Annotated in this window: 80 protein-coding genes (1 of these 80 running past the window's edge); 53 read left to right on the top strand and 27 right to left on the bottom strand. The window is 70.5% G+C overall.

Translation table 11 applies throughout. From position 1 onward, the window contains the following. Nucleotides 1–142 precede the first annotated feature (142 nt). The 4 genes from ACH4TV_RS01285 to ACH4TV_RS01270 all read right to left on the bottom strand — a co-directional run bounded on the left by ACH4TV_RS01285 (nucleotide 143) and on the right by ACH4TV_RS01270 (nucleotide 5,733). Entirely contained in the window at nucleotides 143–2,536 is a 2,394-nt protein-coding gene (locus ACH4TV_RS01285) for a DUF3488 and DUF4129 domain-containing transglutaminase family protein (protein ID WP_398392989.1), read from the bottom strand. Further along, nucleotides 2,536–3,897: a DUF58 domain-containing protein gene (locus tag ACH4TV_RS01280; RefSeq protein WP_398392987.1), complete on the bottom strand. Its 1,362-nt coding sequence runs from the start codon at nucleotides 3,895–3,897 to the stop codon at nucleotides 2,536–2,538. The genes ACH4TV_RS01285 and ACH4TV_RS01280 overlap by 1 nt, the downstream gene beginning before the upstream one ends. Continuing rightward, entirely contained in the window at nucleotides 3,894–4,934 is a 1,041-nt protein-coding gene (locus tag ACH4TV_RS01275; RefSeq protein WP_398392985.1) for an AAA family ATPase, read from the bottom strand. Before ACH4TV_RS01275 ends, ACH4TV_RS01280 begins: the two co-directional genes overlap by 4 nt. A gap of 250 nt (nucleotides 4,935–5,184) precedes the next feature. Next, nucleotides 5,185–5,733: a beta-class carbonic anhydrase gene (locus ACH4TV_RS01270; protein ID WP_398392983.1), complete on the bottom strand. Its 549-nt coding sequence runs from the start codon at nucleotides 5,731–5,733 to the stop codon at nucleotides 5,185–5,187. Nucleotides 5,734–6,125: 392 nt separating this feature from the next. Between ACH4TV_RS01270 and rsmH the strand changes: the two genes are divergently transcribed. The 16 genes from rsmH (at nucleotide 6,126) to ACH4TV_RS01190 (ending at nucleotide 24,461) form a co-directional block, all read left to right on the top strand. After that, nucleotides 6,126–7,082: a 16S rRNA (cytosine(1402)-N(4))-methyltransferase RsmH gene (gene rsmH / locus ACH4TV_RS01265; RefSeq protein ID WP_398392981.1), complete on the top strand. Its 957-nt coding sequence runs from the start codon at nucleotides 6,126–6,128 to the stop codon at nucleotides 7,080–7,082. A gap of 97 nt (nucleotides 7,083–7,179) precedes the next feature. Further along, nucleotides 7,180–7,752, top strand: coding sequence for a hypothetical protein (locus ACH4TV_RS01260; RefSeq protein WP_398392980.1), 573 nt, complete (start codon nucleotides 7,180–7,182; stop codon nucleotides 7,750–7,752). Nucleotides 7,753–7,757: 5 nt separating this feature from the next. Then, nucleotides 7,758–9,710, top strand: a complete 1,953-nt coding sequence (locus ACH4TV_RS01255; RefSeq protein WP_398392978.1) for a peptidoglycan D,D-transpeptidase FtsI family protein — start codon at nucleotides 7,758–7,760, stop codon at nucleotides 9,708–9,710. Nucleotides 9,711–9,740: 30 nt separating this feature from the next. Continuing rightward, the gene (locus ACH4TV_RS01250) at nucleotides 9,741–11,417 is read left to right on the top strand and encodes a UDP-N-acetylmuramoyl-L-alanyl-D-glutamate--2,6-diaminopimelate ligase (protein ID WP_398392976.1); all 1,677 of its coding nucleotides are present in this window, start codon (nucleotides 9,741–9,743) and stop codon (nucleotides 11,415–11,417) included. Between the two features lie 4 nt (nucleotides 11,418–11,421). Further along, on the top strand, nucleotides 11,422–12,852 hold the full coding sequence (murF, locus tag ACH4TV_RS01245) for a UDP-N-acetylmuramoyl-tripeptide--D-alanyl-D-alanine ligase (RefSeq protein ID WP_398392974.1): 1,431 nt from the start codon (nucleotides 11,422–11,424) through the stop codon (nucleotides 12,850–12,852). Continuing rightward, a complete protein-coding gene (gene mraY / locus ACH4TV_RS01240) occupies nucleotides 12,849–13,922 on the top strand; it encodes a phospho-N-acetylmuramoyl-pentapeptide-transferase (protein ID WP_398392972.1) in 1,074 nt (357 codons plus the stop codon). The genes murF and mraY overlap by 4 nt, the downstream gene beginning before the upstream one ends. After that, nucleotides 13,904–15,349, top strand: a complete 1,446-nt coding sequence (gene murD, locus ACH4TV_RS01235; RefSeq protein ID WP_398392970.1) for a UDP-N-acetylmuramoyl-L-alanine--D-glutamate ligase — start codon at nucleotides 13,904–13,906, stop codon at nucleotides 15,347–15,349. Before mraY ends, murD begins: the two co-directional genes overlap by 19 nt. A 208-nt stretch (nucleotides 15,350–15,557) precedes the next feature. Next, nucleotides 15,558–16,940, top strand: coding sequence for a putative lipid II flippase FtsW (ftsW, locus tag ACH4TV_RS01230; protein ID WP_398392968.1), 1,383 nt, complete (start codon nucleotides 15,558–15,560; stop codon nucleotides 16,938–16,940). Nucleotides 16,941–16,946: 6 nt separating this feature from the next. Next, on the top strand, nucleotides 16,947–18,038 hold the full coding sequence (murG, locus tag ACH4TV_RS01225) for an undecaprenyldiphospho-muramoylpentapeptide beta-N-acetylglucosaminyltransferase (RefSeq protein WP_398392966.1): 1,092 nt from the start codon (nucleotides 16,947–16,949) through the stop codon (nucleotides 18,036–18,038). Between the two features lie 201 nt (nucleotides 18,039–18,239). After that, nucleotides 18,240–19,055, top strand: coding sequence for a cell division protein FtsQ/DivIB (locus ACH4TV_RS01220; RefSeq protein ID WP_398392964.1), 816 nt, complete (start codon nucleotides 18,240–18,242; stop codon nucleotides 19,053–19,055). A gap of 275 nt (nucleotides 19,056–19,330) precedes the next feature. Beyond that, entirely contained in the window at nucleotides 19,331–20,518 is a 1,188-nt protein-coding gene (gene ftsZ / locus ACH4TV_RS01215) for a cell division protein FtsZ (protein ID WP_398392962.1), read from the top strand. Continuing rightward, nucleotides 20,515–21,249, top strand: a complete 735-nt coding sequence (pgeF, locus tag ACH4TV_RS01210; RefSeq protein ID WP_398392960.1) for a peptidoglycan editing factor PgeF — start codon at nucleotides 20,515–20,517, stop codon at nucleotides 21,247–21,249. Before ftsZ ends, pgeF begins: the two co-directional genes overlap by 4 nt. 6 nt (nucleotides 21,250–21,255) lie before the next feature. Continuing rightward, the gene (locus ACH4TV_RS01205; RefSeq protein WP_398392958.1) at nucleotides 21,256–21,975 is read left to right on the top strand and encodes a YggS family pyridoxal phosphate-dependent enzyme; all 720 of its coding nucleotides are present in this window, start codon (nucleotides 21,256–21,258) and stop codon (nucleotides 21,973–21,975) included. Nucleotides 21,976–22,104: 129 nt separating this feature from the next. Beyond that, complete coding sequence (locus ACH4TV_RS01200) at nucleotides 22,105–22,764, top strand: cell division protein SepF (RefSeq protein ID WP_398392956.1); 660 nt, start codon at nucleotides 22,105–22,107, stop codon at nucleotides 22,762–22,764. An 85-nt stretch (nucleotides 22,765–22,849) separates the two neighbouring features. Further along, a complete protein-coding gene (locus ACH4TV_RS01195; protein ID WP_330291705.1) occupies nucleotides 22,850–23,140 on the top strand; it encodes a YggT family protein in 291 nt (96 codons plus the stop codon). A 46-nt stretch (nucleotides 23,141–23,186) separates the two neighbouring features. Further along, nucleotides 23,187–24,461: a DivIVA domain-containing protein gene (locus ACH4TV_RS01190; RefSeq protein ID WP_398392954.1), complete on the top strand. Its 1,275-nt coding sequence runs from the start codon at nucleotides 23,187–23,189 to the stop codon at nucleotides 24,459–24,461. Between the two features lie 172 nt (nucleotides 24,462–24,633). On the opposite strand, the gene ileS is transcribed toward ACH4TV_RS01190, so the two are convergent. Continuing rightward, on the bottom strand, nucleotides 24,634–27,783 hold the full coding sequence (gene ileS / locus ACH4TV_RS01185; RefSeq protein WP_398392952.1) for an isoleucine--tRNA ligase: 3,150 nt from the start codon (nucleotides 27,781–27,783) through the stop codon (nucleotides 24,634–24,636). A gap of 634 nt (nucleotides 27,784–28,417) precedes the next feature. On the opposite strand from ileS, the gene ACH4TV_RS01180 reads away from it, so the two are divergent. The 4 genes from ACH4TV_RS01180 to ACH4TV_RS01165 all read left to right on the top strand — a co-directional run bounded on the left by ACH4TV_RS01180 (nucleotide 28,418) and on the right by ACH4TV_RS01165 (nucleotide 31,740). Further along, nucleotides 28,418–29,512, top strand: a complete 1,095-nt coding sequence (locus ACH4TV_RS01180) for a TraR/DksA family transcriptional regulator (RefSeq protein ID WP_398392950.1) — start codon at nucleotides 28,418–28,420, stop codon at nucleotides 29,510–29,512. Nucleotides 29,513–29,670: 158 nt separating this feature from the next. After that, entirely contained in the window at nucleotides 29,671–30,243 is a 573-nt protein-coding gene (gene lspA, locus ACH4TV_RS01175; protein ID WP_398392948.1) for a signal peptidase II, read from the top strand. Between the two features lie 85 nt (nucleotides 30,244–30,328). After that, nucleotides 30,329–31,273: an RluA family pseudouridine synthase gene (locus ACH4TV_RS01170; protein ID WP_398392946.1), complete on the top strand. Its 945-nt coding sequence runs from the start codon at nucleotides 30,329–30,331 to the stop codon at nucleotides 31,271–31,273. Beyond that, nucleotides 31,270–31,740, top strand: a complete 471-nt coding sequence (locus ACH4TV_RS01165; protein ID WP_398392944.1) for a GNAT family N-acetyltransferase — start codon at nucleotides 31,270–31,272, stop codon at nucleotides 31,738–31,740. The genes ACH4TV_RS01170 and ACH4TV_RS01165 overlap by 4 nt, the downstream gene beginning before the upstream one ends. A 125-nt stretch (nucleotides 31,741–31,865) precedes the next feature. Here ACH4TV_RS01165 and ACH4TV_RS01160 read toward each other — a convergent pair whose 3' ends face one another. After that, nucleotides 31,866–32,981: a mechanosensitive ion channel family protein gene (locus ACH4TV_RS01160; protein WP_398392942.1), complete on the bottom strand. Its 1,116-nt coding sequence runs from the start codon at nucleotides 32,979–32,981 to the stop codon at nucleotides 31,866–31,868. 80 nt (nucleotides 32,982–33,061) lie between these two features. Here ACH4TV_RS01160 and ACH4TV_RS01155 point away from each other — a divergent pair, with 80 nt between their 5' ends. Then, a complete protein-coding gene (locus ACH4TV_RS01155) occupies nucleotides 33,062–33,631 on the top strand; it encodes a dienelactone hydrolase family protein (RefSeq protein ID WP_398392940.1) in 570 nt (189 codons plus the stop codon). A gap of 27 nt (nucleotides 33,632–33,658) precedes the next feature. Here the strand turns inward: ACH4TV_RS01155 and ACH4TV_RS01150 are convergent, their stop codons facing one another. From ACH4TV_RS01150 to ACH4TV_RS01135, 4 genes are all read right to left on the bottom strand, one after another. Continuing rightward, nucleotides 33,659–35,332: an alkaline phosphatase D family protein gene (locus ACH4TV_RS01150; RefSeq protein WP_398392938.1), complete on the bottom strand. Its 1,674-nt coding sequence runs from the start codon at nucleotides 35,330–35,332 to the stop codon at nucleotides 33,659–33,661. A 139-nt stretch (nucleotides 35,333–35,471) separates the two neighbouring features. Further along, nucleotides 35,472–36,320, bottom strand: coding sequence for a thioredoxin domain-containing protein (locus tag ACH4TV_RS01145; protein ID WP_398392936.1), 849 nt, complete (start codon nucleotides 36,318–36,320; stop codon nucleotides 35,472–35,474). 109 nt (nucleotides 36,321–36,429) lie between these two features. Further along, complete coding sequence (locus tag ACH4TV_RS01140; protein WP_398392934.1) at nucleotides 36,430–37,119, bottom strand: hypothetical protein; 690 nt, start codon at nucleotides 37,117–37,119, stop codon at nucleotides 36,430–36,432. Nucleotides 37,120–37,205: 86 nt separating this feature from the next. Continuing rightward, on the bottom strand, nucleotides 37,206–38,531 hold the full coding sequence (locus ACH4TV_RS01135; RefSeq protein ID WP_398392932.1) for a DUF2252 domain-containing protein: 1,326 nt from the start codon (nucleotides 38,529–38,531) through the stop codon (nucleotides 37,206–37,208). 215 nt (nucleotides 38,532–38,746) lie between these two features. On the opposite strand from ACH4TV_RS01135, the gene dnaE reads away from it, so the two are divergent. Then, nucleotides 38,747–42,286 carry a DNA polymerase III subunit alpha gene (gene dnaE / locus ACH4TV_RS01130; protein ID WP_398392930.1) on the top strand — a complete coding sequence of 1,180 codons (3,540 nt, stop codon included), beginning with the start codon at nucleotides 38,747–38,749 and terminating at the stop codon, nucleotides 42,284–42,286. Nucleotides 42,287–42,404: 118 nt separating this feature from the next. On the opposite strand, the gene ACH4TV_RS01125 is transcribed toward dnaE, so the two are convergent. Next, entirely contained in the window at nucleotides 42,405–42,578 is a 174-nt protein-coding gene (locus tag ACH4TV_RS01125) for a hypothetical protein (RefSeq protein WP_398392928.1), read from the bottom strand. 237 nt (nucleotides 42,579–42,815) lie between these two features. Here ACH4TV_RS01125 and ACH4TV_RS01120 point away from each other — a divergent pair, with 237 nt between their 5' ends. The 4 genes from ACH4TV_RS01120 to ACH4TV_RS01105 all read left to right on the top strand — a co-directional run bounded on the left by ACH4TV_RS01120 (nucleotide 42,816) and on the right by ACH4TV_RS01105 (nucleotide 46,820). After that, entirely contained in the window at nucleotides 42,816–44,036 is a 1,221-nt protein-coding gene (locus tag ACH4TV_RS01120; protein WP_398392926.1) for an NYN domain-containing protein, read from the top strand. A 109-nt stretch (nucleotides 44,037–44,145) separates the two neighbouring features. After that, the gene (locus ACH4TV_RS01115) at nucleotides 44,146–45,117 is read left to right on the top strand and encodes an ABC transporter ATP-binding protein (RefSeq protein ID WP_398395291.1); all 972 of its coding nucleotides are present in this window, start codon (nucleotides 44,146–44,148) and stop codon (nucleotides 45,115–45,117) included. Nucleotides 45,118–45,214: 97 nt separating this feature from the next. Next, nucleotides 45,215–46,042, top strand: a complete 828-nt coding sequence (locus ACH4TV_RS01110) for an ABC transporter permease (RefSeq protein ID WP_398392924.1) — start codon at nucleotides 45,215–45,217, stop codon at nucleotides 46,040–46,042. A gap of 34 nt (nucleotides 46,043–46,076) precedes the next feature. Beyond that, nucleotides 46,077–46,820, top strand: a complete 744-nt coding sequence (locus ACH4TV_RS01105) for a hypothetical protein (RefSeq protein ID WP_398392922.1) — start codon at nucleotides 46,077–46,079, stop codon at nucleotides 46,818–46,820. Between the two features lie 430 nt (nucleotides 46,821–47,250). On the opposite strand, the gene ybaK is transcribed toward ACH4TV_RS01105, so the two are convergent. The 4 genes from ybaK to ACH4TV_RS01085 form a co-directional block, all read right to left on the bottom strand. Next, nucleotides 47,251–47,760 (bottom strand): Cys-tRNA(Pro) deacylase, encoded by a 510-nt coding sequence (gene ybaK / locus ACH4TV_RS01100; protein ID WP_398392920.1) that lies wholly within the window; start codon nucleotides 47,758–47,760, stop codon nucleotides 47,251–47,253. An 18-nt stretch (nucleotides 47,761–47,778) separates the two neighbouring features. Beyond that, the gene (locus ACH4TV_RS01095) at nucleotides 47,779–48,519 is read right to left on the bottom strand and encodes an LON peptidase substrate-binding domain-containing protein (protein ID WP_398392918.1); all 741 of its coding nucleotides are present in this window, start codon (nucleotides 48,517–48,519) and stop codon (nucleotides 47,779–47,781) included. 11 nt (nucleotides 48,520–48,530) lie between these two features. Then, nucleotides 48,531–49,607, bottom strand: a complete 1,077-nt coding sequence (locus ACH4TV_RS01090; protein ID WP_398395289.1) for a hypothetical protein — start codon at nucleotides 49,605–49,607, stop codon at nucleotides 48,531–48,533. Nucleotides 49,608–49,705: 98 nt separating this feature from the next. Beyond that, entirely contained in the window at nucleotides 49,706–51,289 is a 1,584-nt protein-coding gene (locus ACH4TV_RS01085) for an oxidoreductase (RefSeq protein ID WP_398392916.1), read from the bottom strand. A 196-nt stretch (nucleotides 51,290–51,485) separates the two neighbouring features. On the opposite strand from ACH4TV_RS01085, the gene hisD reads away from it, so the two are divergent. From hisD to hisF, 8 genes are read left to right on the top strand one after another with little or no spacing between them, the layout of a single operon-like run. Beyond that, a complete protein-coding gene (gene hisD, locus ACH4TV_RS01080; protein WP_398392914.1) occupies nucleotides 51,486–52,835 on the top strand; it encodes a histidinol dehydrogenase in 1,350 nt (449 codons plus the stop codon). Then, nucleotides 52,832–53,941 carry a histidinol-phosphate transaminase gene (locus tag ACH4TV_RS01075; RefSeq protein ID WP_398392912.1) on the top strand — a complete coding sequence of 370 codons (1,110 nt, stop codon included), beginning with the start codon at nucleotides 52,832–52,834 and terminating at the stop codon, nucleotides 53,939–53,941. Before hisD ends, ACH4TV_RS01075 begins: the two co-directional genes overlap by 4 nt. Further along, nucleotides 53,938–54,531: an imidazoleglycerol-phosphate dehydratase HisB gene (gene hisB / locus ACH4TV_RS01070; protein ID WP_398392910.1), complete on the top strand. Its 594-nt coding sequence runs from the start codon at nucleotides 53,938–53,940 to the stop codon at nucleotides 54,529–54,531. Before ACH4TV_RS01075 ends, hisB begins: the two co-directional genes overlap by 4 nt. 2 nt (nucleotides 54,532–54,533) lie before the next feature. Further along, complete coding sequence (locus ACH4TV_RS01065) at nucleotides 54,534–54,698, top strand: hypothetical protein (protein ID WP_365277555.1); 165 nt, start codon at nucleotides 54,534–54,536, stop codon at nucleotides 54,696–54,698. Beyond that, nucleotides 54,689–55,348: an imidazole glycerol phosphate synthase subunit HisH gene (hisH, locus tag ACH4TV_RS01060; protein ID WP_398392908.1), complete on the top strand. Its 660-nt coding sequence runs from the start codon at nucleotides 54,689–54,691 to the stop codon at nucleotides 55,346–55,348. Before ACH4TV_RS01065 ends, hisH begins: the two co-directional genes overlap by 10 nt. Nucleotides 55,349–55,351: 3 nt before the next feature. Continuing rightward, the gene (gene priA / locus ACH4TV_RS01055) at nucleotides 55,352–56,077 is read left to right on the top strand and encodes a bifunctional 1-(5-phosphoribosyl)-5-((5-phosphoribosylamino)methylideneamino)imidazole-4-carboxamide isomerase/phosphoribosylanthranilate isomerase PriA (RefSeq protein WP_398392906.1); all 726 of its coding nucleotides are present in this window, start codon (nucleotides 55,352–55,354) and stop codon (nucleotides 56,075–56,077) included. Beyond that, entirely contained in the window at nucleotides 56,074–56,466 is a 393-nt protein-coding gene (locus ACH4TV_RS01050; protein WP_398392904.1) for a RidA family protein, read from the top strand. Before priA ends, ACH4TV_RS01050 begins: the two co-directional genes overlap by 4 nt. A gap of 27 nt (nucleotides 56,467–56,493) precedes the next feature. Continuing rightward, complete coding sequence (gene hisF, locus ACH4TV_RS01045; protein ID WP_398392902.1) at nucleotides 56,494–57,249, top strand: imidazole glycerol phosphate synthase subunit HisF; 756 nt, start codon at nucleotides 56,494–56,496, stop codon at nucleotides 57,247–57,249. A 123-nt stretch (nucleotides 57,250–57,372) separates the two neighbouring features. Here hisF and ACH4TV_RS01040 read toward each other — a convergent pair whose 3' ends face one another. Then, nucleotides 57,373–58,008, bottom strand: a complete 636-nt coding sequence (locus ACH4TV_RS01040) for a TIGR03085 family metal-binding protein (RefSeq protein WP_398392900.1) — start codon at nucleotides 58,006–58,008, stop codon at nucleotides 57,373–57,375. An 83-nt stretch (nucleotides 58,009–58,091) separates the two neighbouring features. Here ACH4TV_RS01040 and hisI point away from each other — a divergent pair, with 83 nt between their 5' ends. From hisI to lgt, 11 genes are all read left to right on the top strand, one after another. Further along, nucleotides 58,092–58,523, top strand: coding sequence for a phosphoribosyl-AMP cyclohydrolase (gene hisI, locus ACH4TV_RS01035; RefSeq protein ID WP_398392898.1), 432 nt, complete (start codon nucleotides 58,092–58,094; stop codon nucleotides 58,521–58,523). An 11-nt stretch (nucleotides 58,524–58,534) separates the two neighbouring features. Then, nucleotides 58,535–60,013, top strand: coding sequence for an anthranilate synthase component I (locus tag ACH4TV_RS01030; RefSeq protein ID WP_398392896.1), 1,479 nt, complete (start codon nucleotides 58,535–58,537; stop codon nucleotides 60,011–60,013). A gap of 81 nt (nucleotides 60,014–60,094) precedes the next feature. Then, nucleotides 60,095–60,742, top strand: coding sequence for a TIGR02234 family membrane protein (locus ACH4TV_RS01025; protein ID WP_398392894.1), 648 nt, complete (start codon nucleotides 60,095–60,097; stop codon nucleotides 60,740–60,742). Between the two features lie 131 nt (nucleotides 60,743–60,873). Further along, nucleotides 60,874–61,128, top strand: coding sequence for an HGxxPAAW family protein (locus ACH4TV_RS01020; RefSeq protein WP_398392892.1), 255 nt, complete (start codon nucleotides 60,874–60,876; stop codon nucleotides 61,126–61,128). 94 nt (nucleotides 61,129–61,222) lie between these two features. Beyond that, nucleotides 61,223–61,672: a DUF2752 domain-containing protein gene (locus tag ACH4TV_RS01015; RefSeq protein WP_398392890.1), complete on the top strand. Its 450-nt coding sequence runs from the start codon at nucleotides 61,223–61,225 to the stop codon at nucleotides 61,670–61,672. A 165-nt stretch (nucleotides 61,673–61,837) separates the two neighbouring features. Then, a complete protein-coding gene (gene trpC / locus ACH4TV_RS01010) occupies nucleotides 61,838–62,647 on the top strand; it encodes an indole-3-glycerol phosphate synthase TrpC (protein ID WP_398392888.1) in 810 nt (269 codons plus the stop codon). Between the two features lie 22 nt (nucleotides 62,648–62,669). Continuing rightward, nucleotides 62,670–62,843 (top strand): tryptophan biosynthesis modulator TrpM, encoded by a 174-nt coding sequence (gene trpM, locus ACH4TV_RS01005; RefSeq protein ID WP_398392886.1) that lies wholly within the window; start codon nucleotides 62,670–62,672, stop codon nucleotides 62,841–62,843. Between the two features lie 196 nt (nucleotides 62,844–63,039). Continuing rightward, the gene (gene trpB, locus ACH4TV_RS01000; protein ID WP_398392884.1) at nucleotides 63,040–64,332 is read left to right on the top strand and encodes a tryptophan synthase subunit beta; all 1,293 of its coding nucleotides are present in this window, start codon (nucleotides 63,040–63,042) and stop codon (nucleotides 64,330–64,332) included. After that, entirely contained in the window at nucleotides 64,329–65,162 is an 834-nt protein-coding gene (trpA, locus tag ACH4TV_RS00995; RefSeq protein WP_398392882.1) for a tryptophan synthase subunit alpha, read from the top strand. Before trpB ends, trpA begins: the two co-directional genes overlap by 4 nt. A gap of 102 nt (nucleotides 65,163–65,264) precedes the next feature. Continuing rightward, nucleotides 65,265–66,041, top strand: a complete 777-nt coding sequence (locus ACH4TV_RS00990; RefSeq protein WP_398392880.1) for a DsbA family protein — start codon at nucleotides 65,265–65,267, stop codon at nucleotides 66,039–66,041. A gap of 135 nt (nucleotides 66,042–66,176) precedes the next feature. After that, nucleotides 66,177–67,187, top strand: coding sequence for a prolipoprotein diacylglyceryl transferase (lgt, locus tag ACH4TV_RS00985; RefSeq protein WP_398392879.1), 1,011 nt, complete (start codon nucleotides 66,177–66,179; stop codon nucleotides 67,185–67,187). A 64-nt stretch (nucleotides 67,188–67,251) separates the two neighbouring features. On the opposite strand, the gene ACH4TV_RS00980 is transcribed toward lgt, so the two are convergent. The 7 genes from ACH4TV_RS00980 to ACH4TV_RS00950 form a co-directional block, all read right to left on the bottom strand. Then, the gene (locus tag ACH4TV_RS00980; protein ID WP_398392877.1) at nucleotides 67,252–68,079 is read right to left on the bottom strand and encodes an HpcH/HpaI aldolase/citrate lyase family protein; all 828 of its coding nucleotides are present in this window, start codon (nucleotides 68,077–68,079) and stop codon (nucleotides 67,252–67,254) included. Continuing rightward, a complete protein-coding gene (locus ACH4TV_RS00975) occupies nucleotides 68,076–69,305 on the bottom strand; it encodes a CaiB/BaiF CoA transferase family protein (protein ID WP_398392875.1) in 1,230 nt (409 codons plus the stop codon). Before ACH4TV_RS00975 ends, ACH4TV_RS00980 begins: the two co-directional genes overlap by 4 nt. Further along, nucleotides 69,302–70,201, bottom strand: a complete 900-nt coding sequence (gene rbsK / locus ACH4TV_RS00970; RefSeq protein ID WP_398392873.1) for a ribokinase — start codon at nucleotides 70,199–70,201, stop codon at nucleotides 69,302–69,304. Before rbsK ends, ACH4TV_RS00975 begins: the two co-directional genes overlap by 4 nt. Then, the gene (locus ACH4TV_RS00965; protein ID WP_398395287.1) at nucleotides 70,198–71,694 is read right to left on the bottom strand and encodes an ADP-ribosylglycohydrolase family protein; all 1,497 of its coding nucleotides are present in this window, start codon (nucleotides 71,692–71,694) and stop codon (nucleotides 70,198–70,200) included. Before ACH4TV_RS00965 ends, rbsK begins: the two co-directional genes overlap by 4 nt. A 425-nt stretch (nucleotides 71,695–72,119) precedes the next feature. Beyond that, nucleotides 72,120–73,322, bottom strand: a complete 1,203-nt coding sequence (locus ACH4TV_RS00960) for an ADP-ribosylglycohydrolase family protein (RefSeq protein ID WP_398392871.1) — start codon at nucleotides 73,320–73,322, stop codon at nucleotides 72,120–72,122. Nucleotides 73,323–73,329: 7 nt separating this feature from the next. Continuing rightward, nucleotides 73,330–74,511 carry an ADP-ribosylglycohydrolase family protein gene (locus tag ACH4TV_RS00955; protein ID WP_398392869.1) on the bottom strand — a complete coding sequence of 394 codons (1,182 nt, stop codon included), beginning with the start codon at nucleotides 74,509–74,511 and terminating at the stop codon, nucleotides 73,330–73,332. 118 nt (nucleotides 74,512–74,629) lie between these two features. Further along, nucleotides 74,630–75,724 carry an ADP-ribosylglycohydrolase family protein gene (locus ACH4TV_RS00950; protein WP_398392867.1) on the bottom strand — a complete coding sequence of 365 codons (1,095 nt, stop codon included), beginning with the start codon at nucleotides 75,722–75,724 and terminating at the stop codon, nucleotides 74,630–74,632. A gap of 296 nt (nucleotides 75,725–76,020) precedes the next feature. Between ACH4TV_RS00950 and ACH4TV_RS00945 the strand changes: the two genes are divergently transcribed. From ACH4TV_RS00945 to ACH4TV_RS00935, 3 genes are all read left to right on the top strand, one after another. Next, complete coding sequence (locus tag ACH4TV_RS00945; RefSeq protein ID WP_398392865.1) at nucleotides 76,021–76,752, top strand: VIT1/CCC1 transporter family protein; 732 nt, start codon at nucleotides 76,021–76,023, stop codon at nucleotides 76,750–76,752. A 361-nt stretch (nucleotides 76,753–77,113) separates the two neighbouring features. After that, entirely contained in the window at nucleotides 77,114–81,739 is a 4,626-nt protein-coding gene (gltB, locus tag ACH4TV_RS00940) for a glutamate synthase large subunit (RefSeq protein ID WP_398392863.1), read from the top strand. Continuing rightward, a complete protein-coding gene (locus tag ACH4TV_RS00935; RefSeq protein ID WP_398392861.1) occupies nucleotides 81,732–83,192 on the top strand; it encodes a glutamate synthase subunit beta in 1,461 nt (486 codons plus the stop codon). The genes gltB and ACH4TV_RS00935 overlap by 8 nt, the downstream gene beginning before the upstream one ends. Before the next feature lie 122 nt (nucleotides 83,193–83,314). Here ACH4TV_RS00935 and ACH4TV_RS00930 read toward each other — a convergent pair whose 3' ends face one another. Beyond that, nucleotides 83,315–84,154 carry a chitosanase gene (locus ACH4TV_RS00930; RefSeq protein ID WP_398392859.1) on the bottom strand — a complete coding sequence of 280 codons (840 nt, stop codon included), beginning with the start codon at nucleotides 84,152–84,154 and terminating at the stop codon, nucleotides 83,315–83,317. Nucleotides 84,155–84,232: 78 nt separating this feature from the next. On the opposite strand from ACH4TV_RS00930, the gene ACH4TV_RS00925 reads away from it, so the two are divergent. Both ACH4TV_RS00925 and ACH4TV_RS00920 read left to right on the top strand, forming a co-directional pair. Continuing rightward, nucleotides 84,233–84,952: a VWA domain-containing protein gene (locus tag ACH4TV_RS00925; RefSeq protein ID WP_398392857.1), complete on the top strand. Its 720-nt coding sequence runs from the start codon at nucleotides 84,233–84,235 to the stop codon at nucleotides 84,950–84,952. Between the two features lie 75 nt (nucleotides 84,953–85,027). Then, the gene (locus ACH4TV_RS00920) at nucleotides 85,028–86,740 is read left to right on the top strand and encodes a cytochrome bc complex cytochrome b subunit (protein WP_398392855.1); all 1,713 of its coding nucleotides are present in this window, start codon (nucleotides 85,028–85,030) and stop codon (nucleotides 86,738–86,740) included. On the opposite strand, the gene ACH4TV_RS00915 is transcribed toward ACH4TV_RS00920, so the two are convergent. Continuing rightward, entirely contained in the window at nucleotides 86,715–87,695 is a 981-nt protein-coding gene (locus tag ACH4TV_RS00915; protein WP_398392853.1) for an acyl-CoA dehydrogenase family protein, read from the bottom strand. The genes ACH4TV_RS00920 and ACH4TV_RS00915 overlap by 26 nt on opposite strands. Beyond that, the gene (locus tag ACH4TV_RS00910; protein WP_398392851.1) at nucleotides 87,695–88,876 is read right to left on the bottom strand and encodes an acyl-CoA dehydrogenase family protein; all 1,182 of its coding nucleotides are present in this window, start codon (nucleotides 88,874–88,876) and stop codon (nucleotides 87,695–87,697) included. The genes ACH4TV_RS00915 and ACH4TV_RS00910 overlap by 1 nt, the downstream gene beginning before the upstream one ends. 47 nt (nucleotides 88,877–88,923) lie before the next feature. On the opposite strand from ACH4TV_RS00910, the gene ACH4TV_RS00905 reads away from it, so the two are divergent. Genes ACH4TV_RS00905 through ACH4TV_RS00895 form a run of 3 tightly spaced genes read left to right on the top strand, consistent with a single transcriptional unit; the run spans nucleotide 88,924 to nucleotide 91,560 of the window. Then, on the top strand, nucleotides 88,924–89,715 hold the full coding sequence (locus tag ACH4TV_RS00905) for an SDR family oxidoreductase (protein WP_398392849.1): 792 nt from the start codon (nucleotides 88,924–88,926) through the stop codon (nucleotides 89,713–89,715). Nucleotides 89,716–89,737: 22 nt separating this feature from the next. Then, nucleotides 89,738–90,361 carry a TetR/AcrR family transcriptional regulator gene (locus tag ACH4TV_RS00900; RefSeq protein ID WP_398392847.1) on the top strand — a complete coding sequence of 208 codons (624 nt, stop codon included), beginning with the start codon at nucleotides 89,738–89,740 and terminating at the stop codon, nucleotides 90,359–90,361. A gap of 41 nt (nucleotides 90,362–90,402) precedes the next feature. Beyond that, nucleotides 90,403–91,560, top strand: coding sequence for an acetyl-CoA C-acetyltransferase (locus ACH4TV_RS00895; RefSeq protein ID WP_398392845.1), 1,158 nt, complete (start codon nucleotides 90,403–90,405; stop codon nucleotides 91,558–91,560). Between the two features lie 81 nt (nucleotides 91,561–91,641). On the opposite strand, the gene ACH4TV_RS00890 is transcribed toward ACH4TV_RS00895, so the two are convergent. Continuing rightward, a protein-coding gene (locus ACH4TV_RS00890; RefSeq protein ID WP_398392843.1) for an NAD(P)H-dependent flavin oxidoreductase crosses the window boundary here: on the bottom strand, nucleotides 91,642–91,750 show its 3' portion. It continues 947 nt past the right edge of the window; 109 of the gene's 1,056 nt are visible here — the last part of the coding sequence; its start codon lies off the right edge, out of view; its stop codon occupies nucleotides 91,642–91,644.

The following is a 91,750-nucleotide window of genomic DNA, read 5'->3' as shown; positions in this document are numbered from 1 at the left end:
CCGTGCGCGGGGGGGCCTCCCCCCCCCCGGGCCCCCCCCCCCCGCCCCCGCCCCGGCCCCCCCCCCCCCCCCCCCGGGGGGGGGGGGGCCCCCCCCCCCCGCGGGGGGGGGCGCCCCACCACCATTTCCAGCCGTCGTGCCGTCAGCTCTGCTGGCCCCACGGCTTGCGCAGGGTCGGCCTGGCCGCCAGCGCCCGCTCGCTGAGCGCGGCCCAGCGAGCCGACAACTCCCACACCACTCGTACGGTCGAACGCGGGACGAACGTCGCGCGCAGCCGGGTGCTCCGGCTCGCCGTGGCGTACAGGGACTCGGTCACCCGGCGCACATCCTCCGCGAGCCCCGCGGCCAGGCGGGGACTCGGTGCGTACAGGACCTGCTCGACGGCGTCCGCCACCCGGTGCACGGCATCCGCCGTCGGTGGATCGAGGAGGCCGAGGCGCACGATCCTGGCGGCTGCCTTGCGGGGTGTCTGCGACTCCTCCGGGCTGATGCCGAAGTCCCAGGCGGTATCGGTCAGTTCCTGCCAGACCGACAGCGCGTGGACCGCCGCGCCGGCGTCACTGCGGCCGTGCGCCCCGAGCCGTACGTCCCGGATCCGCAACCGCCACAGCATCGGCAGGAGCAGAAGCGCCAGCACGGCGAGCGCGCCCAGCGTCCACCCCAGCGGGGCGAGCCACCACCAGCTGCTTTCGTCGTCCTGGCCCAGCGCGGCAGCTGCGGACTCCGTCGCGCATCCGCCGTCCAGCCGCCGCTGCTCCGACGTGCAGGTCTCGCTCGCCGAGGCGGAGTCGGAGGGCGTCACCGACGCGTTCTGGGACGGCACGTCCGGGTTCGGAACGGCGCTGCCCGGAGCCTGGGACTGCGTGTACTCGGGCACTGAACCACGGCTCGGGGTCGGCTCGAAGCGCGTCCAGCCGATGCCCTCGAAGTACAGTTCCGGCCAGGCGTGCGCGTCACGCAGCCCCACCGACACCGTGCGATCCGCCTGCGGGGTGCCCGGCGCGAAGCCCACCGCGACCCGGGCCGGAATGCCCAGCGTGCGGGCCATCGAGGCCATCGCGAAGGAGAAGTGGACGCAGAAGCCCTCCTTGTCCCTCAGGAACCGCGCGATCGCATTGGATCCGCTGCCGACCTGCACCTGCGTGTCGTAGCGGAAGCCGCCGCTCACCGAGAAGTAGTCCTGGAGCTTGACCGCCTGCTCGTACGCGTTCGTCGAACCGGCGGTGACCTCTTGTGCGGTGCGCGCCACGATCGCCGGCAACGACTCCGGGACCTGGGTGAACTCGCGTACCAGTGCCGGGTCCGCCTTCGGTGCCTGGGCCAGCTGCTGCGCGGTCGGCTGCACGTCCAGGCTTGTCACCGTGTACCGCGCACCGCTCGTGTTCTGGCCGTGGTCACCGACGAGGGTGCGGCCCACCGGCTCGTAGCGCCAGTTGCCGTCGATCTGCACACCGGTCGCGGGGTACGGCATCGGCAGCCAGTCCTGTTCGTACCAGTCCGCCGCCGAGATGCTGGTCGTGACCTCGGTGCGCCGTACGTCCGCGCTGAGGCCGATCGGGGTCGGGAACGTGCCGGGCACGTCCTGGATCTTCCGCTGGGACGGCTTCCACGCCGTGCCGTCGAACGAGTCCAGTGAGACGATTCGCAGATACAGGTCCTGGGTGTCCTCGGTGCTGTTGCGCACGGACATGACCTGGCGGTCCTCGTTCACGTTCAGGCTGTCGCGCAGCGTCACCAGCGGGTTCACGGCGGAGATCGTGCCGCCGCCTCCGCTGCCCGAGCCGACCCCGCTCCCGGCGGCGTCCAGCAGCCCGCCGTCGAGCGAGGGCAGCGCGAGCGGCACCACCAGGGCGACACCCAGCGCGACCGCGCCGATCCGCCGTCCCGTCCGTACAGAGGCGATCGCGTCGCCGGCCGGCTGATCGCCCGGGGCGCGGGGCGCGCCGCCGAAGACCCGGCCCCACTGGGAGAGCCGGTCGCGGCCCTCGGCCAGCAGGAGCATGAGATAGCCCGCCGCCGCGAGCAGGAACCACAGCCAGGCGCCGCCGCCGTCGGCCAGCCCGGCGGCGACCGAGTACAGCGCGAGCAGCGGCAGGCCTGCCGGGGCCGCGCTGCGGAACGTCACCGCGAGGGTGTCCACCGCGAGCCCGATCAGCAGGACACCGCCGACCAGCATCAGCCGTATGCCGTCGGACAGCGGCGCCGGGATGGCGTACCGCCCGATGTCGTCCGTGCCGTTCTGGAGCAGCGTGCCGAAGTGCTGGAAGGCGTCGGGGCCGGGGATCAGGCCGAAGAACGCCTGTTCCCGGGCGAAGACCAGGGTCAGCAGGAGGAGGGAGACGAGGACCTGCGCGGCCAGCGTCAGCGGCCAGGCCAGCGGCACCCGTCGGGTCCCCGCGCCGACGACGGTCTGCATGCCCAGCAGGAAGGCCACCTGGAGCAGCCAGCTCACGTCCTCGACCAGCGGCAGCATGGCGCACGCCGCCAGCATGGTGGCGATCCAGGCGCACAGCGCCAGTCGTGCCCGCCCGCTCATCACAGTCCCTCCCGGCCGCCGACGGCACCGAGACCGGAACGCTCCCGGTCCGCCTGGCTCCACAGGTCGCTCATCGCGGCCCCTCGCGGCACTCGCACCGCAGTCCAGCCCGCCTCGCGCAGCATCCGCAGCGACTCCTCGCCCGGGTCCTCGGGACCCGGCACATCGGTGGGTTCCCGCACCCAGGTCTCACTGTCCAGCAGGAAGGCGACAGCCCCGCCGCTGCGTTGCCGCATCTTGGCGGCCACCGCGGCCTGCTCCTCGTCGAGGTCGCCGAAGAACGCCATCAGCATTCCCTCGCCGCCGCCGCGCAGCACGTCGTACGCCCGGGAGATGTCCGTGCCGTCCGAGTGGTCGACCACCGCGAGGGTGTCCATCATCAGTCCGGCCGCGTCCGCCGACTCCTGGCTGGCGCCCGCGAAACCCTCGGCGCCCTCGCCGGGCACGGAGTTGCCCGTGTCCGTCAACAGCCGTACCGAAAAGCCCCGTTCGAGCATGTGCACCAGGACGGACGCGGCGCCCGACACGGCCCACTCGAAGGCCGAGTCCGGGCCCGCGCCCAGATAGGCGATGCCCCGGGTGTCCAGGAGCACCGTGCAGCGGGCGCGCTGCGGCTGCTCCTCGCGGCGCACCATCAGCTCGCCGTAGCGGGCGGTGGAGCGCCAGTGCACGCGGCGCAGGTCGTCGCCGTAGCGGTACCCGCGCGGAATCGCGTCGTCCTCGCCGGCCAGTGCCAGCGAGCGCTGCCGTCCGTCGCCGTACCCCCTGGCCTCGCCCGTGAGCCGCACCGGCGGCAGCCCCTCCACGCGCGGGATCACCGTCAGGGTGTCGTACGTCGAGAAGGAGCGGGTCAGTTCGCACATGCCGAACGGGTCGGTCAGCCGCAGCTGGAGCGGGCCCAGCGGATAGCGGCCCCGCAGGTCCGAGCGGACGCGGTAGGACACCTCGCGGCGCCCGCCCGCCTCCACCCGGTCCAGGACGAACCGGGGGCGCGGACCGAGCACGTACGGCACCCGGTCCTGGAGCATCAGCAGGCCCGTGGGCAGCCGCGAGACGTTGTCCATCCGGAGATGGACCCGGGCCTCGGCGGCGGCGGGCACGCGCGCGGGGGAGAGTCGGCGGCTGCCGGCCACCCGGTAGCGCGTGCGGTACAGGACGGTCGCGCAGACCAGCGGCAGCACGGCGAGCAGGATGCCCACCCGGAGCAGATCGCTCTGCCCCAGGACGTACGCACAGATGGCGGCGGCGACTCCGGCGGCCAGGAAGGAGCGCCCGCGCGTGGTGAGACCGGCCAGCGCCGTGCGCACCCCGCCCTTTTCGCCCTGGTCGTCCTCCGGGTGCCCCGGCGCCCCTGCGCTCATCCAAGCCTCCGTGGCGGCTGCTGGCCGAACTCGGGCGCGGAGCGGCCCACGCCGAAGCCGCTCTGCGGCTGGGGTGCCGCGGGCACCGCGGTGCGCTGGAGGATCTCCAGGACGACCTGCTCCGCGGTACGGCGGTTCAACTGGGCCTGGGCGGTGGGCAGCAGGCGGTGGGCCAGGACGGCCACGGCGAGGGCCTGGATGTCGTCCGGCAGTGCGTACTCACGGCCGCTCAGGGCGGCGGACGCCTTCGCTGCGCGCAGCAGGTGCAGTGTGGCGCGCGGCGAGGCGCCGAGTCTGAGGTCGGGGTGCGTGCGCGTGGCGCCCACCAGGTCCACCGCGTACCGCTGGACCGATTCGGCGACATGGACGTTGCGGACGGCCTCGACGAGCTTCACGATGTCGTGCGCGTGGGCGACCGGCTGGAGGTCGTCCAGCGGGGAGACGCCGCCGTGCACGTCCAGCATCTGGAGCTCGGCCTCCGGGCTCGGGTAGCCGATGGAGACGCGGGCCATGAAGCGGTCGCGCTGAGCCTCCGGGAGCGGGTAGGTGCCCTCCATCTCGACCGGGTTCTGGGTGGCCACCACCATGAAGGGGCTGGGCAGTTCGTAGGTCTGCCCGTCGATGGTGACCTGGCGCTCCTCCATGGACTCCAGAAGCGCGGACTGGGTCTTCGGCGACGCGCGGTTGATCTCGTCGCCGATCACGATCTGCGCGAAGATCGCCCCCGGTTTGAACTCGAAGTCGCGGCGCTGCTGGTCCCAGATGGACACACCGGTGATGTCCGAGGGCAGCAGGTCCGGCGTGAACTGAATACGCCGCACGGAACAGTCGATGGACTTGGCCAGCGTCTTGGCCAGCATGGTCTTGCCGACGCCAGGCACATCTTCGATCAGAAGATGCCCCTCGGCGAGCAGCACGGTCAGCGAAAGCCGTACGACCTCAGGCTTGCCCTCGATCACTCCCTCCACGGAACTGCGGACTCGTTCCACAGTGGCGGTCAGATCAGTGAGGCTCGCTCGATCGTCATAGGTCGTCACACGGCCCTCCTAGGCCCGTTCATACTCCGGGCCGACGCTCTGCGATGCGGACCGGCCCACCCCGAAACACGAACACCACGCGTGAGAAGTTCCGCGTGACGTCACACCCGCATTCTTGTTGCCGTTACCGGTTCGTGTCACTCGCCTGTGGATAACTGGCAGGGCTATGTCTTGTTTTCGGGCATTTTCGTCCCTGAAGTGCAGGGTAAATTTCGTAGAGACATACGTAAGAACAGGCGGTCCGGTTCGGTTACGCGGGGTCGATCTCGCGCAACAGGCCCGACTTCACGTCGAAGACGAAGCCGCGGACGTCGTCGGTGTGCAGCAGGAACGGGTTGGTGCGCACGCGCTGCATCGACTGCCGTACGTCCTGGTCGACGTCCCGGAAGGCCTCCACCGCCCAGGCGGGGCGCTGGCCCACCTCGTCCTCCAGTTCGTGCCGGAAGTCCTCGGTGAGGGACTCCAGGCCGCAGCCGGTGTGGTGGATGAGGATGACACTGCGGGTGCCGAGTGCCCGCTGGCTGATGGTCAGGGAGCGGATCACGTCGTCGGTGACGGCACCGCCCGCGTTGCGGATGGTGTGGCAGTCGCCGAGCTCCAGGCCGAGCGCGGCGTGCAGGTCGAGGCGGGCGTCCATGCAGGCCACGATCGCTACCTGGAGCACCGGACGGGCGTCCATCCCCGGGTCGGCGAAGGCGGCGGCGTACTGCTCGTTGGCCTCGACGAGACGGTCGGTGACTGTGCCGTCGCTGGATATGGCGCCGTCAGGTCCGGTGGGAACTGATGCGGAAGTCGTCATAACTATGACGGTACTGGTCACGCCCCTTCCGGGCCCGCTGTGAGAGGGGACAAAGAACATCAATGAGCGTTGTTGTGAGGTAACCCACACGGGTGGTACGAGTGTACCCGTACGGGTGATTTCTGCCGATTCGCGTCCTGGTGGGGGCGGGGCGTCGCGACGCGCAGGCCGGTTGATTGACCGCGAGTCACCGTGGACTAAAGTGACGCGAAGCGGGAGGCGAGACTCCCCGCTGGACTGATTGATCCCCCGCGTGCGCGGCGCGTACGTGCGGCTCGGCCTCCTCCCGCTCCCGGTCGGCTGACGCTTCCGGCGCCGGCAGGCCTCCCCTTCTTCGAGCGGGCGGGGACCCGGCGGTGCGTACGGCACCGTTCCGGACCTGAGAGGGCCCTTTGAGCCAGAGTCGACATGTCCCGGTGATGCTCCAGCGGTGCCTGGACCTGTTGGCCCCCGCCCTGGAGCGGCCCGGAGCGGTCGTCGTGGACTGCACCCTCGGCCTCGGCGGCCACAGCGAGGCACTCCTCGCCCGTTTCCCCGAGGCCCGGCTGATCGCCCTCGACCGCGACAAGGAGGCACTGCGCCTCTCCGGGGAGCGGCTCGCCCCCTTCGGCGAGCGGGCCACCCTGGTGCACGCGGTGTACGACGAGCTGCCCGACGTACTCGAACGCCTGGACCTGCCCAAGGTCGACGGTGTGCTCTTCGATCTCGGTGTCTCCTCCATGCAACTCGACGAGGCCGACCGGGGGTTCGCCTACGCCCAGGACGCGCCGCTCGACATGCGCATGGACCAGACGACCGGCATCAGCGCGGCCGAGGTCCTCAACACCTACCCGCCGGGCGAACTCGTCCGGATCCTCAGGGCGTACGGCGAGGAGAAGCAGGCCAAGCGGATCGTCTCCGCGGTCGTGCGCGAGCGCGGCAAGGAGCCCTTCAGTAACAGCGCCCGGCTCGTCGAACTGATCCGCGACGCGCTGCCGCAGGCCGCCAAGCGCACCGGCGGCAACCCCGCCAAGCGCACCTTCCAGGCGCTGCGCATCGAGGTCAACGGTGAACTGACCGTCCTGGAACGGGCGATCCCGGCCGCGGTGAAGGCGCTCGCCGTCGGCGGCCGGATCGCTGTCCTGTCGTACCACTCGCTCGAAGACCGGCTGGTCAAGCAGGTGTTCGCGGCCGGAGCCGCCAACACGGCGCCCCCCGGGCTGCCCGTTGTGCCCGAGCGTTACCAGCCCCGGCTCAAGCTGCTCACCCGTGGTGCCGAACTTCCCACCGAGGAAGAGGTCGCCGACAACCGGCGAGCGGCCCCGGCGCGACTGCGCGGGGCACAGCGCACCAGGGAGGACGCCGAGTGAGGCGTACGGAGGGGACGGCGGGTGAGCAGGAGACCCGGGCTTGCCGGGAAGGCGAGCGGGAACGCGCGTGGGAGAAACCGACGGGCAGGGAGGGCGAGTGAGTAGGAATCCCGAACTGAGGGGCCGGGCCGCCCGCCTCGCCCGGCTTTTTCCGACCGGGCCGGGGCAGGCCGCCCGTACCCCGTTCGTCCTGCTCGTCGTCTTCCTCCTGGGCGGCGGTCTCATCGGGCTCCTGGTGCTGAACTCCGCGCTCAGCGAGGGCGGGTTCCGCCTCGACGACCTCCAGAACGACACCAAGAGCCTCACCGACGAGGAACAGGCGCTCCAGCGGGACGTGGACGCCTACGCCGCGCCCGACGCCCTCCAGCGCCGCGCCCGGGAACTCGGCATGGTGCCCGGCGGCGACCCGGCCTTCCTCAACCCCGACGGCACGGTCAAGGGCGTCCCCGGGGCCGCCGCGGAGCCGGCGGCGCTGCGGATCCCGGCCATCGTCCCGCCCGAGATGATCGAGCCCGAGCCGGCGCCCACGCCCACTGCCACACCTGTTCCCACTGGTACACCTGTTCCCACGCCCACCCCTGAGCCGACGCCCACGCCGACCCCCTCCGTGCCGGCGTCCCCGGAGAAGGCACCCACAGCCACCCTCCCCTCCACGACCCCCGGCAGGTGACGGAAGTGTCCGACAGGGAACCGCCGCGCCGTCGCGTGCCCGGACCGGCCAGGCCCGCCCGACCCGGGGCCGACCGGCGACCGGGCCCCGGGGCCCGCCCCGCCCGCCGTCCGCCCGCCCCCCGCCCCGCCGGGCCCAAGATCATCCGTCTCGGCAGCCCCCGGCCCCGGCTGCGCATGGTCAGCCTGGCGCTGGCGCTGGTGCTGATCGCCTTCGTCGTACGGCTGCTCCAGGTGCAGGCCGTCGACGCGAGCGAGTACGCCGCGAAGGCCGAGCAGAACCGGTACGTCGGCCGCACCCTGGCCGCCGAACGCGGCGAGATCACCGACCGCAACGGCGTCGAACTGGCGACCAGCGTGGACGCGTACGACATCACCGCGGATCCGACGATGTTCACGCCGGAAACCACGAAACTGGCCGACGCCGCCGACCAGGCCGCCGCTCTCCTCGCGCCGATCCTCGGGCAGGACACGGATGCCGTCGCCAAGAAGCTGAAGACGCCGAACACGCGCTACACGCTGCTCGCGAACCGCCAGACCCCCCAGGTGTGGACGCAGATCAAGGATCTGAAGTCCACCCTGGCCGCCAAGTCCGAAACCGACCCGGACACTTTCAACGTCCTCGCCGGTGTGCTGGCCGTGCCCGCGAGCAAGCGCGTCTATCCGAACGGTGAACTCGCCGCCGGACTGCTGGGCTGGGTCAGCGCCGACGGCAAGGGCGGCGGCGGCCTCGAACAGCAACTGAACGGGGAACTCGCCGGGCAGGACGGCAAGATCCGGTACGCCCAGTCAGGAGGACGGCAGGTGCCCACCGCCGATTCCACCGAGACGCCCGCGGTCCCCGGCTCCGACTTCGAACTGACCATCGACCGCGATATCCAGTGGGCCGCGCAGAACGCCATCACCGAGCAGGTGAAGGAGTCGAAGGCGGACCGCGGGTACGTGATAGTGCAGGACACCCGGACCGGCCAGATCCTGGCCATGGCCAACTCGCCCGGTTTCGACCCCAACGACCTCAGCCAGGCGAACCCGAACGCCCTCGGCAACGCGGCCCTCCAGGACGCCTACGAGCCCGGTTCCACCGCCAAGGTCATGTCGATGGCCGCCGTACTCGAACAGAACGTGGCCACGCCCGCCACGCATGTCGTCGTGCCCAACCGGCTGCACCGCGGCGACCGGCTCTTCAAGGACGACATCAACCACCCGACCTGGTACCTCACGCTCAACGGGGTGCTCGCCAAGTCCAGCAACATCGGCACCATCCTGGCCACCGGGCAGTTGGGCAGGACGCAGCAGGAATCGAACCGGGTCCTCTACTCCTACCTGCGCAAGTTCGGACTCGGCAGCTACACCGGGCTCGACTTCCCCGGCGAGACCAAGGGCATCCTCGCGCCGCCCGACCAGTGGTCGACCTCGCAGCAGTTCACGATTCCTTTCGGCCAGGGCGTCTCGCTCAACGCGCTCCAGGCGGCCTCCGTGTACTCGACGATCGCCAACGGCGGCGTCCGCGTGGAGCCGACCCTGATCCGGGGCACCAAGGGCGCCGACGGCCGGTTCACCCCCGTCGCCGACCCGAAGAAGACCCGGGTCGTCAGTGCGAAGACGGCGAAGACCCTCGCCAAGATGCTGGAGTCCGTCGTGGACGACGAAGAGGGCACCGGCACCAAGGCGCGCATCCCCGGCTACCGGGTGGCGGGCAAGACCGGTACCGCCAACCGTGTGGATCCGGCCACCGGCCGCTACAACGGCTACACCTCGTCGTTCGCCGGGTTCGCACCCGCCGACAACCCGCGCATCACCGTCTACTGCGCCATCCAGAACGCCACCAAGGGCAGTTACTTCGGCGGCCAGATCTGTGGCCCCATCTACAAGGAGGTCATGGAGTTCGCCCTGAAGACCCTTCAGGTACCGCCCACCGGGGCCAAGGCCGCGAATCTCCCCGTGACCTTCACACCCTGATCAGCACGGAAACCAGCCAGGAAACAGCTCGTGACTACGAACTCTCCCGACCCGGGGAACAGCGCACCGTCGCCCACCCCGCCCGCGCCCTCACTTCGCCCGTCCGGGGGTGCGCCCGGTACGCTCACCGCCGTGCCACACGCTGATCAGTCCCAAACCACCCAGAAGGGCGTTCCTGTGACATATCCGGGACCGCCGAGGCCGGTTCACGTCTCCGCCACACCCCTCGCGGAACTCGCCGGCCAGCTGAGTGCCCCGCAGACCCGGATCCCGCAGGACGCCACCGGAGTCACGGGCATCACCCACGACTCACGAGCCGTCCGCCCCGGCGACCTGTACGCCGCCCTCCCGGGCGCCCGTCTGCACGGCGCCGACTTCGTGACGCAGGCGGCCGGCCTCGGCGCCGCCGCCGTGCTGACCGACCCGACGGGCGCCGAACGCGCCGCCGCCACCGGGCTCCCGGTGCTGGTGGCCGACGACCCGCGCGCGCGGATGGGCGAACTGGCGGCCACGATCTACGGCCGTCCGGGGCGCGACCTGCTCCAGATCGGCATCACCGGCACCTCCGGGAAGACCACCACCGCGTACCTCGTCGAGGGCGGTCTGAAGACGGACCGGGCCACCGGCCTGATCGGCACGGTCGAGATGCGCATCGGCGACGAGCGCATCAAGTCCGAACGCACCACGCCCGAGGCCACCGACCTCCAGGCCCTGTTCGCGGTGATGCGTGAGCGCGGGGTCGAGGCGGTCGCCATGGAGGTCTCCAGCCACGCGCTGGTCCTGGGCCGGGTCGACGGCTGCGTCTTCGACATCGCCGTCTTCAACAACCTCAGCCCGGAACACATGGAGTTCCACTCCGACATGGAGGACTACTTCCAGGCCAAGGCACGGCTGTTCACTCCCGAACGCAGCAAACTCGGGGTCGTCAACCTCGACGACGCGTACGGCCGACGGCTCGCCCGGGAGGCCGCCGTACCGGTCGTCACCTTCTCCGCCGAGGGCCACCCGGACGCCGACTGGCGCGCCGAGGACGTCCAGGTCGGCCCGATGGACTCGACGTTCACGGTGGTCGGCCCCAAGGGGCAGCGGATCAGGGCCAGGTCGCCGCTCGCCGGCACGTTCAACGTCGCCAACACCCTCGCCGCGATCGTCTCCCTCGCCGAGGCCGGGCTCGACCCCCAGACCGCGGCCGACGGTGTCGGCGCCGTGCCGGGGGTGCCGGGCCGGCTGGAGCGCGTGGACGTCGGCCAGCCGTATCTCGCGGTGGTCGACTACGCGCACAAGACGGACGCCGTCGAGTCGGTCCTGCGCGCGCTGCGCAAGGTCACCGAGGGCAGGCTGCACGTGGTCCTCGGCTGCGGCGGCGACCGGGACAAAACCAAGCGCGTGCCCATGGGCGCCGCCGTGGCCCGGTTCGCCGACACCGCCGTACTCACCTCCGACAACCCCCGCTCCGAAGACCCCCTCGCGATCCTCGCGACGATGCTCGAAGGTGCGGCCTCCGTGCCGGCGCACGAGCGGGGCGAGGTCCAGGTGTTCGAGGACCGGGCCGAGGCCATTGCCGCCGCCGTGGGCCGTGCGCGGCCCGGGGACACCGTGCTGGTCGCGGGCAAGGGCCATGAGCAGGGCCAGGACATCGCCGGGGTGGTCCGTCCGTTCGACGACCGCCAGGTGCTTCGCGAAGCTATCCAGAAGACCCAGGGATGAACTTGTGATCGCCCTCTCTCTCGCCGAGATCGCAGCAGTCGTCGGCGGGCAGACCCACGACATACCGGATCCGTCGGTCCAGGTCACCGGACAGGTCGTCAGGGACTCCCGTGAGGTGGAGCCAGGCAGCCTCTTCGTCGCCTTCGCCGGGGAGCACGTCGACGGCCACGACTTCGCGGCCGCGGTCGTCGAGGCGGGCGCGGTCGCCGTACTGGCGTCCAGACCGGTCGGCGTGCCCGCGGTCGTCGTGGACGACGTGCAGCGGGCGCTGGGCGCCCTCGCACGGCACGTGGTCCAGCGGCTCGGCGCGACCCTCGTGGCCCTCACCGGCTCCGCGGGCAAGACCAGCACCAAGGACCTGATCGCCCAGGTGCTCCAGCACAAGGCGCCGACGGTCTACACGCCCGGCTCGTTCAACAACGAGATCGGGCTGCCGCTGACCGCACTGAGCGCCACCGAGGAGACCAGGTACCTGGTCCTGGAGATGGGCGCCCGCGGACTCGGTCACATCCGCTACCTGACGGATCTGACGCCCCCGCGGATCGGCCTCGTCATCAACGTCGGCACCGCCCACATCGGCGAGTTCGGCGGACGTGAGCAGATCGCACAAGCGAAGGGCGAACTCGTCGAGGCGCTGCCCTCCGAGGCGGACGGCGGCGCCGCGATCCTCAACGCCGACGATCCCCTCGTACGGGCCATGGCGACTCGGACGAAGGCGAAGGTGATCTTCTTCGGCGAGTCCGGCGAAGCGGACGTACGCGCAGAGAACGTACGACTCACGGACAGGGGACAGCCCGCCTTCAGGCTCTGCACACCCTCCGGTGCAAGCGACGTGACCATGCGCCTGTACGGTGAGCATCACGTGTCGAACGCGCTCGCCGCCGCCGCCGTCGCCCATGAGCTGGGCATGTCCGCAGACGAGATCGCCACCGCGCTCTCCGAGGCGGGCTCCCTCTCCCGCTGGCGGATGGAGGTCACCGAGCGCCCGGACGGCGTGACGATCGTCAACGACGCCTACAACGCGAACCCCGAGTCCATGCGAGCGGCTTTGCGCGCGCTCGCTGCCATGGGCACAGCCGCACGGGCTGCGGGGGGCCGTACGTGGGCGGTGCTCGGCAAGATGGCCGAGCTCGGGGACGAGGCGCTCGCCGAGCACGACGCGGTCGGACGGCTGGCCGTCCGGCTCAATGTCGGCAAGCTCGTCGCGGTCGGGGGCAGGGAAGCGTCCTGGCTCCAACTGGGCGCATATAACGAGGGTTCGTGGGGTGAGGAGTCGGTGCACGTGTCCGACGCACAGGCGGCTGTCGACCTGTTGCGCAGCGAGCTGCGCCCGGGGGATGTCGTGCTCGTGAAGGCGTCCCGGTCGGTCGGGCTCGAACGGGTGGCGCAGGCGCTGCTCGTCGGCGGCTTTGAGGGTGAGGTTGCCGCCCGATGATGAACCAGATCCTGTTCTCGGGCGTCATCGGTATGTTCCTGACGCTGATCGGCACCCCGCTGCTGATCAAGCTGCTGGCGCGCAAGGGCTACGGCCAGTACATCCGTGACGACGGCCCGCGCGAGCACCACGCGAAGCGCGGTACGCCGACCATGGGCGGTATCGCCTTCATCATGGCGACGATCGTCGCCTACTTCCTGTCCAAGGTGATCACCGGCAAGCCGCCGACCTTCTCCGGGCTGCTGGTGCTCGGCCTGATGGGCGGCATGGGCCTGGTCGGCTTCCTGGACGACTACATCAAGATCGTCAAGCGGCGCTCGCTCGGTCTGCGGGCCAAGGCGAAGATGGCCGGCCAGCTGACCGTCGGTATCGCCTTCGCGGTGCTCTCGCTCCAGTTCGCGGACGACCGCAACAACACGCCCGCCTCCACGAAGCTCTCCTTCGTCCAGGACTTCGGCTGGACGATCGGCCCGGTGCTGTTCGTCGTCTGGGCGCTGTTCATGATCCTCGCCATGTCGAACGGCGTGAACCTGACGGACGGTCTGGACGGCCTCGCCACCGGCGCCTCCGTCCTCGTCTTCGGCGCGTACACGTTCATCGGCGTCTGGCAGTTCCAGGAGTCCTGCGCCAACGCGGTGACCCTGACCAACCCGTCCGCCTGTTACGAGGTACGAGATCCGCTGGACCTCGCCGTCGTCTCCTCGGCGCTGATGGGTGCCTGCCTCGGCTTCCTGTGGTGGAACACCTCGCCCGCCAAGATCTTCATGGGTGACACCGGTTCACTGGCCCTGGGCGGCGCGCTCGCCGGCCTCGCGATCTGCTCCCGTACGGAACTGCTGCTGGCGCTCCTCGGCGGCCTGTTCGTGCTGATCACCATGTCGGTGGTCATCCAGGTCGGCTCCTTCAAGCTCACCGGCAAGCGAGTCTTCCGGATGGCGCCACTCCAGCACCACTTCGAACTCAAGGGCTGGTCCGAAGTTCTTGTCGTGGTCCGCTTCTGGATCATCCAGGGCATCTGCGTGATCGTCGGACTGGGCATCTTCTACGCGGGATGGGCGGCCGACAAGTGACGTCCGGTCAGGGCAGCGACTGGCAGGACATGCGTGTCACCGTCGCCGGACTCGGCGTGAGCGGCATCAGCGCCGCCCGCGCCCTGACCGCCCTCGGCGCCTCCGTCATCGTCGTGGACGGCGGGGACTCCGATGCCCACCGGGAACGCGCGGCCGCCCTGGAGGGCATCGAGGTACGCCTCGGAGACGCGGAGACGCTGCCCGAGGGCACCGAACTGGTCGTCACCTCGCCCGGCTGGAAGCCGAGTTCACCGCTCTTCGCGGCCGCCGCCGAGGCGGGCGTGGACGTGGTCGGCGACGTCGAGATCGCCTGGCGGCTGCGCGGCCCGCATGCCGCCCCCTGGCTGGCGATCACCGGCACCAACGGCAAGACGACGACCACCCAGATGCTCGCCTCGATCCTGCGGGCGGCGGGCCTGCGTACGGCCGCCGTCGGCAACATCGGCACCCCGATCATCGACGTGGTCCAGGAAGGCGACGACGCGTACGACGTCCTGGCCGTCGAACTCTCCAGCTACCAGCTCCACTGGGCGCCCTCCCTGCGCGCCCACTCCGCCGCCGTCCTCAACCTCGCCCCCGACCACCTCGACTGGCACGGCTCCATGGAGGCGTACGCCGCCGACAAGGGCCGTATCTACGAGGGCAATCGGGTCGCCTGTGTCTACAACGTGGATGCCACCGACAAACCGTCCACCGAGGACCTGGTGCGCGAGGCGGACGTCGAGGAGGGCTGCCGGGCCGTCGGGTTCACGCTCGGCGCGCCCGGACCGTCCCAACTCGGCGTCGTGGAGGGCATCCTGGTCGACCGAGCCTTCGTCGAGAACCGGCAGCAGAACGCCCAGGAACTGGCCGAGGTCTCGGACGTCAGTCCGCCGGCCCCGCACAACATCGCCAACGCCCTTGCGGCGGCTGCCCTCGCCCGCGCCTTCGGGGTGCCGGCGAAGGCCGTCCGGGACGGCCTCAGGGCCTTCACCCCGGACGCGCACCGCATCGCGCATGTGGCCGATGTCGACGGGGTCGCCTACGTCGACGACTCCAAGGCGACCAACACCCACGCGGCCGAGGCCTCCTTGGCGGCGTACGAGTCGATCGTGTGGATCGCCGGCGGGCTCGCCAAGGGCGCGACCTTCGACGAGCTGGTCACCAAGTCGGCAAAGCGACTTCGCGGCGTGGTGCTGATCGGCGCGGACCGCGCGCTGATCGGCGAAGCCCTCGCGCGACACGCGCCGGAGGTACCCGTCGTCGACCTCGACCGGACCGACACTGGGGCGATGCTCGCGGCTGTTCAGGAGGCCCGGCGGCTGGCCGCGGCGGGCGACACGGTGCTGCTGGCCCCGGCCTGTGCCTCCATGGACATGTTCACCAACTACAACAAGCGCGGTGACGCGTTCGCGCACGCTGTTCGCGAACTCGGGGCGGGGACCTGACGGTCGGTCTTCGGCCGCGGAGGGTGTCTTCGGGGGCCTTGGAGGGACACGTGAGGTCGGTTGTGGCTCGGGAACTTTCGGTGGGTTGTCTGGTGCCGGCCCGGTGGGGGCTGGTCGCGCCCCGCGGCGGAGCCGCAGATCGGACACAGCCCCGCGCCCCTGAAGGGGGCGCTGCGCGCGCCCTTCATCAGTTGTGCGGGAGGCTCTGATGGCCAGTAGTCGTACCGGCCGGGCGCCCGCGCAGCGGGCCGTCAGGGTTCGTAGGCCTGCCGCGCCCCGCCCGCCCCGTGACAACCCCGTGCGGCGCCTCCGCAGGCGTGTGGAGCGGGCCTGGGACCGGCCGCTGACCGCGTACTACGTGATCCTCGGTGGTTCCCTGCTGATCACGGTGCTCGGGCTGGTGATGGTCTACTCGGCCTCCCAGATCACCGCGCTCCAGCTGTCGCTGCCCGGGTCCTTCTTCTTCCGCAAGCAGTTCCTGGCGGCCATGATCGGCGGCACCCTGCTGGTGGCAGCCTCACGGATGCCGGTGAAGCTGCACCGGGCGCTCGCCTACCCGATCCTCGCGGGCTCCGTCTTCATGATGGTCCTCGTGCAGGTGCCCGGGATAGGGGTGTCGATCAACGGCAACCAGAACTGGATCTCACTGGGCGGTTCCTTCCAGATCCAGCCGAGCGAGTTCGGCAAGCTCGCCCTGGTGCTGTGGGGCGCCGACCTGATCGCCCGCAAGGAGGACAAGCGACTGCTCGCGCAGTGGAAGCACATGCTGGTGCCGCTGGTCCCGGTGGCGTTCATGCTGCTCGGCCTGATCATGCTCGGCGGCGACATGGGGACGGCGATCATCCTCACCGCCATCCTGTTCGGGCTGCTGTGGCTGGCCGGGGCGCCCACGCGGCTGTTCGTGGGGGTGCTGTCCGTCGCCGCGTTCATCGGGCTGGTCCTCATCAAGACCAGCCCCAACCGCATGGCCCGCTTCGAGTGCATCGGCGCCACCGAGCCCGGCACCGGAGGCACCTCCTGCTGGCAGGCGGTGCACGGCATCTACGCGCTCGCCTCCGGTGGCCTGTTCGGTTCGGGCCTCGGCGCGAGTGTGGAAAAATGGGGGCAACTCCCCGAAGCGCACACGGACTTCATCTTCGCCGTCACCGGTGAGGAACTGGGCCTGGCGGGGACGCTGTCGGTGCTCGCCCTCTTCGCGGCCCTAGGCTATGCGGGTATCCGCGTGGCCGGACGCACGGAGGACCCCTTCGTGAGGTACGCCGCGGGAGGTGTGACCACCTGGATCACCGCTCAGGCGGTGATCAACATCGGTGCGGTGCTCGGCCTGCTGCCGATCGCCGGTGTCCCGCTCCCGCTGTTCTCCTACGGGGGTTCCGCCCTGCTTCCGACCATGTTCGCCATCGGACTGCTGATCGCCTTCGCACGCGACGAACCGGGTGCGCGGGCGGCGCTTTCGTTGCGGCAACCCCGCTTTGGTAGAAAGCGGGGGGCTGGGGGTTCTGCTCGGTCGGGAAGGCCGGCCGGAGTCTCCCGGAGATGGAACACGATGAGACGGCGTGCCTCGGCGGCGCGTACGTCCGGAGAGCGGTGAATTTCGGTGCATGTCGTACTCGCCGGCGGGGGGACCGCCGGCCACATCGAGCCCGCGCTCGCCCTCGCGGACGCCCTGCGCAGGGCTGATCCCACCGTCGGGATCACGGCCCTGGGCACGGAACGGGGTCTGGAGACCCGGCTCGTTCCCGAGCGGGGCTATGACCTGGCGCTGATCCCAGCGGTCCCCCTGCCGCGCAAGCCCACCCCGGAGCTGATCACCGTCCCCGGGCGGCTGCGCGGCACGATCAAGGCCGCCGAGCAGATCCTGGAGCGCACCAAGGCCGACGCGGTCGTCGGCTTCGGCGGCTATGTGGCCCTGCCCGGCTACCTCGCCGCCAAGCGCCTGGGGGTGCCGATCGTCGTCCACGAGGCCAACGCCCGCCCCGGCCTCGCCAACAAGATCGGCTCGCGGTACGCCGCCCAGGTCGCCGTCTCCACCCCGGACAGCAAGCTCCGCGGGGCCCGCTACATCGGCATCCCGCTGCGCCGCTCCATCGCCACCCTGGACCGGGCCGCCGTACGCCCCGAGGCCCGCGCCGCGTTCGGACTCGACCCGAGTCTGCCGACGCTGCTGGTCTCCGGCGGTTCGCAGGGCGCCCGCCACCTCAACGAGGTGGTCGAGCGGGTCGCGCCGTACCTCCAGCAGGCCGGAATCCAGATCCTGCACGCGGTCGGCCCGAAGAACGAACTGCCGCAGGTCCACCAGATGCCGGGGATGCCCCCCTACATCCCGGTACCGTACGTGGACCGGATGGACCTCGCGTACGCCGCGGCCGACATGATGCTGTGCCGTGCGGGCGCGATGACCGTCGCCGAACTCTCCGCCGTCGGACTCCCGGCCGCCTACGTCCCGCTGCCCATCGGCAACGGCGAACAGCGGCTGAACGCCCAGCCGCTGGTGAAGGCGGGGGGCGGAGTCCTGGTCGACGACGCGGAACTGACGCCCGAGTGGGTGCGGCAGAACGTCCTGCCCGTGCTCGCCGATCCGCACCGGCTGTACGAGATGTCCCGCGCCGCCAGCGAGTTCGGCCGTCGGGACGCCGACGACCTGCTCGTCGGCATGGTGTACGAGGCGATCGCCTCGCGCCACCGCTAGGGGCTGTTGTTCGGATCAGGCCGCAGGAAAACGACGGCGCCTCTTCGGCCGGCGTGAGCGGGGCGATGGGGGAGTCGGCAACCGACGACAACGCGGCAGATGTGCGCCCGCCGCGGAGCGGCTGATGTCACGGCCACCCCGCGTCTGCGGCATGATCCGAACGACAGGTCCCAGGGCGACGACGAGGGAAGGGCAGGGCGCGTGGCCGGAGCGACGACCGCCGAACGCGGCGAACGGCAGCAGGACACCTCCGGCCCGCCCCGCCGGACCGGCCTCCTCGGCCGGTTGGGGCCGCCCAGGCTGCGTACGGCCGTCATCCTGGCCCTCGCCCTGCTGATCCTCGGCGGAGGCGTCCTGTGGGTGCTGTACGGCTCCCGGTGGACGCGGGTGGAGCGCGTATCGGTGTCGGGGGCCGGGGTTCTGACGCAGGCACAGGTGCGCGAGGCCGCCGATGTGCCGGTCGGGGAACCGCTCGTTTCCGTCGACACCGATGCGATCGAGTCCCGACTGCTCCGGAAATTGCCCCGAATTGACTCGGTTGAGGCCACCCGGTCGTGGCCGCACGGAATCGGCCTGAAAGTGGTCGAGCGCACCCCTGTCCTGATTGTCGAAAGCGCTGGAAATGGGGGCAAGTATGTCGAAGTGGACGCGAAAGGCGTGCGATTCGCGACGGTTTCTCGTGCCCCCGAAGGCGTACCCGCATTGGAATTGACGCTGTCCCGGACCGGTTCGCAGACCGCGAGTCTGCGCCGCTTCGGCAGTGACCGGCTGACGCGGGAGGCGGTGCGGGTGGCGGGCGATCTGCCGAGTGCCGTCGCGCGCGCCACCAAAGTCGTCAAGGTCCGCTCGTACGACTCCATCTCGTTGGAGTTGGGCGACGGCCGGACCGTCGTGTGGGGGAGCGGGGAGCAGGGCGCGGCGAAGGCCCGCGCACTCACCGCACTCATGAAAGCAGCTCCCGGGGCGCGGCACTTCGACGTAAGTGTTCCCACGGCCCCTGCGTCATCGGGGAGTTGACGCTCATCCGTGCAGGCCAGCACCCTGGTTGGGCATGGCTATGCCTGATCACATAGGGTGAAAAGAAAAACGGGAGGTTCGGCGTGTTCGTTGAACGTGCGCCACTTGTCGACTTAGTGTCCTGTTCGGAAGAGTCCAAGGAACAGACACACTGGTAACCCTAAACTTCAACGTTAGGGTTCGGGTCGGCGTTCGGACCGTCCCACTTCGGCATGAGTTGTCCGTTCGTCGTATCGCGAACGGCGACACGTAACTCGAGGCGAGAGGCCTTCGACGTGGCAGCACCGCAGAACTACCTCGCAGTCATCAAAGTCATCGGTGTCGGCGGCGGTGGTGTCAATGCCATCAACCGGATGATCGAGGTCGGTCTGAAGGGCGTCGAGTTCATCGCCATCAACACCGATGCTCAGGCGCTGTTGATGAGCGACGCCGACGTCAAGCTCGACGTCGGCCGCGAACTCACCCGCGGACTCGGCGCCGGCGCCAACCCGGCCGTCGGCCGCAAGGCGGCAGAGGACCACCGCGAGGAGATCGAGGAGGTCCTCAAGGGGGCCGACATGGTCTTCGTGACCGCCGGCGAGGGCGGCGGCACCGGCACCGGCGGCGCGCCCGTCGTGGCCAACATCGCCCGCAACCTCGGCGCCCTCACCATCGGCGTGGTCACCCGCCCCTTCACCTTCGAAGGCCGGCGCCGCGCCAATCAGGCCGAGGACGGCATCGCGGAACTCCGCGAAGAGGTCGACACCCTCATCGTCATCCCCAACGACCGCCTGCTGTCCATCTCGGACCGCCAGGTCTCGGTCCTCGACGCCTTCAAGTCGGCGGACCAGGTCCTGCTCTCCGGTGTCCAGGGCATCACCGACCTGATCACCACCCCCGGTCTGATCAACCTCGACTTCGCCGACGTCAAGTCCGTGATGTCCGAGGCGGGTTCGGCCCTCATGGGCATCGGCTCGGCCCGCGGCGACGACCGTGCGGTGGCGGCGGCGGAGATGGCGATCTCCTCGCCGCTCCTCGAAGCCTCCATCGACGGCGCCCGGGGCGTCCTGCTCTCCATCTCCGGCGGCTCCGACCTCGGTCTGTTCGAGATCAACGAGGCCGCCCAACTGGTCAGTGAGGCCGCACACCCCGAGGCCAACATCATCTTCGGCGCCGTCATCGACGACGCCCTCGGTGACGAGGTCCGGGTCACGGTCATCGCGGCCGGCTTCGACGGGGGCCAGCCTCCGCCCAAGCGCGACAACATCCTCGGCTCGGCCGGCGCCAAGCGCGACGAACCCACGCCGGTACGGTCCACCGAGAGCCGTCCGTCCTTCGGGTCGCTCGGCAGCGTCACGCCGAGGGAGACCCCGGCCGCCCCGGAGCCGGTCAACGAACTGCCGGTCTCGCCGCCGGTCCCGCCGTCCCGGTCCTACTCGGACAGCGCGGCCGAGGAACTGGACGTGCCGGACTTCCTGAAGTGATAGGACAGCGCTCGGGAACGAGCGGTGCGAGCGGCGCGCACTTCGCCTTCACCGACCGGTGGGGCGGGGTGAGCGCCGTTCCGTTCGAGGAGCTCAACCTCGGCGGAGCGGTCGGCGACGCCCCGGACGCCGTACGCACGAATCGCGAACTGGCCGCCAAGTCCCTGGGCCTCGACCCGGAGCGGGTGGTCTGGATGAACCAGGTGCACGGCGATCTCGTCGCCGAGGTCGACGGGCCGTGGACCCGGCCCGCCCCGCCCGTGGACGGCCTGGTGACCGCCACCCGGGGGCTCGCCCTCGCCGTCCTCACCGCCGACTGCGTCCCGGTCCTGCTGGCCGACCCGGTCGCCGGGGTGGTCGCCGCGGCGCACGCGGGCCGGCCCGGTATGGTCGCCGGGATCGTCCCCGCCGCCGTGGACGCGATGGAATCACTCGGCGCCGACCCCACCCGGATCGTCGCCCGCACCGGCCCCGCCGTCTGCGGCCGGTGCTACGAAGTACCGGAGGAGATGCGCGCCGACGTCGCCGCCGTCGAACCCGCGGCGTACGCCGAGACCAGCTGGGGCACTCCGGCGGTCGACGTGGCCGCCGGAGTCCACGCACAGCTGGAGCGGCTCGGGGTGCGCGACCGGGAACAGTCGCCGGTGTGCACCCGGGAGTCCGCCGACCACTTCTCGTACCGACGGGACCGCACGACCGGGCGGCTCGCAGGCTATGTCTGGCTGGACTGATAGGACATGACGGACCGCAAGGGCGAACTCGCCGCAAATCTGGCGGCAGTGGAGGAGCGCATCGCGACGGCCTGCTCGGCGGCGGGCCGCAAGCGGGAGGAGGTGACGCTGATCGTCGTCACCAAGACCTACCCCGCGAGCGATGTGCGGATTCTGTGCGAGCTGGGTGTGCGTCATGTGGCCGAAAATCGGGACCAGGACGCGGCACCCAAGGCCGAGGCGTGCGCGGATCTGCCGCTCACCTGGCACTTCGTGGGCCAGTTGCAGACCAACAAGGTGCGTTCCGTGGTCGGTTACGCCGGGGTCGTACAGTCCGTCGACCGCGACCGGCTGGTCTCCGGACTGTCCAGGGAAGCGGTACGGGCCGGGCGTGAGGTGGGCTGCCTGATCCAGGTGGCGCTCGACACGGAGGAGAGCGGGCGCGGGGAGCGTGGGGGCGTGGGGCCGGGCGGGATCGGGGAGTTGGCCGGCCTCGTGGCGCGGGCAGAGGGGCTCAGGCTCGACGGGCTGATGACCGTCGCGCCGCTGGCCGGACCGTACGCGGGACGTGAACTGGCAGCCTTCGAGCGGCTGATGGATTTGTCGACTGCTATGCGCCGCACGCATCCGGCTGCGAACATGGTGTCCGCAGGGATGAGTGCGGACCTCGAACAGGCCGTGGCGGTCGGAGCGACACATGTGCGCGTCGGCAGTGCGGTACTCGGAGTCCGTCCCAGGCTCGGGTAACGTCGCCAGGAAGTCGGACCACAGCAGAAAATATGGTCATTACCGCCGAAAGGCGGTCATAACGGCCTCGTGGATCGCGGGCACTTGGCATTCGTCAGTCGATCCACCACAGAGCGGAGGACTCAGAGCATGGCCGGCGCGATGCGCAAGATGGCGGTCTACCTCGGCCTCGTGGAGGACGATGGGTACGACGGCCGGGGTTTCGACCCCGATGACGACTTCGAGCCCGAACTGGACCCGGAACCCGAGCGCGACCTGCGGCGGCATGAGCCCTCGCGCCAGTCGCACGGTTCGCATCAGTCCCACCAGTCTCATCAGTCCCAAAGGGACGAATCGGTACGAGTGGTGCAGCCTCCCGCACCGCGTGATCCGGTGCCGCATTCCGCTTCGTTGGGCGCGGAATCGGGGCGTCCGGCGCGGATCGCGCCCGTGGCATCCATCACACAAGAACGTCAAAGCATGGAGAAGAACGCACCGGTGATCATGCCCAAGGTCGTGTCGGAACGAGAGCCTTACCGGATCACCACGCTCCACCCCCGGACCTACAACGAGGCCCGTACCATCGGGGAACACTTCCGTGAGGGCACGCCTGTGATCATGAATCTCACTGAGATGGATGACACAGATGCAAAGCGACTTGTCGACTTTGCTGCCGGTTTGGTGTTTGGTCTTCACGGCAGCATCGAGCGGGTGACGCAGAAGGTGTTCCTGTTGTCGCCTGCTAACGTCGATGTCACGGCGGAGGACAAGGCCCGCATCGCAGAGGGCGGGTTCTTCAACCAGAGCTGAGACGCACGACCGGAACAGCGGTAACAAGGCAGTACGAACAGCGGTATCCAGCAGCAGGGAAACAGGGGAGAGGGACGCACGGATCATGAGCGTGGTTGGACAGATTCTCTACATCGCGCTGATGTGCTTTCTCATCGTGCTGATCTTCCGGTTGGTCATGGACTACGTCTTCCAGTTCGCCCGCTCATGGCAGCCCGGCAAGGCGATGGTGGTCGTTCTGGAGGCCACCTACACTGTCACTGATCCACCGCTCAAGCTTCTGCGGCGGGTCATCCCGCCGTTGCGTCTCGGGGGCGTGGCGCTCGACCTGTCCTTCTTCGTACTGATGATCATCGTGTACATCCTGATCACTGTCGTCAGGCAGGTGTTGGTGTGAACGATACGGTCTTGCCGAATGCCGACGACTACGTTGAGGTGAAGAGATGCCATTGACCCCCGAGGATGTGCGGAACAAGCAGTTCACGACCGTCCGCCTCCGAGAAGGCTATGACGAGGACGAGGTCGATGCCTTCCTCGACGAGGTCGAAGCCGAACTGACGCGCCTGCTCCGCGAGAACGAGGATCTGCGCGCCAAGCTGGCCGCTGCCACGCGTGCCGCTGCGCAGAACCAGCAGCAGGGCATGCGCAAGCCTCCTGAACAGCAGGATCAGCAGCAGGGGATGCAGCAACAGGGCATGCCCCAGCAAGGTATGCCGCAGCAGGGTATGCGAGGCCCCGGCGGCCCGGTGCCCGCCGGCATATCGGGCCCGCCGCAGCAGCAGATGGGCGGCCCCATGGGCGGTCCGCCCCAGCTGCCCAGCGGTGCGCCGCAGTTGCCCCCCGGCCCGAACGGCCAGGGCGGTCCGCAGGGTCCCGGTCAGATGGGCCAGGGCCCCATGGGTCAGGGTCCGATGGGCCAGGGCGGCATGCAGGGCCAGGGCGGTATGCAGGGTCAGATGGGCCAGGGCCCCATGGGTCAGGGTCCGATGGGCCAGGGCGGCATGCAGGGCCAGATGCAGCAGATGCCCGGTCAGCAGATGCAGGGTCAGATGCAGCAGATGGGCGGCCCGATGGGCGGACCCATGGGTGGTCCCCCGCAGATGGGCGGACCCGGTCAGGGTCCCGGTGGCGACAGCGCCGCGCGTGTTCTCTCGCTGGCCCAGCAGACCGCCGACCAGGCGATCGCCGAGGCCCGTTCCGAGGCCAACAAGATCGTCGGCGAGGCCCGCAGCCGCGCCGAGGGCCTGGAGCGCGACGCCCGCGCCAAGGCCGACGCGCTGGAGCGGGACGCGCAGGAGAAGCACCGCGTCGCGATGGGCTCCCTGGAGTCCGCCCGCGCCACGCTGGAGCGCAAGGTCGAGGATCTGCGAGGCTTCGAGCGTGAGTACCGGACCCGCCTGAAGTCCTACCTGGAGTCGCAGCTGCGTCAGCTGGAGACCCAGGCCGACGACTCGCTGGCTCCGCCGCGTACTCCGGCCACGGCCTCTCTGCCGCCGTCCCCGGCGCCCTCGATGGCTCCGGCCGGCGCGAGCGCCCCGTCGTACGGCGGCAACCAGGGCATGGGCCCCGGCCCGGCCGGCCCGTCCTACGGCGGCCAGCAGCAGATGTCCCCGGCCATGACCCAGCCCATGGCTCCGGTCCGGCCGCAGGGCCCGTCTCCGATGGGTCAGGCTCCCTCGCCGATGCGCGGCTTCCTGATCGACGAGGACGACAACTGACGGCCTCTAGTACGCCTTAGGCGTCGGCGGCGTTCAGGGCGGGGCCCCGGATTTTTCTTCCGGGGCCCCGCCCTTTTGCCGTGCCTGGGCGCGGGGCGGGAACGCCGAAGGCCCGGTCCCGCCAAGCTGCTTGGCGGGACCGGGCCTTCGTACGTGCTTGCAGCGGGTGCTGCTACGCCTTGCGCAGGCGGAACGTCAGCGACAGGCCCTCGTCCGTGAACGGGTCCCCGTATGTGTCGTCCGCCTCACTTCCGCCGAAGTCCGTGGCGAGGACCTCGTCGGAGATCAGGCCCGAGTGCTCGGTCAGGGCCGCGGTGACCGCCGGGTCCGTGGACGTCCAGCGGAGCGCGATGCGGTCGGCCACGTCGAGGCCGCTGTTCTTGCGGGCCTCCTGGATCAGACGGATCGCGTCACGGGCGAGGCCCGCCTGGCGCAGCTCCTCCGTGATCTCCAGGTCGAGGGCGACCGTCGCACCCGAGTCGGACGCCACCGACCAGCCCTCGCGCGGGGTCTCCGTGATGATGACCTCGTCCGGTGCCAGCGTGACCGTCTCGCCGTCGACCTCCACCGACGCCGTGCCCGCGCGCAGGGCGAGGGACAGCGCGGCCGCGTCGGCGTTCGCGACGGCCTTCGCCACGTCCTGGACGCGCTTGCCGAACCGCTTGCCCAGGGCGCGGAAGTTGGCCTTGGCGGTGGTGTCGACCAGCGAGCCGCCCACCTCGGAGAGGGACGCGAGGGAGCTGACGTTGAGCTCCTCCGTGATCTGCGCGTGCAGTTCGCGGTCCAGGGTGTCGAAGCCCGTCGCCGCGACCAGCGCGCGCGACAGCGGCTGACGCGTCTTCACGCCCGACTCCGCGCGCGTGGCCCGGCCGAGCTCCACCAGCCGCCGTACGAGCACCATCTGCTTCGACAGCTCCGGGTCGATCGCGGACAGGTCCGCCTCGGGCCAGGAGGTCAGGTGTACGGATTCGGGGGTGCCGGGGGTCACCGGCACCACCAGGTCCTGCCAGACCCGCTCGGTGATGAACGGGGTCAGCGGGGCCATCAGCTTCGTGACCGTCTCGACGACCTCGTGCAGGGTGCGCAGCGCGGCCTTGTCGCCCTGCCAGAAGCGGCGGCGGGAGCGGCGGACGTACCAGTTGGACAGGTCGTCGACGAACGCCGACAGGAGCTTGCCGGCGCGCTGGGTGTCGTACGACTCCAGCGCCTGGGTCACCTGGTCGGTGAGGGCGTGGAGTTCGGACAGGAGCCAGCGGTCCAGGACCGGGCGGTCGGCCGGGGCCGGGTCCGCCGCGGACGGGGCCCAGTTCGACGTACGCGCGTACAGGGCCTGGAAGGCGACCGTGTTCCAGTACGTGAGGAGCGTCTTGCGGACGACCTCCTGGATCGTGCCGTGGCCGACGCGGCGGGCCGACCAGGGGGAGCCGCCGGCCGCCATGAACCAGCGGACCGCGTCGGCGCCGTGCTGGTCCATCAGCGGGATCGGCTGGAGGGTGTTGCCCAGGTGCTTGGACATCTTGCGGCCGTCCTCGGCGAGGATGTGGCCCAGGCAGACCACGTTCTCGTACGACGACTTGTCGAAGACAAGGGTGCCGACGGCCATCAGCGTGTAGAACCAGCCACGCGTCTGGTCGATGGCCTCGCTGATGAACTGCGCCGGGTAGCGAGACTCGAACAGCTCCTTGTTCTTGTACGGGTATCCCCACTGCGCGAACGGCATCGAACCCGAGTCGTACCAGGCGTCGATGACCTCGGGCACGCGCGTGGCGGTCTGACCGCAGTCGCCCTGGGGGCAGGCGAAGGTGACCGCGTCGATGAAGGGGCGGTGCGGGTCCAGGTCCGACTGGTCGGTGCCCGTGAGCTGGGTCAGCTCCGCGCGGGAGCCGACGACCGTGAGGTGGTCGTCCTCGCAGCGCCAGATCGGCAGCGGGGTGCCCCAGTAGCGGCTGCGGGAGAGCGCCCAGTCGATGTTGTTGTTCAGCCAGTCCCCGAAGCGGCCGTTCTTGACCGTGTCCGGGTGCCAGTTGGTCTTCTCGTTCTCCTGGAGGAGACGGTCCTTGACGGCGGTGGTGCGGATGTACCAGGACGGCTGCGCGTAGTAGAGGAGCGCGGTGTGGCAGCGCCAGCAGTGCGGGTAGCTGTGTTCGTACGGGATGTGCTTGAAGAGCAGCCCGCGCGCGTGGAGGTCCTCGGTGAGCTTTTCGTCCGCCTTCTTGAAGAAGACGCCCCCTACGAGGGGGACTTCTTCTTCGAAGGTGCCGTCGGGGCGGACCGGGTTCACGACCGGCAGGCCGTACGCGCGGCACACCTTGAGGTCTTCCTCACCGAAAGCGGGGGACTGGTGGACCAGGCCCGTACCGTCCTCGGTCGTCACGTAGTCCGCGTTCACCACGTAGTGGGTGGGCACGTCCTTCGGGAACTCGACCAGCTCGAACGGACGTTGATAGGACCAGCGCTCCATCTCGGCGCCGGTGAAGGTCTGGCCCGTGGACTGCCACTCCTCGCCGAGCGCCTTGGTGAGCAGCGGCTCGGCGACCACGAGCTTCTCGGCGCCGTTCGTCGCCACGGTGTACGTGACGTCGGGGTGGGCGGCGACAGCGGTGTTGGAGACCAGCGTCCAGGGCGTCGTCGTCCAGACGACGAGGGCCGCCTCGCCGGCCAGCGGACCGGAGGTGAGCGGGAAACGGACGTACACGGAGGGGTCGACGACCGTCTCGTAGCCCTGGGCAAGCTCGTGGTCCGAGAGGCCCGTGCCGCAGCGGGGGCACCAGGGGGCGACGCGGTGGTCCTGCTTCAGCAGGCCCTTGTTGAAGATCTCCTTCAGCGACCACCAGACCGACTCGATGTACTCGGGGTCCATCGTGCGGTAGGGGTCCTTGAGGTCCGTCCAGTACCCCATGCGGGTCGTGAGCGCCTCGAAGGCGTCCGTGTGGCGGGTCACCGACTCGCGGCACTTGGCGTTGAACTCGGCGATGCCGTACGCCTCGATGTCCTGCTTACCGGTGAAGCCCAGCTCCTTCTCGACCGCCAGCTCCACGGGGAGGCCGTGGCAGTCCCAGCCGGCCTTGCGGGCCACGTGGTAGCCGCGCATGGTGCGGAAGCGCGGGAACACGTCCTTGAAGACGCGGGCCTCGATGTGGTGGGCGCCCGGCATGCCGTTCGCGGTGGGCGGGCCCTCGTAGAACACCCATTCGGGGTTCCCCTCGGACTGCTCAAGGGTCTTGGCGAAGATCTTCTGCTCGCGCCAGAAGTCGAGCACGGCGTGCTCAAGGGCGGGCAGGTCGACCTGGGCGGGCACCTGGCGGTACGTCGGCGTTGTCATCAGCGAGCTTCCTCCGGCGGACTTTCTGCCTTCCGTCGGAGGGACGAGAGCCGGAATTCTCCGGACGCCGTGTACGGCGTACTCCCGCGGTACCACCCTCCTTGGCTCCCCGGTGCGTCGTGCACACCGGTGAGCCCCCTCATTGGGGTCGCGATGCCGGGTCTACTGGCCTCGGCTGTCCTGCTCGCCTTGCTGCGGCCTTCTTCCGGCGGCTCCGGGGTGATCTTCGCGTCGCGCTCGCCCCCGGGCTTCCACCGTCCCCGGGTCGCTCTGGGCTGCGTACGCCGCTACTCGTCCCCATCCACGCTTCTCGCTCCGCCCAGTGTACGGCGCCCCACCGACAGCGGCCGACCGGTTTTCCGGACCCGGTTCAGGCCTCGGCGGCGGCCTGGCCGACGGGGCGTTTCCGGGCCCGGACTGACCCGAATGGCGAGGGGCGGGTGCCCGGATTCCGGGACGCGCGGCTCGGCGGATTACCCGGCGGGGAGCTGGGCACAACGCATGCAGGCTTGCCCCGCGGGACCGGCGGGGCGGGCGAATCGGGCGGCGTGCCCCGTTGCCGCGGGACTCAAGTCGATTTATCGTCCCAGCACGATTCGCGAGCAAGATCACAATATGTGAAGGGGCCGCGGCCATGGTGGCGAAAAAGACCGCCGTACAGCAGTCGGCGTCCAGTAGATCCACGGCTGCGGGGGCCTCCGGCGGTACGGGTGGCAGCGGCAGGGGTAGCAAGGGGACGGGCGCGAAGAAGAGCGTCCGCGGAGGGGCGGCGGGCGGTTCGACGGGGGGTTCTGGTGCTGGGACGGCGGGGGTGAAGCGGGTTGTCGCGAAGAAGGCCGTCGTGAAGACGACGGCGGCTTCGAAGGCCGCCTCCCAGAAGGCCGTCCCGAAGAAGAGCGCCGCAAGGAAGAGCGTCGCTGAGGAAGCGGTTGCGGGGGCCGGGAGACCTGCCGGCGAGAAGACCGCGGTGAAGGAAACGGTGGCCAGGAAGGCGGCAGGCAAGAAGGCCGTAGCAAAGAAGGCCGTAGCAAAGAAGGCGGTGGGCAAGAAAACGGCTGGCGCGAAAACAGCTGGTACGAAAACGGTGGCCAAGAAGGCTGTCGCTGAGAAAGCCGTTGGGAAGAAGACCGCTGCCTCCAGGAGCACCGCAGCTCAGGGTGGCGCCGGCAAACGCACCTCCACTAAGAGCACGGCCAATAAGGCGGGCGCGGCCGAGGCCGCGAAGACGACGGGAGCCACGACGGTGGTTGCGAAGAAGACTCCTGGCACGGCCACGGCGGCGAAGAAGCCCAGCGCGGTACCCAAGGCGCGGATCGTCGCGGCGGTGGAGCCGGGCGAGCTCGCCGTACGCCCCGGTGAGGACCCATGGACCCCGGAGGAGGTGGCGGGGGCACGTGCCGAGCTGCAGTCCGAGGTGCAGCGGCTGCGCGCCGAGATCGCGTCGTCCGAGCAGTCGCTCGTGGGTCTGATGCGGGACTCCGGGGACGGCGCGGGCGACGACCAGGCGGACACCGGTACCAAGAACATCACGCGCGAGCACGAGATGGCGCTGGCGGCCAACGCGCGCGAGGTACTCGTCCAGGACGAGCGGGCGCTGGAGCGGCTGGACGCGGGCACGTACGGCCTGTGCGAGAACTGCGGCAGCCCGATCGGCAAGGCACGCATGCAGGCCTTCCCGCGCGCGACGCTGTGCGTCGAGTGCAAGCAGAAGGAGGAACGGCGCTACTGAGCGGTGGTGGACCGGTCGTGGGCCGGTCCACGGGAGCTTCTGGTGCTTCTGGTACTTCTCGTCCGTCGATTCGCCGCCGTGTGCCTCCTGCACTGCTGTGTGCCAGGAGGCGTGTCGTACTCTCGTCCTCAGTCAGGCACCTAGGTTGAGGGACTCACGTGGCAGAGGCGGAGCGCATCATCGGTACGCCGGATATCCCAGACGCGGCGGGGTCCGAGCCGGAGACCCCGGACGAGCGGCCCCGGGGCAAGCGCCGGGTCGTCGTGCTGTTCACGGTCGCCTCGCTGGCGTACGCGCTGGACCTGGTCAGCAAGATGATCGTGGTCGCGAAGCTGGAGCACCACGCGCCGATCGAGATCATCGGGGACTGGCTGAGGTTCGAGGCGATCCGCAACGCGGGCGCGGCCTTCGGCTTCGGCGAGGCCTTCACCGTGATCTTCACGGTGATCGCGGCGGCCGTGATCGTCGTGATCGCCCGCCTGGCCCGCAAGCTCTACAGCCTGCCCTGGGCGATCGCGCTCGGTCTGCTGCTGGGCGGCGCGCTGGGCAACCTGACCGACCGGATCTTCCGCTCGCCGGGCGTCTTCGAGGGCGCGGTCGTCGACTTCATCGCACCCAAGCACTTCGCGGTCTTCAACCTGGCCGACTCGGCGATCGTCTGCGGCGGCATCCTGATCGTGCTGCTGTCCTTCAAGGGGCTCGACCCGGACGGGACCGTCCACAAGGACTGAGCAGAGAGGGTGCGGGAAGGCCGGGTCGGCGGGTTATCCACAGGCTCCGGTCGGGGGCGTCGGGCCAGTCCTGCATACTCGACGGGTGAGCACCATTCCCGAGATCCGCAACCTGCCCGTGCCGGACGGCCTGGAGGGCGAGCGCGTCGACGCTGCCATCTCCCGCATGTTCGGCTTCTCCCGTACGAAGGCCGCCGAGCTGGCCGCGGCGGGGAAGGTCACGGTCGACGGCTCGGTGGTCGGCAAGTCGGAGCGGGTGCACGGCGGCGCCTGGCTCGAGGTCGAGATGCCGCAGGCACCCGCGCCCGTGCAGGTGGTGGCCGAGCCCGTCGAGGGCATGGTGATCGTGCACGACGACGACGACATCGTCGTGATCGTCAAGCCCGTCGGCGTGGCCGCGCATCCGTCGCCCGGCTGGACCGGGACGACCGTCATCGGTGGGCTCGCCGCCGCCGGCTACCGCATCTCCACCTCCGGTGCCGCCGAGCGCCAGGGCATCGTGCACCGGCTCGACGTCGGCACGTCCGGCCTGATGGCGGTCGCCAAGTCGGAGCGCGCGTACACGTCGCTCAAGCGCCAGTTCAAGGAGCGCACCGTCGACAAGCGCTACCACGCGCTGGTCCAGGGCCACCCCGACCCGATGAGCGGCACGATCGACGCGCCCATCGGCCGGCACCCCACCCACGACTACAAGTGGGCGGTCACGGCCGAGGGTAAGCCGTCCGTCACGCACTACGACCTCATCGAGGCGTTCCGCGCGGCCTCCCTGCTCGATGTGAAGCTGGAGACCGGCCGCACCCACCAGATCCGCGTCCACATGGCCGCCCACCGGCACCCCTGCGTCGGCGACCTGACGTACGGGGCGGACCCGACGCTCTCCAAGCGGCTCGGTCTGACCCGCCAGTGGCTGCACGCCGTACGCCTCGGCTTCGAGCACCCGGGGGACGGGACGTGGGTCGAGTTCGAGAGCGACTACCCGGACGACCTGGCGCAGGCCCTGGAGCAGGTCCGCGAGGAGACGTACGCGTGAGCCAGCCGTCGTACGCGGTGCGTGTCGTTGATGATCCCGCCGACCGCGAGGCCTGCTTCGCGGTGCGCAAGGAGGTCTTCGTCGTCGAACAGCGGGTGCCGCAGGAGCTGGAGTACGACGAGTACGACGCGGGCGCGGTGCATGTGCTGGCCGTCCGGGAGGACGGGGTGGCGCTCGGCACGGGGCGGCTGCTGTACGGGGCGGCGGCGGCCGGGCGGACCGGCGGTGACCTGTCCGTGGGGTCGCTCGGGCGGCTCGCGGTGCGGAAGGAAGCGCGGGGGCTCGGGGTCGGGGTCGCGCTCGTGCGGGGTATCGAGGATGCGGCTCGGGAGTTGGGGCTGGTCGCCGTTGATCTGCATGCGCAGACCTCGGCGTCGGGGTTCTATGAACGGCTCGGGTATGCGGGGTACGGGGACGAGTTCTCCGAGGCCGGCATCGCGCATCTGGCGATGCGCCGCTCTTTTTGAGTTTTCTCTCCCACCCGCGCACCGCCCGTGGCGAGTCCGTTGAGAGGTGGGCCTCGCCTGTGGGGGGTGCTCTTCGTTGGCGGCTTTCCCGTCCTGGGACGGGCATCTCGCGCTGAGTGGTCTCTTCAGGTTCGGCCGGTTGCCCGTGGGGTTTCGTGGGCCCTGCGTGGGACTCCGTCCGGGGATCGGCGTGGGGCCTCGACGCCCGGTGGCAGGGCCGCGTCCGCCGTGTTGACGCGGGGGAGGGCGTACGGGTGTTCCTCGGTCAGCCAGCGGATCATGTGCTCGCGGACCATGACCCGGACCGTCCAGACGTCGTCCGCGTCCTTCGCCGTCACCAGGGCGCGTACCTCCATGGTGCTCGGCGTGGCGTCCGTGACGGACAGGTCGCAGGCGCGGCCGTCCCATGCCGGGCACCCGCGCAGGATGTCGCGGAGCTTCGCGCGCATCGCCTCCACGGGCGCGCTGTGGTCGAGGTGCCAGAAGACGATGCCGGTCATCTGGGCGCCGCCCCGCGACCAGTTCTCGAAGGGTTTCGAGGTGAAGTAGGAGACCGGCATGGTGATGCGGCGCTCGTCCCAGGTGCGCACGGTCAGGAACGTCAGCGTGATCTCGTCGACCGTGCCCCACTCGCCGTCCACCACGACCGTGTCACCGATGCGCACCATGTCGCCGAAGGCGATCTGGAGCCCCGCGAACATGTTGCTGAGCGCCGACTGGGCCGCGATGCCGGCGACGATGCCGAGGATGCCGGCCGAGGCGAGCAGCGAGGCGCCGGCCGCGCGCATCGCCGGGAACGTGAGCAGCATCGCGGCGACGGCCATCACACCGACGACCGCGGCGACGGCCCGTGTGATCAGCGACACCTGCGTGCGCACCCGGCGGAGCCGGGCCGGATCGCGGTGGTTCCTGGCGTAACGGGTGTACGTCGTCTCGACGATCGCCGCCGCGATACGCACCACCAGCCAGGCGGCGGACCCGATCAGCACCAGGGTCAGGGTCCGGCCGATGCCGACGCGGTGCTCCTGGAACAGGTCGGCCTGGTCGTACGAGCCTCTCAGCAGGGCCGCGCACAGCACGAGCTGGTACGGGATCCGGCCGCGGCGCAGCAGGCCCCACAGCGGAGTCTCGGTCTGTCGCTCGTCCGCCTTGCGCAGCAAGCGGTCCGTGGCCCAGCCGATGAGCAGCGTGAGCACGACCGAGCCACCGACGACGATCAGCGGGCGCAGTACGTTCTCCATGCCGGAGAACGTAACCGGTGAAGGGCGGTCATGAACATGTGACTTCGTTCTCTGTCAGTGGCGGCTGGCACGATGTCCTCATGAACGTCATGCTCTTTCACTCGACCTATGGGCTTCGCCCCGCCGTGCACGCCGCCGCGGACCGACTGCGGGCGGCCGGGCACGAGGTGTGGACCCCTGATCTCTTCGACGGGCACATCTTCGAGACCGTCGAGGAGGGGCGGGCCTGCAAGGACGCCATAGGCAAGGACGAGCTGCTCAAGCGGGCGATCCTGGCCGCCGCGCCCTACTCCGGGCGGGGGCTGGTGTACGCAGGGTTCTCCTTCGGCGCCGCGACCGCCCAGACGCTCGCGCTCGGCGACGACAAGGCACGCGGGCTGTTGCTGCTGCACGGCACGTCGGACATCGCCGAGACCGCGTCGGTGGACGAGCTGCCGGTCCAGCTGCACGTGGCCGAGCCGGACGCCTTCGAGACCGACGACTGGCTGAGCTCCTGGTATCTCCAGATGGGCAGGACGGGCGCCGACGTGGAGATCTATCGGTATGCCGGAGCCGGTCACCTCTACACCGACCCCGCTCTGCCGGACTACGACGAGGAGGCGGCCGAGGCCACCTGGCGGGTGGCGCTCGGCTTCCTCGACAGCCTGTAGGGCCGACGTCGGCCTGTGTCCCGCGGGCTACACAGGGGCGTACGTCCGCTCCATCTTCTGCGTGCCGCTGCGTGTGCGGTACGAGCGTGACCAGGCCGAGGTCGCGTTCGCCTTCGTGCGGTCGGACAGCACGTAGTAGTCCATCTGCGCGCGGTCGGCGGTGATGTCCAGGACGCCGTAGCCGTGGCGGTCGGTGTCGACCCAGTGGACGTGCCGGTTGGCCGCGCGGATGATCGGCGCGGCGATCGCGGTGACGGTGCCCTCGGGCACCTTGACGAGGTCGTCGAGGTTGTCGGAGGTGACCGACGTGACGACGAACTCGGTGGCGGCCGAGGGGGACAGCGGGTAGGTACCGGCGTCCACGGGCACGTCGTTGGCCCATGCCATGTGGATGTCGCCGGTCAGGAAGACGGTGTTGCGGATCGCGTTGGTGCGCAGATGGGCGAGGATTTCGCGGCGGTCGTCCGTGTAGCCGTCCCACTGGTCGGTGATGAGGCCGAGGCCCTCCTTGGGCAGACCGAGCAGTTCGGCGAGGGGCTTCAGCAGGCCGGCGGTGAGGGACCCGATGGCGAACGGCGAGATCATCACCGAGTTCCCGACCAGCCGCCAGGTGGTGTCCGAGGCCGTCAGTCCCGCCTTCAGCCAGTCCAGTTGGGCCCGGCCGGTGATCGTACGCTCCGGGTCGTCGACCGAGCCGTTGCCCACGGCCACCTGCTGGGAGCGGAAGGAGCGCAGGTCCAGGAGGGAGAGGTCGGCGAGCTTGCCGAAGCGGAGCCGGCGGTAGGTGGTGCCCGCGATCGCCGGGCGGACCGGCATCCACTCGAAGTAGGCCTGTTTCGCGGCGGACTGCCGGGCCGGCCAGGCGCCCTCCGCGCCCTCGGTGTGGTTCTCGGCGCCACCCGACCAGGCGTCGTTGGCGAACTCGTGGTCGTCCCAGATCGCGACGACGGGAGCTGCCGCGTGCAGCGACTGGAGGTCGGCGTCGGTCTTGTAGTGCCCGTGCCGTACGCGGTAGTCGGCGAGCGTGAGGATCTCGTGCGTGGGGGCGTGCGGGCGTACGACGGTGTCACGGGTGCCGTACTCGCCGGTCCCGTACTCGTAGATGTAGTCGCCGAGATGCAGCCAGGCGTCCAGGTCTCCGCGGGCCGCGAGATGGCGGTACGAGGAGAAGTAGCCGCCCTCCCAGTTGGCGCAGGAGACCACGCCGAAGCGGAGGTTGGACACGGCGGCGTCCGCGGCGGGCGCGGTCCGGGTACGGGCGGCCGGGGAGTCCGTACCGCCGGCCGAGAAGCGGAACCAGTAGTCCGTGGCCGGCGCGAGGCCCCGGATGTCCGCCTTGACCGTGTGGTCGGTGGCGGCCGTCGCCGTGGTCGACCCCTTGGCGACCACGTTCGTGAACGCCTTGTCGCGGGCGACGGTCCAGGCCACCTCGGTGTCCGGGCCCAGCCCGGAGCCCGGTATCGCCTCGGCGGTGGGCGTCACGCGCGTCCACAGCAGGATGCCGTCCGGCAGCGGATCGCCGGAGGCGACGCCGTGGCGGAAGGCGGGGGCCTCGGCAGCGGCCCGGGCGGGTAGGGCAGCGGCCAACGGGCCGGCCAGTACGGCGGTGGCAGCCGCGGCCTTGACGACCGTACGGCGGCGCGGGGCGCGGGAGTTGAGCTGGGCGCCCGTGGACTCGGAGGAACTGCTTCGACTCGTCACGGGCGCTGAGATTACTGATCGGTAAGGCGGTAGAGCGGGCGAAACGGCTGAAGTTCGCCCGCTCTTCGGCTGATCGTCCACCGGGGCCGGGGCGGCGGACCGTACGGCCGGTGCTCCGAAGGCCCCGGAACCCCGCTGCTCAGGCCTTCAGCGCCGCCTCGATCGCCGTGTTGAAGTCGGCGACCGTCATGGGCGCGTTCTCGCTGTTCGGGGCCGTGAGCTTCTTGCCGTCCATCACCAGGCTCGGGGTGCCGTTGACTTCGTCCTTGTTGGTGTTGAACGTCTCGGACATCGCCAGCGCCCAGGCGTCGTACGTGCCGTCCTTGACGGCGGTCTGGAACGCCGTGTTGTTCTTCAGCGCGCCGACCGTGTTCGCCACCTCGATGAGGTAGTCGTCGCTCTTGAACTTGTCGTCCGTCTCCTCGGGGTGGTACTTCGTCGAGTAGAGGGCGGTCTTGTACGCCAGGAACGCCTCCGGGCTCACGTTCAGCGCGGCGCCCATGGCGCTCATCGCGTTCTTGGAGCCCTCACCGCGGGAGCCGATCTCGATCTTTCCGTTGTCATCGGTGTCGCCGTCGAGGAACGTACCGCCGATGTACTGGATCTTGTACTTGCCCGCGTCGAAGTCCTGCTGGAGGGTCGGGCCGACCGTCTCCTCGAACTGGGCGCAGATCGGGCAGCGCGGGTCCTCGTACAGCTTGAGGGTCTTCTTGGCGGTGCTCTTGCCGAGAACCACCGTCGTGCCGTTCGTGCCCGTGGTGTTGGCCGGCGCGACGACCTTCTCGTCCTTCGCCGCGTCCCAGTACCCCGGCTTGTTGTTCTGCACGACCGCGTAGCCGATACCGCCGGCTATCGCGAGCACGCCGACGACCGAGCCGGCCACGATGGCCTGCCGCTTGACCTTGTTGCGCCTGGCCTGGCGCTCGCGCTCCTCGCGCAGCCGCTCACGGGCCGCGCTCTTGGACGCCTGGCTGTTCCGCTTGCTCATGCTGGTGATCTCCCTGGAACGCGTACGCGTCGTGGGCGTCGTACGCGGAGGTGGATGAGGGGACTTGCCGGTGCTCGGATGCTGTCGCCGGGCGGGCTGTGGCTCAGCCTCAGGCGAAAGCGATCGGGCGCGGTGGTCCTCGTCGTCCCAGGGAGTGCACGAACAGGCGCGTGCGGAGGGTGGTCGTGCGCTGCGCGGCGCGCAGCGGGCGGAGTACCGCCGGGGCGGACCGGACCGTCACCGCGGTGACGGCCAGCAGCAGCGGGCGGAAGGTGGCGGCGGTGAGCGCGCCCAGCAGCTGGGCCAGGGCCCGTTCGCCGCGACGCAGCCAGGCGGCGGCCAGCAGCCCCACGCCGACGTGCGCGGCCAGCAGCAGCCAGGCGGTCGACGGACCGGCGTGGGCGAGCAGCGCCGCGACCCGGTCGGTGTCGGTGCCCGCCACCCGGGCCAGCGGGGTGCCCACGCTGTCGCCCCCGCACAACACGTCGAGGCCGACGGAGCGCAGCGGGCCCGCGACCGGGCCGCCCGCCCGGCCGTAACAGAGGGTCTGGCCGGTGGTGAAGACAGTGTCGGCGGCCAGCTCCAGCGGGATCAGCAGCGCCGCGATCCGGCCGAAGCCGCGCTCGCGGCCGGCCAGCGCGAACGCGACGACGAAGACGGCGGCGGCGATCACGGCCACCGTCCCCATCGGCAGCGGGACCCGGGACAGCAGCACGTGCGACGCGCTGCTGAGTGTCACGACGAGTGCCGTGAACAGCGCCGCGCGTACGGCTCTGAGCTGGGTCCCGGATATGTCCATAGCGGAGGAGAGTGTGTCACGGACGCCCGTAAGAGGCCCCTAAAAGCTTCCTGTGAGCCCGTGCACGGTCCACACGGTCCAGACGTCTAGAGGCCCGGGATCCGGCCGTTGCGGAACAGGTCCACGAAGATCTGGTGGTCACTGCGCGCGCGGGCGCCGTACTCGTGGGCGAAGTCCACCAGGACGTCCGCGAAGCCCGCCTCGTCGGCCGCGATCGCCGCGTCGATGGCACGCTCCGTGGAGAACGGCACGAGGGACTCGCCGGACTGGTCGTCCGCCGCCGCGTGCATCGTGGCCGTGGCCCGGCCCAGGTCGGCGACGACGGCCGCGATCTCCTCCGGGTCGTCGATGTCGCCCCAGTCCAGGTCCACGGCGTACGGCGACACCTCGGCGACCAGTTGACCGCGGCCGTCCAGCTCGGTCCAGCCCAGCCACGGGTCGGCGTGGTCCTGGAGAGCGCGCTGCGAGATCACCGTGCGGTGACCCTCGTGCTGGAAGTAGCCGCGGATCGCCGGGTCAGTGATGTGCCGGGAGACGGCCGGGGTCTGGGCCTGCTTGATGTAGATCACCACATCGTTCTCCAGGGCGTCGGTGGCGCCCTCCAGAAGGATGTTGTACGAGGGCAGCCCGGCCGAGCCGATACCGATGCCGCGCCGGCCGACGACGTCCTTCACCCGGTACGAGTCCGGGCGGTCCAGAGACGACTCGGGCAGCGTCTCCAGATAGCCGTCGAAGGCGGCCAGCACCTTGTAGCGGGTTGCCGCGTCCAGCTCGATGGAGCCGCCGCCCGGTGCGAACCGGCGCTCGAAGTCGCGGATCTCCGTCATCGAGTCGAGGAGGCCGAACCGGGTCAGCGAGCGGGCGTCGCGCAGTGCGTCCAGCAGCGGGCCCTCGGCGGTGTCCAGGGTGAACGGCGGCACCTCGTCGCTCTTGGCGCCGGTCGAGAGGGCGTGGATCCGCTCGCGGTAGGCGCCCGCGTACGTCCGTACGAGCTCGGTGATCTGTTCGTCGGAGAGCGCCTTCGCGTACCCGATGAGGGCCAGGGAGGCGGCGAGGCGCTTGAGGTCCCACGTGAAGGGGCCGACGTACGCCTCGTCGAAGTCGTTGACGTTGAAGATCAGCCGGCCCTGGGCGTCCATGTACGTGCCGAAGTTCTCCGCGTGCAGGTCGCCGTGGATCCACACGCGGGCGGTGCGGTCGTCCAGGTACGGTCCGCCCCGCTTCTCTTCGTCCAGGTCGTGGTAGAAGAGGCACGCCGTACCCCGGTAGAACGCGAACGCCGAGGCCGCCATCTTGCGGAACTTCACGCGGAACGCCGCCGGGTCGGCGGCCAGGAGCTCGCCGAACGCGGTGTCGAATACGGTGAGGATCTCCTCGCCGCGGTGCTCGGCGCTGAGCTGCGGGACCGACATCGCTGGGTGCCTCCTGGTGCAGGTAATGCGTGACGAATGAGGCCGGACGGACCGCCCGGCGGGACGGACGACTCCGTCGCCCCTCCAACGTCCGACGGTACGCCGGAGTGCCCACGACCCACCCGTGAAATGTCAGTGCCGAGGCATAGACTTCGTCGCTGTTCCCCCAGACTGCCCGCAGCCTGTCGCCGAGTGTTTTCCATGGAGGCCACGCCGTGTCAAAGCCGCCGTTCACGCACCTGCACGTCCACACCCAGTACTCGCTGCTGGACGGTGCCGCGCGGCTCAAGGACATGTTCGAGGCGTGCAACGAGATGGGCATGACCCATATCGCCATGTCCGACCACGGCAACCTCCACGGGGCGTACGACTTCTTCCACACCGCCAAGAAGGCGGGCGTCACGCCGATCATCGGTATCGAGGCGTATGTGGCGCCCGAGTCGCGGCGCAACAAGCGCAAGATCCGGTGGGGACAGCCGCACCAGAAGCGCGACGACGTGTCCGGTTCGGGTGGTTACACCCACAAGACGATCTGGGCGGCCAACTCGACGGGCCTGCACAACCTCTTCCGGCTGTCCTCGGACGCGTACCAGGAGGGTTGGCTGCAGAAGTGGCCGCGCATGGACAAGGAGACCATCTCCCAGTGGTCCGAGGGGCTCATCGCCTCCACCGGGTGTCCTTCGGGTGAGCTGCAGACGCGGCTGCGCCTCGGCCAGTTCGACGAGGCGCTCAAGGCGGCCTCCGAATACCAGGACATCTTCGGCAAGGACCGCTACTTCCTGGAGTTGATGGACCACGGCATCGAGATCGAGAGCCGGGTCCGCGAAGGCCTCCTGGAGATCGGCAAGAAGCTCGGCATCCCGCCGCTGGTCACTAACGACTCGCACTACACGTACCCGCACGAGGCGGGCGCGCACGACGCGCTGCTGTGCATCCAGACCGGCAAGAACGTCTCCGACCCGGACCGCTTCCGCTTCGACGGCACCGGCTACTACCTGAAGTCCACGGACGAGATGTACGCCATCGACTCCTCGGACGCCTGGCAGGAGGGCTGCGCCAACACTCTCCTGGTCGCCGAACAGATCGACACCGAAGGCATGTTCCAGGCCAAGAACCTCATGCCGAAGTTCGACATCCCGGACGGCTTCACCGAGGTCACCTGGTTCCAGGAGGAAGTCCGCCTCGGCATGAACCGCCGCTTCAACGGCAACGTCCCGGACGGCCGCCAGAAGCAGGCCGAGTACGAGATGGACGTCATCATCCAGATGGGGTTCCCGGGGTACTTCCTCGTCGTCGCCGACTTCATCATGTGGGCCAAGAAGCAGGGCATCGCGGTCGGTCCCGGCCGTGGTTCCGCCGCCGGTTCGATCGTCGCGTACGCCATGGGCATCACCGACCTCGACCCGATCCCGCACGGGTTGATCTTCGAGCGGTTCCTCAACCCCGAGCGCGTCTCCATGCCCGACGTCGACATCGACTTCGACGAACGCCGGCGCGTCGAGGTGATCAGGTACGTGACGGAGAAGTACGGCGCCGACAAGGTCGCCATGATCGGCACCTACGGCAAGATCAAGGCGAAGAACGCGATCAAGGACTCCGCGCGCGTGCTGGGCTACCCCTACGCGATGGGCGACCGGCTCACCAAGGCCATGCCCGCCGACGTCCTCGGCAAGGGCATCGACCTCAACGGCATCACCGACCCCACGCACCCGCGCTACGGCGAGGCCGGCGAGATCCGGGCGATGTACGAGAACGAACCGGACGTGAAGAAGGTCATCGACACCGCCAAGGGCGTCGAGGGCCTGGTCCGGCAGATGGGTGTGCACGCGGCCGGCGTCATCATGTCCAGCGAACCCATCGTCGACCACGCCCCGGTCTGGGTGCGGCACACCGACGGCGTGACGATCACACAGTGGGACTACCCGCAGTGCGAGTCGCTCGGCCTGCTCAAGATGGACTTCCTGGGCCTGCGGAACCTGACCATCATGGACGACGCCGTCAAGATGGTGAAGCTCAACAAGGGCATCGACCTCGACCTGCTGAGCCTGCCGCTCGACGACCCGAAGACCTTCGAACTGCTCCAGCGCGGCGACACCCTCGGCGTCTTCCAGTTCGACGGCGGACCCATGCGCTCCCTGCTGCGCCTGATGAAGCCCGACAACTTCGAGGACATTTCCGCCGTCTCGGCGCTCTACCGTCCCGGCCCGATGGGCATGGACTCGCACACCAACTACGCGCTCCGCAAGAACAAGCTCCAGGAGATCACCCCGATCCACAAGGAGCTGGAGGAACCTCTGCAAGAGGTTCTGGCGGTCACCTACGGCCTGATCGTCTACCAGGAGCAGGTGCAGAAGGCCGCCCAGATCATCGCCGGGTACTCGCTCGGCGAGGCCGACATCCTGCGCCGCGTGATGGGCAAGAAGAAGCCCGACGAACTGGCCAAGAACTTCACGATCTTCCAGGCCGGCGCCAAGAAGAACGGCTACAGCGACGAGGCGATCCAGGGCCTGTGGGACGTCCTGGTCCCCTTCGCCGGCTACGCCTTCAACAAGGCTCACTCGGCCGCGTACGGACTGGTGTCGTACTGGACCGCCTACCTGAAGGCCAACTACCCGGCCGAGTACATGGCCGGACTGCTCACCTCGGTCAAGGACGACAAGGACAAGTCCGCGATCTATCTGAACGAGTGCCGGCGCATGGGCATCAAGGTGCTCCCGCCCAACGTCAACGAGTCGATGTCCAACTTCGCCGCCCAGGGCGACGACGTGATCCTCTTCGGCCTCTCCGCGGTACGCAACGTCGGTACGAACGTGGTCGAGTCGATCATCAAGTCCCGCAACGCCAAGGGGAAGTACGCCTCGTTCCCCGACTACCTCGACAAGGTCGAGGCCGTCGTCTGCAACAAGCGGACCACGGAGTCGCTGATCAAGGCCGGCGCGTTCGACAGCATGCAGCACACCCGCAAGGGCCTCACCGCGCACTTCGAGCCGATGATCGACAACGTGGTCGCGGTGAAGAGGAAAGAGGCCGAGGGACAGTTCGACCTCTTCGGCGGCATGGGCGACGAGGACACCAGCGAGCCCGGCTTCGGCCTGGACGTCGAGTTCACCACCGACGAGTGGGACAAGGCCTATCTGCTCGCCCAGGAGCGGGAGATGCTCGGCCTGTACGTCTCCGACCACCCGCTCTTCGGCCTGGAGCACGTCCTCTCCGACAAGGCCGACGCCGGTATCTCCCAGCTCACCGGAGGTGAGCACGCCGACGGCGCGGTCGTCACCATCGGCGGCATCATCTCGGGCCTCCAGCGCAAGATGACCAAGCAGGGCAACGCCTGGGCCATCGCCACCGTCGAGGACCTCGCCGGCTCCATCGAGTGCATGTTCTTCCCGGCGACCTACCAGCTGGTGTCGACCCAACTCGTCGAGGACGCCGTCGTGTTCGTCAAGGGACGCCTCGACAAGCGCGAGGACGTCCCGCGCCTGGTCGCGATGGAACTCCAGGTTCCCGACCTGTCCAACGCGGGCACCAACGCACCCGTGATCCTCACCATCCCCGCCCTGAAGATCACCCCGCCGATGATCAGCAGGCTCGGCGAGATCCTCAGCCACCACAAGGGCGAGAGCGAGGTCCGCATCAGGCTCCAGGGGCCGAGCAAGACCACGGTGCTGCGGCTCGACCGGCACCGGGTGAAGGCCGACCCGGCGCTCTTCGGTGACCTGAAGGTGCTGCTCGGGGCGGCCTGTCTGGCCGTCTGAGTGAGCCGCCCGCGGGTGACCGCGGGCAGCCGACGTGAGCGAGGGGCGCACCCGGTTCAGGGTGCGCCCCTCGCTGTGTCTGGGCTTCAACAGCCCGGTTTCAGATGCCGGTTGTGGCTCAGTTGTGGCCGAAGCGCTTCTGCCGGCCCTTGCGTGCCATATCACCGGGAGTCACCTGGGTGGCGCGCTGCTCGGCCTGCGATTCCATCGAGGAGGACTTCGCCTCCTCGGTACCGCGCTCGGCCTGTGACGCCTGGTGCTGCTGGCGACTCTGCTTCTTGTTCTTGGCCATGGTGATCTGCCTCCTGAGGGGGGTCTGGGGACCAGAGCCGAACTCAGATTCACACGGCCCGACAAAGCGTGCATGTCGGAGAATTACCGTGCGTAATAAGGTCTTGCCGTGCGGTGGGACACTCGAGTGGCGAGGGAAACGCCACGCCGAAGATCGAGTTCGGGCCGTTAACCTCCGCGCGGTCGGGCAGACTCGAAGGAAGCCCGAAGCAAACCTCCCGGAAAGAGGGTGGATCGCGTGGACCGCTGCATCGTCCTGGTGGACGCCGGGTATCTGCTGGGGGCCGCCGCGAGTCTTCTCGCCGGAGAGCCCTCGCGGTCCCGGATCACCGTCGACCACACCGCCCTCATCCAGGGCCTGCGTGAACGCGCCGAGTCGGACACCGAACGGCCGTTGCTGCGCATCTACTGGTTCGACGGCGCCCCCGACCGCGTGCCCCAGCCCGAGCACCGCAGGCTGCGCGTGATGCCCCGCGTCACCGTCCGACTGGGCGCCCTGACCCGCAGCGACGGACGCTGGGCCCAGAAGGGCGTCGACGCCGCCATGCACGCCGAGCTGACCGAGCTCGCCCGCAACCGCGCCTGCTCCGACATCGTCCTCGTCACCGGCGACGGCGACCTGCTGCCCGGCATGATGGCCGCCAAGGAACACGGCGTCGCCGTACACCTGTGGGCCGTGCAGGCCGCCGACGGCGACTACAACCAGTCCGAGGACCTGGTCGCGGAGGCCGACGAGCGGCGCGTCCTCGACCGTGTGTGGATCACCAAGGCCGTACGGGCCAAGGATCTTGGCGGGGTCTGCGCGCCGCAGCCCGCGCCCCGCCCCGAGATCGCCGCGATCCTCTCCGCGCCGCTGCCCGAGTCGGCGCTCGCGCAGGCGGCCGAGCGGGGCGTGGGGGAGCAGCAGGAGCACGCGACGGCGCCCGCCGAGGAGAACGGCGCGCAGGAGCGGGTGCCCGCCCCCAAGGGCGTACCGACCCCCAAGGACCTCGCCGCGCTGCGTGCCCCTGGCGCCCAGACCGCCCAGCAGCCCGCGAGCGCGACCCTGCGCTGGTCCTCGGACAAGGGCTGGGTCGACCGGCCGGGCGTCGCCTCCGAGCCCCCCGAGATCGCCTCCATGCCGACGCTGGCCCAGCTCACCTCGGCCGAGCAGCGGTGGGCGGACCGCGAGGAGGACATCACCACGGTCGGCGGCGATCCGTTCGAGGTCGGACAGGTGTTCGCGCGCCGCTGGATGGAGCGCCTCCCCGAATCGGCCCAGCTCCAGAAACTGTCGACGATGTACCCCCGTATCCCGCACCGCGTCGACGGGGAGCTGCTGCGCTACGCGGCCCGCTTCGGCCTGCTCGCCCACAAGGACGACCAGATCGACGAGCACGACCGGTACGCGATCAGGGCCGGTTTCTGGCGCGAGATCGACGCCCGCACGGCGGCGGAGCACGCGCCCGCCGGGGAGTGAGCCGGCCCCGTGCGGACGGGGTTGGATTTCTGGCGGAGTCGGGCACCCCGTACTCTCGTCCTTCGTGAGTACGCGCATGGCACCCGCAGCCCGACACGGTGACGATGTCGTGTGCGCGGTGCGCGATCTCACCAAGACCTATCGGGCGGTACGCGGCCGGCGCGGTTCCCCCGGAACACCCGAGGTGCGGGCCACTGACGCCGTACTCCTGGACGTCCGGCGCGGTGAGATCTTCGGACTGCTGGGGCCGAACGGTGCCGGGAAGACGACCCTCGTACGGCAGATCACCGGCCTGATGCGCCCCGACAGTGGCAGCGTCGAGATCCTGGGCCACGACATCGTGCGCCACCCCGAGCGGGCCGCACGCATCCTCGCCTACCTCGGCCAGGAGTCCAGCGCCCTCGACGAGCTCACCGTGTCGCTCGCCGTCGAGACCACCGCGCGACTGCGCGGCCTGGAGGTACGGCAGGCCCGCTCGGAGCGGGACGCCGTGCTGGAGGAGCTGGGGCTCACGGCGCTGGCCGCCCGGCCCATCCGCAAGCTGTCCGGTGGACAGCGGCGGCTCGCCTGCTTCGCCACCGCGCTGGTCGGGGAACGGCCGCTGCTCGTCCTCGACGAACCGACGACCGGGATGGATCCGGTGGCCCGGCGGGCCGTGTGGTCGGCGGTCGACCGGCGGCGGGCCGAGCGCGGTACGACGGTGCTGCTGGTGACGCACAACGTGATCGAGGCGGAGACGGTGCTGGACCGGGTCGCCGTCCTCGACCGGGGGCGGGTGATCGCGTGCGACACCCCGGCCGGGCTGAAGGAGCAGGTGGCGGGCGAGGTCCGGGTCGACCTGGTCTGGCGCGAGTCGGCGCCCCTGCACGTTCCCGAGGTCGCCGCGCTGCGGGACCGGGCCGTCGAGTCGGGCCGCCGATGGACGTTGCGGCTGGCTCCCGAGGAGGCCCGCGCGGCCGTCGCCACGGTCACCGGCGGGGCCGCCTTCACCGCGCTGGACGACTTCACGCTGGCCACGCCGAGCCTGGAGGACGTGTATCTGGCGCTGGGGGGGAATGTGCAGGGGCTGGTGAAGACGTGAGCGGTGTGAGTGTGGGGGGCTTCCGGTCCGTACGTGTATGTGTGCGGATGGGGGAAGGGGCGGCTGTCGTGACCGGGACGAAGAGGAGCAGCTCGACGTGAGTGTCGTACCCGCCGAGGTGCTGCCGGGCAGTGCCCTGGCCGTGGAGAAGAAGCCCGCGCGCGGCGCGACGGCCGAGCTGGGACCGCGTACGCGGCTGTGGCCCGCGCTGGTCGCCGTGTACCGGGCGCAGCTGTCGAGGGCCCGGGTCGCGCGGATTCCGCTGCTGTTCGTGGCGACCTTCCAGTCCGTCGGGATCATGATCCTGATGCGGGGGGTCGTGGAGGGGGGCGGGGAGGCACGGGCTGTGGTCGCCGGTGCTTCTGTGCTTGTTGTTGCTTTTGTCGCGCTGAATCTCCTCGCTCAGTACTTCGGGCAGCTGAAGGCCAGTGGTGGGCTCGACCACTACGCGACGCTGCCGGTGCCGCCCGCGGCCGTGGTGCTGGGGGCCGCGGGGGCGTACGCCTCCTTCACGGTGCCGGGGACCGTCGTGACGGCGGTGTTCGGGTGCCTGCTGTACGGGCTGCCGCTGGCGCATCTGTGGGTGCTCGCCCTGGTGATCCCCCTGGCGGGGGCCGCGCTCGCCGGGCTCGGCGCCGCGTTCGGGCTGCTCGCGCCGCGGCCGGAACTGGCCACGCTGCTCGGGCAGTTGGGCATGTCGGCGGCGCTGCTGCTGGGTGTTCTGCCGGCGGAGCGGATGCCGGGGGTGGTGCGGTTCGCGCGCGATCTGCTGCCTTCGACGTACGGCGTGGAGGCCTTCGCCCGGACCTTCGGGCCCGACCCCGACTGGGCCTTCGTCTTCGGTGACCTCGCCGTGTGCGCCGGGGTCGGAGTGGTCTCGCTGGCTGTCGCGACCTGGGCGTACCGCCGGGCGGCCGTCCGGTGACGCGGCGCACAGACCGGCCTGGCACGATGTCAGAGTGACCGCACCGCTGACTCCGCCTCCGCCGCCGCACCAAGAGCCCTCGCACGAGCAGGACCCGCAGCCGCAGCACGGGCAGCCCTTGCAGCAGCAGCCCTCGCTCCAGAAGTCCTCGCTCCAGCACCCTGCGGACGGCCGGTCCTGGCAGTCCTGGCCGGAGTCGTCCCCGGGAAGCGGGTATGGACCGGCGTACGGACAGGACGGTCCCGGGATGAAGACCGAAATGCGGGAGGCCGCCGTCATCACGGTGGCGGTGGCGCTCGGTGGGGTGCTGCTCGGGCTGCTGTGGTGGTGGCTGGCGCCGAGTGTGCCGCTGGTCGGGGCCATCGTCGAGAACAGGTGGGGCGTGTACGTCAAGGACACCGAGGGCGAGCAGGCCATCGGGGTCGACGGAACGTTTACTCTGCTGGCCCTGGCGCTCGGGGCGGTGAGTGCGCTGGGAGTGTTCCTGGTGCGCCGGCGTGGGGGTGTGCCGCTGGTGGGGGCGCTGACTGTCGGAGGGCTGCTGGGGTCGGTGCTGGCGTGGCGGCTGGGGGTGTGGCTCGGTCCCGCCCAGGACGTGATCGCTCACGCGAAGGATGTGGGCGAGGGGGTCACGTTCATGGCGCCGCTCAAGTTGGGGGCGAAGGGGGCGTTGTTGGCGTGGCCGGTGGCGGCGCTGGTGGTGCATCTGGGGTTGACGGGGTTGTTCGGGCCGCGGGATCCGGAGCCGGAGGGGTTCGAGCGGGTGCCTCCGGCGTAAGGGGGGTGTGATTCGCCCCCGCCGCCCCTACCCGTCCCATCCCTGGGGCTGCCGCCCCAGACCCCGCTGTCGGCCCTGAACGGGCCTTGTCCTCAAACGCCGGACGGGCTGGAGATGCCGGCCCGGGCTTGAGAGGTACCGGCCGGGCTTGAGAGGTACCGGCCAGGCTTGAGAGGTACCGCCTGGGCTGGAGGAGCGGCGGGGGCGGGTAGGTGGGAAAGAAGCTGGGGACGGACGGGCCTTGTCCTCAGACGCCGGACGGGCTGAGATGCCGGGCCTTGTCCTCGAACGCCGGACGGCTGGATGGCGGGGGCCTATGCCGGGCGCCTTCCGTGGTTTGCTCGGCCCCTTCTTGTGCGCCACTTGCGCTTGCGGGTTTTCTTGGACATGTCCATCCTGCCTAGTCCAGGAGGGGACGTCCGTCGAGGGGCTAGGCGCGGGCGATGGGGGCGCGTACTGCCTGGGTGAGGCTGGTGAGGTCCCCGGGGGACAGTTCGACCTCCAGGCCCCGTCGGCCGGCCGAGACGCAGATCGTGGGGTGGGCGTCCGCCGAGGTGTCCAGGACCGTCTGGAGCTTCTTGCGCTGGCCCAGGGGGGAGATGCCGCCCCTGACGTAGCCGGTCGTGCGTTCCGCCAGGGTCGGGTCCGCCATGGACGCCCGTTTGCCCGACACCGCCGCCGCCAGTGCCTTCAGGTCCAGCTGGCCCGCCACCGGGACCACAGCGACCGTCAGCACCCCGTCCACGTCCGCCACCAGGGTCTTGAAGACGCGCTCCGGTGACACCCCCATGGCCTCGGCGGCCTCCTCGCCGTACGAGGGATGCGCGGGGTCGTGCTCGTACGCGTGCACCGTGTACGGGACGCCCGCCGCCGTCAGTGCCACCGTCGCCGGTGTGCCGCCCGACTGCTGTTGTTTCTGGCTCTTCGGCTTCTTCGCCATTCCCGGGTCCTGCTCCCCTCAGTTGAGGCTTGTCGGGCCGCGCGTCAGCTCCGACGCCGGCAGCGACGGGAGGTTGCGGATGATCGCCGTCTCCTTGCGCAGGAGCTTCAGTTCCTCGCGGAGACGGGACGCCGTGTCCGGAGCCTGGAGCAGGCGCTGCTTCGACGGGGTGTCCAGCATCATCGCCGCCGCCACCAGGTAGGAGACCACCGCCGGCTCGTCGGGGAGCTCGGCGCCGGTCGCCAGGGAGCGTTCCCGCGCGCCCGCCAGGCGCTTCTGGTACTGGCGGAAGGCCCGCAGGACACCCTCGGCCAGCGCGCCCGCCTCGTCGCCCGGGGACTCTGTCAGCTCCTCCAGCTCCGCCGTCAGGAACGGGCCCGACGCGTCCACCGACACCAGCCGTACCCGGGTCGTGCCGGTGGCCAGGACCTCGTACGTGCCATCCGCGCGTTCCCTGATCGTCGCCGCGTCCGCGACGCAGCCCACGGAGTGGAACGCCTTGACCGGGTCGTCGCCGAAGCCCGCCGCGGGCCCGCGGTCGGGCAGCGCCGTCCGGTCGGGCATGCCCTGTGCGCTGGGCGCCACCTCGTGGCCGTCGCGGATCGTCACGACGGCGAACCGGCGCGGTTCGTCCTCGGGGGTCTTCAGGAGTTCGCGCATCATGGCGCGATAGCGCTCCTCGAAGATGTTCAGCGGGAGGACGAGTCCCGGGAACAGCACCGAGTTGAGCGGGAAGAGCGGGAGCCGGACGGTGGTCACGACGGGAGAGCCTAATGGTCGCCGGAGTGTTCGCGTCCGCCGTGCCCACTCTGCGGATGCCCGGAACAGGCCGTACAGCGGGTGGCGGGCGCGTTCCGGCGGATCTCGTCGCGTGTTTCGAGGAACCGGCCGAGGGGGTCGTCCGAGAACCGCTCCCAGGGGAAGGACGTGGCGTACGGGCCGGTCAGACGCAGCTGGAGCAGCGCTTCCTGCCAGCGGCCGAGGCCGACCAGGACGTACGTCAGCAGATTGCGCAGCTCGGCCGGCCACGGGTCGGCCGCCTGGTGCGTCGCCGACAGGGCGATCGCGGTGTCGGCCGCCGCGTCCAGGCGGGCCCGGTCCACCACCGTCGTGCCGTCGCCCTCGGTCAGACAGGCGAAGGCCGCGTGCAGGGGCAGCGCCTGGACGAGCGAGCCGGGCGGTGCGTCCTGCGCGGCCCGCTCGGCGAAGTCGAAGCACTCGCGGTGCGGGCCCGGCCCGCCCGAGGACCGGAAGGGGCCCGTGGACAGGTACTGGAGCGCCGCCACATGGCAGCGGTAGTGGTGCGGGGAGCGGCGTACGGCCTCGCCCCAGAGCCTCTCGAACTCGCCGTGGCCCGCGTTGCTGCCCCGGGCCCGGTCCAGCGCGATGCGCCAGGGCACCGGGTCACGCGGGTCGCCCGCGGCGGCCGCCTCGACCAGCGGGCCGGTCTGGTGCAGGAGTTCGGCCCGGGCGGGGGACTCCCAGGCGCGGACGACCGCCAGCTCGGCGGCGACCACCAGCACGTCAGGGTCGTGCGGGGCGGCGGTGCGCCAGGACGTGAACCACTCGGCGCGGGAGTGGGCGAACGCGGCCAGCCCGGTCACGTACCGGTCGCGGTTCTCCCACTCCGCCGTGGCGCGGGTGGCGGCCAGTAGCTCGGCGGCGGGCCCGTACTCGCCCCGGCCCGCCGCGACGAGCGCGGGGCCGAGACGGGCGTCGGGCGCGTCGAGCAGTACCTCGTCGTCGACGGGCAGTCCGGCGGCGGTGAGGCGTGGAGACGGCGGAGTGTTTCGTTCCGTCCGGGTGACGCGGAGGAACGCACGCAGCGAAGCCATGGTGTCGACCATTGAAAGGCGCAGGTCGGGGCCGCGCCAGCCCAAATGCGCATCCTATTTTTAGTTGTACGGCCCGAGGTGAGGGGATGGTGAAGAAAAATGAACCCTGCTCAGTTTCTGCGCAGCGTCCGGGTCGCCCCCGCCGCCACCGTCGTGGCCAGGACCCAGCCCAGCATGATGATCACGGCGGCTAGCCACTGCCAGCCGCCGTTCAGCTGCCAGAAGCCGACCTGACCCAGGTCGATCACCGGGAGCAGCAGGTCGAGGGCGAAGAGGGAGGGGTTCCACGGCGGATGCTCCCCGCTCTTCAGCGGCGGATGACTCGCATGAGCGAACGCCACCGAACTCGCCGCCCACAGCACCGCCATCCATACGGCGGCCCGGCCGGGCCGGTACCCGTAGGCGACCGTCCAGTCCTGCACGTACCCCCACAGCTTGGCCGCCGCCGGCAGGGTCTCCCGGCGCCGGCGCTGCTTGGCGAGCAGCACCTCGCGCGCGTCCTCGTCCTCACCGCCGTTGCGCAGCACGGTGGCCAGCCGCTCGTACGGCTCCGGGCTGTACTCGGCGGTCGCCGCCGCCACCCATGCCAGCCGCTCCGCCGGCGGGAACGGCCCCTGCGGTACGAGGTTCTCGTATCCGAAGCCGCCCATGTGCAGGTTGCCCGGTCCCGGCCAACTGCTCGCCCGGTCCACCAGGTTGACGACCTTCGCGCCCGACAGCACCACCTTGCCGCGCTCCGGCCGCTCCCCGAGGAAGCGCAGCTCGGGCGTCTGCACCCGGCGCAGCGACAGCTCCTGCTCGTCGGTGAAGGTGAGACGGGCGCGTTCGAGGTCGACGGCGTCGCCGAAACGGCCGTCGTCCAGCCGGATGCCGCCCTGGCACTCGAAGCGCTGGATGCGTGTCCCGCGCGCGGGGGTCGTGCCACTGGTCAGGATCGGGTTCCAGACGCCCGCGGGGGTGAGGTACAGGGTGCGGCCCACGGTCAGCTGGGGGGCGTTGAGCGCGAGTCCCCCGTACGGGTTGGCGAGCTTGCTGCCGCGCAGGCTCAGCGAGACGCCGATCGTCGCCCCGCGCAGGCTCAGTTCCCCGTGCGACTCCAGCATCTCGGCCTGGAGGTCCTGCCCGACGCTCATCCCGTCCCCGGCGATCGAGCGCCCGCGCCGGTCCCGGTAGACGACGGCCTGGTTGAGCAGCAGGTCCGTACCGATGTGCGCGTCCGTGATCCGTATGCCGTTGTGGAAGCGGCAGCGGGGGAGGTGGAGGTCGCCCTCCGTGTGCAACCGCGCCGCCTCCAGCCGCGGCACCGAGCAGTTCACCAGCCGTACGGTCGTGAAGCGGGCCTCCGGCAGCAGGATCTCCTTCTCGAACCGGCAGCTCTTCAGCTCGACGTACGGCGCGACCGTGCCGCCCGCCAGATCCAGCGTGCCGTTGATCTGCACGCCGGTGAGCTTGAGGGACGCCACGCGTCCGGCGAGCGCCCGCGGGCTGTCCAGCAGCAGCCGGCACACGACGTGGGCCCGTACGGTCCGTTCCTCCCCCCAGGGATGCCCGCCGTGCGGATCGTCGACGACCCCGTTCCCGTTGCTCAGGTCGTACACGCTGCCGTCGCGGAAGGCCTGCCACATGCCTTGCTCGGCGGGGCTCAGATCGTCCGGCATGTCGTCGTCGGTGCGGATGCCGGCACCCTCAGTCACGACTTTTCCCACTCCTGTCCGTAGCTCTCCAGCGTTACCAGCGGGTTTCGTACAACCGTTCTGCCCGCTCAGTAACCCTCTGAACGCAAGACGTGAAGGTGATCTTCCAAGTTCCGGCCAGGGGTTTCGCAACGCTCTGTATCAGCCATTGATACGCGCGGACGGGTGCCGATCCCCGTCTGAGAGAATTGCCTCTGTGATCTCCCGAATCGATCTGCGCGGCGACGCCCTCCCCGAGGGACCCGCCCTGCGCGACCTGCTGCCCCGAGCCGACTTCGACGTCTCGGCCGCCCTGGAGAAGGTGCGTCCGATCTGCGAGGCCGTGCATCATCGGGGCGACGCGGCGCTGATCGACTTCGCCGAGAAGTTCGACGGCGTCCGGCTCAAGACCGTACGGGTGCCCGCCCAGGCCATCAGCGACGCGCTGGAGCAGCTCGACCCGGACGTCCGCGCGGCCCTGGAGGAGTCCATCCGGCGCGCCCGTCTCGTCCACCGCGAGCAGCGCCGTACGACGCACACGACCCAGGTCGTGCCCGGCGGCTCGGTCACCGAGAAGTGGGTGCCCGTCGACCGGGTCGGGCTGTACGCGCCCGGCGGCCGGTCCGTGTACCCGTCCTCCGTGATCATGAACGTGGTGCCCGCGCAGGAGGCGGGCGTCGAGTCCGTCGCTCTTGCCTCGCCCGCACAGGCCGAGTTCGACGGGCTGCCGCACCCCACCATCCTCGCCGCCTGCGCGCTGCTCGGCGTCGACGAGGTGTACGCGGCCGGGGGCGCCACCGCGGTCGCGATGTTCGCGTACGGCACCGAGTCCTGCCCGCCCGCCAACATGGTGACCGGCCCCGGCAACATCTGGGTCGCCGCCGCCAAGCGGTACTTCGCGGGGAAGATCGGCATCGACGCCGAGGCCGGCCCGACCGAGATCGCGATCCTCGCCGACGACACCGCCGACCCGGTGCACGTCGCCGCCGACCTGATCAGCCAGGCTGAGCACGACCCGCTGGCCGCCGCCGTCCTCGTCACGGACTCCCTGGCGCTCGCGGACGCGGTCGAGAAGGAGCTGGCCCCGCAGGTCGCGGCAAGCAAGCACATCGAGGACCGGATCGCCCCGGCGCTGGCCGGCCGGCAGTCCGCGATCGTCGTCGTGGACGGCGTGGAGGAGGGGCTGCGGGTCGTCAACGCGTACGGCGCCGAGCACCTGGAGATCCAGACGGCGGACGCCGCCGCGGTGGCCGACCGGGTGCGCAACGCCGGTGCGATCTTCGTCGGGCCCTGGGCGCCGGTCTCGCTCGGCGACTACGCGGCCGGGTCCAACCACGTCCTGCCGACCGGCGGCTGCGCCTGCCACTCCTCCGGTCTCTCCGTCCAGTCCTTCCTGCGCGGCATCCACATCGTCGACTACACGCGGGACGCGCTGGCCGACGTGGCGCATCACGTGGTCACGCTGGCGGAGGCGGAGGATCTGCCGGCGCACGGCGCGGCGGTCAAGGCGAGGTTTGTCGGAGACGAACAAATGTCGCGTGGATGGAAGGTTCCCCAGAGCAAGTGACCGGCATCGACGATCTTCCCGTACGGGACGAGCTGCGCGGCAAATCGCCGTACGGCGCGCCCCAACTCGACGTCCCCGTACGGCTGAACACCAACGAGAACCCCTACCCGCTGCCCGAGCCGCTCGTCGAGCGGATCGCCGAGCGGGTGCGCGAGGCGGCCCGGAACCTCAACCGCTACCCCGACCGGGACGCCGTGGAGCTGCGTACGCAGCTCGCCAAGTACCTCACCGACACCTCCGGCCATGAGGTCGGCCTCGCGAACGTCTGGGCCGCCAACGGGTCCAACGAGGTCATCCAGCAGCTGCTCCAGACCTTCGGCGGGCCCGGCCGTACCGCGATCGGCTTCGAGCCCTCGTACTCGATGCACGGGCTCATCGCGCGCGGGACGGGCACCGGCTGGATCTCCGGTCCCCGCAACGAGGACTTCACGATCGATCTCGCGGCGGCCGGGAAGGCCATCGCCGAGCACCGGCCGGACGTCGTGTTCATCACCACGCCCAACAACCCGACCGGGAACGCGGTCCCGCGCGAGACAGTCCTCGCGCTGTACGAGGCCGCACAGGCCGCCAAGCCGTCGATGGTCGTCGTCGACGAGGCGTACATCGAGTTCAGCCACGGCGACTCGCTGCTGCCCCTCATCGAAGGTCGGCCGAATCTCGTCGTCTCGCGGACGATGTCCAAGGCGTTCGGGGCGGCCGGACTGCGCCTCGGCTATCTCGCCGCGCACCCGGCCGTCGTCGACGCCGTACAGCTCGTACGGCTGCCCTACCACCTGTCGGCCGTGGCCCAGGCGACCGCCCTGGCCGCCCTGGAGTACACCGACACGCTGCTGAAGTACGTCGAGCAGCTGAAGGCCGAGCGGGACCGGCTGGTCGCCGAACTGCGCGCCATCGGGTTCGACGTCACCGAGTCCGACGCCAACTTCGTGCAGTTCGGCACGTTCGCGGACTCCCACACGGCCTGGCAGAAGATCCTCGACCAGGGTGTCCTGGTCCGGGACAACGGCGTACCGGGGTGGCTGCGGGTCTCCGCCGGAACCCCCGCCGAAAACGACGCGTTCCTCGACGCGGTACGCGAATTGAAGAAGGAGCAGGGCGAGTCATGAACCGCGTAGGGCGTGTTGAGCGCACCACCAAGGAGACGTCGGTCCTCGTCGAGATCAACCTCGACGGGTCCGGCAAGGTCGATGTGGCGACGGGCGTGGGCTTCTACGACCACATGCTCGACCAGCTCGGCCGGCACGGTCTGTTCGACCTGACCGTGAAGACCGAGGGCGACCTGCACATCGACTCGCACCACACCATCGAGGACACCGCCCTCGCCCTCGGCGCCGCCTTCAAGCAGGCCCTCGGCGACAAGGTGGGCATCTACCGCTTCGGCAACTGCACGGTCCCCCTGGACGAGTCCCTCGCCCAGGTGACGGTGGATCTCAGTGGCCGGCCCTACCTCGTGCACACCGAGCCCGAGAAGATGGCGCCGATGATCGGCGAGTACGACACGACGATGACCCGGCACATCCTGGAGTCCTTCGTCGCCCAGGCCCAGATCGCGCTGCACGTGCACGTGCCCTACGGGCGCAACGCGCACCACATCGTGGAGTGCCAGTTCAAGGCGCTCGCGCGGGCACTGCGCTACGCCAGCGAGCGGGACCCGCGCGCGGCCGGCATCCTGCCCTCCACGAAGGGTGCCCTCTAGCCATGAACGGCCTGTCCACCGTCCTGATCGTCGTCGGCCTCTTCCTGGTCGGCGGGATCATCTCCTTCGCCAAGCAGCAGATGCCGAAGAGCCTCATCGTGCTGCTCTCGATAGGTGCCGCGATGTGTCTGCTCGCCGGTGTCGTGAGGCTGGAGGTATGGAATTGAGCGCATCAGTGAAGGCGTCCAAGAAGGTCGTGGTCTTCGACTACGGCTTCGGGAACGTGAGGTCGGCCGAACGCGCTCTCGCGCGCGCGGGTGCCGACGTCGAGATAACGCGTGACTTCGACAAGGCCATGAACGCGGACGGCCTGCTGGTGCCCGGCGTCGGCGCCTTCGCCGCCTGTATGCAGGGCCTCAGAGAGGCGCGCGGCGACTGGATCGTCGGGCGTCGGCTGTCCGGCGGCCGTCCCGTGATGGGCATCTGCGTGGGCATGCAGATCCTCTTCGCGCGCGGTATCGAGCACGGCGTCGAGACCGAGGGCCTCGACGAGTGGCCCGGCTCGGTGGAGCCGCTCCAGGCCGACATCGTGCCCCACATGGGCTGGAACACCGTCGAGGCCCCGGCGGACTCCCAGCTCTTCGCGGGGCTGGACGCCGACGCGCGCTTCTACTTCGTCCACTCGTACGCTGTCCACGACTGGTCCCTGGAGACCACGAACCCGGCGATGCGGGCCCCCAAGGTCACCTGGTCGACGCACGGCAAGCCCTTCGTGGCCGCCGTCGAGAACGGGGCCCTGTGGGCCACCCAGTTCCACCCCGAGAAGTCCGGCGACGCCGGAGCGCAGCTGCTCACCAACTGGATCGGAACCCTGTAGACCATGGCCAAGCTCGAACTCCTCCCCGCCGTCGACGTCCGCGACGGCCAGGCCGTCCGTCTCGTGCACGGCGAGTCCGGTTCGGAGACCTCGTACGGCTCCCCCCTGGAAGCCGCCCTGGCCTGGCAGCGCTCGGGCGCCGAGTGGCTGCACCTGGTCGACCTGGACGCCGCCTTCGGCACCGGTGACAACCGCAAGCTGATCGCCGAGGTCGCCGGGGCGATGGACATCAAGGTGGAGCTGTCCGGCGGCATCCGCGACGACGAAACGCTGGCCGCCGCCCTGGCGACGGGCTGCACGCGCGTGAACCTCGGCACGGCCGCCCTGGAGACCCCGGAGTGGGTCGCCAAGATCATCGCCGAGCACGGCGACAAGATCGCGGTCGGTCTGGACGTACGGGGAACCACGCTCCGCGGACGCGGCTGGACCCGCGACGGCGGCGACCTCTACGAGACGCTGGCGCGCCTCGACGCCGAGGGCTGCGCGCGGTACGTGGTGACCGACATCGCCAAGGACGGCACGCTCCAGGGCCCCAACCTGGAGCTCCTGCGCAACGTCTGCGCGGTGACCGACCGCCCGGTCGTGGCCTCCGGCGGCGTCTCGTCCCTCGACGACCTGCGGGCCATCGCCGAGCTGGTTCCCCTCGGTGTCGAGGGCTCCATCGTCGGGAAGGCCCTCTACGCGAAGGCGTTCACCCTGGAAGAGGCCCTGGAGGCTGTGGCGTCATGACGTCCGATGCCGTGCGGCGCGTGCAGAGCGGGAGTCCCTGGGAGGAGTCCATCGGTTTCGCGCGCGCCGTCGCGGTGGGCGACCGCGTCCTGGTGGCGGGCACGACGTCCTTCAAGGGCAGCGTGCTGTACGGGGAGGGCGACCCCTACGAGCAGGCCAGGACGGCCTTCTCCACCGCTCTGGACGCGCTCGGGGAGTTCGGACTCGACGCCGGGTCCGTGGTCCTCACACGGATGTATCTGACCCATGCGCGGGACGTCGACGAGGTGGGGCGGGCCCACAAGGAACTCTTCGACACCGTACGACCCGTCTCGACCCTCCTGGTCGTACACGGGTTCGTCGACCCGCGCATCCTGGTCGAAGTGGAACTGGAAGCCTTCCGAGGCTAGAGGCATACACAGAGGAGCCGTGGATTCATGACCCTGGCGGTCCGAGTCATCCCCTGCCTGGACGTGGACAACGGCCGGGTCGTCAAGGGCGTCAATTTCCAGAACCTGCGCGACGCGGGCGACCCCGTCGAGATGGCCAAGGTGTACGACGCCGAGGGCGCCGACGAACTGACGTTCCTGGACATCACCGCCTCGTCGGGCAACCGCGAGACGACGTACGACGTGGTCCGCCGCACCGCCGAGCAGGTGTTCATCCCGCTCACCGTGGGCGGCGGGGTGCGCGCGGCCGAGGACGTCGACAAGCTGCTGCGGGCCGGCGCGGACAAGGTGGGCGTCAACACGGCGGCCATCGCGCGTCCCGACCTGATCCGCGAGATCGCCGAGCGGTTCGGCCGGCAGGTGCTGGTGCTGTCCGTGGACGCCAGGCGGACGGAGTCCGGGTCGTTCGAGGTGACCACCCACGGCGGCCGGCGCGGCACCGGCATCGACGCGGTGGAATGGGCGCACCGGGCCGCCGAACTGGGCGCCGGCGAGATCCTGCTCAACTCGATGGACGCGGACGGCACGAAGGACGGCTACGACATCGAGATGATCGAGGCCGTACGCAAGCATGTGAGCGTGCCGCTGATCGCCAGTGGGGGAGCGGGGCGGCTGGCCGACTTCCCGCCGGCCGTCGCGGCGGGGGCGGATGCTGTTCTGGCGGCTTCTGTCTTTCACTTCGGTGATCTGCGGATCGGTGAGGTGAAGGGGGCGCTGCGCGCGGCTGGGCACCCGGTGCGCTAGGCGCCGGGGGTGCGGTTCTTTGGCTGCGGCCCGGTGGGGGCTGGTCGCGCCCCGCGGCGGAGCCGCAGATAGATACAGCCCCGCGCCCCTGTCGGGGGGCGCTGCGCGCACCCCGACCAGGACTCAGATGCCCAGCTGTTTTGCTTCCTGGAGCTTGGTGATCGCGTCCTTGTCGCCTTCCAGTTCGACGTCGGCGACGTTCTGGCGGCCCAGGGCGAACAGGAGGAGTTCCGAGGGTTCGCCGGTCACCGTGACCACCGGGGTGCCGCGGTGGGCGACTGCCGTCTGGCCGTCCGGGCGGCGCAGCACCAGGCCGGTCGGGGCGCTGCGGCCCGTCAGGCGGGCGGTGCGCTCCAGGCGGGACCACAGGGCGTCCTGGAAGACCGGGTCCAGCTCGCGGGGCGTCCAGTCGGGGCGCGCCCGGCGCACGTCCTCCGTGTGGACGTAGAACTCGGTCGTGTTCGACGCCTCGTCCACCTGCTTCAGGGAGAACGGGGAGAAACGCGGCGGGCCGGTACGGATCAGCTGGATCAGCTCCTCGTACGGCTTGTCGGTGAACTCCGCCATCACCCGCTCCAGGCGGGCGCCGAGCTGCTTGATCAGCAGACCCCCGGCGGCGTCCGGGCGGCGCTCCCGCACCACCACGTGTGCGGCGAGGTCACGGGTCCGCCAGCCCTCGCACAGGGTCGGGGCGTCGGGACCCTCGGTCTCCAACAGATCGGCGAGCAGAAGTCGTTCACGCTTGGCATGGGTCGACATGCCAGCAAGCCTACGACTGCCGGTGAGGTCCGCCCAGTGGACACCCCGCCAGGAGTGTCAGTGGGGCGCGGCACAATGTCCTCATGACCAGCACGCCCCCGCCCAGCAGCCCCAGCCAGCCCGGTGGCCCCGGTTCCCTGGCCCCCGAGATCGCCGCGCGCCTCAAGCGCGGCGCCGACGGGCTCGTTCCCGCCATCGCCCAGCAGTACGACACCGGTGAGGTGCTCATGCTCGGCTGGATGGACGACGAGGCGCTGCACCGGACCCTGACCACCGGCCGCTGCACCTACTGGTCGCGCAGCCGCCAGGAGTACTGGGTCAAGGGCGATACCTCCGGCCACTTCCAGCATGTGAAGTCCGTCGCCCTCGACTGCGACGCCGACACCGTGCTCGTCAAGGTCGACCAGGTCGGCGCCGCCTGCCACACCGGTGCGCGGAACTGCTTCGACGCCGACGTCGTGCTCGACGTGTCGTTCGAGGACGCCGATTCCGGCGTCCTCCCGCAGGGTCAGTAAGGTCAGCCGCCATGGACCTCGAGACCTTCCGCAAGCTGGCCACCGACCGGCGCGTCATCCCCGTCACCCGCAAGCTCCTCGCCGACGGCGACACCCCGGTCGCGCTCTACCGCAAGCTCGCCGCCGAGCGCCCCGGCACCTTCCTGCTGGAGTCCGCCGAGAACGGTCTCTCCTGGTCCCGCTACTCCTTCGTCGGCGTCCGCTCCAGCGCCACCCTCACGGCCCGTGACGGCGAGGCCCACTGGCTCGGCACTCCGCCCGTCGGCGTGCCCGTCGAGGGCGACCCGCTCGCCGCGCTGCGCGCCACCATCGAGACCCTCCACACGCCCCACCAGGAGGGCCTGCCGCCCTTCACCGGCGGCATGGTCGGCTACCTCGGCTACGACATCGTGCGCCGTCTGGAGAAGATCGGCCCCGGCGAGCGCGACGACCTCAAGCTGCCCGAGCTGACGATGCTGCTCACCAGCGATCTGGCCGTCATGGACCACTGGGAGGGCTCGGTCCTGCTGATCGCCAACGCGATCAACCACAACGACCTCGACACCGGCGTCGACGAGTCCTACGCCGACGCTGTGGCCCGCCTCGACGCCATGCAGGCCGACCTCGCGCGCGCGGTCTCCCAGCCGCCCGCCCAGCTCCCGCCCTCCGAACTCCCCGAGTACACGGCCCTGTGGGGCGGCCCCGACTACCAGGTGGCCGTCGAGGACATCAAGGAGCGCATCCGGGCTGGGGAGGCCTTCCAGGTGGTCCCCTCCCAGCGCTTCGAAACACCGTGCACGGCAAGCGCGTTGGACGTGTACAGGGTTCTGAGGGCGACCAATCCCTCCCCCTACATGTACCTGTTCCGCTTCGACGGGTTCGACGTCGTCGGATCGTCCCCCGAGGCCCTCGTCAAGGTCGAGGACGGGCGCGCGATGGTCCACCCCATCGCGGGCACCCGGCACCGCGGGGCCACCCCGCAGGAGGACCAGGCCCTCGCCGAGGAACTCCTCGCCGACCCCAAGGAGCGCGCCGAGCACCTCATGCTCGTCGACCTAGGGCGCAACGACCTCGGCCGGGTCTGCGAGCCCGGCTCCGTCGAGGTCGTCGACTTCATGTCCGTCGAGCGGTACTCGCACGTCATGCACATCGTCTCGACCGTCACAGGCCGCGTGGCGCCCGGCCGCACCGCCTTCGACGTCCTGACGGCCTGCTTCCCGGCCGGCACGCTCTCCGGAGCGCCCAAGCCGCGCGCGATGCAGATCATCGACGAACTGGAGCCGTCCAGGCGCGGGTTGTACGGCGGCGCCGTCGGCTATCTCGACTTCGCGGGCGACTCCGACACCGCCATCGCCATCCGCACGGCCCTCCTGCGCGACGGCACGGCGTACGTCCAGGCGGGCGCCGGCGTCGTCGCCGACTCCGACCCGGTCGCCGAGGACAACGAGTGCCGCAACAAGGCGGCGGCGGTCCTGCGCGCGGTCCACACGGCGAACCGGCTCGGCCAGTAGGCGGTTTCCGGCCCCCGGGTGTCCGAATGGGGCGCTTCTCACGCAACCCCGGGTGCCGGTTCGCCCGGGGTTCAGGCGATAGTGGGGTACGTGACTGCCGTACCCGTACCTTCCGCTCGTTCCGAAGCCCCCCTTCCCGGCCGGGCCGGCCGCCTCAGCCTCGCCGTCGCCCTGCTGGCCGGTGCGCTCGGCGCGGCCGTCGCGCTGCTCGCCACCCGGCAGCGCTGGTCGGAAGGGAGCGCGACGGTTGCCGGCGGCGACTTCCCGCTGACCGCCACGGGCAGCGACGTCACGGGCGTGCCCGCGGCCCTCGCGATAGTGGGCCTCGCCGCGCTGGTCGCCGTCTTCGCCGTCCGTCACTCCGGCCGGCTGCTGGTCGCCGCGCTGCTCGCGCTCTCCGGCGCCGGCACGGTCGCCGCAGCCGTCCTCGGCGCCTCCGACAGCTCCGCGCTCGACGAGAAGGCCGCCAGGACCACCGGCGACACCGCGGCCACCGTGCACGCCCTCAGCCACACCGCCTGGCCGTACGCGGCCGCCGTCGGCGGTGCGCTGATCCTCCTCGCCGGCCTGCTCGCCCTGCGCTACGGCCGCCTGTGGCCCACCATGTCCGGGCGGTACGAGCGGAGCGGCGCCCCCCGTCCGCGTCGCCGGGCGGCGGCCGTCGATCCCGAGCGGCCCGAGGAGATCTGGAAGGCGCTCGACCGGGGCGAGGACCCGACGGGCGCATAGCCGTCCGGGCGTATCGCTGGGCCGACCCCCGGGATCCCGCACGCGCGCGCGTGCGGGACAATGGACGACGAGCTTCCGGCTCACCACGTCCTGCATTCAACAACCAGCAACTCAGCAACGAGGAGCAAGTCATGGCGGGCACTAGCCACGGTCACACTCTGGCCGCCTGGACCGGCGTCACCATCGCCATCATCGGTTTCTGCGTATCGGGTGCCTTCATGGTGATGGCCGAGCCGATGGGCTTCTGGGGCGGCATGGTGATCGTGGTCCTCGGCGGTGTCGTCGGCTGGATCATGGCCGCCATGGGCCTCGGTAAGCAGAAGCCGACCACCCAGGGTCGCCAGGGCCACAAGGTCGCGGGAGAACCGGCGGGCGTCGAGAGCTGAACCCCACCGCGGGGACGGTTTTCGGACTGGCAGGGGCGGCCCGGCGACAACGCCGGGTCCGCCCCTCGCGCGTGTACGCCCCGCAGGGGGCAGAATGCGTGGGGTGAACACCGAGCGGGCTCAGCAGGGCGTGTCGTCGGGTGTCGGTGCCGTCGTGGGACGGGTGGCCGTGCCCGCAGGGGTGCTCGCGGCCGTCGGCGGGGCCTTCACGTATGTCGCAGCCGTCGACCCGAACGAACCCGGGCACTACCCGGTGTGCCCGCTCCTGCGCCTCACCGGCGTGTACTGCCCCGGCTGCGGCGGTCTGCGCAGCGCGTACGCCTTCGTGCACGGGGACTGGCCGGCGGCCCTCGGGGCCAACGCGCTCGCCGTGGCGGGCTTCGTGGCCTTCGCCGTCGTATGGACCGTCTGGGTGGTTCGCGCGGTGCGCGGACGGCCGATGCGGATCGAGCTCGGGCCGGTGCAGCTGTGGAGCCTGGGGTTGTTGCTGCTGGTCTTCACGGTTGTCCGGAACCTGCCGTTCGGTGGCTGGCTCCGGCCTTGATCAAATGGTGAATGTCCAGGTAGTGGGACCGGCGTCAACCGGATGTGAGGCCCGAGCCTTCCTCCGGATACCATCGCAGTGACCAGCTTTGACAGTTTTGACAGCTTCAATGGTGTGAATGGCTTGAACAGTCAATCGCCTACCGTCTGAAAGGGGGCCGCTCGCGTGAGTGTGCTCGACGAGATCATCGACGGAGTCCGTGCCGACCTCGCGGAGCGGCAGGCGCGCGTCAGCCTCGACGAGCTCAAGGAGCGCGCGGCGAAGGCTCCCGCGGCCAAGGACGGGGTCGCCGCACTGCGCGGCGACGGCGTCAAGGTCATCTGCGAGGTCAAGCGGTCCAGCCCGTCCAAGGGCGCCCTGGCGGCGATCGCCGACCCGGCGGCCCTCGCGGGGGACTACGAGGCGGGCGGCGCGGCCGTCATCTCCGTCCTCACCGAACAGCGCCGCTTCGGCGGCTCGCTGGCCGACCTGGAGGCGGTGCGCGCCCGGGTGGACATCCCGGTGCTGCGCAAGGACTTCATCGTCACGTCGTACCAGCTGTGGGAGGCGCGGGCGTACGGTGCCGATCTGGCCCTGCTGATCGTCTCGGCCCTCGACCAGCCGGCCCTGGAGTCCCTCATCGAGCGCGCCGAGTCGATCGGGCTCACCCCGATCGTCGAGGTGCACGACGAGGACGAGGTCGAGCGGGCGGTGGACGCGGGGGCCCGGATCATCGGCGTCAACGCGCGCAACCTGAAGACCCTTGAGGTCGACCGCGCCACGTTCGAGCGGGTCGCCCCCGAGATCCCCGACAGCATCGTCAAGATCGCCGAGTCCGGTATCCGTGGCCCGCACGACCTGATCGCCTACGCCAACGCCGGCGCCGACGCGGTTCTGGTCGGCGAGTCGCTCGTCACCGGGCGCGATCCCAAGTCCGCGGTGTCCGATCTCGTGGCGGCGGGCGAGCATCCCGCACTTCGGCACGGCCGCGGCTGATCTCCCGCTAGAGTTGGCCCCGATGACACTCACCCTGGCACCCATGGACCGGTACGCCCGCCTCGCGCGCGGCTGCCGTCCGCGTGGTTGCCGTGCGCCTGCTCGGCGTGTGCATGGGCGGCGGGTTCGGTATGTCATCGGGGACGAGCCTGGACAGGTCAATGGCATGCGATGGCCCTGCGGGGCTTGGCGGTAGGGATGCGGGCCGTTTGATTTGGGCTGCGCCCTGGCTTTGCGCTTCGCGAGAGGTGCGTTGCCGGGTGCGGGTTCGATGTGGCTGGTCGCGCAGTTCCCCGCGCCCCTATCGGGGGCGCCTTCGCCTCACGTATGCCCATCACGCGACCTTCCTTCCGACTCGATCCCGGGGCTATGCCCTGTGAGGTGGCAGCCGTATGTCCAGTGAGTTCTTCATTCCTGATCCTGAGGGTCAAGTACCCAGTGTCGAGGGGTACTTCGGGGCCTTTGGTGGCAAGTTCATTCCGGAGGCGCTCGTCGCCGCGGTGGACGAGGTCGCCGTCGAGTACGACAAGGCGAAGTCCGACCCGGAGTTCGCCCGTGAGCTCGACGATCTGCTCGTCCACTACACCGGGCGGCCCAGCTCGCTCACGGAGGTGCCCCGGTTCGCCGAGCACGCCGGGGGCGCCCGGGTCTTCCTCAAGCGGGAGGACCTGAACCACACCGGGTCCCACAAGATCAACAACGTGCTCGGGCAGGCCCTTCTCACCAAGAGGATGGGCAAGACCCGGGTCATCGCCGAGACCGGCGCCGGTCAGCACGGGGTCGCCACGGCCACCGCCTGTGCGCTGTTCGGGCTCGAGTGCACCATCTACATGGGTGAGATCGACACCCAGAGGCAAGCTCTCAACGTCGCGCGGATGCGCATGCTCGGCGCCGAGGTCATTGCCGTGAAGTCCGGCAGCCGCACCCTCAAGGACGCCATCAACGAGGCGTTCCGCGACTGGGTCGCCAACGTCGACCACACGCACTACCTGTTCGGGACCGTGGCCGGGCCGCATCCCTTCCCGGCCATGGTGCGTGACTTCCACCGGGTGATCGGTGTGGAGGCCCGCAGGCAGCTCCTGGAGCAGGCCGGACGGCTGCCCGACGCCGCCGTCGCCTGTGTGGGCGGCGGGTCCAACGCCATCGGGCTCTTCCACGCGTTCATCCCCGACGCCGGTGTACGCCTCATCGGGTGCGAGCCCGGCGGGCACGGTGTCGAGACCGGCGAGCACGCCGCCACCCTCACCGCCGGTGAGCCCGGGATCCTGCACGGGTCGCGGTCGTACGTGCTCCAGGACGAGGAGGGGCAGATCACCGAGCCCTACTCGATCTCCGCGGGGCTGGACTACCCGGGCATCGGGCCCGAACACTCCTACCTCAAGGACACCGGCCGCGCCGAGTACCGCGCGGTCACCGACGACGCCGCCATGCAGGCACTGCGTCTGCTGTCCCGTACCGAGGGCATCATCCCGGCCATCGAGAGCGCGCACGCGCTGGCCGGGGCGCTGGAGGTCGGCAAGGAGCTGGGCAAGGACGGGCTGATCGTCATCAACCTCTCCGGGCGCGGCGACAAGGACATGGACACCGCCGCGCGGTACTTCGGCCTGTATGACACGCAGGCGGATGCCGTTGTTGCCGCTGACGCCGGTAGCGGCGTCGCCGAGATCGAGGGGGACGCCAAGTGAGCGGCGCTGTGCTTTTTGGGAATGGCCAGCTGTTGAGTGACACCCTCGCCGGTACCAAGTCCGAGGGGCGGGCCGCGCTCATCGCGTACCTGCCCGCCGGGTTCCCGACCGTCGACGGTGGGATCGACGCCATCAAGGCCGTGTTCGACGGCGGCGCCGACATCGTCGAGGTCGGGCTGCCGCACAGCGACCCGGTGCTCGACGGGCCGGTCATCCAGACCGCCGACGACATCGCCCTGCGCGGCGGAGTCAAGATCGCGGACGTCATGCGTACGGTCCGGGAGGCGTTCGAGGCCACCGGGAAACCGGTGCTCGTCATGACGTACTGGAACCCGATCGACCGCTACGGCGTCGAGCGCTTCACCGCCGAGCTCGCGGAGGCGGGCGGGGCGGGGTGCATCCTGCCGGATCTCCCCGTGCAGGAGTCGGCGCTGTGGAGGGAGCACGCGGAGAAGCACGGGCTCGCCACCGTGTTCGTCGTCGCGCCCAGCAGCAAGGACGCGCGGCTCGGTGAGATCACGGCGGCGGGCAGCGGGTTCGTGTACGCCGCCTCGCTCATGGGTGTCACCGGGACCCGGGCGTCGGTCGGTGCGCAGGCGGAGGACCTGGTCCGGCGCACCCGGGGCACGGGTACCGAGCTGCCGGTGTGTGTCGGGCTCGGCGTCTCCACCGCGGCCCAGGCGGCCGAGGTCGCCGGGTTCGCCGACGGGGTGATCGTCGGGTCGGCCTTCGTGAAGCGGATGCTCGACGCGCCGGACCACGCGGCCGGCATCGAGGCCGTGCGGGAGCTCGCGGGCGACCTCGCGAAGGGCGTGCGCGGAACCGCATAACCAGCGGGTACATCGAGCGGGACCATTTCGTACAGCTCGCCCGAACGGGTGGACCTGGGGCCGGGGAGACGCAATGCGTCTCCCCGGTTCGTTCTGCGGGGTGTGAGCGAGAAGAATCGAGACGGAAAGCGCACCGCCCGCGAGCGGCTGGCGGTCGAGCGTGAGAAGCAGAGGTCCGCGGAGAAGCGCCGACGGGTGTTGATCGTCGGCGCCAGTGTCGTCTGCGTGCTGGGTCTCGCGGCGGTGATCGGCGTCGTCGCCGCGAACGCCGGCAAGGACAGCAAGAGCGACAGCGCCGGTCCGGTCGTGGCGCCCTCGGGCGCGCAGGGCAAGGACAGCCTCGCGATCCCCGTGGGCAAGGAGAGCGCCAAGTCGACGCTCACGGTGTGGGAGGACTTCCGCTGTCCGGCCTGCCAGTCCTTCGAGACCAACTACCGTTCGGCGATCCATGAGTTGACGGCCGCGGGCAAGCTCAAGGTGGAGTACCACCTGGCGACGATCATCGACGGCAACATGGGCGGCAGCGGCTCCCGGCACGCGGCCAATGCCGCCGCCTGCGCCCAGGACGTCGGAAAGTTCACCGAGTACCACGACGTGCTGTACGACAACCAGCCGCAGGAAGCCGACGACGCCTTCGCCAAGGACAGCAAGCTCATCGAGCTGGCGCAGAAGGTCGACGGGCTCGACACGGCCACGTTCCGGACATGTGTCGAGGACGGCAGGCACAACAGCTGGGTCGCGAAGTCGAACCAGGCCTTCCAGAGCGGTGGCTTCGGCGGCACGCCGACCGTGCTGCTCAACGGGACGAACATCTACCAGGACCAGACGATGACTCCGGCGAAGCTGAAGCAGATGGTGGAGGCCGCTGACAAGGCGTAGAGCACAGGCGTTCCGGGTCACCCTGGTGCCTTCGGCTTCCTCTCGTGAGCGGAGCCGGAGGCACCGCCCGTTATGGAGCCGTTGCCCGGGGCGGCTCACACCCGCCGGGTCCGTCAAGGTAGCGTCGGGGCTGCCATGGAAATCGCCTTCATTCCCAGTCCGTCGCGCGGGGTGTACCACCTTGGGATCATTCCGCTGCGCGGCTACGCGTTCTGCATCATCATCGGGGTCTTCGTCGCGGTCTGGCTCGGCAACAAGCGCTGGCTCGCCCGCGGCGGGCGAGCGGGCACCGTAGCCGACATCGCGGTCTGGGCCGTGCCCTTCGGCCTGGTCGGTGGCCGGCTCTACCACGTGATCACGGACTACGAGCTGTACTTCAGCGAGGGCCGTAACTGGGTGGACGCCTTCAAGATCTGGGAGGGCGGCCTCGGTATCTGGGGCGCGATCGCCCTCGGCGCGCTGGGCGCGTGGATCGGCTGCCGTCGACGCGGTATCCCGCTGCCGGCGTGGGCCGACGCCCTCGCCCCCGGTATCGCCCTCGCACAGGCGTGCGGTCGGTGGGGCAACTGGTTCAACCAGGAGCTGTACGGGCGCGAGACCACCGTCCCCTGGGCCGTGCACATCACCTCCTCGACCGACGGCCGGGTTCCGGGCTACTACCACCCGACGTTCCTGTACGAGTCCCTGTGGTGCGTCGGCGTCGCGGTGCTGGTCATCTGGGCCGACCGCCGCTTCAAGCTCGGGCACGGACGGGCGTTCGCGCTGTATGTCGCGGCCTACTGTGTGGGCCGCTTCTGGATCGAGTACCTGCGCGTCGACGAAGCCCACCACATCCTGGGCATGCGGCTGAACAACTGGACCGCGATCGTCGTGTTCATCCTCGCGGTGGTCTACTTCGTGCTCTCGGCGCGGAACCGGCCGGGCCGGGAGGAAGTCGTCGAGCCGGATCTCTCCGACGGTTCGGCAGCGGACGGTGCCGAAGACGAGGGTGATGGTGACGGGGAATCGGGGGACGTGAAGGCCGGGACCGATACGGACGGCGCGGCCAAGACCGAGGACGACGGCGCGGGCGAGAGCAAGGCCGACTCCGAGGCCGAGGAAGACAGTAAATCCGAGGCCCAGGCGGAGCCGACCAAGAAGAGCTGAGTGCCTGCCGTACGAGGATGAGGGCGCCCCGGGGAAACCGGGGCGCCCTCCTTCGTCGTGTGGGTCAGGGGCGGGTGCGGTCGGCCAGGGACAGGGTTCTGCGGGCGGCGGCCACCACCGCCGCGTCGATGAAGCGGCCGTCCGGGAGGGCCTGGGCGCCCTCGTCCGTCGCGGCCGCCTTGACGATCTGCTCGGCCGCCTCGGTCTCTGCCTGGGTGGGCAGGTAGGCGCGTTCGATGACCGGGAGCTGGCGGGGGTGGATGGCGGCCCGGCCCAGGAAGCCCAGGGCGCGGCCGTGGGCGCAGGACGCGGCCAGGGTGTCGAGGTCCCGGGTGTCCGGGTGGACCGACTGGGGCGGCGGGGCGAGTCCGGCCGCCCGGGCGGCCACGACGACGCGGGAGCGGCACCAGTCGAGGCCCGCGTCCTCTCGTACCCCCAGATCCGCCCGGAGGTCGGCCTCGCCGAGTGCGATGCCGTGCAGGGTGGGGTGGGCGGTCGCGACGGCGAAAGCGTGTTCGATGCCGAGGGCGGTTTCGAGGAGGGCGTAGAGCCCGATCCCGGGTGCCGTCCCGCAGGTGGCCACCTGGACCACCTCCTCCGGTGCCGTCACCTTCGGGAGCCGTAGGCCGGCCAGGCCGGGGAGGTTTCGGAGGGCCTGGAGGTCGGGGGTGGCCAGGGGGCCGCCGAGGGCGTTGATCCGGACGTGGACCGGGACGGGTTGGGGGTCGGTGAGGCGTTCGGCGGTGGCTGTGCGGGCGTACTCCTTGCGGTCGGGGGCGACCGCGTCCTCCAGGTCGACGACGACCACGTCGGCGCCGGACGCGAGCGCCTTGGACACCACTTCGGGGCGGTCGCCGGGGACGTACAGCCAGGTCAGGGGGACGGCCTTCACAGGGCGCCCTCCGTGCGCAGGGCGTCGATGTCGGGCCCGGTCAGGCCCAGTTCGGTGAGGACGGCCGTGGTGTCCGCGCCGTGCGGGCGGCCCGCCCAGCGGATCGCGCCGGGGGTCGCGGAGAGGCGGAAGAGGACGTTCTGCATGCGCAAGGGGCCCAGGTCGGGGTCGTCGACCGTGGTGATGGTGCCCAGGGCCTGGTACTGCGGGTCGGTCATCACATCCCGTACGTCCTGGATCGGGGCCACCGCCGCCTCCGCCTTCTCGAAGGCCGCCATGACGTCGGAGTGGGAGTGCCGGGCGATCCAGCTGCCGACCGCCTCGTCGAGGACGTCCGTGTGGCGGGCGCGGTCGGCGCCCGTGGCGAACCAGGGCTCGTCGATCAGCTCCGGGCGGCCGACCAGACGCATCACGCGCTCGGCGATCGACTGCGCCGAGGTCGACACGGCGACCCAGGTGCCGTCGGCCGTGCGGTAGGTGTTGCGGGGGGCGTTGTTCTGCGAGCGGTTGCCGGTGCGCGGCTGGACGTGGCCCAACTGGTCGTACCAGAGCGGCTGCGGGCCCAGGACGGTGAGGATCGGCTCGATGATCGCCATGTCGACGACCTGTCCCTCGCCGGTGCGGTCCCGGGCGGTGAGCGCCGTCATGACGGCGTACGCGGTCGCCAGGCCCGCGATCGAGTCGGCGAGGCCGAAGGGTGGGAGCGTCGGGGGCGCGTCCGGTTCGCCGGTGATCGCGGCGAACCCGCTCATCGCCTCGGCGAGGGTGCCGAAGCCGGGGCGATGGGCGTAGGGGCCGAACTGGCCGAAGCCGGTGACCCGGGCCAGGACCAGGCGCGGGTTGGCGATGGACAGCTCCGGCCAGCCCAGGTCCCATTTCTCCAGGGTGCCGGGGCGGAAGTTCTCGATGATCACGTCGGCGGTCGTCGCGAGTTGGAGGAGGGTGGTTCGGCCGCCGGGCCGGGAGAGGTCCAGGGTCATCGTGCGCTTGTTGCGGCCCAGCAGCTTCCACCACAGGCCGATGCCGTCCTTGGACGGGCCGTGGCCGCGGGAGGGGTCCGGTTTCGCTGGGTGCTCGATCTTGATCACTTCGGCGCCGAAGTCGCCGAGCATGGTGGCGGCGAGCGGGCCGGCGAAGAGGGTGGCGAGGTCGAGGACGCGCAGGCCGGTGAGGGGGGCCGCGGTGGCCGTGGTGGCTGTGGTCGTACCGCGTTCGGGTGTGTTCATGACGTGTACCTCGTCTCGATCTCCGAGCGGTACGGCATCGACGCCGACGCGCCCGCCCGCTGTACGGAGAGTGCGCCGGCCGCCGCGGCCCAGGCCAGGGCGTCCGGCATCGGGCGGCCCTCGGTCAGGGCCACTGCGAGGGCGCCGACGAAGGTGTCGCCGGCGCCGGTCGAGTCGACGGCTGTGACGGGTGGCGCGGGGACGGTGAGGGTGTCGGGTTCGGCGCCCCGGGTCGCGTACAGGCTGCCGGCCGCGCCCAGGGTGACCACGACCTCCGGTACCTGGTCGAGGAGTGCGAGGGCTGCCTGGTGGGGGTCGGTGTGGCCGGTGAGGGCCGCGGCCTCGTGCTCGTTCGGCACCAACAGGTCGGTGGCGGCGAGGAGTTCGGGTGGGAGCGGTTGGGCGGGGGCCGGGGTGAGGATCGTGCGGACGCCGTGGCGGCGAGCTGCCTGGGCGCCCTCGACGACCGCCGTGAGCGGGATCTCCAGCTGGAGCAGCAGCGCGTCGGCGGTCGCGATCAGGCCCTCGTCGCCGGGGGCGAGAGCGGTGACGGTGCCGTTGGCGGCGGGGATGACGACGATCGCGTTGCCGCCCTCGTCGTCCACCACGATGTGCGCGGTGCCGGAGTCGCCCTCGACGGTGCGGAGATGGTTTGTGGTCACGCCCGAGAGTTCGAGGGTGGAGCGGAGTCGGGTGCCGTACGCGTCGTTGCCCACCGCTCCGATCATCGAGACGTCGGCGCCCGCGCGGGACGCCGCCACCGCCTGGTTGGCGCCCTTGCCGCCGGGGATCGTGCGGAACTCACGTCCCGTCACCGTCTCCCCGCGCTGCGGGGCCTTGCTGACGTACGCGACGAGGTCCATGTTCGTGCTGCCCAGCACGGCGATATGGGTCATGGGTGGGTTGCCTCCAAGTGAGTGAGGGCGTACGTCAGTTGGGCGAGGGAGTCGAAGCCGGTGCCGTTGAAGTCCGCTACGGAGGTGGCCAGTTGGTTCTTCAGCGGGTGCGTCCAGCGGTCGGGGAGGGCATCCGGGGAGCCTGCGAGGAGGGCGGCGATGCCGCCGGCCGTCGCGCCGTTCGAGTCGGTGTCCCAACCGCCGGACACGGCACGGCAGATGGAGCCGGAGAAGTCGCCGTCGGCGTGGGTGAGGGCAGCGGCGATCAGGGCGGTGTTGGGGATGGCGTGGACCCAGTGGTGGGTGGGCGAGTAGGTCGTGTGCAGTTCGTCCACGACGTCGGCGAAGTCGTGGTGGGCTTCGGCCAGTCGGATGCCGTGGCGGACGGCCACGGCCAGGCGGGAGTGCGGGGGGACGACGGTGAGGCCGGTGCGCAGGCAGGCGTGGATGTCGTGGGCGCCGGTGGCGGCCTGCGCGATGGTGGCCGCCGTGAACATCGCCGCGTAGACGCCGTTGGCGGTGTGGGTGAGGGTGGCGTCGCGGTACGCCTGTTCGGCGGCGGCGGCCGGGGCGCCGGGGTTGGTCCAGCCGTGGACGTCGGCGCGGATCAGGGCGCCGATCCATTCGCGGAACGGGTTGCGGTGGCGGGCGGTGAACGGGGGTTCGAGGCCGGAGAGGAGGTTGCGGTAGGCGATGCGCTCGGCCGTGAAGGTGCGGCCTGCGGGGAGTTCGTCCAGCCAGAGTTTCGCCACGTCTGTGGTGGTGAAGGCGGGGCCGTGGCGTTGGAGCAGGAGGAGGTTGAGGAGGGGGTAGTTGAGGTCGTCGTCCTCGGGCATGCCGTTGATGTTCTCGGCGAGGGAGGTGCCGGCCGAGCGGCGGTTCCAGGGGTGGCGCGCTGCGAGTTCCTCGGGGACTCCTCTGGCCGTGAACCAGGTGGTCAGGGGCCAGTTGCCGGTTGCCTGGGCCAGTTGACGGATGGCGGTGAGGGGGAGTTTCTCCACCGGTTTGCCCAGGAGGCAGCCGGCGGCGCGGCCCAGCCAGGCGGCTTCCAGGCGGAGCGGGGTGAGGGCTGAGGCGGGGCGGATTTCTTCCCCAGGCCCACCCCTTCCCGAAACCGGGGGCTCCGCCCCCGGACCCCCGAGGGCAGGGTCGCCGTCGGGTGGGAGGGCGGTCCGTGAGGCTGCTGACGTTGCCCGGGCCGGGCTCCGGGTGGCCGGGTGCGAGTCCGTCTCTGGGTCCCCGAGGGTGGGGTTGCGGTCGGGTGGCAGGGCCCGTGAGGCTGCTGACGTCGTCCGGGCCGGGTCCCGGGTGGCTGGGTGTGAGTCGGTCTCCGGATCGCCGAGGGTGGGGTTGGAGGGGGCCTGTGAGGGCGTGGTCCTCGTCTGGGCCGGGTCCCAGGTGGGCGGGTGTGAGTCCGTCTCCGGGGCCCCGGGGGCGGGGTTGAGGCCGGGTGGCAGGGGGGTCCGTGAGGCTGCCGTCGTCGTCCGGGCCAGGTTCCGGGTGGCTGGGTGTGAGTCCGCCTCTGGGTCCCCGAGGGTGGGGTTGCAGGGGGCCTGTGAGGCTGCTGTCCTCGCCCCGGCCGGGTCCCGGGTGGTCGTGTGCGAGTTCGCTGCCGGGTTCCCGGGGGCGGGGTTGCGGGTCTCGTCGGTCGGCCAGTCGGGGCACAGGGCGCGGATACTGGGCAGGTCTGTTGGCTCCTGGTCCGCCAACCTGCTGGGCAGGTCTGCCAGTTCGTCCAGCAGATCGTTGGCCAGTTGCCGCAGGTATCGGGAGGGCCGGTCCGGTGACGCGCCCGCTCGGAGGGGGGCCTCCGGGCCGCCCGCCGCTCGCCAGCGGGCGGCGATTCTGCCGGGCTCGCGGCCGTCCTGGGCCGCCTGGCGCAGCTCATGGCCGATCAGGTCCTCCGGCTGGACCCAGGTCAGTCGGAGCATTCCGGGCTCCTGAGCTGTGCGAACGCCGTTTCGTGGGACCGGCGTCGACCCACGTCCCGGGCGAAGACCTCCCGGGTCACCTCGGCCAGCGTTCGCGCGGGCTCCCACAGATCCAGGCGGCTCGCCTCCGCGACCGTCTTCGACCAGTCGGCCGGCACCTCGGAGCCCAGGGCGCCCGCGAGGGCCCCGGCCATCGTCGCGATCGAGTCGCAGTCGCGGCCGTAGTTCACCGAACCCAGCACCGCATGCCGGTAGTTGCCGCCCGACACCACCAACATGCCCAGTGCCAGCGGGAGTTCCTCGATCGCGTGGAGACGGGACGGGCGACGGGCGCCCAGCGACGGGGTGCGGTAGTCCGGGCCCACCGTGTCGTACGGAGTCACCGCCTCCCGCAGCGGACGCAGCGCCGACTCGAAGTCCGTGTAGCGGGAGGCCACTTCGCACACCGTCTCGATCGCGGCCCGGGTGCCGTCCTTCGCCAGGGACAGACAGGAGCCGATCACGGAGTCGGGGGTCGCGTCCGGGGCGCACGCCGCCGCCACCGCCGCTGCGAAGACCGCCGCCGCCTCTCGGCCGTACGAGGACTGGTGGGCGCCCGCGATGTCGAGGGCCTCGGCGTACGCGCCCGCCGGGTTGGCCGCGTTGACCAGGCCGACCGGGGCCATGTACATCGCCGCACCGCAGTTGACGATGTTGCCCACGCCTGCCTCGCGGGGGTCGACGTGGCCGTAGTGGAGCCTGGCCACCAGCCATTTCTCCGCCAGGAAGAGGCGCTGCAGGGGAAGCGCCTCGGCCTCCAACTCCGGGATCCAGCGCGGGTTCGTCATCAGGTCCGGCACCAGGTGGTCGGCGACCGCGTACGCGTCCAGATGGTCACGGACCTGGGCGTACACCCGTACCAGCGCGTGGGTCATCAAGGTGTCGTCGGTGACGTGGCCGTCGCCCTTGTGGTACGGGGCGATCGGGCGGGCGGTGCGCCAGGCGTCCCCGTTCCAGGGGCCGACGATGCCGTGGACGCGGCCCGCGTGGCGTTCGAGGATCTGCTCCGGTGAGTAGCCCTCGACGGGGCCGCCGAGCGCGTCGCCGACGGCCGCGCCGACCAGGGCGCCGGCGATCCGCTCGTCCAGCCCCACCGCGTGACCTGCTGCTCCTGCGCGTACTGCTCGGGTTTCTTCTCCTTTGGGCGTCATGCCCGAATCATCCACCTGGAGTGGCCCGTTGCGTGGCTTCCAGGAGTTCGGCGAGTTCCACGAGGTCGGTGCCGGTCAGCCGGGGGAGGGTGCAGCCGGAGAGGGTGCGGCAGGCGTCCCGCCAGGCCGCCGGGATCGCGGCGCCGCCGCCCAGCGCGCCGGTGAGGGCGCCCGCCAGCGCCGGGGCCGAGTCCGCGACCCGGGACAGACAGGCCGCTGCCGGGACCGCATCGGCGATCCGCCCCTGGGCCGCGGTGGCCAGTGCGAGAGCGACCGGGACGGTCTCGGCGGCGGCGATACCGTAGCTGTAGACGTGGTCCACGATCTGGTGCTCCAGCAGCGGGACCAGGGCGAACGCGCTCTCGGCGTCCTGGGCCAGCTTCAGCGCGTGGCGGGCGTTGCGGCCGATCTCGGTGGACTCCGGGAGTTCCGTGAGAGCCGCGGTGACGCACTCGTCCACTGTCGCTCCCGCCAGCGCCAGTGCGAGGGCCGCCGCCATCGCGCGGGCGCCGTGCACGCCGTCGCCGTCCTGGGTGTAGCGGGCGTCGAACTCGGCCAGTTCGGCGGCGAGTCGGGGGTCGCCCGGGTGGGCCACCGCCAGCACACAGGCCCGTACGCAGGCCGCGTCGTCGAAGTAGTGCGGGTTGTCGTGGCCGGTGGCGGGCGGGCGCAGACCGGCGGCGAGGTTGCCGAGGCCGGCGCGTACGGAGATACGGGCGCGCAGGGGCAGTACCGCCGACTCGACCTCGGGGGCGCGTTCCGCCGCTGCGGCCACCTCACTGGCGACCGCGTTCCAGGACAGGTCGATGGCGGCGCGGGCGCGGCGCTCGCGGCTCAGGTCGCCCAGCACGGTGTCGTCGCCTGCCCGCAGCAGGGCCTCGGCCGCGAACGCCGCCCACTCGGCGTCGTCGGAGGGGCCGAGTCGGAGGGGTTCCGGGGGCTGGTTGAGGGCGATCGGTACGGGGAGTGTGGTCGTCGCGTTCTGCTCGGCGAAGGTGTCCAGTTCGCGGGTGAGGCGGCGGGTCCAGTCGGGCATCCTGGCCGCCCGGTGCCGGGCGGCCGGCCAGCCGGCGGCGTCCCCGGCGGCCAGGCCCAGGAGCAGGCCCTCGACGCGGCGGGTGCTCATGGGCGGACCTCGGCTTCGGCTCGGGTGGGGTTTTTCGCCCCCGCCGCCCCTACCCGTTCCCATCCCTGGGGGCTGCGCCCCCAGACCCCCGCTGTCGGCCCTGAACGGGCCTCGTCCTCAAACGCCGGACGGGCTGAAATGCGGGCGCTGGGGCTGAAGTGATGGCGGGGGCTGGTGGGTTTCACAGCTGTGCCTCCGTTTCTGCTGCCGTGTCCTCGTCCGGGGCGAGGACGTACTCTGCCCGCTCCCGTGCGACAGGCTTCGCGCCCCACTTGCCGCCCTCGCCCGGGGTCAGGAGTTCCGCCACGTCGAGGACGTGGTGGCCTGCCATGGAGGGGAGGCAGGAGCCGCGGGCCGGGCCGATCGCGTCCGCCCACTCGGGCGGGATGGCCGAGGCGCCGTGGGTCGCGCCTGCCAGGGCGCCCGCCACCGCTGCTGTCGTGTCCGCGTCGCGGCCCATGTTGACGGCTGTCAGGACCGATTCCCTGAAGTCGCCGTCGGCCGCCGCGTACGCGCCGAAGGCGAGGGCGACGGCTTCGGGGGCCAGGTCGGTCCAGGGGTAGCCGCCGATCACCACCGCGGAGCGCACCGCGCGTTCGCCTCGGTGGGCCACCGCCACCGCCCGGCGGAGTGAGCGGGCCGTCCAGCTGTCGTCCGGGACCACCGCCAGGGCTGACGCCACTACCGCGATCGTCGGGGCGCCCGCCATCGCCGCCGCCACGCCCGCCGCCACCGCCTGGCCGCCGTAGATGCCCTCGCCGTCATGGCTCACCGAGCCGTCGATCGCCACCAGCCGGGCCGCCTCGGCCGGGCGGCCCGCCGCGAAGACGCCGAAGGGGGCCGCGCGCATCGCCAGACCGTCGCTCCAGGCGTGGCGGTGCTGGGCCGAGATGGGGGCTGCCAAGCCTCGGCGGAGGTTTTCCAGCGTGCCTCGTTCGCTGAAACCCGCGCCCCGGAAGGGGCCCTCGTCGAGGTCGGCGATCCACTGGTGCCAGGCCGCCTCCACATGGGCCGGGGTGAGGGCCGAGCCGTGCCGGGCGAGGAGGAGGCCGGAGAAGATCGCGTACTCCGTGTCGTCCGTGCCGGCGGGGTTCTCGGACACGTATCCGGTGATGCGGCCCCAGCGGGCGCGGATCTCCGACGGCTTCATGTTCTCGGCGGGGGCGCCGAGCGCGTCCCCCACGGCGAGGCCCAGCAGGGCGCCGCGTGCTCTGTCGCGGAGTCGGGCGGCGTCCCCGGGCGCCGGGACCGAGGGAATGCAGGCGATCGATGCCATACGCGCGGCCTCTCCTCCGGTGGGTTCCGGGCGCTCCCTCGCGGGGAGCGGAACCCTTTGCGGAACTGTTCCACCGGCGGGGTTCGCACGAGCCTCAGGCGCCCCATCATCACCCGGTCGACATATGTGCGAGCACCCTCACGGATGAGCGAGATGGGTGAATATGCAGGTGAGGGCAGCCTTTCCTTGCTGGTGCAGGGGGAATCTGCGGCGTATTTTTGGTGTTGTCGAAAAGTGGAATCAGTCCAACTTGGAAACATTCCAGAAGCAACGCCCGAAGCGAGTTGGGGGACGGCATGGCCATCATCGGGACCGAGGCGGCGCTGCACGAGGCGCACCGCGACAACCACACTCACCGGGATGTGACCGGAGGGTGGCTGCGGCCTGCCGTCTTCGGGGCGATGGACGGGCTCGTCTCCAACCTCGCCCTGATGACCGGTGTGGCGGGCGGGGCTGTCTCGCATCGGACGATCGTCATCACCGGGCTCGCCGGTCTTGCCGCCGGCGCCTTCTCCATGGCCGCCGGGGAGTACACCTCCGTGGCCTCGCAGCGCGAGCTCGTCCAGGCTGAACTCGACGTCGAGCGACGGGAGTTGAGGAAGCATCCGGTGGATGAGGAGCGTGAGCTCGCCGACCTCTACGAGTCCCGGGGTGTCGAGCCGGAACTCGCCCGTGAAGTCGCCCGGCAGCTCTCGCACGACCCCGAACAGGCGCTGGAGATACATGCCCGTGAGGAACTGGGTGTCGACCCCGGTGACCTGCCCTCGCCCACCGTCGCCGCGGTGTCGTCCTTCGGGGCGTTCGCGCTGGGTGCGCTGCTCCCCGTACTGCCGTATCTGCTGGGGGCGACCGCGCTCTGGCCGGCCGTGCTGGTCGCGCTCGTCGGGCTCTTCGGATGTGGGGCGGTGGTGGCCCGGGTGACGGCTCGGACCTGGTGGTTCAGCGGGTTGCGGCAGCTCGCGCTGGGCGGAGCGGCGGCCGGTGTGACGTACGCCCTGGGCAACCTGTTCGGTGCGGCCGTAGGATAGGGGATCGTGCACTTATGCGTTGGGCCGCATAAGTAGCCGTTACCCGCTGGTTTCGAACGCTTAACCACGGGGCATGAGCCGTAAGCGCTGTGGGCAATGAAGCCTGCGGCGCACCCGCGAGGGGGCGACAACGCTCTCCTTGCCATGGGTCGAGGGACAACGATCTGTCCGCTTCGACCCCCATTGCTTCCACCGCCGCGCGGTCACCATGCCGCGCACCGCGGTGTCCGCATGTTGGTACGCGGTATCCGGTTCCCGAGAACCGCCCCATCATGTAACCTGCACGAAATTTTGCACTCCAGAGGGCCAACGTCGTCCCTCGGCACCATGCATATGCCACACAACGACGACGGGAGAGCCGATGCGTACGCCGCGCCAGCCGTCCCAGCATTCCGAGAATGGCCAGAAGTGGTCCTTCATGGATGCTCGCCCTGCTGCGCAGGGTATGTACGACCCCCGCAACGAGCACGACGCCTGTGGCGTCGGTTTCGTGGCCACCCTCACCGGCGAGGCGAGCCATGCGCTGGTCGAGCAGGCGCTCACGGTTCTTCGTAACCTGGAGCACCGCGGTGCCACCGGCTCCGAGCCCGACTCCGGCGACGGCGCCGGCATCCTCTCCCAGGTTCCCGACGCCTTCTTCCGTGAGGTGGCCGGATTCGAGCTGCCCGAGGCCGGCGGCTACGCGGTCGGCATCGCCTTCCTGCCGGAGGGGCCCGCTGCCGGGACCGCCGCGGAGACGGAGCTCGCCACCGCCGACGCCGTCTCAACGATCGAGACGATCGCCGCCGAAGAAGGCCTGACCGTCCTCGGCTGGCGTGACGTTCCGGTCGCCCCCGAACTCCTCGGTGCCACCGCCCGTTCGACGATGCCCGCCTTCCGGCAGATCTTCGTCGCCGACGGCGTGAGCAAGGGCATCGACCTCGACCGCAAGGCCTTCGCGCTGCGCAAGCGCGCCGAGCGCGAGGTCGGCGTCTACTTCCCGTCGCTGTCCGCGCGGACCATCGTCTACAAGGGCATGCTGACCACCGGCCAGCTGGAGCCCTTCTTCCCGGACCTGTCCGACCGCCGCTTCGCGTCGGCCGTCGCGCTCGTCCACTCGCGCTTCTCCACGAACACCTTCCCGTCGTGGCCGCTCGCCCACCCGTACCGCTTCGTCGCGCACAACGGCGAGATCAACACGGTCAAGGGCAACCGCAACTGGATGGCGGCCCGTGAGTCGCAGCTGGTCAGCGACTTGTTCGGTGACAAGGGGCTGGAGCGGGTCTTCCCCATCTGTACCCCCGACGCCTCCGACTCCGCGTCCTTCGACGAGGTGCTCGAACTGCTCCACCTCGGTGGGCGTTCGCTGCCGCACTCCGTGCTGATGATGATCCCCGAGGCGTGGGAGAACCACACCACGATGGACTCGGCCCAGCGCGCCTTCTACCAGTTCCACGCCACGATGATGGAGCCCTGGGACGGCCCGGCCTGTGTCACCTTCACCGACGGCGTCCAGGTCGGAGCGGTCCTCGACCGCAACGGTCTGCGCCCCGGCCGCTACTGGGTCACCGACGAGGGCCTCGTCGTCCTCGGCTCCGAGGTCGGCGTCCTCGACATCGACCCCGCGAAGGTCGTCCGCAAGGGCCGCCTGCAGCCCGGCAAGATGTTCCTCGTCGACACCGCCCAGCACCGCATCATCGAGGACGACGAGATCAAGGCCGGCCTCGCCGCCGAGCAGCCCTACGCGGAGTGGCTCGAGGCCGGCGAGATCGAGCTCTCCGACCTCCCCGAGCGCGAGCACATCGTGCACACGCACGCCTCGGTCACCCGCCGCCAGCAGACCTTCGGCTACACCGAGGAAGAGCTGCGCGTCATCATCGCGCCGATGGCCAAGACCGGCGGCGAGCCGCTCGGCTCCATGGGCACCGACTCGCCCATCGCCGCGCTCAGCGAGCGTCCGCGACTGCTGTTCGACTACTTCACCCAGCTGTTCGCGCAGGTCACCAACCCGCCGCTGGACGCCATCCGCGAGGAACTGGTCACCAGCCTGCGCTCCTCCCTCGGCCCCGCCAGCAACCTGCTGGAGCCGACCGCCGCCTCCTGTCGTAGCGTCACCCTGCCCTTCCCGGTGATCGACAACGACGAGCTGGCCAAGCTCATCCACATCAACGCCGACGGCGACATGCCCGGCATGAAGGCCGCGACCCTCTCCGGCCTCTACCGGGTCAGCGGCGGCGGCGACTCCCTCGCCGCCCGCATCGACGAGATCTGCACCGAGGCCGACGCCGCGATCGAGAACGGCGCCCGTCTGATCGTCCTGTCGGACCGCCACTCGGACGCCGAGCACGCGCCGATCCCGTCGCTGCTGCTCACCGCGGCCGTCCACCACCACCTCATCCGCACCAAGCAGCGCACCCAGGTGGGCCTGCTGGTCGAGGCCGGTGACGTCCGCGAGGTCCACCACGTCGCCCTGCTCATAGGCTTCGGCGCCGCCGCGGTGAACCCGTACCTGGCGATGGAGTCCGTCGAGGACCTGGTCCGCGCCGGTACCTTCCTGCCCGGTATCGAGCCCGAGCAGGCCATCCGCAACCTGATCTACGCGCTCGGCAAGGGCGTCCTCAAGGTCATGTCGAAGATGGGCATCTCGACCGTCGCCTCCTACCGGGGCGCCCAGGTCTTCGAGGCCGTCGGTCTCGACACGGCCTTCGTCGAGAAGTACTTCCTCGGCACCGCCACCAAGATCGGCGGCGTCGGCATCGACGTCATCGCCAAGGAGGTCGCCGCCCGGCACGCGAAGGCGTACCCGGCGAGCGGTATCGCCCCGGCGCACCGCGCGCTCGACATAGGCGGCGAGTACCAGTGGCGCCGCGAGGGTGAGCCGCACCTGTTCGACCCGGAGACGGTCTTCCGCCTCCAGCACTCCACGCGCACCCGCCGCTACGACATCTTCAAGAAGTACACGGACCGGGTGAACGAGCAGTCCGAGCGGCTGATGACGCTCCGCGGGCTGTTCGGTTTCAAGAGCGACCGCCCGTCGATCTCCATCGACGAGGTCGAGCCGGTCAGCGAGATCGTCAAGCGGTTCTCCACCGGCGCCATGTCGTACGGCTCCATCTCCCTGGAGGCGCACGAGACGCTCGCCATCGCCATGAACCAGCTGGGCGCCAAGTCCAACACCGGTGAGGGCGGCGAGGACGCGGACCGTCTGTACGACCCGGCGCGTCGCTCGGCCATCAAGCAGGTCGCCTCCGGCCGCTTCGGTGTCACGTCCGAGTACCTGGTCAACGCGGACGACATCCAGATCAAGATGGCCCAGGGTGCCAAGCCCGGCGAGGGCGGCCAGCTGCCCGGCCACAAGGTGTACCCGTGGGTCGCCAAGACGCGTCACTCGACGCCCGGTGTCGGCCTCATCTCGCCGCCGCCGCACCACGACATCTACTCCATCGAGGACCTGGCCCAGCTGATCCACGACCTGAAGAACGCGAACCCGCAGGCGCGGATCCACGTGAAGCTGGTCTCGGAGGTCGGCGTCGGGACCGTCGCCGCCGGTGTGTCGAAGGCGCACGCGGACGTCGTGCTCATCTCCGGCCACGACGGCGGTACGGGCGCCTCGCCGCTCACCTCGCTGAAGCACGCGGGCGGTCCCTGGGAGCTCGGCCTCGCCGAGACCCAGCAGACCCTGCTGCTCAACGGCCTGCGCGACCGCATCGTCGTGCAGACCGACGGCCAGCTGAAGACCGGCCGTGACGTCGTCATCGCCGCGCTGCTGGGCGCCGAGGAGTTCGGTTTCGCGACCGCGCCGCTCGTCGTCTCCGGCTGCGTCATGATGCGCGTCTGCCACCTGGACACCTGCCCGGTCGGCATCGCCACCCAGAACCCGGTGCTCCGCGACCGGTTCGCGGGCAAGGCCGAGTACGTCGTGAACTTCTTCCAGTTCATCGCCGAAGAGGTCCGCGAGATCCTCGCCGAGCTGGGCTTCCGCACCATCGAGGAAGCCGTCGGCCGGGCCGGCACGCTCGACGTCGAGCGTGCCGTGAACCACTGGAAGGCGCAGGGCCTGGACCTGGCCCCGCTCTTCTACGTGCCCGAGCTGCCCGAGGGCGCGGTGTACCACCAGGTCATCGAGCAGGACCACGGCCTGGAGAAGGCGCTCGACAACGAGCTGATCAAGCTCGCCGCCGACGCCCTCGCCGCGAACAGCGCGACCGACGCCCAGCCGGTCCGTGCCCAGGTCGCGATCCGCAACATCAACCGCACGGTCGGCACGATGCTCGGCCACGAGGTGACGAAGAAGTTCGGCGGGGCCGGTCTGCCCGACGACACCATCGACATCACCTTCACCGGCAGCGCCGGCCAGTCCTTCGGCGCTTTCCTGCCGCGCGGTGTCACGCTGCGCCTCGAAGGCGACGCCAACGACTACGTCGGCAAGGGACTGTCGGGCGGCCGTGTGGTCGTCCGCCCGGACCGGGGCGCCGATCACCTCGCCGAGTACTCGACGATCGCGGGCAACACCATCGCGTACGGCGCGACCGGCGGCGAGCTGTTCCTGCGCGGTCGTACGGGCGAGCGGTTCTGTGTCCGCAACTCCGGTGCCACGGTGGTCTCGGAGGGCGTGGGCGACCACGGCTGCGAGTACATGACCGGCGGTCACGCGGTCGTCCTCGGCGAGACGGGCCGCAACTTCGCGGCCGGTATGTCGGGCGGTATCGCGTACGTCATCGACCTGGACCCCGCCAACGTCAACGTCGGCAACGCGGGCGCGGTCGAGGCCCTCGACGACTCCGACCGGAAGTGGCTGCACGATGTCGTGCGCCGGCACCAGGAGGAGAGCGGCTCGACGGTCGCCGAGAAGCTCCTGGCGGAGTGGGACGTCGCGGTGGAGCGCTTCAGCAAGATCATCCCCAGCACGTACAAGGCAGTGCTCGCCGCCAAGGCCGCCGCCGAGCAGGCCGGTCTCACCGAGACCGAGATCACCGAGAAGATGATGGAGGCGGCGATCAATGGCTGACCCGAAGGGCTTTCTGACCCACGGCCGCGAGGTCGCCAAGTCCCGCCCCGTCGACGTACGCCTGAAGGACTGGAACGAGGTCTACGTTCCCGGTTCGCTCCTGCCGATCATCAGTAAGCAGGCCGGCCGCTGCATGGACTGCGGTATCCCGTTCTGTCACAACGGCTGTCCGCTGGGGAACCTGATCCCCGAGTGGAACGACTACGCCTACCGCGAGGACTGGACGTCGGCGTCCGAGCGGCTGCACGCCACCAACAACTTCCCGGAGTTCACCGGCCGCCTGTGCCCGGCTCCGTGCGAGTCGGCGTGTGTGCTGGGCATCAACCAGCCCGCGGTCACCATCAAGAACGTCGAGGTCTCGATCATCGACAAGGCCTGGGAGACGGGCGACGTCGCCCCCCAGGCCCCGGAGCGCCTCTCCGGCAAGACGGTCGCGGTCATCGGGTCGGGCCCGGCGGGTCTGGCGGCTGCCCAGCAACTCACCCGCGCCGGTCACACGGTCGCGGTGTACGAGCGCGCGGACCGTATCGGCGGCCTCCTGCGCTACGGCATCCCCGAGTTCAAGATGGAGAAGCGGCACATCAACCGCCGTATCGAGCAGATGCGTGCGGAGGGCACCCGCTTCCGTACCGGTATCGAGATCGGCCGCGACCTCAAGGCGACGGACCTGCGTAAGCGGTACGACGCCGTCGTGATCGCCGCCGGTGCGACGACCGCCCGTGAACTCCCCGTCCCCGGGCGGGAGCTGAAGGGCGTCTACCAGGCGATGGAGTACCTGCCCCTGGCGAACAAGGTGCAGGAGGGCGACTTCGTGGCCCCGCCGGTCACCGCCGAGGGCAAGCACGTCGTGGTCATCGGCGGCGGCGACACGGGCGCGGACTGCGTGGGCACCGCCCACCGCCAGGGCGCGGCCTCCGTCACCCAGCTGGAGATCATGCCGCAGCCTGGCGAGGACCGGACCCCGGGGCAGCCCTGGCCGACCTTCCCGATGCTCTACAAGGTCACCTCGGCCCACGAGGAGGGCGGCGAGCGCGTCTACTCCGTCTCCACGACCCACTTCGAGGGCGACGAGCACGGCAACGTGCAGTGGCTGCACCTCACCGAGGTCGAGTTCGTCGACGGCAAGCTGACCCCGAAGCCGGGCACGGAGCGCAGGATCCCCGCCCAGCTGGTCACCCTCGCCATGGGCTTCACGGGCACCGACCGCGAAAACGGCCTCGTCGACCAGTTCGGCCTGGACCTCGACGAGCGCGGCAACATCGCCCGCGACGCCGACTTCCAGACCAACGTCCCGGGCGTGTACGTCGCCGGTGACGCCGGCCGCGGCCAGTCGCTCATCGTGTGGGCCATCGCGGAGGGCCGCTCGGCCGCCCGTGGCGTCGACCGCTTCCTGACCGGTGGCAGCGAGCTGCACGCCCCGATCCGCCCGACGGACCGTTCCCTGATGGTCTGACGCTCCACCCCAAGACGTCCCGTACAAAGGCGTACGGAACGAACAAAACCACGGCGCCCGCCACAGTCCCCGACCGGACGTGACGGGCGCCGTGGCACGTTCGGAGCCGGATCGCCATGGCGCTAAGGCACCTTGTACGTGTCCCCGTACACCTTCCACTCCAGCGGTGTACGGAGTGCCAGGTTCCCCGCGTCGAGGAAGCGCCGTTGGGCCGTGTCGACGCGGCTGGTGTCCACGTCCGGCCACTTGTCCAGCATCGCCTTGCGGCGGGCGTCGAGGAACGCGCCCAGGTACGCCTTCTCGTCGCCGCCCTCCGCCGGGCTGTCGGCCTGCTTCAGAGCGGTGGCGCGGATGCCGCCCACGCTGAACCAGTCGTTGCCCGGGCCGTGGTAGACCATCGCGTCGTAGTAGACGAACTGGCCCAGCAGACCCAGCCCGTCGCGGACGGCGAGCCGCAGCGCCGGTTCGAAATAGCCCTTGTCACGCTTCTTGTCCTGGGCCGCGCGGAAGGCGGCGACCTTCGACTCCTGCTTCCAGGCCGCCGGGAAACCGGGGTCGAGACCCTCGTGCGAGTCCGTGCCGTCGACCGCGCGCAGCGCCGGGAGGTAGGGCGCGAGAGCGTTGTCCGGGTGCTCTTTCGTGTACTCCTCGACGAGGGCGAGCAGGTCGTGCGTGCCGGTGCAGAAGCCGATGATGCCGGCCGTGTAGCCCTGGCCGTCGCCGATGTCCTCGACATAGCCGTAGGCACTGCGCCAGTCGAGCGTCCCGTTCTCGGCGCTCGCCACGATCTGGTGGGCCAGCTCCGTCTTCGGCGGGTCGATGAGCGTGGACTCCGCGTCCAGCGGGCTTTCCTCCACCCGCTTGACGTCGGGGCCGCGCGAGTCGTCCGACGCGACAGACAGGCACGCCGTCGCGGCCAGCAAGGGCACGACGGTGAGCATGAGAACGCCGGTTCGGTTCATGGGGCACAGGGTACGTGGGGGGATCACTCGGCCGGGTGACATACCCTCGGCATTTCCGTCAGGGAGAGGGGGCCATCCGTGGCCGCGATCAGTCTCACCAAGGTCCAGGAGAGCGCGCCCGCGCTGGTCAGCCTCTACAAGAGCGCCGGGGCGGCCGTGGACCGGCACGGCCTCGGCGGGCAGCGGGCCGCCGTCTATCTGGTGGTCGACTACTCCGGTTCCATGAAGCCGTACTACAAGGACGGCAGTGTGCAGGCGCTCGCCGACCGGGTGCTGGGGCTTGCGGCCCACTTCGACGACGACGGAACGGTTCCCGTCGTCTTCTTCTCCACCGATGTCGACGCCGTGACGGGTATCGCGCTCGACGACCACGCGGGGAGCGTCGACCGGATCGTGGCCGGGCTCGGGCACATGGGCAAAACCAGTTATCACCTCGCCATGGACGCCGTCATCGAGCACTACCTCGACAGCGGGTCGACGGCGCCCGCGCTCGTCGTCTTCCAGACCGACGGCGGCCCGATCAACAAGCTCGCCGCCGAACGGTACGTGTGCAAGTCGGCCCGGCTGCCCCTGTTCTGGCAGTTCATCGGGTTCGGGGACGCCGACAGCAAACAGTTCGACTTCCTGCGCAAGCTCGACGAGCTGGCCGTGCCGGGGCGGCGGGTCGTCGACAACGCCGGGTTCTTCCACGCCGGTTCGGACCCGCGCGCCGTCTCCGACGACGAGCTGTACGACCGGCTGGTGAGCGAGTTCCCGAAGTGGCTGGTCGGGGCGCGGGCGGAAGGAATCGTCGGCTGACACCGGCGTACGGCCCGTTGGCATCGACGAGCCGTCGTGCCACCCTGAGGAAGATCCGAGGGGGAGGCGGAGCGCATGGACGGCGCACGACCGGTGAACGGAGCGGCGGGCAAAGGGAGTTCCACACGAACAGGAGCTTCCGCCGGTACGAGAGCTTCCGCCCGTAGAGGAGTGTCGGCGCGCAGGGGTGAGGCCCCCACGGGCGAGAAGCTCGCCGACTGGGCCGACGGGCGGCTGGGGCTCTACGCCCTCGCCAAGGCCAACATGCGCAAGATCTTCCCGGACCACTGGTCCTTCATGCTGGGCGAGGTCTGCCTCTACAGCTTCCTCATCCTGATCCTCACCGGCGTCTACCTCACCCTCTTCTTCGAGCCGAGCGGCGTCGAGGTCGTCTACAACGGCACCTACACACCGCTCAACGGCGTCATCATGACCAGGGCGTACGAGTCCACGCTCGACATCAGCTTCGACGTACGCGGCGGGCTGCTGATCCGGCAGATCCACCACTGGGCGGCGCTCGTCTTCGTCGCCGGGATGCTCATCCACATGATGCGGGTCTTCTTCACCGGCGCGTTCCGCAAGCCGCGCGAGCTCAACTGGGTGTTCGGCTGGACCCTGTTGTTCCTCGGCATCATCACCGGCCTGACCGGCTACTCGCTCCCCGACGACCTGCTCTCCGGCACCGGCCTGCGCTTCGCCCACGGCGCCATCCTGTCCGTCCCGGTCGTGGGGACGTACCTCGCCATGTTCCTCTTCGGCGGGGAGTTCCCGGGCCACGACATCATCCCGCGGCTCTTCCCGATCCATGTGCTGGTGCTGCCGGGGATCATGCTGGGCCTGGTCGTCGCCCATCTGATCCTGGTCTTCTACCACAAGCACACCCAGTACCCAGGCCCCGGCCGCGACCAGAAATCGGTCGTCGGCATGCCCTTCCTGCCGGTCTACATGGCCAAGGCGGGCGGCTTCTTCTTCCTCACCTTCGGCGTGCTGGCCATGATGGGCGCCGTCGCCAGCATCAACCCCGTGTGGGCGTTCGGCCCCTACCGCGCCGACCTGGTCACCACCGGCGCCCAACCGGACTGGTACCTCGGCTTCTCCGAGGGGCTGATCCGGGTGATGCCGGGATGGGAGATCAACGCCTGGGGCCACACCCTCGTCCTGGGTGTCTTCATCCCCTTCTCCCTCTTCCCGCTCATCATGGCGGCCATCGGCGTCTACCCCTTCATCGAGGCCTGGATCACCGGCGACAAACGCGAACACCACATCCTCGACCGACCGCGGAACGTCCCGGTCCGTACGGGACTCGGAGTGGCCTGGCTGAGCCTGTACGGCGTGCTGCTGATCGGGGGCGGCAACGACATCGTGGCCACACATCTGCATCTGTCGATCAACGTGATCACCTGGTGCGTGCGGGTCGGGTTCTTCGTGGTGCCGGTGGTCGCCTTCATCGTGACGAAACGGATCTGTCTGGGGCTCCAGCGCAGCGACCGCGACAAAGTGCTGCACGGCAGAGAGACGGGCACCGTCAAACGCCTCCCGCACGGCGAGTACGTCGAGGTCCACGAGCCTTTGACACAGGGGCAGTTGTTCACCCTCACCCAGCACGACCAGGCCCCGCCGTACGAGATCGGACCGCTCGTCGACGCCAACGGCGTCCGGCGCTCCGTCAGCCCCGTCCAGCGGCTGCGGGCCCGGCTGGCCCGGGCGATGTTCGGCCCCGGCACCCGGATTCCCAAGCCGACGCAGGAGGAGTACCGGGAGCTCACGAGCGGCGATCACCACCACTGAGGCCCGCCAGGACCGCCGCCCGGCACTCCTGCGGTGAGCCCCAGGCCGTGCGCAGGGCGCGGGCCTTGAGCAGCCACAGCGACAGGTCGTACTCCGCCGTGTAGCCGATCGCGCCGTGCGACTGGAGGGCGGTGCGAGCGGTGGTGTACGCCGCCTCGCAGGCCGCGACCTTGGCGGCGGCCACCTCGGCGGGGTCGAGGGAGAGGGCCGCGCCGAAGACCAGGGGGCGTGCGAACTCCAGGGCCAGTCTGGCGTCGGCGAGTTGGTGCTTGACCGCCTGGAACGACCCTACGGGGACCCCGAACTGGGTGCGCTGCCTGACGTACGCCACGGTCCGGTCGAGGAGCGCGAGGCCGACGCCGAGCGCCTGGGCGGCCGTGGCGAGGCGGGCCCAGGTGAGGGCCTGGGCCACATCCGGGTGGGCGGTGAGCAGTTCGCCGCCGGGGGTGGGGCGGGTGAGACGGCGGGCCGGGTCGAGGGAGAGGTGGACCGGGCCGTGGCCGGGGGCGAGACGCAGGGCGCCGTCGGGGGAGAGGGCGAGGAGGCTGGTGGCCGCTTCGCCGTCCAGTGCGTACGAGTGCGGGGCCGGCGGGGTGAGGGTGGCCATGGTGTCGCCGGAGGCGAGGGAGGGGAGCAGGCGCTTCGCGGCGGTGTCGTCGTCGCCCGGCAGCCGCGCCGCCGCCACCGTCTCCACCAGCGGACCCGGTACGGCTTGCCGACCCAACTCCACGAAGGCGACGGCCAGTTCGACCGGACGCGGGCCGAGACCCTCGTACGCCTGGGGCACCGCCAGGGCGAAGACTCCGGCCGCCGCGATACGGGACCACAGCGCGCGCCCGCTCGCGAACTCGCCGCGGCTCCAGTCCCGTACCACCGAAGGCGTGTCCGCGGCCGTCAGCATGGTGTCCAACGAGGCGGCGAACGCGCGCTGTTCGCGGTCGAGGAGGAAGCGCATCAGCGGCGTCCCTTCGGCAGGCCCAGCAGGCGTTCGGCGATGATGTCGCGCTGGATCTCGTTCGTCCCGGCGTAGATCGGCCCGGCGAGCGAGAAGACGTACCCCTCGGTCCAGAGGTCGTTGTCCCGACCGTCGGCGCTCTGCCCGGTGTCCTTGTCTCGCTCCGTCAACTCGCCCTCCGGGCCCAGGAGATCGAGGGCCGTCTCGTGCAGCGCGATGTCGTACTCCGACCAGAAGACCTTGTTCAGGCTGGACTCCGGGCCGAGTGCCTCGCCGTCGAGGAAGCGGGAGGCGGCGGCGTAGGTGAACAGCTGGTAGGCGCGGGCGCCGATCAGGGCGTCGGCCACTCGGGCGGCGGTGTCGACGGGCCGGCCCTGGGCCTCCCAGAGGTGGAGGAGGCGGTCCGCGGCGGCGAGGAAGCGGCCGGGGGAACGGAGGGTGAGGCCGCGTTCGTTGCCCGCCGTCGACATCGCGATCCGCCAGCCCTGGCCGGGCTCGCCGATGACGTCCTCGTCCGGGACGAACACGTCGTCGAGGAAGAGTTCGGCGAACGCGGGGTTCCCGTCGAGGCGCTCGATCGGGCGGACGGTGACACCCGGCGCCCGCAGGTCGAACATCAGATACGTCAGCCCCTGGTGCGGTTTCGGGGTGTCCGGCTCGCTGCGGAACAGCCCGAAGGCGCGGTCGGCGAAGGCGGCCCGCGACGACCAGGTCTTCTGGCCGCTCAGCAGCCAGCCCCCCTGCGTGCGCACGGCCCTGGCGGTGAGCGAGGCCAGATCCGAACCGGCCTCGGGCTCCGACCAGGCCTGCGCCCAGATCACCTCGCCGGAGGCCATCGGCGGCAGCACGCGCGCCCGCTGCCCGGCCGTGCCGTGGTCGAGGAGCGTGGGCGCGAGGAGGCTGATGCCGTTCTGGCTCACCCGGCCCGGCGCGCCCGCCGCGTAGTACTCCTCCTCGAAGACCAGCCATCGGATCAGCCCGGCGTCCCGCCCGCCGTACGCCGCCGGCCAGGACACAACCGACCAGCGGTCCGCGGCCAGTTCGGCCTCCCAGGCGCGATGCGCCGCGAAGCCCTCCTGGGTCTCCAGGGAGGGAAGGGGCGACGGCGGCACATGCGTACGGAGCCAGGCGCGGGCCTCGGCGCGGAAGGCCTCGTCGGCGGGGGAGTGCGTGAGGTCCACTGACATCATCCTTCCCTAACAAGTGTTTGGTAGGTTAGCGTGGACCTATGACAGGCGTCGAGAGTCCGGAGTACGTACCCGGACACGGGCTGCTCAAGGGACGCACCGCGGTCGTCACAGCAGCGGCGGGAGCGGGAATCGGCGGAGCGACCGCGCGCCGCTTCCTGGAAGAGGGCGCACGCGTGCTGATCAGCGACGCCCATGCGCGGCGGCTGAAGGAGTACGAGGCGGAGCTGGCCGGCGAGTTCGGCGAGACGTCCGTCACGGCGCTGCCGTGCGACGTCACCGACGAGACACAGGTGGGCGCACTCTTCGACCTGGCGGCGCGGGTGCACGGGCGCGTGGACATCGTCGTCAACAACGCGGGCCTGGGTGGCACTTCAGCCCTGGTCGACATGACCGACGAGCAGTGGTCGAAGGTGCTCGACGTGACGCTGAACGGGACCTTCCGGTGCGTACGGGCGGCCTTGCGGTCGTTCCGCGAACACCGGCAGGGCGGGGTGATCGTCAACAACGCGTCCGTCGTCGGCTGGCGGGCCCAGGCCGGGCAGGCGCACTACGCCGCCGCGAAAGCCGGCGTGATGGCACTGACCCGGTGCGCGGCGATCGAGGCGGCCGAGTTCGGGGTCCGGGTCAACGCGGTGTCACCGAGCCTCGCCATGCATCCCCACCTCGTGAAGGTGACGACCCCCGAACTCCTGGCCGAACTGACGGCCCGCGAGGCCTTCGGGCGGTACGCCGAGCCCTGGGAGGTGGCCAACGTGATCGTGTTCCTGGCGTCCGGCTACTCCTCGTATCTGACCGGGGAAGTCGTCTCCGTCAGCAGTCAGCACCCTTAGCGACGGGGACCACAATGTCTGCGTGCCTCCTACGAAGAAGAAGCCCCAGGTGACCGCCGCGCCCGCCCGACGCCGTGAACTCCTCGACACCGCCGCCGAGGTCTTCGCCGAACAGGGCTACAACGCCACCACCGTCCGCAAGATCGCGGACCACGCCGGCATGCTCGCGGGCAGCCTCTACTACCACTTCGACTCCAAGGAATCGATGCTGGAGGAGATCCTGCGCACCTTCCTCGACGAGCTGTGGGACGGGTACGACACCGTCATGGACGCCGAGTCCGGGCCGCGCGAGACGCTGGAGGCGCTGGTCACCGAGTCGTTCCGGGAGATCGACCGGCACCGCGCCGCCGTCGCGATCTACCAGAAGGAGTCCAAGCACCTCGTCGCGCAGGAACGGTTCGCGTTCCTCGCCGAGTCGCAGCGCAAGTTCGAGAAGGCGTGGCTGTCCACCCTGGAACGCGGAGTCGCCGCCGAGGTCTTCCGCGCCGACCTCGACATCCGCCTCACCTACCGCTTCGTGCGCGACACCGTGTGGGTCGCCGCGTCCTGGTACCGGCCCGGCGGACAGCACAGCCCGGAGGAGATCGCCCGCCAGTACCTGTCGATGGTGCTGGACGGGATCGCCGTACGGACCCAGCCCCAATGAACGGTCCCTTGTGAACAGCCCTTTTATGTGAGGGAGTTGCCATGGCAGAGGCCTATGTCGTCGAAGCGGTCCGTACGCCCGTCGGGCGGCGCGGAGGTGGTCTGAGCGGGGTCCATCCGGCGGACCTGGGCGCGCACGCGCTGACGGCGCTCATGACGCGGGCCGGGGTGGACCCGGCCGCCGTGGAGGACGTCGTCTTCGGGTGCCTGGACACGGTCGGGCCGCAGGCCGGTGACATCGCCCGCACCAGCTGGCTGGCCGCCGGACTGCCCGAGGAGGTGCCGGGGGTCACCGTCGACCGGCAGTGCGGGTCCTCGCAGCAGGCCGTGCACTTCGCCGCGCAGGCTGTGCTGTCCGGCACCCAGGACCTGGTCGTCGCGGGCGGCGTCCAGAACATGTCGATGATCCCGATCGCCTTCGCCTCCCGCCAGGCAGCCCTGCCCCTGGGGCTCACGGACGGCCCGTTCGCGGGCAGCGCGGGCTGGCGGGCCCGGTACGGGGAACGGCCGGTCAACCAGTTCGCCGGCGCCGAGATGATCGCCGCCAAGTGGGGCATCAGCAGGCAGGACCAGGAGGAGTTCGCGCTGCGGTCGCACGAACGGGCGGTCCGGGCCATCGACGAGGGCCGCTTCACCCGCGAGACTGTGGCCTACGAGACGGTGACCGTCGACGAGGGCCCGCGCCGGGACACCTCCCTGGCCAAGATGGCCGGCCTGAAGCCCGTCATCGACGGCGGCACCATCACCGCCGCCTGCTCCTCCCAGGTCTCCGACGGCGCCGCCGCGATGCTGCTCGCCTCCGAGCGGGCGGTACGCGAACACGGACTGCGCCCTCGCGCCCGCGTCCACCATCTGTCCGTACGGGGCGAGGACCCGATCCGGATGCTGACGGCGCCCATCCCGGCCACCGCCCACGCCCTCAAGAAGACCGGCCTGTCCATCGACGACATCGACCTGGTCGAGATCAACGAGGCCTTCGCCCCGGTCGTCCTGGCCTGGCTGAAGGAGACCGGCGCCGACCCGGCCAGGGTCAACGTCAACGGCGGCGCGATAGCTCTCGGCCACCCGCTCGGCGCGACCGGCGTCAAACTGATGACGACCCTCCTGCACGAACTGGAGCGCACCGGCGGCCGGTTCGGCCTCCAGACGATGTGCGAGGGCGGCGGACAGGCGAACGTGACGATCATCGAACGGCTCTGACGTGCTCTGTTCTGAGGTGCGCCAAGGACTTCTGTGGTGCCCCAAGGGCTTCTGACGTGCGCTAAGGACTTCTGACGCGCCCTAAGCGCTTCTGAAGTGGTCCAGGGACTTCAGTACCTCCTCCGCCTCCGTCATGATCCGGTCCACCAGTTCCGCGCACGACGGCAGGTCGTCGATCACCCCGGCGACC

The sequence above is a fragment of the Streptomyces sp. NPDC020898 genome, from assembly GCF_044333925.1.
GTDB lineage: Bacteria > Actinomycetota > Actinomycetes > Streptomycetales > Streptomycetaceae > Streptomyces.
This window is presented reverse-complemented; position numbering and strand designations above follow the sequence as displayed.

What these genes read in the sequence shown, in the direction of transcription:
- ACH4TV_RS01285 (WP_398392989.1), bottom strand. Translation starts at nt 2,536, where the DNA reads ATGAGCGGGCGGGCACGACTGGCGCTGTGCGCCTGGATCGCCACCATG.
- ACH4TV_RS01280 (WP_398392987.1), bottom strand. Translation starts at nt 3,897, where the DNA reads ATGAGCGCAGGGGCGCCGGGGCACCCGGAGGACGACCAGGGCGAAAAG.
- ACH4TV_RS01270 (WP_398392983.1), bottom strand. Translation starts at nt 5,733, where the DNA reads ATGACGACTTCCGCATCAGTTCCCACCGGACCTGACGGCGCCATATCC.
- mraY (WP_398392972.1), top strand. Translation starts at nt 12,849, where the DNA reads ATGATGAACCAGATCCTGTTCTCGGGCGTCATCGGTATGTTCCTGACG.
- murD (WP_398392970.1), top strand. Translation starts at nt 13,904, where the DNA reads ATGGGCGGCCGACAAGTGACGTCCGGTCAGGGCAGCGACTGGCAGGAC.
- ftsW (WP_398392968.1), top strand. Translation starts at nt 15,558, where the DNA reads ATGGCCAGTAGTCGTACCGGCCGGGCGCCCGCGCAGCGGGCCGTCAGG.
- ACH4TV_RS01205 (WP_398392958.1), top strand. Translation starts at nt 21,256, where the DNA reads ATGACGGACCGCAAGGGCGAACTCGCCGCAAATCTGGCGGCAGTGGAG.
- ACH4TV_RS01200 (WP_398392956.1), top strand. Translation starts at nt 22,105, where the DNA reads ATGGCCGGCGCGATGCGCAAGATGGCGGTCTACCTCGGCCTCGTGGAG.
- ACH4TV_RS01195 (WP_330291705.1), top strand. Translation starts at nt 22,850, where the DNA reads ATGAGCGTGGTTGGACAGATTCTCTACATCGCGCTGATGTGCTTTCTC.
- ACH4TV_RS01190 (WP_398392954.1), top strand. Translation starts at nt 23,187, where the DNA reads ATGCCATTGACCCCCGAGGATGTGCGGAACAAGCAGTTCACGACCGTC.
- ileS (WP_398392952.1), bottom strand. Translation starts at nt 27,783, where the DNA reads ATGACAACGCCGACGTACCGCCAGGTGCCCGCCCAGGTCGACCTGCCC.
- ACH4TV_RS01180 (WP_398392950.1), top strand. Translation starts at nt 28,418, where the DNA reads ATGGTGGCGAAAAAGACCGCCGTACAGCAGTCGGCGTCCAGTAGATCC.
- ACH4TV_RS01160 (WP_398392942.1), bottom strand. Translation starts at nt 32,981, where the DNA reads ATGGAGAACGTACTGCGCCCGCTGATCGTCGTCGGTGGCTCGGTCGTG.
- ACH4TV_RS01155 (WP_398392940.1), top strand. Translation starts at nt 33,062, where the DNA reads ATGAACGTCATGCTCTTTCACTCGACCTATGGGCTTCGCCCCGCCGTG.
- ACH4TV_RS01145 (WP_398392936.1), bottom strand. Translation starts at nt 36,320, where the DNA reads ATGAGCAAGCGGAACAGCCAGGCGTCCAAGAGCGCGGCCCGTGAGCGG.
- ACH4TV_RS01140 (WP_398392934.1), bottom strand. Translation starts at nt 37,119, where the DNA reads ATGGACATATCCGGGACCCAGCTCAGAGCCGTACGCGCGGCGCTGTTC.
- ACH4TV_RS01135 (WP_398392932.1), bottom strand. Translation starts at nt 38,531, where the DNA reads ATGTCGGTCCCGCAGCTCAGCGCCGAGCACCGCGGCGAGGAGATCCTC.
- ACH4TV_RS01125 (WP_398392928.1), bottom strand. Translation starts at nt 42,578, where the DNA reads ATGGCCAAGAACAAGAAGCAGAGTCGCCAGCAGCACCAGGCGTCACAG.
- ybaK (WP_398392920.1), bottom strand. Translation starts at nt 47,760, where the DNA reads ATGGCGAAGAAGCCGAAGAGCCAGAAACAACAGCAGTCGGGCGGCACA.
- ACH4TV_RS01090 (WP_398395289.1), bottom strand. Translation starts at nt 49,607, where the DNA reads ATGGTCGACACCATGGCTTCGCTGCGTGCGTTCCTCCGCGTCACCCGG.
- hisB (WP_398392910.1), top strand. Translation starts at nt 53,938, where the DNA reads ATGAACCGCGTAGGGCGTGTTGAGCGCACCACCAAGGAGACGTCGGTC.
- ACH4TV_RS01065 (WP_365277555.1), top strand. Translation starts at nt 54,534, where the DNA reads ATGAACGGCCTGTCCACCGTCCTGATCGTCGTCGGCCTCTTCCTGGTC.
- hisH (WP_398392908.1), top strand. Translation starts at nt 54,689, where the DNA reads ATGGAATTGAGCGCATCAGTGAAGGCGTCCAAGAAGGTCGTGGTCTTC.
- priA (WP_398392906.1), top strand. Translation starts at nt 55,352, where the DNA reads ATGGCCAAGCTCGAACTCCTCCCCGCCGTCGACGTCCGCGACGGCCAG.
- ACH4TV_RS01050 (WP_398392904.1), top strand. Translation starts at nt 56,074, where the DNA reads ATGACGTCCGATGCCGTGCGGCGCGTGCAGAGCGGGAGTCCCTGGGAG.
- hisF (WP_398392902.1), top strand. Translation starts at nt 56,494, where the DNA reads ATGACCCTGGCGGTCCGAGTCATCCCCTGCCTGGACGTGGACAACGGC.
- ACH4TV_RS01040 (WP_398392900.1), bottom strand. Translation starts at nt 58,008, where the DNA reads ATGTCGACCCATGCCAAGCGTGAACGACTTCTGCTCGCCGATCTGTTG.
- hisI (WP_398392898.1), top strand. Translation starts at nt 58,092, where the DNA reads ATGACCAGCACGCCCCCGCCCAGCAGCCCCAGCCAGCCCGGTGGCCCC.
- ACH4TV_RS01030 (WP_398392896.1), top strand. Translation starts at nt 58,535, where the DNA reads ATGGACCTCGAGACCTTCCGCAAGCTGGCCACCGACCGGCGCGTCATC.
- ACH4TV_RS01020 (WP_398392892.1), top strand. Translation starts at nt 60,874, where the DNA reads ATGGCGGGCACTAGCCACGGTCACACTCTGGCCGCCTGGACCGGCGTC.
- ACH4TV_RS01015 (WP_398392890.1), top strand. Translation starts at nt 61,223, where the DNA reads ATGCGTGGGGTGAACACCGAGCGGGCTCAGCAGGGCGTGTCGTCGGGT.
- trpM (WP_398392886.1), top strand. Translation starts at nt 62,670, where the DNA reads ATGACACTCACCCTGGCACCCATGGACCGGTACGCCCGCCTCGCGCGC.
- trpB (WP_398392884.1), top strand. Translation starts at nt 63,040, where the DNA reads ATGTCCAGTGAGTTCTTCATTCCTGATCCTGAGGGTCAAGTACCCAGT.
- lgt (WP_398392879.1), top strand. Translation starts at nt 66,177, where the DNA reads ATGGAAATCGCCTTCATTCCCAGTCCGTCGCGCGGGGTGTACCACCTT.
- ACH4TV_RS00975 (WP_398392875.1), bottom strand. Translation starts at nt 69,305, where the DNA reads ATGAACACACCCGAACGCGGTACGACCACAGCCACCACGGCCACCGCG.
- rbsK (WP_398392873.1), bottom strand. Translation starts at nt 70,201, where the DNA reads ATGACCCATATCGCCGTGCTGGGCAGCACGAACATGGACCTCGTCGCG.
- ACH4TV_RS00960 (WP_398392871.1), bottom strand. Translation starts at nt 73,322, where the DNA reads ATGACGCCCAAAGGAGAAGAAACCCGAGCAGTACGCGCAGGAGCAGCA.
- ACH4TV_RS00955 (WP_398392869.1), bottom strand. Translation starts at nt 74,511, where the DNA reads ATGGGAACGGGTAGGGGCGGCGGGGGCGAAAAACCCCACCCGAGCCGA.
- ACH4TV_RS00950 (WP_398392867.1), bottom strand. Translation starts at nt 75,724, where the DNA reads ATGGCATCGATCGCCTGCATTCCCTCGGTCCCGGCGCCCGGGGACGCC.
- ACH4TV_RS00945 (WP_398392865.1), top strand. Translation starts at nt 76,021, where the DNA reads ATGGCCATCATCGGGACCGAGGCGGCGCTGCACGAGGCGCACCGCGAC.
- gltB (WP_398392863.1), top strand. Translation starts at nt 77,114, where the DNA reads ATGCGTACGCCGCGCCAGCCGTCCCAGCATTCCGAGAATGGCCAGAAG.
- ACH4TV_RS00935 (WP_398392861.1), top strand. Translation starts at nt 81,732, where the DNA reads ATGGCTGACCCGAAGGGCTTTCTGACCCACGGCCGCGAGGTCGCCAAG.
- ACH4TV_RS00930 (WP_398392859.1), bottom strand. Translation starts at nt 84,154, where the DNA reads ATGAACCGAACCGGCGTTCTCATGCTCACCGTCGTGCCCTTGCTGGCC.
- ACH4TV_RS00920 (WP_398392855.1), top strand. Translation starts at nt 85,028, where the DNA reads ATGGACGGCGCACGACCGGTGAACGGAGCGGCGGGCAAAGGGAGTTCC.
- ACH4TV_RS00915 (WP_398392853.1), bottom strand. Translation starts at nt 87,695, where the DNA reads ATGCGCTTCCTCCTCGACCGCGAACAGCGCGCGTTCGCCGCCTCGTTG.
- ACH4TV_RS00905 (WP_398392849.1), top strand. Translation starts at nt 88,924, where the DNA reads ATGACAGGCGTCGAGAGTCCGGAGTACGTACCCGGACACGGGCTGCTC.
- ACH4TV_RS00895 (WP_398392845.1), top strand. Translation starts at nt 90,403, where the DNA reads ATGGCAGAGGCCTATGTCGTCGAAGCGGTCCGTACGCCCGTCGGGCGG.